The organism is Nocardia sp. alder85J, assembly GCF_020176955.2.
GTDB lineage: Bacteria > Actinomycetota > Actinomycetes > Mycobacteriales > Mycobacteriaceae > Nocardia.
In genome coordinates this window covers 1-113,053 of the sequence record NZ_JAIUCZ020000007.1, presented here as the reverse complement: position 1 = coordinate 113,053, position 113,053 = coordinate 1, and the positions used below count along the sequence as shown (strand labels likewise).

At 68.2% G+C, this 113,053-nt stretch carries 112 protein-coding genes and 2 pseudogenes (1 of these 114 cut by a window edge); 58 read left to right on the top strand and 56 right to left on the bottom strand.

Annotated elements, in window-relative coordinates; genetic code table 11:
• The 3 genes in view from LBW94_RS26310 to LBW94_RS44250 are tightly spaced (at most 52 nt apart) and all read left to right on the top strand, a layout consistent with a single transcriptional unit that may run on beyond the window.
• Positions 1–620: the 3' portion of a dihydrodipicolinate reductase gene (locus tag LBW94_RS26310; RefSeq protein WP_225054600.1), read on the top strand. It extends 466 nt beyond the left edge of the window; 620 of the gene's 1,086 nt are visible here — the last part of the coding sequence; the start codon falls outside the window, past its left edge; it ends in the stop codon at positions 618–620.
• A gap of 7 nt (positions 621–627) precedes the next feature.
• On the top strand, positions 628–1,062 hold the full coding sequence (locus LBW94_RS26305) for a nuclear transport factor 2 family protein (RefSeq protein WP_225054598.1): 435 nt from the start codon (positions 628–630) through the stop codon (positions 1,060–1,062).
• Between the two features lie 52 nt (positions 1,063–1,114).
• Positions 1,115–1,711, top strand: coding sequence for a TetR/AcrR family transcriptional regulator (locus LBW94_RS44250; RefSeq protein WP_323137933.1), 597 nt, complete (start codon positions 1,115–1,117; stop codon positions 1,709–1,711).
• 6 nt (positions 1,712–1,717) lie between these two features.
• On the opposite strand, the gene LBW94_RS26290 is transcribed toward LBW94_RS44250, so the two are convergent.
• From LBW94_RS26290 to LBW94_RS26270, 5 genes are all read right to left on the bottom strand, one after another.
• On the bottom strand, positions 1,718–2,158 hold the full coding sequence (locus LBW94_RS26290; RefSeq protein WP_225054596.1) for a carboxymuconolactone decarboxylase family protein: 441 nt from the start codon (positions 2,156–2,158) through the stop codon (positions 1,718–1,720).
• Positions 2,159–2,204: 46 nt separating this feature from the next.
• The gene (locus LBW94_RS26285) at positions 2,205–3,074 is read right to left on the bottom strand and encodes an NAD(P)-dependent oxidoreductase (RefSeq protein WP_225054594.1); all 870 of its coding nucleotides are present in this window, start codon (positions 3,072–3,074) and stop codon (positions 2,205–2,207) included.
• Positions 3,075–3,171: 97 nt separating this feature from the next.
• Positions 3,172–4,035 (bottom strand): TIGR03619 family F420-dependent LLM class oxidoreductase, encoded by an 864-nt coding sequence (locus LBW94_RS26280; RefSeq protein WP_225054592.1) that lies wholly within the window; start codon positions 4,033–4,035, stop codon positions 3,172–3,174.
• Positions 4,036–4,048: 13 nt separating this feature from the next.
• Entirely contained in the window at positions 4,049–4,885 is an 837-nt protein-coding gene (locus tag LBW94_RS26275) for an alpha/beta fold hydrolase (RefSeq protein WP_225054590.1), read from the bottom strand.
• The gene (locus LBW94_RS26270) at positions 4,882–5,469 is read right to left on the bottom strand and encodes a TetR/AcrR family transcriptional regulator (protein WP_225054589.1); all 588 of its coding nucleotides are present in this window, start codon (positions 5,467–5,469) and stop codon (positions 4,882–4,884) included. The genes LBW94_RS26275 and LBW94_RS26270 overlap by 4 nt, the downstream gene beginning before the upstream one ends.
• Before the next feature lie 159 nt (positions 5,470–5,628).
• Here LBW94_RS26270 and LBW94_RS26265 point away from each other — a divergent pair, with 159 nt between their 5' ends.
• A complete protein-coding gene (locus tag LBW94_RS26265) occupies positions 5,629–7,101 on the top strand; it encodes an HNH endonuclease signature motif containing protein (protein WP_225054587.1) in 1,473 nt (490 codons plus the stop codon).
• 433 nt (positions 7,102–7,534) lie between these two features.
• Positions 7,535–7,837 (top strand): alpha/beta hydrolase, encoded by a 303-nt coding sequence (locus LBW94_RS26260; protein WP_225054585.1) that lies wholly within the window; start codon positions 7,535–7,537, stop codon positions 7,835–7,837.
• A gap of 194 nt (positions 7,838–8,031) precedes the next feature.
• Here LBW94_RS26260 and LBW94_RS26255 read toward each other — a convergent pair whose 3' ends face one another.
• The 5 genes and pseudogenes from LBW94_RS26255 to LBW94_RS26235 form a co-directional block, all read right to left on the bottom strand.
• Entirely contained in the window at positions 8,032–8,628 is a 597-nt protein-coding gene (locus tag LBW94_RS26255) for a DUF1003 domain-containing protein (protein WP_225054583.1), read from the bottom strand.
• Between the two features lie 49 nt (positions 8,629–8,677).
• A complete protein-coding gene (locus tag LBW94_RS26250; protein WP_225054582.1) occupies positions 8,678–10,003 on the bottom strand; it encodes a magnesium transporter MgtE N-terminal domain-containing protein in 1,326 nt (441 codons plus the stop codon).
• A 73-nt stretch (positions 10,004–10,076) separates the two neighbouring features.
• Positions 10,077–11,081 (bottom strand): annotated as a pseudogene (locus LBW94_RS26245) (TIGR03617 family F420-dependent LLM class oxidoreductase).
• Positions 11,082–11,134: 53 nt separating this feature from the next.
• Entirely contained in the window at positions 11,135–12,286 is a 1,152-nt protein-coding gene (locus tag LBW94_RS26240) for a hypothetical protein (RefSeq protein ID WP_225054580.1), read from the bottom strand.
• 13 nt (positions 12,287–12,299) lie between these two features.
• A complete protein-coding gene (locus tag LBW94_RS26235; RefSeq protein WP_225054578.1) occupies positions 12,300–13,229 on the bottom strand; it encodes a metal-dependent hydrolase in 930 nt (309 codons plus the stop codon).
• A 171-nt stretch (positions 13,230–13,400) separates the two neighbouring features.
• Between LBW94_RS26235 and LBW94_RS26230 the strand changes: the two genes are divergently transcribed.
• Positions 13,401–14,015, top strand: a complete 615-nt coding sequence (locus LBW94_RS26230) for a TetR/AcrR family transcriptional regulator (RefSeq protein WP_225054576.1) — start codon at positions 13,401–13,403, stop codon at positions 14,013–14,015.
• A gap of 27 nt (positions 14,016–14,042) precedes the next feature.
• On the opposite strand, the gene LBW94_RS26225 is transcribed toward LBW94_RS26230, so the two are convergent.
• The 3 genes from LBW94_RS26225 to LBW94_RS26215 all read right to left on the bottom strand — a co-directional run bounded on the left by LBW94_RS26225 (position 14,043) and on the right by LBW94_RS26215 (position 16,608).
• Entirely contained in the window at positions 14,043–14,969 is a 927-nt protein-coding gene (locus LBW94_RS26225) for a class I adenylate-forming enzyme family protein (RefSeq protein WP_255633740.1), read from the bottom strand.
• Positions 14,912–15,556, bottom strand: a complete 645-nt coding sequence (locus LBW94_RS26220) for an AMP-binding protein (RefSeq protein WP_266272287.1) — start codon at positions 15,554–15,556, stop codon at positions 14,912–14,914. The genes LBW94_RS26225 and LBW94_RS26220 overlap by 58 nt, the downstream gene beginning before the upstream one ends.
• 449 nt (positions 15,557–16,005) lie before the next feature.
• The gene (locus tag LBW94_RS26215) at positions 16,006–16,608 is read right to left on the bottom strand and encodes a TetR/AcrR family transcriptional regulator (protein WP_225054575.1); all 603 of its coding nucleotides are present in this window, start codon (positions 16,606–16,608) and stop codon (positions 16,006–16,008) included.
• A gap of 143 nt (positions 16,609–16,751) precedes the next feature.
• Here LBW94_RS26215 and LBW94_RS26210 point away from each other — a divergent pair, with 143 nt between their 5' ends.
• From LBW94_RS26210 to LBW94_RS26195, 4 genes are all read left to right on the top strand, one after another.
• Positions 16,752–18,122 carry a flavin-containing monooxygenase gene (locus tag LBW94_RS26210; protein ID WP_225054573.1) on the top strand — a complete coding sequence of 457 codons (1,371 nt, stop codon included), beginning with the start codon at positions 16,752–16,754 and terminating at the stop codon, positions 18,120–18,122.
• Entirely contained in the window at positions 18,119–19,060 is a 942-nt protein-coding gene (locus LBW94_RS26205; RefSeq protein ID WP_225054571.1) for an alpha/beta hydrolase, read from the top strand. Before LBW94_RS26210 ends, LBW94_RS26205 begins: the two co-directional genes overlap by 4 nt.
• A complete protein-coding gene (locus LBW94_RS26200; protein ID WP_225054569.1) occupies positions 19,057–19,830 on the top strand; it encodes an SDR family NAD(P)-dependent oxidoreductase in 774 nt (257 codons plus the stop codon). The genes LBW94_RS26205 and LBW94_RS26200 overlap by 4 nt, the downstream gene beginning before the upstream one ends.
• A gap of 224 nt (positions 19,831–20,054) precedes the next feature.
• Entirely contained in the window at positions 20,055–21,095 is a 1,041-nt protein-coding gene (locus LBW94_RS26195) for an NAD(P)-dependent alcohol dehydrogenase (protein ID WP_225055072.1), read from the top strand.
• A gap of 19 nt (positions 21,096–21,114) precedes the next feature.
• Here the strand turns inward: LBW94_RS26195 and LBW94_RS26190 are convergent, their stop codons facing one another.
• Positions 21,115–21,498, bottom strand: coding sequence for a hypothetical protein (locus LBW94_RS26190; RefSeq protein WP_225054568.1), 384 nt, complete (start codon positions 21,496–21,498; stop codon positions 21,115–21,117).
• 22 nt (positions 21,499–21,520) lie between these two features.
• The gene (locus LBW94_RS26185; protein ID WP_225054566.1) at positions 21,521–21,946 is read right to left on the bottom strand and encodes an Hsp20/alpha crystallin family protein; all 426 of its coding nucleotides are present in this window, start codon (positions 21,944–21,946) and stop codon (positions 21,521–21,523) included.
• Positions 21,947–22,240: 294 nt separating this feature from the next.
• On the opposite strand from LBW94_RS26185, the gene ftsH reads away from it, so the two are divergent.
• Both ftsH and LBW94_RS26175 read left to right on the top strand, forming a co-directional pair.
• Entirely contained in the window at positions 22,241–24,229 is a 1,989-nt protein-coding gene (gene ftsH / locus LBW94_RS26180) for an ATP-dependent zinc metalloprotease FtsH (protein ID WP_225054564.1), read from the top strand.
• Positions 24,226–25,386, top strand: coding sequence for an AI-2E family transporter (locus LBW94_RS26175; protein ID WP_225054562.1), 1,161 nt, complete (start codon positions 24,226–24,228; stop codon positions 25,384–25,386). The genes ftsH and LBW94_RS26175 overlap by 4 nt, the downstream gene beginning before the upstream one ends.
• 17 nt (positions 25,387–25,403) lie before the next feature.
• Here the strand turns inward: LBW94_RS26175 and LBW94_RS26170 are convergent, their stop codons facing one another.
• Positions 25,404–26,033, bottom strand: coding sequence for an acyl-homoserine-lactone synthase (locus LBW94_RS26170; protein ID WP_225054560.1), 630 nt, complete (start codon positions 26,031–26,033; stop codon positions 25,404–25,406).
• Positions 26,034–26,330: 297 nt separating this feature from the next.
• On the opposite strand from LBW94_RS26170, the gene LBW94_RS26165 reads away from it, so the two are divergent.
• Positions 26,331–26,792: a hypothetical protein gene (locus tag LBW94_RS26165; RefSeq protein ID WP_225054558.1), complete on the top strand. Its 462-nt coding sequence runs from the start codon at positions 26,331–26,333 to the stop codon at positions 26,790–26,792.
• A 109-nt stretch (positions 26,793–26,901) separates the two neighbouring features.
• Here LBW94_RS26165 and LBW94_RS26160 read toward each other — a convergent pair whose 3' ends face one another.
• Positions 26,902–27,969, bottom strand: coding sequence for a serine hydrolase domain-containing protein (locus tag LBW94_RS26160; protein WP_225054557.1), 1,068 nt, complete (start codon positions 27,967–27,969; stop codon positions 26,902–26,904).
• Positions 27,970–28,218: 249 nt separating this feature from the next.
• On the opposite strand from LBW94_RS26160, the gene LBW94_RS26155 reads away from it, so the two are divergent.
• Entirely contained in the window at positions 28,219–29,235 is a 1,017-nt protein-coding gene (locus LBW94_RS26155) for a zinc-dependent alcohol dehydrogenase family protein (RefSeq protein WP_225054556.1), read from the top strand.
• Positions 29,236–29,254: 19 nt separating this feature from the next.
• Positions 29,255–30,235 carry an aldo/keto reductase gene (locus LBW94_RS26150; RefSeq protein ID WP_225054555.1) on the top strand — a complete coding sequence of 327 codons (981 nt, stop codon included), beginning with the start codon at positions 29,255–29,257 and terminating at the stop codon, positions 30,233–30,235.
• A 492-nt stretch (positions 30,236–30,727) separates the two neighbouring features.
• Here LBW94_RS26150 and LBW94_RS26145 read toward each other — a convergent pair whose 3' ends face one another.
• Positions 30,728–31,675 carry a sensor histidine kinase gene (locus tag LBW94_RS26145; RefSeq protein ID WP_225054554.1) on the bottom strand — a complete coding sequence of 316 codons (948 nt, stop codon included), beginning with the start codon at positions 31,673–31,675 and terminating at the stop codon, positions 30,728–30,730.
• Between the two features lie 202 nt (positions 31,676–31,877).
• Between LBW94_RS26145 and LBW94_RS26140 the strand changes: the two genes are divergently transcribed.
• The 4 genes from LBW94_RS26140 (at position 31,878) to LBW94_RS26125 (ending at position 35,696) form a co-directional block, all read left to right on the top strand.
• Entirely contained in the window at positions 31,878–32,225 is a 348-nt protein-coding gene (locus LBW94_RS26140) for an STAS domain-containing protein (RefSeq protein ID WP_225054553.1), read from the top strand.
• A 371-nt stretch (positions 32,226–32,596) separates the two neighbouring features.
• Positions 32,597–33,223, top strand: coding sequence for a TetR/AcrR family transcriptional regulator (locus LBW94_RS26135; RefSeq protein WP_225054552.1), 627 nt, complete (start codon positions 32,597–32,599; stop codon positions 33,221–33,223).
• A gap of 77 nt (positions 33,224–33,300) precedes the next feature.
• On the top strand, positions 33,301–34,797 hold the full coding sequence (locus tag LBW94_RS26130; RefSeq protein ID WP_225054551.1) for a sulfatase-like hydrolase/transferase: 1,497 nt from the start codon (positions 33,301–33,303) through the stop codon (positions 34,795–34,797).
• A gap of 395 nt (positions 34,798–35,192) precedes the next feature.
• Complete coding sequence (locus LBW94_RS26125) at positions 35,193–35,696, top strand: hypothetical protein (protein ID WP_225054550.1); 504 nt, start codon at positions 35,193–35,195, stop codon at positions 35,694–35,696.
• Between the two features lie 243 nt (positions 35,697–35,939).
• Here the strand turns inward: LBW94_RS26125 and LBW94_RS26120 are convergent, their stop codons facing one another.
• From LBW94_RS26120 to LBW94_RS26110, 3 genes are all read right to left on the bottom strand, one after another.
• Entirely contained in the window at positions 35,940–37,169 is a 1,230-nt protein-coding gene (locus tag LBW94_RS26120; protein WP_225054548.1) for a cytochrome P450, read from the bottom strand.
• Positions 37,170–37,647: 478 nt separating this feature from the next.
• Positions 37,648–38,895 (bottom strand): TetR/AcrR family transcriptional regulator, encoded by a 1,248-nt coding sequence (locus LBW94_RS26115; RefSeq protein WP_225054547.1) that lies wholly within the window; start codon positions 38,893–38,895, stop codon positions 37,648–37,650.
• Positions 38,896–38,926: 31 nt separating this feature from the next.
• Entirely contained in the window at positions 38,927–40,156 is a 1,230-nt protein-coding gene (locus LBW94_RS26110) for a TetR/AcrR family transcriptional regulator (protein WP_225054545.1), read from the bottom strand.
• 247 nt (positions 40,157–40,403) lie between these two features.
• Between LBW94_RS26110 and LBW94_RS26105 the strand changes: the two genes are divergently transcribed.
• Positions 40,404–41,948, top strand: coding sequence for an AMP-binding protein (locus LBW94_RS26105; protein ID WP_225054543.1), 1,545 nt, complete (start codon positions 40,404–40,406; stop codon positions 41,946–41,948).
• A 172-nt stretch (positions 41,949–42,120) separates the two neighbouring features.
• Here LBW94_RS26105 and LBW94_RS26100 read toward each other — a convergent pair whose 3' ends face one another.
• From LBW94_RS26100 to LBW94_RS26085, 4 genes are read right to left on the bottom strand one after another with little or no spacing between them, the layout of a single operon-like run.
• On the bottom strand, positions 42,121–42,951 hold the full coding sequence (locus LBW94_RS26100; RefSeq protein WP_225054541.1) for an SDR family NAD(P)-dependent oxidoreductase: 831 nt from the start codon (positions 42,949–42,951) through the stop codon (positions 42,121–42,123).
• Between the two features lie 25 nt (positions 42,952–42,976).
• Positions 42,977–44,893: a flavin-containing monooxygenase gene (locus LBW94_RS26095; RefSeq protein ID WP_225054539.1), complete on the bottom strand. Its 1,917-nt coding sequence runs from the start codon at positions 44,891–44,893 to the stop codon at positions 42,977–42,979.
• Positions 44,890–45,942, bottom strand: coding sequence for an LLM class F420-dependent oxidoreductase (locus tag LBW94_RS26090; RefSeq protein ID WP_225054537.1), 1,053 nt, complete (start codon positions 45,940–45,942; stop codon positions 44,890–44,892). Before LBW94_RS26090 ends, LBW94_RS26095 begins: the two co-directional genes overlap by 4 nt.
• Before the next feature lie 20 nt (positions 45,943–45,962).
• Positions 45,963–47,123, bottom strand: a complete 1,161-nt coding sequence (locus LBW94_RS26085) for an acyl-CoA dehydrogenase family protein (RefSeq protein WP_225054535.1) — start codon at positions 47,121–47,123, stop codon at positions 45,963–45,965.
• 467 nt (positions 47,124–47,590) lie between these two features.
• On the opposite strand from LBW94_RS26085, the gene LBW94_RS26080 reads away from it, so the two are divergent.
• Genes LBW94_RS26080 through LBW94_RS26070 form a run of 3 tightly spaced genes read left to right on the top strand, consistent with a single transcriptional unit; the run spans position 47,591 to position 50,154 of the window.
• On the top strand, positions 47,591–48,487 hold the full coding sequence (locus LBW94_RS26080) for an alpha/beta hydrolase (protein WP_225054533.1): 897 nt from the start codon (positions 47,591–47,593) through the stop codon (positions 48,485–48,487).
• 45 nt (positions 48,488–48,532) lie between these two features.
• Positions 48,533–49,633, top strand: coding sequence for an LLM class flavin-dependent oxidoreductase (locus LBW94_RS26075; RefSeq protein ID WP_225054531.1), 1,101 nt, complete (start codon positions 48,533–48,535; stop codon positions 49,631–49,633).
• A 29-nt stretch (positions 49,634–49,662) separates the two neighbouring features.
• A complete protein-coding gene (locus LBW94_RS26070) occupies positions 49,663–50,154 on the top strand; it encodes a flavin reductase family protein (protein WP_225054529.1) in 492 nt (163 codons plus the stop codon).
• Positions 50,155–50,242: 88 nt separating this feature from the next.
• Here the strand turns inward: LBW94_RS26070 and LBW94_RS26065 are convergent, their stop codons facing one another.
• The 6 genes from LBW94_RS26065 to LBW94_RS26040 all read right to left on the bottom strand — a co-directional run bounded on the left by LBW94_RS26065 (position 50,243) and on the right by LBW94_RS26040 (position 55,479).
• Positions 50,243–51,070, bottom strand: coding sequence for a mycofactocin-coupled SDR family oxidoreductase (locus tag LBW94_RS26065; RefSeq protein WP_225054528.1), 828 nt, complete (start codon positions 51,068–51,070; stop codon positions 50,243–50,245).
• 80 nt (positions 51,071–51,150) lie between these two features.
• On the bottom strand, positions 51,151–52,383 hold the full coding sequence (locus LBW94_RS26060; protein WP_225054526.1) for a TetR/AcrR family transcriptional regulator: 1,233 nt from the start codon (positions 52,381–52,383) through the stop codon (positions 51,151–51,153).
• A 148-nt stretch (positions 52,384–52,531) separates the two neighbouring features.
• Positions 52,532–53,368: an SDR family NAD(P)-dependent oxidoreductase gene (locus LBW94_RS26055; protein WP_225054524.1), complete on the bottom strand. Its 837-nt coding sequence runs from the start codon at positions 53,366–53,368 to the stop codon at positions 52,532–52,534.
• Complete coding sequence (locus LBW94_RS26050; protein ID WP_225054522.1) at positions 53,359–53,775, bottom strand: MaoC/PaaZ C-terminal domain-containing protein; 417 nt, start codon at positions 53,773–53,775, stop codon at positions 53,359–53,361. The genes LBW94_RS26055 and LBW94_RS26050 overlap by 10 nt, the downstream gene beginning before the upstream one ends.
• A 64-nt stretch (positions 53,776–53,839) precedes the next feature.
• Positions 53,840–54,295, bottom strand: coding sequence for a MaoC family dehydratase N-terminal domain-containing protein (locus LBW94_RS26045; RefSeq protein ID WP_225054520.1), 456 nt, complete (start codon positions 54,293–54,295; stop codon positions 53,840–53,842).
• On the bottom strand, positions 54,295–55,479 hold the full coding sequence (locus LBW94_RS26040) for a lipid-transfer protein (RefSeq protein ID WP_225054518.1): 1,185 nt from the start codon (positions 55,477–55,479) through the stop codon (positions 54,295–54,297). The genes LBW94_RS26045 and LBW94_RS26040 overlap by 1 nt, the downstream gene beginning before the upstream one ends.
• Positions 55,480–55,676: 197 nt before the next feature.
• Between LBW94_RS26040 and LBW94_RS26035 the strand changes: the two genes are divergently transcribed.
• The 12 genes from LBW94_RS26035 (at position 55,677) to LBW94_RS25980 (ending at position 67,720) form a co-directional block, all read left to right on the top strand.
• Entirely contained in the window at positions 55,677–56,504 is an 828-nt protein-coding gene (locus LBW94_RS26035) for an SDR family NAD(P)-dependent oxidoreductase (RefSeq protein ID WP_225054517.1), read from the top strand.
• A complete protein-coding gene (locus tag LBW94_RS26030; RefSeq protein ID WP_225054515.1) occupies positions 56,501–57,358 on the top strand; it encodes an enoyl-CoA hydratase-related protein in 858 nt (285 codons plus the stop codon). Before LBW94_RS26035 ends, LBW94_RS26030 begins: the two co-directional genes overlap by 4 nt.
• A 20-nt stretch (positions 57,359–57,378) precedes the next feature.
• Positions 57,379–58,368 carry a hypothetical protein gene (locus LBW94_RS26025; RefSeq protein WP_225054513.1) on the top strand — a complete coding sequence of 330 codons (990 nt, stop codon included), beginning with the start codon at positions 57,379–57,381 and terminating at the stop codon, positions 58,366–58,368.
• A 10-nt stretch (positions 58,369–58,378) separates the two neighbouring features.
• Positions 58,379–59,587, top strand: a complete 1,209-nt coding sequence (locus LBW94_RS26020; RefSeq protein WP_225054512.1) for an acetyl-CoA C-acetyltransferase — start codon at positions 58,379–58,381, stop codon at positions 59,585–59,587.
• Positions 59,588–59,592: 5 nt separating this feature from the next.
• Entirely contained in the window at positions 59,593–61,785 is a 2,193-nt protein-coding gene (locus tag LBW94_RS26015) for a 3-hydroxyacyl-CoA dehydrogenase NAD-binding domain-containing protein (RefSeq protein WP_225054511.1), read from the top strand.
• Positions 61,778–62,920: an acyl-CoA dehydrogenase family protein gene (locus tag LBW94_RS26010; protein WP_225054510.1), complete on the top strand. Its 1,143-nt coding sequence runs from the start codon at positions 61,778–61,780 to the stop codon at positions 62,918–62,920. Before LBW94_RS26015 ends, LBW94_RS26010 begins: the two co-directional genes overlap by 8 nt.
• Positions 62,917–63,708: an SDR family NAD(P)-dependent oxidoreductase gene (locus tag LBW94_RS26005; protein WP_225054509.1), complete on the top strand. Its 792-nt coding sequence runs from the start codon at positions 62,917–62,919 to the stop codon at positions 63,706–63,708. The genes LBW94_RS26010 and LBW94_RS26005 overlap by 4 nt, the downstream gene beginning before the upstream one ends.
• 127 nt (positions 63,709–63,835) lie before the next feature.
• Positions 63,836–64,897 carry a phosphotransferase family protein gene (locus LBW94_RS26000; protein ID WP_225054508.1) on the top strand — a complete coding sequence of 354 codons (1,062 nt, stop codon included), beginning with the start codon at positions 63,836–63,838 and terminating at the stop codon, positions 64,895–64,897.
• A gap of 1 nt (position 64,898) precedes the next feature.
• Positions 64,899–65,321, top strand: coding sequence for a hypothetical protein (locus LBW94_RS25995; RefSeq protein ID WP_225054507.1), 423 nt, complete (start codon positions 64,899–64,901; stop codon positions 65,319–65,321).
• A 79-nt stretch (positions 65,322–65,400) separates the two neighbouring features.
• Complete coding sequence (locus tag LBW94_RS25990) at positions 65,401–66,306, top strand: alpha/beta hydrolase (protein WP_225054506.1); 906 nt, start codon at positions 65,401–65,403, stop codon at positions 66,304–66,306.
• On the top strand, positions 66,303–67,088 hold the full coding sequence (locus LBW94_RS25985; RefSeq protein ID WP_225054505.1) for an enoyl-CoA hydratase-related protein: 786 nt from the start codon (positions 66,303–66,305) through the stop codon (positions 67,086–67,088). The genes LBW94_RS25990 and LBW94_RS25985 overlap by 4 nt, the downstream gene beginning before the upstream one ends.
• A gap of 2 nt (positions 67,089–67,090) precedes the next feature.
• Complete coding sequence (locus LBW94_RS25980; RefSeq protein ID WP_225054503.1) at positions 67,091–67,720, top strand: 3,4-dihydroxy-2-butanone-4-phosphate synthase; 630 nt, start codon at positions 67,091–67,093, stop codon at positions 67,718–67,720.
• A 393-nt stretch (positions 67,721–68,113) separates the two neighbouring features.
• On the opposite strand, the gene LBW94_RS25975 is transcribed toward LBW94_RS25980, so the two are convergent.
• From LBW94_RS25975 to LBW94_RS25955, 5 genes are read right to left on the bottom strand one after another with little or no spacing between them, the layout of a single operon-like run.
• The gene (locus LBW94_RS25975; RefSeq protein WP_225054502.1) at positions 68,114–68,512 is read right to left on the bottom strand and encodes a YbaB/EbfC family nucleoid-associated protein; all 399 of its coding nucleotides are present in this window, start codon (positions 68,510–68,512) and stop codon (positions 68,114–68,116) included.
• The gene (locus LBW94_RS25970; RefSeq protein WP_225054500.1) at positions 68,502–68,924 is read right to left on the bottom strand and encodes a hypothetical protein; all 423 of its coding nucleotides are present in this window, start codon (positions 68,922–68,924) and stop codon (positions 68,502–68,504) included. Before LBW94_RS25970 ends, LBW94_RS25975 begins: the two co-directional genes overlap by 11 nt.
• Complete coding sequence (locus LBW94_RS25965) at positions 68,921–69,319, bottom strand: hypothetical protein (RefSeq protein WP_225054498.1); 399 nt, start codon at positions 69,317–69,319, stop codon at positions 68,921–68,923. The genes LBW94_RS25970 and LBW94_RS25965 overlap by 4 nt, the downstream gene beginning before the upstream one ends.
• Complete coding sequence (locus LBW94_RS25960) at positions 69,316–69,615, bottom strand: WXG100 family type VII secretion target (RefSeq protein WP_225054496.1); 300 nt, start codon at positions 69,613–69,615, stop codon at positions 69,316–69,318. Before LBW94_RS25960 ends, LBW94_RS25965 begins: the two co-directional genes overlap by 4 nt.
• Positions 69,616–69,633: 18 nt before the next feature.
• Complete coding sequence (locus tag LBW94_RS25955) at positions 69,634–69,945, bottom strand: WXG100 family type VII secretion target (protein ID WP_225054494.1); 312 nt, start codon at positions 69,943–69,945, stop codon at positions 69,634–69,636.
• A gap of 38 nt (positions 69,946–69,983) precedes the next feature.
• Between LBW94_RS25955 and LBW94_RS25950 the strand changes: the two genes are divergently transcribed.
• Positions 69,984–70,418: a hypothetical protein gene (locus tag LBW94_RS25950; RefSeq protein WP_225054493.1), complete on the top strand. Its 435-nt coding sequence runs from the start codon at positions 69,984–69,986 to the stop codon at positions 70,416–70,418.
• Positions 70,419–70,485: 67 nt separating this feature from the next.
• Here the strand turns inward: LBW94_RS25950 and LBW94_RS25945 are convergent, their stop codons facing one another.
• A complete protein-coding gene (locus LBW94_RS25945) occupies positions 70,486–71,169 on the bottom strand; it encodes an SDR family NAD(P)-dependent oxidoreductase (RefSeq protein WP_225054491.1) in 684 nt (227 codons plus the stop codon).
• 109 nt (positions 71,170–71,278) lie between these two features.
• Between LBW94_RS25945 and LBW94_RS25935 the strand changes: the two genes are divergently transcribed.
• Complete coding sequence (locus tag LBW94_RS25935) at positions 71,279–72,136, top strand: LysR family transcriptional regulator (RefSeq protein WP_323137931.1); 858 nt, start codon at positions 71,279–71,281, stop codon at positions 72,134–72,136.
• Between the two features lie 36 nt (positions 72,137–72,172).
• Here the strand turns inward: LBW94_RS25935 and LBW94_RS25930 are convergent, their stop codons facing one another.
• Both LBW94_RS25930 and LBW94_RS25925 read right to left on the bottom strand, forming a co-directional pair.
• Positions 72,173–72,322, bottom strand: coding sequence for a helix-turn-helix domain-containing protein (locus LBW94_RS25930; RefSeq protein ID WP_225054489.1), 150 nt, complete (start codon positions 72,320–72,322; stop codon positions 72,173–72,175).
• 54 nt (positions 72,323–72,376) lie between these two features.
• Positions 72,377–72,511: a hypothetical protein gene (locus LBW94_RS25925; RefSeq protein ID WP_255633739.1), complete on the bottom strand. Its 135-nt coding sequence runs from the start codon at positions 72,509–72,511 to the stop codon at positions 72,377–72,379.
• Between the two features lie 375 nt (positions 72,512–72,886).
• On the opposite strand from LBW94_RS25925, the gene LBW94_RS25920 reads away from it, so the two are divergent.
• The 5 genes from LBW94_RS25920 to LBW94_RS25900 are packed head-to-tail and all read left to right on the top strand — an operon-like array spanning position 72,887 to position 76,085.
• Entirely contained in the window at positions 72,887–73,132 is a 246-nt protein-coding gene (locus LBW94_RS25920; RefSeq protein WP_225054487.1) for a hypothetical protein, read from the top strand.
• Entirely contained in the window at positions 73,129–74,064 is a 936-nt protein-coding gene (locus LBW94_RS25915) for an FAD:protein FMN transferase (protein WP_225054485.1), read from the top strand. Before LBW94_RS25920 ends, LBW94_RS25915 begins: the two co-directional genes overlap by 4 nt.
• Positions 74,061–74,630, top strand: coding sequence for a ferric reductase-like transmembrane domain-containing protein (locus LBW94_RS25910; RefSeq protein ID WP_225054483.1), 570 nt, complete (start codon positions 74,061–74,063; stop codon positions 74,628–74,630). The genes LBW94_RS25915 and LBW94_RS25910 overlap by 4 nt, the downstream gene beginning before the upstream one ends.
• The gene (locus LBW94_RS25905; RefSeq protein ID WP_225054481.1) at positions 74,627–75,877 is read left to right on the top strand and encodes an NADH-ubiquinone oxidoreductase-F iron-sulfur binding region domain-containing protein; all 1,251 of its coding nucleotides are present in this window, start codon (positions 74,627–74,629) and stop codon (positions 75,875–75,877) included. Before LBW94_RS25910 ends, LBW94_RS25905 begins: the two co-directional genes overlap by 4 nt.
• Entirely contained in the window at positions 75,870–76,085 is a 216-nt protein-coding gene (locus LBW94_RS25900; RefSeq protein ID WP_225054479.1) for a ferredoxin, read from the top strand. Before LBW94_RS25905 ends, LBW94_RS25900 begins: the two co-directional genes overlap by 8 nt.
• 4 nt (positions 76,086–76,089) lie before the next feature.
• Here LBW94_RS25900 and LBW94_RS25895 read toward each other — a convergent pair whose 3' ends face one another.
• Positions 76,090–76,491 (bottom strand): GNAT family N-acetyltransferase, encoded by a 402-nt coding sequence (locus tag LBW94_RS25895; RefSeq protein ID WP_225054477.1) that lies wholly within the window; start codon positions 76,489–76,491, stop codon positions 76,090–76,092.
• Positions 76,492–76,813: 322 nt separating this feature from the next.
• On the opposite strand from LBW94_RS25895, the gene LBW94_RS25890 reads away from it, so the two are divergent.
• Together LBW94_RS25890 and LBW94_RS25885 are read left to right on the top strand one after the other, a co-directional pair.
• Positions 76,814–77,260 (top strand): NUDIX hydrolase, encoded by a 447-nt coding sequence (locus LBW94_RS25890; protein ID WP_225054475.1) that lies wholly within the window; start codon positions 76,814–76,816, stop codon positions 77,258–77,260.
• Between the two features lie 75 nt (positions 77,261–77,335).
• Entirely contained in the window at positions 77,336–77,770 is a 435-nt protein-coding gene (locus LBW94_RS25885; RefSeq protein ID WP_225054473.1) for a VOC family protein, read from the top strand.
• A gap of 413 nt (positions 77,771–78,183) precedes the next feature.
• On the opposite strand, the gene LBW94_RS25880 is transcribed toward LBW94_RS25885, so the two are convergent.
• A complete protein-coding gene (locus LBW94_RS25880) occupies positions 78,184–79,056 on the bottom strand; it encodes a hypothetical protein (RefSeq protein ID WP_225054471.1) in 873 nt (290 codons plus the stop codon).
• Positions 79,057–79,361: 305 nt separating this feature from the next.
• Between LBW94_RS25880 and LBW94_RS25875 the strand changes: the two genes are divergently transcribed.
• From LBW94_RS25875 to LBW94_RS25865, 3 genes are all read left to right on the top strand, one after another.
• Positions 79,362–80,762 carry an MFS transporter gene (locus tag LBW94_RS25875; protein ID WP_225054469.1) on the top strand — a complete coding sequence of 467 codons (1,401 nt, stop codon included), beginning with the start codon at positions 79,362–79,364 and terminating at the stop codon, positions 80,760–80,762.
• A gap of 307 nt (positions 80,763–81,069) precedes the next feature.
• Positions 81,070–81,861 (top strand): SDR family NAD(P)-dependent oxidoreductase, encoded by a 792-nt coding sequence (locus LBW94_RS25870; protein ID WP_225054467.1) that lies wholly within the window; start codon positions 81,070–81,072, stop codon positions 81,859–81,861.
• 65 nt (positions 81,862–81,926) lie between these two features.
• Complete coding sequence (locus LBW94_RS25865; protein WP_225054466.1) at positions 81,927–82,667, top strand: hypothetical protein; 741 nt, start codon at positions 81,927–81,929, stop codon at positions 82,665–82,667.
• 36 nt (positions 82,668–82,703) lie between these two features.
• On the opposite strand, the gene LBW94_RS25860 is transcribed toward LBW94_RS25865, so the two are convergent.
• Positions 82,704–83,888 carry an ISAs1 family transposase gene (locus LBW94_RS25860; protein WP_266271868.1) on the bottom strand — a complete coding sequence of 395 codons (1,185 nt, stop codon included), beginning with the start codon at positions 83,886–83,888 and terminating at the stop codon, positions 82,704–82,706.
• A 77-nt stretch (positions 83,889–83,965) separates the two neighbouring features.
• Between LBW94_RS25860 and LBW94_RS25855 the strand changes: the two genes are divergently transcribed.
• Entirely contained in the window at positions 83,966–84,970 is a 1,005-nt protein-coding gene (locus tag LBW94_RS25855; protein ID WP_225062347.1) for a sigma-70 family RNA polymerase sigma factor, read from the top strand.
• 13 nt (positions 84,971–84,983) lie between these two features.
• Complete coding sequence (locus tag LBW94_RS25850) at positions 84,984–85,217, top strand: hypothetical protein (protein ID WP_225062348.1); 234 nt, start codon at positions 84,984–84,986, stop codon at positions 85,215–85,217.
• A gap of 24 nt (positions 85,218–85,241) precedes the next feature.
• Here LBW94_RS25850 and LBW94_RS25845 read toward each other — a convergent pair whose 3' ends face one another.
• Positions 85,242–86,612, bottom strand: a complete 1,371-nt coding sequence (locus tag LBW94_RS25845) for a 2OG-Fe(II) oxygenase (RefSeq protein ID WP_225062349.1) — start codon at positions 86,610–86,612, stop codon at positions 85,242–85,244.
• A 241-nt stretch (positions 86,613–86,853) separates the two neighbouring features.
• Positions 86,854–87,072: a VOC family protein gene (locus LBW94_RS25840; RefSeq protein ID WP_225062350.1), complete on the bottom strand. Its 219-nt coding sequence runs from the start codon at positions 87,070–87,072 to the stop codon at positions 86,854–86,856.
• A gap of 54 nt (positions 87,073–87,126) precedes the next feature.
• Between LBW94_RS25840 and LBW94_RS25835 the strand changes: the two genes are divergently transcribed.
• On the top strand, positions 87,127–87,345 hold the full coding sequence (locus LBW94_RS25835) for a hypothetical protein (RefSeq protein WP_225062351.1): 219 nt from the start codon (positions 87,127–87,129) through the stop codon (positions 87,343–87,345).
• A gap of 163 nt (positions 87,346–87,508) precedes the next feature.
• Here the strand turns inward: LBW94_RS25835 and LBW94_RS25830 are convergent, their stop codons facing one another.
• From LBW94_RS25830 to mvk, 7 genes are all read right to left on the bottom strand, one after another.
• Positions 87,509–89,236: a DUF3556 domain-containing protein gene (locus tag LBW94_RS25830; protein ID WP_225062352.1), complete on the bottom strand. Its 1,728-nt coding sequence runs from the start codon at positions 89,234–89,236 to the stop codon at positions 87,509–87,511.
• A 215-nt stretch (positions 89,237–89,451) separates the two neighbouring features.
• Positions 89,452–90,705: a hydroxymethylglutaryl-CoA synthase gene (locus LBW94_RS25825; protein ID WP_225062353.1), complete on the bottom strand. Its 1,254-nt coding sequence runs from the start codon at positions 90,703–90,705 to the stop codon at positions 89,452–89,454.
• Between the two features lie 16 nt (positions 90,706–90,721).
• On the bottom strand, positions 90,722–91,762 hold the full coding sequence (locus LBW94_RS25820) for a hydroxymethylglutaryl-CoA reductase (protein WP_225062354.1): 1,041 nt from the start codon (positions 91,760–91,762) through the stop codon (positions 90,722–90,724).
• Positions 91,759–92,892 carry a type 2 isopentenyl-diphosphate Delta-isomerase gene (gene fni, locus LBW94_RS25815; protein WP_225062355.1) on the bottom strand — a complete coding sequence of 378 codons (1,134 nt, stop codon included), beginning with the start codon at positions 92,890–92,892 and terminating at the stop codon, positions 91,759–91,761. The genes LBW94_RS25820 and fni overlap by 4 nt, the downstream gene beginning before the upstream one ends.
• Positions 92,889–93,986, bottom strand: a complete 1,098-nt coding sequence (locus LBW94_RS25810) for a phosphomevalonate kinase (RefSeq protein WP_225062356.1) — start codon at positions 93,984–93,986, stop codon at positions 92,889–92,891. The genes fni and LBW94_RS25810 overlap by 4 nt, the downstream gene beginning before the upstream one ends.
• Positions 93,983–95,044 carry a diphosphomevalonate decarboxylase gene (gene mvaD / locus LBW94_RS25805; protein WP_225062357.1) on the bottom strand — a complete coding sequence of 354 codons (1,062 nt, stop codon included), beginning with the start codon at positions 95,042–95,044 and terminating at the stop codon, positions 93,983–93,985. Before mvaD ends, LBW94_RS25810 begins: the two co-directional genes overlap by 4 nt.
• On the bottom strand, positions 95,041–96,081 hold the full coding sequence (gene mvk, locus LBW94_RS25800; RefSeq protein WP_225062358.1) for a mevalonate kinase: 1,041 nt from the start codon (positions 96,079–96,081) through the stop codon (positions 95,041–95,043). The genes mvaD and mvk overlap by 4 nt, the downstream gene beginning before the upstream one ends.
• 687 nt (positions 96,082–96,768) lie before the next feature.
• Between mvk and LBW94_RS25795 the strand changes: the two genes are divergently transcribed.
• Both LBW94_RS25795 and LBW94_RS25790 read left to right on the top strand, forming a co-directional pair.
• Complete coding sequence (locus LBW94_RS25795) at positions 96,769–98,208, top strand: FAD-dependent monooxygenase (RefSeq protein WP_323137930.1); 1,440 nt, start codon at positions 96,769–96,771, stop codon at positions 98,206–98,208.
• Positions 98,209–98,310: 102 nt separating this feature from the next.
• Positions 98,311–101,373 carry a squalene/phytoene synthase family protein gene (locus tag LBW94_RS25790; RefSeq protein ID WP_225062369.1) on the top strand — a complete coding sequence of 1,021 codons (3,063 nt, stop codon included), beginning with the start codon at positions 98,311–98,313 and terminating at the stop codon, positions 101,371–101,373.
• A 119-nt stretch (positions 101,374–101,492) separates the two neighbouring features.
• Here the strand turns inward: LBW94_RS25790 and LBW94_RS25785 are convergent, their stop codons facing one another.
• Both LBW94_RS25785 and LBW94_RS25780 read right to left on the bottom strand, forming a co-directional pair.
• Positions 101,493–102,488: a polyprenyl synthetase family protein gene (locus LBW94_RS25785; RefSeq protein ID WP_225062360.1), complete on the bottom strand. Its 996-nt coding sequence runs from the start codon at positions 102,486–102,488 to the stop codon at positions 101,493–101,495.
• 200 nt (positions 102,489–102,688) lie between these two features.
• On the bottom strand, positions 102,689–103,846 hold the full coding sequence (locus tag LBW94_RS25780; protein WP_225062361.1) for an NAD-dependent epimerase/dehydratase family protein: 1,158 nt from the start codon (positions 103,844–103,846) through the stop codon (positions 102,689–102,691).
• Positions 103,847–104,977: 1,131 nt separating this feature from the next.
• On the opposite strand from LBW94_RS25780, the gene LBW94_RS25775 reads away from it, so the two are divergent.
• From LBW94_RS25775 to LBW94_RS25765, 3 genes and pseudogenes are all read left to right on the top strand, one after another.
• Positions 104,978–107,737 (top strand): helix-turn-helix transcriptional regulator, encoded by a 2,760-nt coding sequence (locus tag LBW94_RS25775; RefSeq protein WP_225062362.1) that lies wholly within the window; start codon positions 104,978–104,980, stop codon positions 107,735–107,737.
• Positions 107,738–107,895: 158 nt separating this feature from the next.
• Positions 107,896–108,027 carry a hypothetical protein gene (locus tag LBW94_RS25770; protein ID WP_255635269.1) on the top strand — a complete coding sequence of 44 codons (132 nt, stop codon included), beginning with the start codon at positions 107,896–107,898 and terminating at the stop codon, positions 108,025–108,027.
• A 155-nt stretch (positions 108,028–108,182) separates the two neighbouring features.
• Positions 108,183–108,371, top strand: a pseudogene (locus tag LBW94_RS25765) (P-loop NTPase); the annotation flags it as partial.
• A gap of 201 nt (positions 108,372–108,572) precedes the next feature.
• Here LBW94_RS25765 and LBW94_RS25760 read toward each other — a convergent pair.
• Positions 108,573–109,121, bottom strand: a complete 549-nt coding sequence (locus tag LBW94_RS25760) for a CGNR zinc finger domain-containing protein (protein WP_225062363.1) — start codon at positions 109,119–109,121, stop codon at positions 108,573–108,575.
• Positions 109,122–109,214: 93 nt separating this feature from the next.
• Here LBW94_RS25760 and LBW94_RS25755 point away from each other — a divergent pair, with 93 nt between their 5' ends.
• The 3 genes from LBW94_RS25755 to LBW94_RS25745 all read left to right on the top strand — a co-directional run bounded on the left by LBW94_RS25755 (position 109,215) and on the right by LBW94_RS25745 (position 110,979).
• The gene (locus LBW94_RS25755) at positions 109,215–109,715 is read left to right on the top strand and encodes a hypothetical protein (RefSeq protein WP_225062364.1); all 501 of its coding nucleotides are present in this window, start codon (positions 109,215–109,217) and stop codon (positions 109,713–109,715) included.
• Positions 109,716–109,727: 12 nt separating this feature from the next.
• Complete coding sequence (locus LBW94_RS25750; RefSeq protein ID WP_225062365.1) at positions 109,728–110,120, top strand: hypothetical protein; 393 nt, start codon at positions 109,728–109,730, stop codon at positions 110,118–110,120.
• Positions 110,121–110,280: 160 nt separating this feature from the next.
• A complete protein-coding gene (locus LBW94_RS25745; RefSeq protein ID WP_225062366.1) occupies positions 110,281–110,979 on the top strand; it encodes a class I SAM-dependent methyltransferase in 699 nt (232 codons plus the stop codon).
• 311 nt (positions 110,980–111,290) lie between these two features.
• On the opposite strand, the gene LBW94_RS25740 is transcribed toward LBW94_RS25745, so the two are convergent.
• Together LBW94_RS25740 and LBW94_RS25735 are read right to left on the bottom strand one after the other, a co-directional pair.
• On the bottom strand, positions 111,291–111,866 hold the full coding sequence (locus tag LBW94_RS25740) for a hypothetical protein (protein WP_225062367.1): 576 nt from the start codon (positions 111,864–111,866) through the stop codon (positions 111,291–111,293).
• A 7-nt stretch (positions 111,867–111,873) separates the two neighbouring features.
• The gene (locus tag LBW94_RS25735; protein ID WP_225062368.1) at positions 111,874–112,149 is read right to left on the bottom strand and encodes a hypothetical protein; all 276 of its coding nucleotides are present in this window, start codon (positions 112,147–112,149) and stop codon (positions 111,874–111,876) included.
• Positions 112,150–113,053 lie beyond the last annotated feature (904 nt).

Sequence of the window (113,053 nt, the reverse complement as noted above, 5' to 3'; positions counted from 1 at the left end):
CCGACGTCGCCGAGATCGAGAACATCGTCGTCACCGAATCCGTCGACGTGTCCTGTCACCATTCCGTGGACACCTGGAAGGCCGTCGGCTACGGCCGCCCGGTCGACGATCCGACCATTCCGGATTCGCTCTACAAGTACACCGCGGTCTTCGCCGACTCCGTCTATCTGATGGCCGACGCCTTCGATCTCGAACTCGACGAGGTCGCCTTCCGCTACGAACTCGGCGTCTGCACCAAGGACGTCGATCTCGGCTGGTATCTCATGCCCAAGGGCTCACTGGGCGCCAGCTACATCAAATATCAGGGCATGGTCGACGGCGTGCCGCGCATCGAAACCCATCTGGAATGGCAGATGACCCCGCACACCGATCCGGCCTGGCAGATCAAGGGCTGCTACATCACCCAGGTGACCGGCGACCCGAACATCTACAGCAAGCACATGATCTTCCCGCGCAAGGGTTTCGACCTGTCGAATCCCGAGAATTTCGCGTCGATCGGCATGACCGTCACCGGCCTGCCCGCCCTGAACTCGATAAAGTCCGTGGTCGCCGCCCGGCCCGGCATCATCACCAGCGCCGACCTGCCCCTGCGCGCCTATGCCGGCCGCTTCAAGATCTGAGTCGCGCATGGATATTCAGCGAATCGGCGACACCCTGGAAATCCAGGCCCTGCTGAGCGCCTACGCGCGCGCGGTCGACACCCGCGACTGGGCGCTCTATCGCTCGCTGTTCACCGCGGACGCCGTCCTCGACTACACCTCGGCCCCGTTCGGCAGGAGCGGTCCCCGGGACGAGATCGTGGAGTGGTTGCGCGAGTCGATGGCGGTCCTGCCGATGACCCAGCATCTCGTCACCAATATCGAGGCGGATATCGACGGCGACACCGCGGCGGTACGGGCGCTGTTCTACAACCCCATGCGGTTCCCGGGTTTCGCGGAGCCGAGTTTCTGCGGCGGCACCTATCACCATTCGATGATCCGCACCGCCGACGGCTGGCGTAGCCGCGGTCTGCGCGAGGAGAACGCGTGGTTCACCAACAACCCGCTGACCGCCGGACAGTGATCCCGGACCGCCCGCGTTGACTCCACCGCACCGGTCCGGCGAAAATGACGGGATGTCCTCGTCACCGGCCGACCACCAGGCCGTCCGGCGCAAAACCGGACGGCCTCGCTCGACCCGCGCGCCCGAAGCCATTCACGCGGCGGCGGTCCGCCTGTTCTCCGAGCACGGTTTCAGCGGCACGTCGGTCCGCGATATCGCGGCGGCGGCGGGAGTCGACCCGGCCTTGGTCATCCGGCATTTCGGTTCGAAGGAAGCGCTGTTCCTGGCGGCGGTCGCGGTGGACCGCAGTGTGCGCGACATCGTCGACGGCCCGCTGGAAACCCTGGGCCGTGCGATCCTGAAGCGGCTGGTCGAAGACGTTCCGGACGACACCCGGAAGCTGTATCGCGCGCTGTTCGGCGCACTGGACCGGCCCGAGGTCCGGGCCTATCTGGAGACGTCGACGGCCAGACAGGTCACCGCACCCTTGATCGAACGGCTGCCGGGCCCCGACGCGGCCGTCCGCGCCGAGTTGATCACCGTCCAGATCGCGGGCCTGCTGATGAACGGCCGGATCCTCGGCAGCGGCGCCGGCCGGCGCCCCGACCCGCACGTCCTCGACATCTACGCCCGTGCCATCCAGGCGCTCATCGACACACCGGAAACATGATATCGGTCACTCCGAGTCGAGCGTTCTACCCGTGTTCATCTTCACCGCGGCACTGACATTGGCCTTCGGATCCTCGGTCCGTCCGGCCTCGGCGGCCTGCTGCCGCTTGGCCAGGACCCGCTCCACCACCCCGTTCAGCACCGACCCGAGCGGGAAACCGAGATAGTGGGTGAGGAAGATGGCCATCTCCCGCAACTCTTCCGCGGTCAATTCCTCGTTCTGCAACGCGGCATTGATCTGGATCTCGGCCGCATCCGGCAGATTCAGCGCCGTGACCACCGTCAGCGTCATCATCCGGCGATCCCGCCGCGACAATCCGGGCCGATTCCAGATGGTCCCGAAGAGGTGATCCACGGTCAGCGCGAAGTACTCGCCGGGCATGTCCGGCATCTCCCACGAGTACACCTGGTTCATCGTCTCCAGGCCCTTACGCCGCAATTCGTCCACGATATTCTCCGTTCCGATTCGGGGACAAGGATTTTCGTGACCCGCGTCAGGCGGGCCGGGACGGCATCTCGCCGCTGTACACCGCGCGCATGTGCGGCCGCGCCGCGTCGACGATCGGTACCTCGATCCCGGCGCTCGCGGCGAATTCCTGCACCGCGGCGAGATCCTTCTGCGCCAGCAGATCAGCCGAGGCGACCCGTTCCTCGGGCACGGTGATTCCCGCGGCGTGCACCTGCAACAGCGTCAACGGCGCCGCGCCCCCGTCGGTATCGCTGACCACCTCCAGCAGCCGCGACAGCGAGATACCGCCGGCGGTGGCGATGAGCGCCGATTCCCGCACCGCCGCCCACACCGAATAGGTCAGCGCGTTGCGCGCCAGCTTCATCGTCATTCCGGTGCCGAGTTCACCGCAGTACACGACCCGCTTGGCGAAGTCGTCCAGTACCGGCCGGGCCCGGTCGACGGTCTCGGCCGGCCCGCCCACCAGCACGGTCAGCCCGTTCTGCGCCGCCGCGGTGCCGCCGGTCACCCCGGCGTCGAGGAAGTCCACTCCGGCCGCCGCGCATACGGCGGCCAGCTCGCGCACCTCCTCGATGGCCACGGTCGACAGCAGTGCGACCACCAGCCCCGGATGCGCCGCCGCCAGCAGCCCGTCCGCCCCGGTCAGCACGGCCCGCGCCTGATCCGCGTCGAGCACCGCGACCAGGACCACATCACTGTCGCGCGCCACCTCGGCGAGCGTCGGCACCTGTGCCGGTACTCCCTCGAGCGAATCCGAGATCCCCGGCCGCACGTCGTACACGGTGGGAATCCGCCCGCGCCGCGCCAGGCTCACCGCCACGCCGCCGCCGATCATCCCGAGCCCGACCACGCCCGCGCGCAGTGCGGTCTCCGATGCCGTTGTCCCAGTTGTCATGTCGAGTGCTTCCTGTCCGGTCCACGCGGGACGGCTGTGATCACGCCCACATCATCCTGAGGTCCGGCGGGCCATTCTGTCAACGGCGTTGATGAAACTAGCTCCGGTCGAGCCCGAGATCCCGCCGGAACCGTGCCATATCGCGGAGCTTGTCGGCGAGACTCGCCTCGGGCCCGGAGTAGAACATCCACGGCATGGTCAGGACGTGCGTGACCCCGCCCTGTTCCGCGCGCGCGTAATCCGCCGGGGTGATCGCATCGGACAACGGCATCAGTACGGTGAACCCGTCCATGGATTTCCCTGCGGCCGAACGCAATTCACGCAGCCGGGCGGCCGCCGCGATCGCCTCGCCGGTCCCGAGCAGATCCCCGACCCACCCGTCGTACCGTGCGGCCCGCCGCAACGCCGCATCGCTGAGCCCGCCGACGAGGATCGGAACGGGCGGCGGCGAAGGCGTCATCTCCAGTTTCGGCGTGCGGTAGAATTCGCCCTCGAACTCCGTCCACCCCGGCTCCCACAACCGCCGCATCAATTCGATCATCTCCTCCGACCGCTTCCCCCGTTTCGCGAAATCGGCTCCCAGCAGATCGAATTCGTCCTTGCACCACCCCACCCCGACCCCCAGCTCGACCCGGCCGCCGGACAGCAGTGCCGCAGTCCCGATCGCCTTCGCCGCCGAATACGGATCCCGCAGTGCCGCAACATAAACCGTGGTCACGAACCGCAGCCGCGTGGTCACCTGCGCGAGTGCGCCGATGAGCACCCACGGATCCGGCCAGTCGGAGAACGGCTCCCAGCGTGGCCGCCCCGACCGCGTATACGGATACGGCGTGGTCAATTGCTCGAAGTTGACCACATGATCGGGCACCCCGAGTCCGTCGTACCCCAGATCGTCCGCCGCCCTGGCGATCTCGACGGTCTCCCGGGTGTCCAGAAATCCGGTGCTGATGTAGTATTTCACCCGCGTACCGCCCTCACGCCTCGACCGCGGTCGACAGCGCCGCGGCGATCGAGGCGGCGAATTCCACGGCATCGGTGGTCATTCCGTTGTGCGCCCCCGGGAACTCGGTGACCGCGACCCCGAGCCGGCGCGCGATCTCGACCGCCGGACGATACGGCAGGCACCCCCGCGTCTCCCGACCGGCGGCCAGGGTCAGCCGGTCGGCCACCGGTGCCAGCGCCGCGTAATCCGGTACATACGAGGTGAATTCGCGCAGCTCGTGCGCCAGCATGATCGGCGCGTTCACCGCACTGCGCTCCCGCCGCCGCACCTCCCGCGCCGGCGGATCACCCGCTTCCGGCAGCATCTTCATGGCCCCGCCGATCCCCGCGAAGAACCGCGCTCCCGCCGCCGCGGGCCCCTCGGCGTGGAACAACCGCACCACCTCGTCGACCATCGCACGCTGCTGCTGGGCATCGGGAAGTACTGCGAAACAAGGCGGTTCGTGCGCGACCAACGCCCGCACCCGCTCCGGATGCCGCGCGAGCAGATCGAGCCCCACGATGGCCCCGTTGCTCACCCCCACGACATACGCGGGCCCGGCGCCGAAATGCGCCAGCAGCCGGCAGGCATCGTCACTCTGCACCGCGACGAACTGATCCTCCGGTACGCCGCTGTCGAGTGCGCTGCGCGAATATCCCCGAGCGTCGAAGGCGACGACGGTGAACCGCCGCCGCAACTCCGCCGCGATCCCGTCGGCCGCACCGGCATCCCCGCCGCCACCCGGAATCACCAGCAGCACAGGCCCTTCCCCGCCCACCTCGTAGTACAGCGTGGCCCCGGGCACGCGCAGGAAACTCGATCTCGTCATTCGTCCTTCTCTCCGTGGACAGGCCAGTTCGACAACGTCAGATCCAACGCGTCGAGAATGCGTGGCCACGAGTCATCCGTGGACCGCGAATGCGCGAACCCACCCGCCGCCTCCAGCGTCGCGAACCCGTGAAAAGTACTGCGCAACAACCGAGCCGCATCCAGCCCGGCGTCGGCGCCGAGTCCGTACCCCCGCAACACCGACGAGGTCAGCTCGATACTGCGCACCAGTGCGGGCTCCCCGGCCACCTCGGCCGGATCCATCCGGATCTGCGTCGCCGCGTACCGCTGCGGATACTCCAGCACATAACCCCGATAGGCCCCCGCGAACGCCACCAGCGCCTCCTTCCCGGACCGCCCCGCCACCGCCGCCCCGATCCGATCGTTCAACTCCGCACTGGCCAGCAACGCCACCCGAACCCGCAGGTCGTGCAGATTGCGCACGTGCACATACAGACTCGGATCCTTCACACCGAAATGCCGCGCGACCGCCGACAACGTCAACTTGTCGAAGCCGATCTCATCGGCCAACTCGGCCGCGGCCCGGACCACCCGCTCGGTGGTCAACCCGGATCGGGGAGACATGGCCCTCCTTCCTGGTGCTCATAGGTTAAAACCTAATCATATTAGGATCAAGTCCGAGGGATGCCGCGCCTGTGGAAAGGGTGCGTGACACGCCCGATTGTGCTGGTAGGGGGGATTTTTCGCTGGCGTGTCTAGTTTGCGGGCCGGTATCATGGGAACATGCGTTCGATACCCGAGTGCGTCAGTGATCCCGCCACCGAAGCCGCCCTGCGCGCGCTGGAGATCGCCGCCGCCCAGGTCTCCGCCATGCCGACCCAGGCCCTGTCCAACCGTGACCGGCTCACCCTGATCCGCCGCGTCGAAACCATTGTCCGCATGTTGCCCGCCGCCGGGCTGCAATGGACCGCGCAGCTGCACGAACAATGGTCCAGCACCGAATTCGCGGCGAACAACCTCGTCGACACTCTTGCCGACAGCCTGCGTATCACCCCCGCCGAAGCCCGCGCCCGCACGCGTGCCGCCGACGACCTCGCCCACCACACCGGCCTCACCGGCGACACCCTCGCCCCGCCCCTGCCCGCGACGGCCACCGCCTACCGTGCGGGAGCCATCGCACCCGCCCACGTGAAAATTATTCGCGACGTCCTCCACCACCTCCCCGTCGCCGTCGACGCCGCGACCCGCGCCGACGTCGAGGTGATGCTCGCCGAGAACGCCCGCGAGCTCCGTCCGGACCAGTTGCGCAGGGTCGCCGACAAACTCGAAGCCCTGATCAACCCCGACGGTACGTTCACCGACGCCGATCGTGCCCGCCGCCGCGCCTTCACGATGAGCCGCCAAGGCCCGGACCTCATGTCGACCTGTACCGCCACCGTGGACCCCGAAGTACGCGCCTACCTCGAGGCCATTTTCGCCAAATATGCCAAACCCGGACTCCTGAACCCCGACGACACCACCCCCATGATCGAGGGTGACCCGGACGAGGCTGCCGTGCAACGCGACACCCGGAGCGCCGCGCAACGCCAACATGACGCGATCAAGGCCGTCCTGCGTGACGGTATCGCCTCCGGCCGCCTCGGGCAGCATCGTGGCCTGCCGGTCACCGTGATCGTCTCGATGACTCTACGAGAGCTGGAAGACGCTGTCGCACAGGCGATCCCCGATGGCCCACTGCCGCGGATCGCCGATCCCGCCGGTCCCGCCGTGGCGACCGGCGGGGGCGCGGTCGTTTCCGTAGGCGACGCCCTGCGCCTGGCATCCCATGCCCACCACTATCTTGCCCTGTTCGACGACAGTGACGGGCGCCCCCTGTACCTCGGCCGGAGCAAACGCATCGCCACCGTCGACCAGCGGATCGTGCTGCACGCCCGCGACATCGGCTGTACCTTCCCCGGCTGCACCAAACCCGGATACCTCTGCCAGGTACACCATCGCACCGAATGGTCTGCCGGTGGCGCCACCGACGCCGACCAGCTCACTTTCGTCTGCGAACCCCACCACCAGCAAGCTGGGACACATATCACCGGATGGGGCACCACGACCGCCCCCGGCGATCGGGCCGATGCTGGACGCACACAATGGATCCCGCCGGTCCACATCGATCCGGCCCGGCGACCACGCGTCAACATGTACCACCATCCGAGCGAATATCTTACGCACACAACAGAACCCGAGCACCGAAAACCGGGCTGACCACCTGCCCCGCCGACCGCCTCGTCCCCGGACGACGAGGCGGACATCGGCATGTCATCCTCGAATTGCTGGGGGTCACGCTGCGGGACTGGATTCCGTTGTCGGTGAAATGTGGCGCGGCCAAGCCCGTTTCCGTCACAGATACGGTGCTGTCGCCATATCGACACCCGGAGGTGCCGCACCCCGATGCCGATCCGAATACTCGAGCCGGCTGAGGTGATCCTGGCCGCTGCCGCTGCCGCTGCCCGATGTGTGCTCAATGGCAGCACCACCTCTGGGCGCCGATGCCGATCGCCTGCGGGTCCGCCGTGATGCCGATCGCCCTGGGCCAGCCGCGATACCGATCCCCTCAGGCTCGCTCGCGATGCGATCGGCCCGTGGGCCCGCTCGGTCATGCCGTCACTGTGGTCCGATTCCGGCCATATCCTCGGGCGTGGCAGAGCCGCCTCCCGCCGGAAACGCTCGAACTGCCGCTCCCGCGCCGACGGATCCGGCCTGGTATCGGCACAACATCGAAGCCACCCGCACCACGCAACCGATCTTCGCGGCGATGGCCGACAACATCCAGCCCTGTGCCTTCTGGCCCCGCCCGGTGGAATTCCGCACCCACGTGCGCAATTCGGTTCCAGTCCTGCTCGTGCAGTCGACCGGCGCTCCCTATCGGCATGCCCTGGGACTACATCGCGCCCTGCCCGAGCCCCGCCTGGTCACGCTGCGAAATACCGCATCCACATGACATCCGTACCGGGTTGAGCGACTGCCTCAACGGCATGGTCAATGCCTACCTGAGCGACGGAGTAGTTCCGGCCGAGGACAAGGCCTGCGACGCCGACGCGGTCGGATAACGCCGGCGGACCGATCGAACTTCGGCCGTCCGAGGCCGGTCGAGGAAGTCGGTGACGAGTCCGTCGAGGACATCCGGGCACATGCCTACTCCTGATCCTCCTGGGTCGAATCCTCTTGTGGCACAGTCACACCGGCGCGCTTCGGGGCCGCGCGTTTCTTCACCTTCTTGCCCCTCACGTCGTCGCCGGCCGCCGCGGCCTCCAGGCGTTCCAGGGATTCGCGGATCGTGTCGAGTTCGCGGCGGAAGTAGTCGCGGGTGGTGACCTCGCCGACGGCGAAGCGCAGGGCAGCCAGTTCGCGGGCGAGGAATTCGGTGTCGGCCTTGGTCTGGGCCGCGCGGGTACGGTCCTCCTCGAGGGAGACGCGGTCGCGGTTGTCCTGGCGGTTCTGGGCGAGCAGGATCAGCGGGGCGGCGTAGGCGGCCTGGGTGGAGAAGGCCAGGTTCAGCAGGATGAACGGGTACGGGTCCCATTGCAGGGCGATCACGAAGACGTTCAGGATGATCCACACGATCACGATCACGGTCTGGATCACCAGATAGCGGCCGGTGCCGAGGAAGCGGGCGATCTTCTCGCTGCCGCGCGCCATGGCCTCGGCGTCCCAGTCGAATCCGCGGAACCGGGATTCGACGGGTGTCTCCAGGCGCTGCCGGGCGGTGATCTTGGGCGAGCGGTCGCTCACGCGACGACCTCCCGGCGCGAGCGGGGCCGGTGGATGCCGTTCGGACTGGTCATGGCCGGTCTCCCGTTTCTTCCAACACGGGGGCGCCGTGCAGATCCTGCTCGTCTTCGTCCTGCTCGCGCCAATCCTCGGGCAGCAGGTGGTCGAGGACGTCGTCGACGGTGACGGCGCCCAGCAGATGATTCTCCGCGTCCACCACGGGCCCGCACACCAGGTTGTAGGTGGCGAAGTAGCGGGTCACCGAGGTCAGCGGGGCCTCCGGCCGCAGCTGGGCCAGGCCGTTGTCGACGATGCCGCCGACCAGGCTCGCGGGCGGTTCGCGCAGCAACTGCTGGAAGTGCACGCAGCCGAGGTAGCGGCCGGTCGGGGTGGCGGTCGGCGGCCGCACCACGAACACCATGCTGGCCAGTGCCGGGGTCAGCTCGGGATCGCGGATGCGGGCCAGCGCGTGGGCGACGGTCATGGACGGCGTGAGCACCACCGCCTCGGTGGTCATCAGGCCACCGGCGGTGTACGGCGCATGTTCCAGCAGCCGGCGCACTGGATCGGAATCCTCCGGATCCATCAGTGCCAGCAGCGATTCCGCCTCCGTCTGGGACAGCTCGCCGAGCAGGTCGGCGGCATCGTCGGGATCCATCGCCTCCAGGACGTCGGCGGCGCGCTCGGTGCCGAGCTCCTCCAGCAGGTGGACCTGGTCGCTCTCCGGCAACTCCTGCACCACGTCGGCCAGGCGTTCGTCGTCGAAGGCCGAGGCGACCTCGAGCCGGCGCTTGTCCGGCAGTTCGCGCAGCCGGTGCGCCACGTCGGCGGCCCGCAGGCCCTCGAACTGTTCCAGCAGCTGGGTGACGTCCTGACCCGGCGTGTCCAGGTCGGTGTGGGTGAGGCCGCGGACCTGCCCCCAGGTCACCACGTGCACGTCGCCGCGCCGCCGGAACCCGACGCCGGGTCGGCGCCGCTCGCGCACCGCGACCCGCGACACCACCCAGTCGCGGCTGCGGATCTGTTCGATGCCGAGATCGACCACCACCACATCGGTACCGGTCAGTTGCGGCAGCTCCGGATCGGCCACCTGCACGGTGGAGTCCAGGATCTGCGCGATGGCCAGGATCTCCCCGGGCCGTTGTTCGAACCGCCGCACACTGATCGTGCCGGTGTTCAGTGTCACCGCTCCCGGGTCGACGGTCTGCACCCGCAGCATCGGTACGAAGATCCGCCGCCGGGTGGGCAGTTCCACCAGCGCGCCGAGCACCCGTGGCTGCCGATCGTCGTATCGGATCGACACCACGATGTCGCGCAGGCGGCCGATGGATTCGCCGTCCGGGCCCAGTACTGCCAGGCCCATCAACCGGGCAGCGAAAACCTTGGTCGCTGTCATGTGCGCAAGGCTAGTGGGTCGGGTCCATCCGGAATGTCCGGCCCGTGCCGGTTGCCACCGGCAGTGGCCGCGGTCACCGCAGCGCGTCGACCAGTTCGGCGATGTCCGCGGGCGCCGCGGTGTAGCCGGGAAAGTAGCAGCACACCTCCCGGGCGTGTGGCGCGAACCGGTCCCGTAGCTGGTCAGCGCACTGCTGGGGGGTGCCGACCACCGCGAGCGTGGCCACCATCTCGGGGGTCACGAGCGCGCGCATCTCGGCGAATCTGCCCGCCTTCGACAGCGCGTTGAGCTCGGGCATCAGCTCGGCCCACCCCTCGACCTCGAGCACCGGCGCGTAGGCGGGGGTGGAGCCCTAGAAGGCGACCAGCCGGCCCACCCCGTCGACGGCCCGCGCCAGCTGTTCCTCGTCGCTGCCGATGGCGACCATCGCCTGCGCGACGATGCTGAAATCCGTGCCGTCGCGGCCCGAACGACGAAGTCCCGCTTCGATATTCGGGATCGTGCGGGTGGCGAAATGACGCTTCGAATGGAACGGCATGACCAGTACGCCGTCGGCCACCTCGGCCGCCGCACGGGTCATGAACGGCCCCAGCGCGCCGACGAGAACCGGCGGCGGACCGTAGGGATTCGGGCCCGGATCGAAATTCGGCGGCATCAGCGTGTGGGTGAAGAATTCGCCGCGAAAATTCAAGGACTGTTCACCTTCCCAGGCCGCGAAGATGGCCTTGACCGCGGCGACGGTCTCGGCCATCCGCGCGGCGGGCCGGTCCCAGCGAGCGCTGTACCGCCGTTCGATGTGCACCTTGATCTGGGACCCGAGGCCGAGCCGGAACCGGCCGCGGCTGTAGACCTGTAGGTCCCAGGCGGCATGGGCCAGATGCAGCGGGCTGCGCGGTCCGGCGATGGCGACGTTGGTCATCAGGTCCAGATCGACCGTGCCCGCGGCCGCCACCAGCGGGAAGAACACGTCGTGCGGTCCCTCGAAGGTGAACAGGCCGTCCGCGCCGAGGGTTTCGATCTCCCGGGCGTGGCGCGATACCTCGTCCGGTGAGCCGTCCAGCTGAAGATGCACCCGCACCGCAGATTTCCTCGTTCGTCTCGGCAGATGTCCGGTGTGACAGCAGGTCCGGATCAGCCGGCGACGGCGGCGGCCTCCGGCGCGGTGCCGACCGGCGCCGTGACCCGTGTGCCCGATCGGCCGAACAGCGCCGCGCTGCACAGGATCGCGATCACGAAGCAGACCACGGTGTAGCCGGCGTTACCGGTCGGGCCGCCGTGGCGGGCCCAGCCGTGGTTGGCGTGCAGGAAGTCCGGGAGCGCGGTGACCCAGAACAGTGCCAGCACAGCCACATACACCACCGAATAGGCCCGGACGACCGGATTCGTGTGCACCGGTACGACTTCGCCCCGGCGCAGCCGCCGCCACTGCACCACCAGCAGCACCGCGGCGACGACGCTCAGCACGATCAGCTCGGCGGCGTAGAGCACACCGCGCACGGTGGTGTCGTTCGCGCCGAACACCGTTGCGGGCAGCGGCAATACGAAGGTACCCAGCGCGCCCAGGATGCCGATCGCGACGGTCCGCCACACCAGCTGCGCCGCGGGCAACCGCCGCCCCGCGTCGACGTGCCGGCCGACGAACAGCTGCACGCAGAACGCCAGCGACATCGGCCACAGCGCCGCGAAGACCACGATGCTCGACAGCGGCACCGAATCGAACATCGGCTGGTTCAGCGAATTACCGGTCGACCACTCCCACCACTTCAGCTGCGGCCCGATCTGATCGAAGACCTCGTAGTAGGCGTGGTGGACGAAACCCACGCACACCGCCCCCGCGAGCACGCCGTAGCGCCGGAAGACACCCAGCCTGCGCACGGTTTCGAAGGCCAGCGTCGCCATGAACGGATAGATCGCCACGATGTACAGCGGCAGTCTGCCCCACAGGAAGTCGACGGTGAACACGTTGTGCGCGAACATCGTGTCGACATGGGCGCCGATGCCGAAGGCGGCCGGGAAGTACAGCGGCGGCTCGATGATGAACAGATAGGCGGTCGCGCCCAGCCACAGCACCAGATTGGTGGGATCGCCGTGGCGCCGCAGCCGCTGGATCGCGTAGCTCAGGGTCAGCACCGCGCCGAGGATCACCAGGACCTCGAGCACCGGCAGCGTCCAGTTCTCCAGGTGCAGCGGATTGCGGAATTCGACCGGGCCGCCCGCGGTCTTGCACGAGAAACCGAGTTCGGTCGCGAGTTGATCGAAGGTCGGAGAGCAATGGTCGGACATGGGTGACTCCGGTCTACTTCGACGTCGTCAGGTCGGCGGTGTACCACTGCGAGACGTCGTAGCCCGCGTCGTAGCGGCGGAACCAGACATCGGCGAGCGCGGGCAGCTTCTCGTGCGTCGGATCGTGTCCGGGCAGCTGACTGCGGACGATGCCGGACAGCGCGACGAGCTGTTCCCGCAGCGACAGGTCGTCGAAGGCGCGCGACAACGGGCCCTGATCGGGTGTCCCCAGCCGCGGCAGCCGGCGGCCCAGCCGCCGCCGATGCCGGTAGGTGGCGAACATCGCCATCGCGTCGACCTTCCGATCCGCCAGCGGCACATGATCGTTGAAGCCCTGGGAGGCGATCCGCACCATGCGCAGCACGTGCCGGAAGATCGACGGGGCCATCCGCATCCGGTAGAGATCGCTGCCGACCACCGAGTCGAAGATGATCAGCGCCGAACTGCGGTGTTCCACCTCCTCCACGAAATGCCAGATGAACAACGAGGCCACCCGGTCGTCGCCGGGCGCGAACAGCGTCGCCTCGTTGTCCAGCATCAGCTTGAACACCGGGGTGAAGGTCGCCTCCAGATCCGCGGTGTAGGCCAGCCGGTATTCCAGCGACGTGTTCGCGGTGAGGGCGTCGAATTCGGCGATCACCTCGTCGACGGTCTCGCGCAGGCCCGGATGGGCGCGGACGAGGGCGTTCACGTGCTGGCGGTGCGCGGTGGAGTGCTGGCCCTCCTGCCGCACGAAGGCGTCGGCCTCCTCGGCCACCACCGGATCGGTGATCCGCGGTTTCGCCTCGCGGATCATCTGCACGATCATCTTCTCGAAGCCGATCGCGAGGATCGAGACCGCATTGGCCATGGCCGAGAACGCCGGATTCTGCTCGTTCCACAGGAATGGCACGTCGTAGTCCGCGAAGGCGAAGCACATCTTCCGGACTTGCAATTCGGTCATCTGCTGTACCTCCCTCGGGCCGGCTCGCGCCGACCGATGGAGGCTATCATACAGACAGTCGTATGTTCGTATGATCACTTCCCGCGAGCGATTCCGGCTGCGGCACAATCGGCGCGCCCGCGCCCGTAAGATCTTTGGCGGACATTCGACCCGAGCCCAGGAAGCAGGCCAGTGGCACGACGACGGGGGTGGGGCGGTAGCCCCCCGGACAGCGACGAGGAGGCATCCCGCCGCATCGTCGCCGCGGCCGTCGAACTGATCGCGCGCACCGGCGCGGAGGTCAACATCGCCGAGGTGGCCGAGTCGCTGGGCGTCATCCGGCAGACCGTGTACCGGTATTTCCCCAGTTCGGACGCCCTCATGCAGGCGGCGGCGCTGGCCTCGGTGGACGGTTTCCTGGACCGGCTGACCGAACGGGTCGGCGGCATGACCGATCCGGTCGAGGCGATGACCCGGGCGGTGGTCTACACCCTCAACGAGGTGACCCGCATCCCGCACCTCGGCATCCTGATCTCCGCCGGGTATTCCAGGCGCCAGCCCGAGAGCCTCACCTCCGACGCGGCCCGCGCGTTCGGCATGACCATGATCCGCCGCTTCGACGTCGACTGGGAGCACTACGGTTACGACGACGCGTCGCTGGCCGAACTCGTCGAATTCCTGCTGCGGATCATGCAGTCGTTCTTCCTCGCCCCCGGCGATCCACCGCGCGGCGAAGCGGAACTCGAACGCTACCTGCGCCGGTGGATGGGCACCGCGATCCTCGCCCAGGCCGGTTACGACGCCTGATCACCGCCCGGCCACCCGCGCGCGACCTCAGGCGTTGCCGGCCGGATAGCGGGCGCGCAGTTCGCGTTTGAGCAGTTTGCCGGTGGCGTTGCGGGGCAGCGGGCTCATGTCGAAGAGGATTTCGGCGGGGACCTTGTACGGCGGCAGGCTGCGGCCGGCCAGTTCACGAATGTCCTCGGCGGACAACGAGATTCCCGCGCGCAGGGTCACCGCGGCGACGACCCGTTCGCCCAGCCGCGGATCGGGGACGCCGAAGACGGCGACCTCCACGAATTCGTCGCTCGCGGCGAGGACGGCTTCCACCTCGAGGCAGGAGATGTTCTCGCCCGCGGCGATGATGATGTCCTTGCTGCGGTCCACGATGTACACCAGGCCGTATTCGTCGACGTAGCCGATATCGCCGGTGCGCAGCCAGTTGTCGTCGAAGGTGCCCGCATCTGCGGCGCGACCGAGATAGCCGCGCGCGACGAGTCCGCCGTGCAGTTCCAGTTCGCCGATCTCGCCGGCCGGCAGCGGAGCTCCGGCCGCGTCGGTCACCCGCACATCCATGGTCGGGCTCATCGGGCCCAGGGTGTCGGGGAAGGCGGCGAGCAGGATGCCGTTGGCGGTGCACACGCTGCCCCCGGTCTCGGTCATGCCCCAGCCGACGCTGCGCTGCGCGGCGGGCAGCACGTTCGCGATGCGCCGGGATACGTTGGGCGGGTTGGCCTGCCCGCCGGGCGCGAGGTTCACCAGCGACGACAACCGCTGCGCGGCATCGGGTTCGGCCAGCAGTTCGTCGACGGCCATCGGCGGGCCCGCCACCAGCGTGAGCTTGTATTTCTCGACCAGGCCGACCGCATGCGCCGGATTCCATCGGCTCATGGTGACGATCTGCCCGCCGGTGCTCATCGCGATCAGCAGTCCGGCCAGGCCCGAGACGTGGAACAGCGGGAACACCAGCAGTGGGGACATCGCGGGGTGAACGACCGCAGATCGTCCACACCGATGCCGTACTGCCGGGACGCGAACCGGATGTTGCACTCGGTCACGAACTTCATGTTCAGCACGACGTTGCCGATGTTGCGGTGGGTCAGGGCGACACCCTTGGCCCGCCCGGAGGTGCCGGAGGTGAACAGCACCATACAGGTGGAGTCGGCCGTCGCCACCTGCTGCACATCGGCGTCACCGGCCTGGTCCAGCAGCGCGTCGATGGTCGGAACATCTTCCGGCCCTTCCGAGTTCGTGGCCACCAGGGCGACCGACGGCGCCACCGTGCGCAGGATCTCGATCCGCTCGGGGTCGGCGACGACGACCGCGCTGGGCACATCGGCGGTCGCCGCGGTGATCTCGGCCGCGCTGCCCCGGCTGTTGTAGAGTACGGCGACCGCGCCGAGGCGGGCCGTGGCGAACAGGGCTGTCAAATAGGCGGATTGGTTGGTCATCATGATGCCGACCCGGTCGCCGGGACCGACCCCGTACCGCTCGTGCAGGGCCGCGGCCAGCCGCCGGGCCCGGACCAGCACCTCGTGATAGGTCCGGCTGCCGTACTCGTCGGTGATCAGTACGTGGTCGGGGTAGCGGGCCTCGAATTCCGCTGCGGTCTCGTAGAAGTCCGGCGCCGCGGTACCGGTAGCTGCGCACGGTATCGCCGCCCAGGTCGACCTCGACGGTCTCGAAGGGGCTCCCGGCGGCGGTCAGCTCCCGCTCGAACTCTCGATAGGTCGCCATGACCTCGGCGGGATCCGACAGGTTGCTCTGGTACATGCGACTTCCTTCGAACGGAGCTGTTGCTGCCGGTCGCCGGTGTCGCGGATTCCGCGCCTGCGCACCCGGAATCGGTGCCGGTCGGGCACCCTCGGTGTGCCGCATACCGTCACGAAAACCCAAGGGGCGGCGTCATTCCGCGCGCCGCCACCAGTTCGGGACATAAGCTTGGACAGCTGTCTGGAAGATAGCACGGGTGTACCCCGCGGACAACGGAATCCCGCTGACCGGAACCGGCCGGGAATCAGGCGTTCGGATCCACGCGCAGCCCCGGCAACACGTAGCGCCGGAGGTGACGTGACACGGCCACCGGATCGTCCGGGTCGAAGGTGTCACCGGGTACGGTGCACAAGCTGATCAGCACCCGCGCCAGCCATTCGGCGGCCTCGGCCGGGTCGTGGCCGGGGTGGATCTCCCCGCGCGCGGCCGCGGCGCGCACATAGGGCAGCCAGAAGCCCGCGAGTTCGGGGACCATGCCCGAGACACCGGCGCCCGCGCAGGCCGCGAACTCCTCCGGCTCGGTCTGGCGCAGTCGCATCAGCAGGGTGCCCGGGTCGTCGTAGGCGCCGCGGCCGATGCGCACCCCGGTCGCCAGCTGTTCGGCGAAGCTGCCGACGGCATCCACCTCGGCCCGGGCGGCGGCGGACATCCGGTCCGCCAGCCGCACGATCGCCGCGCCCAGCAGGGCGGACTTGTCGGGGAAGTGCCGGTACAGCCAGGCGCGCGACACCCCGGCCTCCTCGGCCACCTCGCTGACCGTCGTGGCGCGAATCCCCTTGCGGGCCAGCAACGTCTGCGCGGCCGCGACGAGCCGATCGGTCACGTTGGTGGCAGGTGCCTCGGTCATGCGCCTCGCTTTCCGTGCCGGGTCGCCCGCAGCCGAGCATCGCGCAATTTCGCGAAAAACGTATCAGCAGCCGTAGCCGTCTGACATCCTGGCCCGAGTAGACAGATCTGCAAACCTGTCTACCGCCTGGAAAGGATCCATGGATGTACCAACCGCGAACCGCGGTGATCGGTGCCGGAATCAGCGGTCTGACTGCGAGCAAGATGCTCGCCGACTACGGCGTGCCGTACGTCACCTTCGAATCCTCCGACCGCATCGGCGGCAACTGGGCGTTCGGTAACCCCAACGGGCACAGCAGCGCCTACCGCTCGCTGCACATCGATACCTCGAAACATCGGCTGTCGTTCCGCGACTTCCCGATGCCCGAGGACTATCCGGACTTCCCGCACCACACCCAGATCAAGAAGTATCTCGACGACTACTGTGCCGCTTTCGATCTCGCGGCGAACATCGAGTTCCGCAACGGCGTCACCGCCGCGCGCCAGCTGCCCGGCGGCGGCTGGGAGCTGGAGACCCAGCGCGGCGAGGTGCGGCACTTCGATCTGCTGGTCGTCGCCAACGGGCACCACTGGGATCCGCGCTATCCCGACTTCCCGGGGGAGTTCGCCGGTGAATCCCTGCACGCCCACCACTACATCGATCCGTACACCCCGCTGGATTTCCGCAACCGTCGCATCCTCGTGGTCGGGCTGGGCAACAGCGCCGCCGACATCGCGGTCGAGCTGTCGTCGAAAGCGCTGAGCAACACGCTGCACCTGTCGACCCGGTCGGGCGCCTGGATCGTGCCGAAGTACATCGCGGGTCAGCCCGGCGACAAGTTCTACCGCACCCTGCCCTACGTGCCGACCTCCTGGCAGCGCAAGATCCTGCAGTGGGGCCAGCCGCTGACCGCGGGCCGGCCGGAGGACTTCGGCCTGCCCACCCCGAATCACGGCTTCTTCGAGGCACATCCGACGCAATCGGTGGAGCTGCCGCTGCGGCTCGGCTCCGGCGATGTGATCCCCCGGCCCGACATCGCCCGATTCGACGGCCACACCGTGCATTTCACCGACGGCACCAGCGACGACTTCGACATCGTCATCTATGCCACCGGATACAACATCACCTTCCCGTTCTTCGATCCCGCGTTCCTCAGCGCCCCGGACAACCGGATCGACCTCTACAAGCGGATGTTCGTGCCCGGTATCGACGATCTCGTATTCGCCGGATTCGCGCAGGCGGTGCCGACGCTGTTCCCGTTCGTCGAATGCCAGGCGCGGCTGATCGGGGCCTATGCGGTCGGGCACTACCGGCTGCCCTCGGAGAGCGAGATGCACCGGGTGATCGTGTCCGATCAGCAGCGCTACACCGGCCACATGCTCGACCGGCCGCGGCACACCCAGCAGGTCGACTACTTCCTCTACGAGCACGACATGCGGACCCGGGAGATCCCGGCCGGAGCGCGCCGGGCCAGGGCCCAGGGCGCGCCGCGGTGGGCCGCAGTCGCCGCCACGACGACGGGAGGCCCGCAGTGACCACCGGCGACCCTCGGCAGCTCTCCTTCATCAGCCACGGAACACGTTGCGACGCCTGGTTCTTCGAACCCGCCGGGCTGCCCGGCGGCGTGCCCGCGGTGGTGATGGCCCACGGCTTCGGCGGCACCAAGGATTCCGGCCTGGCCCCCTTCGCCCGCGCCCTGCGGGATGCCGGACTGGCCGTGCTCGCCTTCGACTACCGCGGCTTCGGCGGCTCCGAAGGCGAACCGCGGCAACGAGTCTCGGTCCGCGATCAGATGGACGACTATCGCGCCGCGATCGCCGCGGCCGGCGCGCAGCCGGGCGTCGATCCCGGCCGGATCGTGCTGTGGGGCATCTCGATGGGCGCCGGGCACGTGCTGAACCTCGCCGCCGATCGCACCGACCTCGCCGCGGTGATAGCGGTGGTGCCACTGGTCAGCGGTCCGGCCGCCGGGCGGGTCGCGCTGGCGCAGAACGGGCCCGGCGCGGTGGCCCGGTCCGCCGTCACCACGATCCGCGGTGCGGTCGCGAGCCGGTTCGGCGGCAGCCCGGTGCTGATCCCGCTGGTCGGCCGGCCCGGCGAGGAGGGCGCGCTGACCGCCCCCGGCTATTACGAGGACTATCTCGCGCTGTCAGGTCCGACCTGGCGCAACGAGGTCGACGCCGCGGTCGGGGTGGAGATGGGTGCCTTCCGCGCCGGACGCCACGCCGATCGCATCCAGGCGCCGGTACTGATGCAGATCGCCGACTTCGATCAGGCCGCGCCGCCGTACGCCGCCGCCAAGGTCGGATTCAAGGCCAGGGCCGAGGTCCGGCACTATCCTTGCGACCATTTCGGTCTGTTCCCCGGTCACCCCGGCTTCGATGCCGCGGTGGCCCACCAGATTCGGTTCCTGCAACGCCACGTGCTCGGTGAGACCGCCGTCGCGGGACCGGTGACACAGGAGGTCGGATGAGTACGGACGAGCCCACCGCGGTAGTGATCGGCGGTGCCTCCGGGATCGGGCTGGCGACCGTGCGGGCGCTGCTCGGCGAGGGGTACCGGGTCACGCTCGCGGATGTGAATACCGAAGCCGCGCAACGCGTTGCCGGCGAGCTCGGGGACCGGGTGACGACGGTGACCGTGGATGTCGCCGACGAAGCCTCGGTGGCAGCCTGTTTCGAGGCGGCGGCGGGCGCGCGCACCGTGGTCAACTGCGCCGGGCTGTCGATGCCGGGCGTCATCGTCGATCTGGAACTGTCGAATTGGCGGACCACCGTGGACGTCTGCCTGACCGGCACGTTCCTGGTCCTGAAGCATGCGGGCCGGCACGTGGCCGACGGCGCGAGCATCGTCTGCATCGCCTCCCTCAACGCCCGCCAGCCCGGCACCGGCATGGCCGGCTACTGCGCCGCCAAGGCCGGGGTGGTCATGCTGGTGGAGGTGGCCGCCCTGGAGATGGCCGAGCGCGGCATCCGGGTCAACGCCATCTCGCCCGGCCTGGTGGATACCCCGCTGGTGGCCGGGATGTCGCTGGTGCCCGGCCTGACCGAAGAGTACCTGGAGAACACCCCGCTCGGCCGCAGCGGCCGGCCGGAGGAGATCGCCGCCGCGGTGCTCTACCTGTCCTCCCCGCAGGCCACCTGGATGACCGGTTCCACCCTCGACCTCAACGGCGGCGCGCACCTGCGCCGCTACCCGGACGTCGTGGCCCGGGTGCGCGAGATGGCCCAACCGGACACGTAATCGGTTGCGCGGCAGCGTATTCGGTCGCCGCCAAGCCGGTCGGAGCATTGCAACCGGCCGCGACATCGTGACCGGCCGCGGCATTGCAACCGGCCGCGACATCGCAGCTGGTCGCAACATCTCAGCCGGAACCGCCAACGTGCCCGGACCGCGGTTCCGCACTCGGCGCCGGATCGCCCGCCGCCCTCCGGGCCGACGTCACAGAGAAGTGGGAGTGCGTGAAGATGCGTGCGCTGCAATTGGTCGGTCCGGGGACCTTGGAGATGCGTGAAGTGCCGGTCCCCGAGATCGGCCCCGGCGATCTGCTGCTGCGCGTGGGAGCGGTCGGCATCTGCCACTCCGACTCCTACGTACTGAGCCTGCCGTTCCGGCTGCGGGAGGACCCGCTGACAATGGGGCACGAGATCGCGGGCACCGTCGAGGCGGTCGGATCCGGTGTGACCGGCCGCAGCCCGGGGGAGCGCGGCCTGGTGTACCTGTGCTGGTCCTGCGGCGAGTGCCGGGAATGCCTGCGCGGCAACGAGAACGTCTGCCTGGCGGCGGGCCGGACCGCGATGCCGCCCTGCCCCGGACTCGGTCCCGACGGCGGGATGGCCGAATTCGTTCGGATACCGGCGAATTCGTTCGTGCCGATCGGCGATCTGGATTTCGTCGGCGCCGCACCGCTGGCCGATGCCGCGATGACCCCGTATCACGCCATCGCGGGGGCGCGGGACCAGTTGTATCCGGGTGCGACCGCCGTCGCGATCGGCATCGGTGGCCTGGGGCATCTCGCGGTGCAGATCCTGAAGGCGGTCGCCGACATCCGGGTGATCGCGGTCGACATCGCCGCGGACAAACTGGAACTGGCCACCGCCTGTGGCGCCGATCTCGGCCTGACGGCGGGCCCGGACACCGCGGCCCGCATCCTGGAACTCACCGGCGGCCGCGGGGCGGAGGCGGTCTTCGACTTCGTCGGCACCGAACCCACCGCCCGCCTGGCCACCGAATCGGTGGCGCCCAACGGCGCCTACCGGATCGTCGGGCTCGGCGGCGGCGCCCTCGGTCTCGACGCCGGCCCGGCCGGCGGCCCCGGTCTGCCCTGGGGCGCTACCGTCCGAAAGTCCTACGGCGGCACCAGCTCCGACCTCCGGGCGTCGGTCGTGCTGGCCCAGGCGGGCCGAATTCACGTGGAGGTGGAACAGTTCCCACTCGAATCCGGCCCGGCCGCCTTCGAACGCCTCGATCGCGGCGACATCCGCGGCCGCGCGGTGCTGATCCCCTGAACCCGGCCGACGGAATCGGTCACACCAGCTGCACGAGGCGCTGATGCGCGCCGACAGCCCGCCGGAGGTCGGCCCGCGACAACTCGTGCGGGCCGCATTCGCAGCTCGCCGGCAACCGGTCGGCGGCGAACCGGTCCCCGGCGAGCAGGTCGATGTAGCGTCTGCCGTGCCGCTCGGTGCGATGCGGCTCGTCGACGAAATCGCGACGCCCGTGCGCGTGCCCGCCGACTCTCGATTCGTAGACCGCGCCGAGCGTGGTGGCGAAGACGGTCGCGACGCGGTGGCCCCGCCCGCACCGGACTCTGAGCAGGGCGTGGCCGTCACGATCGCGGCCGAGGCGTTCGAGCGCGTGCAGAGCGGTCAGTTGCCGTTCGGCGGTACCGAGATCGGTGGGGCCGTTCATCGAATTCCTCCGGTCCGCCGAGTCATTCCGCGTTCTTCACTTCGACTTTTCTGATCTGCTCGGCGGGCTCGTGCAGCGGAACGCTGACAGTGAGGATGCCCTTGGCGTAACTGGCCTCCACGGCTTCCTCGTCCGCGCCGGGCGGCAGTGTCACCGCGCGGTAGAACGAGCCGTAGCTGAATTCGGACCGGCCCTTGTCCTCGTGCTGTTCGGTACGTTCGGCCTTGATCGTCAACTGATGCTCCCGGACCGACACGTCCACATCCTCGGCCGGATCGATACCCGGGATCTCCGCGCGCACCACATAGTGGCCGTCCTCGACCGCATCTTCCACGCGCAGCAGATGTGCGCCCCGGGTGGTCGGCGGGAAGTGGCCGGAGGTGAGGGCACTCCAGAGATCGCCGATATCGGGCAGTGTCGACTCACGGTGGACAGGAAACAGACTCATGATCTCCTCCTCGTGGGAATAGTCGTACCTCTCAATTGCACCGCCACCGGCGGCGGCGAACCAGGGCACGAGGTGGGCGCCCGGGTGGACTTCCGTCCCCGCCGCGGTGACAGAGGTCCCTCATCGGGCTGCGCGCGCGGTCGATCGGCATATATCGGACAGTCCAACGACCCTGTTCTGTCGGCCGCGGCCTGCCGATGATGGACGAACCGGACAGTTGCCGGGTTGTTCCAGGGAGGGCCACATGCGGGAATCAGGCACGACACCAGCGGGCGGATCCCCGCGGGAGCGCCGATGAGCAGGCAGGCGGGCGCACCACCGACCGGCGATCGGCCGCCGGCCCCGCAGCTCCCGCCGCATCGCGCGCCGTGGTGGGTCTGGCTGATCCCGATCGCGATCGTGGTCGCGGTGCTGGCGCTCACCGCATGGCTGCCCGGATTGCGGACAACCACGCCGAACGCGCGGGACCTGAGCTACAGCGAATTCCTCTCCGATGTCGACTCGCACCTGATCAAGACCGTCACGATCGAGTCGTCCGGAAAGGCATCCGGCACCGAGGCCGACGGGCACCGGTTCACGACCACGGTTCCGCCCCAGGCCGGTGCTCCGTTGCTGGACCGGTTGGAGAAGGCGGGTGTGACCATCACCGCCGCGGCGCCCGAGGGCGGCACCGCGGTCTGGTCACAGGTGTTGGCGTGGGTGCTGATCCTGGGCCCGGTCGTGCTGGTCTTCTGGTGGTTGCAGCGGGCAGGGAAGAGCGCCGTGGGCCAGGTCGGGGGTGCGCTGGGCGGGGTGGGCAAATCGAGGGCGAAGGTGTTCGACACCGAGCGCCCGGCAACCACCTTCGACGATGTGGCGGGTTATGCGGGTGCGAAGGCCGAGATCAGCGAGGTCGTCGATTTCTTGCGCGCGCCGGAACGGTACCGCCGCGCGGGCGCGGTCGCCCCGCGCGGGGTGTTGATGATCGGGCCGCCGGGAACCGGTAAGACATTGTTCGCGCGGGCTGTGGCCGGAGAGGCCGACGTCCCGTTCCTGTCGGTGGCGGGCTCGAGCTTCGTGGAGATGTTCGTCGGCGTCGGCGCGGCGCGGGTACGTGATCTGTTCGCCGAGGCCCGCAAACGGGCCCCCGCGATCGTATTCGTCGACGAGGTCGACGCGATCGGATCCCGGCGCGGTGGCGCGGGAGCGATGGTGGCCAACGACGAACGCGAACAGACGCTGAACCAGTTGCTCGCGGAGATGGACGGATTCGATCCGGCCTCGGGCATCGTGGTGCTGGCCGCCACCAACCGGCCCGAGGTGCTGGATCCCGCGCTGCTGCGGCCCGGCCGGTTCGACCGCCAGGTCACCATTCCGTTGCCGACGCTGGCCGAACGGGCGGCGATCCTGGCGGTCCACTGCCGTGGCAAACACCTCGCCCCCGACGTCGACATGCAGGTCGTGGCCCGTGGCACCCCGGGTTTCTCCGGGGCGGATCTGGCGAACCTCGCCAACGAGGCCGCGATCTGCGCGGTCCGCGACAACCGGGAGGTGGTCCGGGCGGCGGACTTCGAGGCCGCCCGCGACCGGATCCTGCTCGGCCGCCGGGAAGGATCCAATGTTCTGCTGCCCGAGGAGAAATACGCGGTGGCCGTGCACGAGAGCGGGCACGCGCTGGTCGCGGCACTGTCCGCGCACGCCGATCCCGTCGCCAAGGTGACCATTCTGCCGGCTGGGCAGACGCTCGGCACGACCGAACAGTTGCCGCTGGTCGAACGCCATCTCTACGGCGAGGACTATCTCACGGACACCCTCACCGTCCGACTCGGCGGCCGGGCGGCGGAACTGGTGGTCTTCGGTCACGGATCCACCGGGGCTGCCAACGACCTGGCTCAGGCCACGGAATTGGCGATCAAGATGGTTCGCGAATTCGGTCTGTCCGCCGCGCTCGGCCCGGTCGGCTACCCGCAGGGCGGCTCGGTATTCCTCGGCGGGAGCTCCACGGAGCTGTCCAGTCGCCCGTTCGCCGAAGACACGCAGGCGGTCATCGACACCGAGGTGTCCCGATTGTTGCGCGCGGCCGAGCGCCGAGCGATCGAGCTGGTCCGATCACACCGCGACACGCTCCAGCGGCTGGTGGACCTGCTGCTGGATACGGAAACCGTCGATGGTGCGGCCGTCTACGGTTTGCTGGGCAGGGCCGTCCCCGACGATCGCGCCCCGGGCGCCACGGTCGCGCCGCGGCGTGGTCCCGACCTCGCGCGCGACGGCCGAGCCGGGGAAACCGTGCCGGGGCGAGCATGACAGCCGATTTCCCCACGGACCGGAGAGGCCGCATCGCCCGATCCTCCGGTCCCGGTGAGGAGTTGATTGCTGCCGCGGAACACAGTGCCGCGCAACAGCGCTCGGACCATCCGCCGTTCGGCGAGCGGGGCCGGCGATTCGATCGGCGGTCGCCGTTCCAGATCGGGCTGGCGGCGTCGGCGGGGGTGGCCGTCACCTACGGTGCGGTGCGGTTGCTGGGTGCGGCCTCCTCGGTTCTCGTACTCGTCGGTGCGGCACTGTTCTTCGCATTGGGTCTGGAACCTGCGGTGGCGGGACTGACGAAGCGACGAGTACCGCGGTGGCTGGCGGTGAGCCTGGTGGTGGTGGCGGTCTTCGGTGTGCTGGCCGGGGTGGTCGCGGCGGCGATCACCCCGTTGGTACAGCAGACCCACCAGTTCGCCGCCCAGGCGCCGCATCTGCTCGAACAGGCCCGCAATCATTCCACCCTGCTCGGCCGGCTCAACGACCGTTTCCATGTGCTGCAACGGATCAGCGATGCGATCGACGGTGCCCGCGCGCCGGCGGTCGGCACGGTCTTGCGGGCCGGCGAGACGGTGTTCGGGGTGGTGTCCAACATCGTGATCATGGGCGTGCTGACGATCTATTTCCTGGCCGACCTGCCACGAATCCAGACGACGATGTACCGGTTCGTCCCGGATTCCCGTCGTCCGCGCGCGATTCTCATCGGCGACGAGATCATCGCCAAGGTCGGCGATTACGTCTTCGGCAATGTGCTGACCTCGCTCATCGCCGGGGCCGCGACTTTCGTCTGGTGTCTGGTCCTGCACGTGCCGTACCCCCTGTTGCTCGGGGCGTTCGTCGCGATCGTGGACCTGTTCCCCTACGGCTCCACCGTCGGCGGGATCGTGGTGGCCCTGGTGGCATTGGCCGTGTCGACTCCGGTCGCCGTCGCCACACTGGTGTTCTACTTCGTGTTCCGGCTGACCGAGGACTATCTGCTGACGCCCAGGATCATCGGCCGGGCAGTGCAGATACCCGGCAGCGTGACCGTGGTGGCGGTGCTCGTCGGCGCCGCGCTGCTCGGTGTGGTCGGGGCGCTGGTGGCGATTCCGGTCGCCGCGGCGCTGCAACTCCTGATCTCGGAACTGCTATTTCCCGCACTCGACGACGCGTGATCCCGCTTCGGATACGGTTATGGCCCGTCCGTGGTGCGCGCGGTGATCGTATAGGCCGTACAGAGTTTGGATTCGATGGTGATCGCGGGCGCGAGCCGGACGATCGGGAATCCGGTGCGCGCCGCTTTGCGCTCGATATCCAGATGGGAGAACGCCAGCAGGGTGCCGACCTCCTGGTCGGCGGCGTAACTCAGTGTGGCAGTGAGCAACTCGGTGGCGATCGGGCCCAGCGAGGACCCGGCGAACGGCTGCCCGGGAGCGATGGCGAACCGGGAGATCTCCCACACCCCGGGTCCGCGCGGTGCGGTGCGACCGGCCAGCGCGTGCGCGAAGGTGTCGCGGAGCATGTGCGGCCCCGTCGTCGGCAGCAGTCGGCAGCAGCCCAGCAGCGACCCGCGCTCGTCGGTCGCGAGGACGTAATGCGGTGGGAGATCATCGAAGTCGTCACGCTCCCGGCCCATGTAGGAGGTGACCCGCCAGCGCAGCCGCCGGGCGAACACCTCGTGACGCAGCCGGTACTGGGCATCGAGCAGATCCTCGGTCATGCCCGCGGCCCCGGGCGGCCCGGCGGCGATCCGGAGCCCGGATCCGAATTCGGTGGTCAGGGTGACTGTCGGTGAAATACGTTGCGCACTGGTGGAAGTCACGAGCGCACTGTCCGGCCGGTCTTCTCGCACGCACTGGATACGTAGACGGCGAGCGCGAAGTTCATGTGGGAAAGGTCATCTCGCGCCGGGCAAGGCAATCCGTCATCGGGCAAACCGATTTCCGGGGATTGCGCGTGGTGATCCGGTGAAAATCCGATCGGGGAGAAACCTGGGGGCCGCTGCGTGCGGCAAAAATGTCACTCATGTCAGAGGGGAACGGCCAGTTGACGATTCGGTCCGACCGCATTCCGGACGCGGGACGATGACACCACGGATGGAGCCGGGCGATTCCCGGCCGTGCTGATCGGCGTCGCCGGCTGTCAGCAGCCGGCGCCGATCCCCGCGGCAGCCCGGGGCCGCCTGCCTCTGGCCCTGACCATCAGCGATCCCGATCGCATCCGGTGGACCACCGTACCGTTCGAGGCGCTGCGCGAGGAGATCCTCGACAGTCGTGCGCGGGCCCGGATCCTGATCCTGGACCGCTGTTTCGCCGGACGCGCCTTCGAAGCGATGAGCGACCTGTCCAGTCCGGTAGCCGGGCAGACCGATGTGCGCGGCACGTACACCATCGCGTCCTCCTCCTCCCGCAACGAGACCTCGTTCGCTCTGCCATGTTCAATCTGGGCGATCTGCTGGAGCAGCGCGGTGAGCGGACGGCGGTGGTCGGCTGGTATCGCCGCCGTCGCCGAGGCCGGGAACTCCCGCGGGATGGCTCGGCTCGGGATACTGCCGAAGAAAACTCGGTGCCGCCGCCGGTAACCCGGCCGCGGAGAGCAATCTCAGGAAACTGCTCCGGCGGCGCGAGCGAGCGAAGGTGCTGAACTGGTTGCGGCACATGATCGGTAACCACTGACCACCGGACCCGCCGTCATTCGCGGAACCCCTGATAGGCCGCCATCAGGATGCCGAGGGCGCGGGCGTAGTCGTCCTCCCACAGCACCTGATTCATCACGAACGCCACCGTCATCCGGCGATCGAAATCGTTGAACACCAGCGAACCGCCCCAGCCGCCCCAGAAACAGGTGCGTCCTTCGATCCGGTAACCCAGACCCCAGCGGGCCGGCTGGCCGAGTACCTCATCGACGCCCCGAAACTGTTCTTCGAGAACGCGTTCGCATCCGGCGGGGGAGAGCAGCCGGACCCCACCCGGGCCGATGCCGTCACTGACCAGTACCGATTGCACGGCGGCGACCGAGCGGGCATTGCCGTGCCCGTTCACCGCGGGTATCTCGGCGCGGCGCCAGGCCGGGGTGTTGGCGTCGGAGACGCCGACGGCGAACCCCTCGGGCTTGTCCCCGTCCGGCGCGGCGAGCAGCGGCGCGACTCGATGATCGTGCTCGGCCGCGAGCCCGATGTGGAAATCGGCGCTCAGCGGCCCGGCCACCTCCTCCGCGAAGAAGGCGCCGAGACTGCGGCCGCTGACCCGCGCGACCACCTCACCCACCAGATATCCGTAGGTGAGCGAGTGGTATCCGCCGGAACTGCCGGGCTCCCAGCGCGGCGCCTGGGCCGCGAGCCGCGCGGTCAGCTCCGGCCAGTGGTACAGATCCGCGGCGGTGACCGGAATGTCCCACTCGGGCAGCCCGGCGGTATGGCCCAGCAGGTGCCGGACCAGCACCCGGTCCTTGCCGGCGGCCGCGAACTCGGGCCAGTAGCGCGCGACCGGCGCCTCCAGATCGAGCTGTCCGCGGTCGGCCAGGATCAGCGCGCACAACGCCACCATGGTCTTGGTCGTGGACCAGACGTTCACGATCGTGTCCTGCTGCCACGCGACGGTCCGCGCGGCATCGGTCCACCCGCCCCACAGATCGACCACGGGTTCACCGTCGACGTACACCGCCGCCGAGGCGCCGACGTCGCGGGCGTCCAGTACGGCCGACAGCGCCTCGGCCACCGCCCCGAACCGCGCGTCGGCATGCCCCTGTAACTCCGCCATGGCGGCAAAGTAGCTCCGGGCACCGTGGCGGCGCCATCGAATTTCGACCGTGGCGGCGCCATCGAATTTCGTAGTCCCGGGGCGGGTGGCGGGGGCCGGGCTTCGAGAGCCAACCGGACGCGGGCAGCGGGTGACACCCGTTACGGGGACTGCCAGACCCTCCTTCCCGGCTCCGCGGACGTTTACTGTGGCCGTCGGATCGTGTGGATCGCACCGATCCACCCTTGGATCGCAGAGAAAGGACACGTCATGCGAGGCACCGTTCTGCACGCTCCCGGCGACATCCGTTTCGAGCAGCGGCCCAACCCCCGCATCGAGGAGCCCACCGATGCGATCGTTCGCACCGTGGCGACCTGCGTCTGCGGGTCGGACCTGTGGAACTACCGGGGTATCAACGAATTCACCGGGGCCCGGCCGCTCGGTCACGAATACGTCGGCGTCGTCGAGGAGGTGGGGGCCGCCGTCACCACGGTGACCCCCGGGCAGTTCGTCGTCGGCGGCTTCGCGTACTCCGACAACACCTGCCCGAACTGCCGCCACGGTTACCAATCCGTCTGCACGCACGGCGGTTTCATGAGCACCTGCCAGGCCGAGGCGTTCCGCCTCCCGCAGGCCGACGGCACGCTCGTCGCCCTGCCCGAACATCCCGATCACGCGCTGGTCCCTAGTCTGCTCGCGCTGTCCGATGTGATGGGCACCGGCTGGTTCGCCGCCGTGGCCGCCGAGGTGCGGCCCGGCTCCACCGTGGTCGTGGTGGGTGACGGCGCGGTCGGGCTGTGCGCGGTGCTGGCCGCGCAACAACTCGGCGCCGCCCGCATCATCGCCATGAGCCGGCACGAATCGCGCCAGAAGCTGGCGCTCGATTTCGGGGCCACCGACATCGTCACCGAGCGCGGTGCCGAGGGCGTCGCCCGGATCCGGGATCTCACCGACGGCGTCGGCGCCGATGCCGTCCTCGAATGCGTCGGCACCGGTGAGGCTCTGGTCCAGGCCCAGCAGGCCACCCGCGCGGGCGGCACCGTCGGCTTCGTCGGCGTCCCGCACGGGGCGGAGCTCCAGGTCCGGGACCTGTTCTACCACCACGTCGCACTGCGCGGCGGCCCGGCGCCGGTACGCCGGTTCCTGCCCGATCTGATCGATCGCGTGCTCGACGGTCGGATCGAACCCGGGAAGGTGTTCGATCTGACCCTGCCGCTCGGCGAGGTCGCCGAGGGTTACCGGGCCATGGACGAGCGCCGCGCGATCAAAACCCTGCTGCTTCCCTGAACCCGAGAGAGGATCTGCCATGCACTATGTGAAACTCGGTGGCCGACTGGATGTTTCCCGCATCGGGCTGGGCACCATGGGAATGTCGTTCGCCTACGGCAGCGCCGGCCGCGACGATGCCGAATCCGTGCGCACCATCCATCGCGCGCTGGATCTCGGCGTCACGTTCGTCGATACCGCCGAGGTCTACGGCCCCTACGTCAACGAGGAACTGGTCGGGCAGGCCCTGCGGGGCCGTCGTGACCAGGTCGTCCTCGCCACCAAATTCGGGATGATCTCGCACACCGGCCGGGCCCCGGGGACTCTCGACAGCAGCCCGGACAGCCTCCGGGTCGCCGTCGACGGATCGCTGCGCCGCCTCGGCACCGACTACATCGACCTCTACTATCAGCACCGCGTCGACCCCGCGACTCCCATCGAGGACACCATCGGCGCCCTCGCGGAACTCGTTGCCGCGGGCAAGATCCGGTACATCGGACTGTCGGAGGCGGGGGTGCGGACCATCCGCCGCGCCCACGCCGTGCACCCGATCACCGCGGTGCAGTCCGAATATTCGCTGTGGACGCGGGATTCCGAGCCCGAGCGGCTGCCGTTGCTGCGGGAGCTCGGTATCGGATTCGTCGCCTATTCCCCGTTGGGGCGCGGATTCCTCACCGGCGCAATTCGATCGGTGGACAGTCTGGCCGCGGACGACACCCGCCGATCCAATCCCCGTTTCGCCGGCGAGAATTTCGACGCGAATCTGGCGCTGGCCGACGAGGTCCGGCAGATCGCCGCGGACGCCGGGGCGACCCCGGCCCAGGTCGCGCTCGCGTGGCTGCTCAGCCGCGGTGACGACATCGTCCCGATCCCCGGCACCAAGCGGGTGTCGCGGCTGGAGGAGAACATCGGCGCGGACGGCCTCACCCTCACCGCCGATCAGCTCGCCCGGCTGGACGGTCTCACGCCGCCCGCCGGCGACCACCACACCGCGGCGCAGATGCGGATGATCGAACTCTGACAACGGTATTCGGGACCGCCCGCCACGGGATCGCCGTGGCGGGCGGCCGGCCGGGTCTACCGTGAGCGGCGACTCTCGGGATGGCTCAGGGAGGGTCTCCATCCGGCCGATGGCCTGCTGACGGGCCGTCGGCCGGGCTCACGTAGTTCCTCGGCCCCGCGTGCTCACAGCCCGATCAGGCCGAGCAGTGTCGCCAGCAGCGTAGTGAGGAACGTGATGATCATTGTCTTCACCCCCTTTCATCTCTGTCGTGGGGTTCGCAGCGACCTCGATGCCAAGCTGTCGCTGTAATTCCATGAAACGCCTTTCCGAGTCACGGCGCGCTGAAAATCTCCATATTTACTGACAAATTGCTGTACTCTCCATTCGGAGGGGCGGAAATCGAACTGGACATTATCGAAATTCGGGCGAATGCCGTCACCGGGTCCGACTTGCCGGTCGGAATGCGCGCCATTCGGGAGTAATGGCCGGCCACCTGATTTCGGCCGCGGATCAGGCCAGGGCCAGATGCAGGTGCAAAGTCGTTCCCGCCGGGCGGGTATGGATGCGTACCAGGTCGGCGATCTGGTTGATCAGCAGCAGTCCGCGTCCGCCGGGGGTGAGCAGCGAGGCGGGCAGGCGTCCGATCAGCGGATCGGCGATGTACCCGCGGTCCCGGATCTGGCAGCGGAGTTGGGCATCGACGCACCACAGCGCGAGTGTGCCGCCGCCACCGGCATGGACGACCGAATTCGTCGTCGCCTCGCCGACCAGCAGTTCCACATCGGCGACGCGTTCCTCGCTCATCCCGTGGCGGCGGGCGAAATCCGTGGCCGCGCGCCGGGCCTGCGGCAAGGAGTCACCGTCGAAGGCGAGCCGCACGGCCGTCGCCGGTGGTTCGGGCAGCCGCCGATTGCCGGACTCCACGATCCGGCCGGGATCGTAGGCATCGCTGACGGTCTCGCCGCCGGCGTCGATCATGTGCGGATGGGTGGCCCACGCGTCGGCGATGGCCTGCGCCGGCAGCGCCGTGATGTCGTAGGGGCAGAGGATGGTCACGTCGCGGTCGGCGAAGGCCGCGTTGATCAGCGCCTCGTGCTGGATGCACGCCGGATATTCCAGCGCCGAGCGCGCGGCCCACACGGGTTCGCCGATGATGCGCACCCGGGTGGCGGGGTGTTCGTCGGCGAAGGCGCGCAGCACCCCGGGGATGATCCGGCCCGGATTGCGGCCCGCCACGGTCATGTCGAGCAGCCGGACCGCGGCGGCATCGGCGCCGAGGGCCGCGCGCAGCAGTGTCAGATTCGCCGTCGGAACCGCTACGGCCACCGGTTCGCCCGCGGCCAGGCCCTGCCGGACGAAACCCACCGTGCCCGCCAGATATTCGTCCCGATTCCGGTACAGGAAGGCCGGGTGGTGAAACGGATCGGCCACGGATGCGCTGCGGGTCGGGTCGATCATGGCTGGGACACCTCGGGAGCACGCGCGGCGGGCCGGAAATGCCGCAGGATGTAACCTGCCGACAGTCTAACGGGATGCCCGCGGGCACACCCGCGCGGTCGGCGGTCGGCTAGGGTGACACCTGATCGGCGTCCGGTCGGTGCTCGAGCAAACGGCGCCACCGGCGACCGAGCGGCGCAATGATCGCATGGAGGAACAGGTCGTGGCGGATGACGAGGTCGCGCGGCTGCTGACGGTGTCGCGGAGCCGGTCCGGGGATACCGTCGTGGTGGCCGCGGAGGGCGAGATCGATGTCACCTCGGCGCCGCAGCTACAGGCCGAACTCGAGCAGGCGCAGGACGACGGCGCCGCGATCGTCGATCTGTCCCGGGTGGTCTTCATGGGGTCGGCGGGTCTGAGCGTGCTACTGGCCGCCGCACAGCGCACCGGCGCCGGCCCGCTGCGCGTGGTGGCCTCGTTCCAGGTGCGCCGGCCCATCGAGGTGACCGGTCTGGACAAGTCCCTGGCGCTTTTCGAATCCCTCGACGAAGCATTGCGTTCGCAGCCGTGACAAAAGGCGTTCGCACGATTAGCAGATGATTTTCCGGTCGCCACTTTCGGTCGTGGCGCAATGGTTTACCCCCTCGTCCGTCGGCATGACATCTCGGGTTTCCACGGCGGTCAGGCTCACGACCGCGCCCCGGCGACCTCGTCCCGCATGCCGTGTTCCACGCGTGGAAAAGCCAACCAAACGGCGACGGTCCGCTCGGTGACTGCGATCGCGTCGTCGTGGCGGTCGGCCGCGCCGACAGCGCAGGCGAGGTTCGGTGACGAGGTCGAGTTTACCTACGCCGAAGTGCGACTGAATAATATTAGAAATCATTAAGTATTGGCGCACGCTAGTGGCCCGGTCGGGTGCCCGGCACGTGGCACGATGAGCCCATGACCGATGCCCGCGACGCCGCCGCCTCGGCCCGGGAGGCCGACCCGCCGGCCGGTGGTGACGCCGGTTCGACGACACGGGAGCGGATCCTCGAGGTGGCCGGCCGGCATTTCGCCGAGCACGGCTACCGCCGGACCTCGGTCGCGGCGGTCGCGCGGGAGTTGTCGCTGACCCCGCCGGCGGTCTACTTCCACTTCGCCGGGAAGGACGAACTGTTCGTCGCCGCCTACGACCGGGAGGCCGGTCTGCTGTGTGATGCGGTGGTCGGCGCCGACGCCGAGATCGCCGAGTCCGACCTCTGGGATCTGTTCATGCCGAAGATCATCACCAACCTGCCGCGCCATCCGCTGGTGCTGCGGGTGTTGCGCGGTGAGGAGCCGGAACTGGTGCCCCGATTGGCCGCCGGTGAGATCCCGTTACGCCTGCGGGTGGCCTTCGTGGTCGCGCTGCGCAAGGGTCAGCAGCAGGGCCGGGTGCGCATGGACATCGACCGGGAGCAGATGGCGATTGCGATGGAGGCGATCCTGCTGGCGCTGCTGCTCACCGCAACCCAGGCGGGTGGTGTGGGTTCCGCCGAGCGCGCCGGTCCGGTCCGCGCGCTGTTGCAGGCCGCACTGCGACGCTGAGCCCTCCGCCACACGGGGTTGCTGTATTGAATGATTTGAGGAATCATTCAGTCCTGTTGCAGGAAGGCGGGACGACGATGGCCATCACCGATCCGAATCGGCGGCAGCTGCTCGCGATGCTGGCGGCCGTGGCGACGGTGCCACTGCTGTCGGCCGGGCCGGCGGCGGCGGATACGCCGCGGCGCAACATCCTGATCCTGATGACCGACCAGGAACGCGCACATGTGGTCCTGCCCGCGGGATTCGCCCTGCCCGCCCGCTCGGCACTGGCCGAGCGCGGAGTCTTCTTCGGTGCCCACCACACACCCACCGCGCCCTGCTCACCGGCCCGGTCCACCATCTTCACCGGACTGCACGCGCCGGTGACCGGCGTGATCGACAACGTCGGCAACAGCGAGTACACCTCGCCCCAGCTGACCGGCGGCCTCGGCAGTCCCAGCCTGGACACCGCCGTTCCCACCCTCGGTACCCTGCTGAGGCAGGCCGGCTATCACACCGCGTACATCGGGAAGTGGCATCTCAGCGATCCGGTGGGAACCACCCCGGACGCGTTGTCCGCGTACGGCTTCGACGAGGCGATCGACATTCTGGGCGGGGGTTCGCCGGACGAGGGCCTGCACAACGATCCCGGCGTGGCCGATCGCGCCGTCGCCTGGCTCGACCGGCACCGCGACGATCGGCAGCCCTGGCTGTGCGTGGTCAGTTTCGTCAATCCCCACGACATGATGTTCTGCCCGCGCTTCTACCGCCTGGCGGACGTGCCCGACCACGGCGCGGAGGTGCCGGTCAACTTCGAATCCGATCTGTCGGGCAAACCGCGGGTGCAATCGCTGTGGCGCGTCGAGAACCAGGCCGTGGGCGGGCCGATGCCCACCGACCTCGCCTCGGCGGAGGCGAAAACCCAATGGCGGCAATGGGGTAACTGGTACCTGGAACTGCTGCGCAACACCGACGACCTGATGGCCCGCGTGCTCACGGCGCTCGACGATTCCGGGCGCCGCACCGACACCGTGGTCGCCCAGCTCGCCGACCACGGCGAAATGGGCGGGGCGCACGGCCTGCGCCAGAAGGGCGCGATGATCTACCGGGAGAACCTCAATGTGCCGCTGGTGATCAGCGATCCGGATCGGCCTGCCGGGCACGGCAGCACCGTCGACACCCCGACCTCCCACATCGATCTGGTTCCCACCCTCGCGGCGCTGGCCGGAATCGACGCCACCGGGCTCACTCGCACCCACGGCATCGATCTCACCCCACTGCTCACTCCCTCCGGTACCGCCACGGCCCGGGACGCGATTCTGGTGACCTCGGACGCCAAATCCAGCGGCGGCCTGCCCGGCGTCGAATACTGCCTGCGCGGAGCGATCACCGATCAATACAGTTTCGCCCGCTATTCCACCGCCGAACACCTCGGCGGACCGGATTCGGACCGGGTATACGAACTCTACGATCGCCGGAACGACCCGTACGAACTGAACGATCTCGCCCGGCAGCCCGGCTCCGCCGCATTGATAGGCCATTTCAATTCCCTGGTCGACGAACTCGCCGCCCGGCAATTGGATGCGACCGGCTGACGTGACTCTCGAATATTGTGATCCGGTACGGCTCTGTCACCGCACCGGAATTTCCGCGTTCGAATGTTGTTGACCGGCAAGTTTGTTCGGATATCAACCCTGACGCCGGTCGCACCACTGGCGCGGTGAAGTCGTATCTCGGGTCCGAGCGGCTGCCCGGAAGATTTCTCGTGAAATTCTCTTGTTCCTCTGACGCGATCGTAGGGACCGGTGTGTCCCAAGCGGGGTGAACGTTTGTTGAGGAAATTAGCTTTCGGTGAGAGTGCGGGCGCGAGCGTTGTAGTGGCGGGTCTGTGTATTTATTGTCGAAGTCGGTCCTTCGAAAGGTCGGCGACAGAATGTCGTGGCCGGCGAAAAACTGTTCTGCGGGGGACCTCCGAGGAGAGGAAATCATTATGAGCACCAGCCGAACACATCGCAATTCCGTCCGGGGACTCGCGCTGCGCGTCGCCGCCGCCGGCGCCCTGGCGGCCCTGCCGCTCACGGTGGCGGCGGGCGCCGCATCGGCCATTGATCCCGGCCCGGGTATCGGGGTCGACGGGCCGGGCGTCGTCGTACCGCGCGATCCCGGCCCGGGTGGTCCGTGCACACCCGACGTGGGCCTGCCCGGGTGCGATCCGGGGCCGGGCATCGGGGTGCCCGGCCCGGGGGTGGTGGAGCATCGTCCGACCGATCCCGGGCCGGGTATCGGCGCACCGGGGCCCGGGGTGTTCCCCAGTGCGAAGCCCATTCTCGATCCGGGCCCGGGTATCGGTGTGCCGGGGCCCGGGGTGTTCGTGCCCCGCACCGGTTCCGCCGACCCGGGCGCGCCGGGCCTGGGTGCGCCCGGCCTGGGCCTGCTGCCGGGACTGGGCTGGGGCCTGCCGGGCCTCCCCGGTCACCCGTTCCTGCGCCGCTGATCCGCTCACATCCGGGCCGCGCCACTCGATGCCGAGTCGGCGTGGCCCGTCGGCCGTCGTCATGTCCGGGGAATGCGCTGTGCGGTTCGATCGGGTTCGCCCGGGCCGGGGTACGGGGTACCACCGAATACGGCGGTCGCATCGGCCCGGACGGCCTCCGGGAACCGGCCGAACGTGGTCTGCTGTCCGGGTGCGCCGACGGCAGACCACGTTTCGTCCCGCGCGGGCCCGGTGGTGGCCGGGCTATCGGTCCCAGGTGACCGGAAGTTCATGGGTGCCGAGGATTTTCGTATCGGACCTGATGCGGATGTCGGCGGCGGGCACGGCCAGCCGCAGGGTCGGAATCCGTTCCAGCAGTGCGGAGTACACGACCTGTAGTTCCAGCCGGGCCAGCGGTGCGCCCAGGCAGACGTGCAACCCGTGCCCGAAGGTCAAGTGCCGGTCGGCATTTCGCCGGATGTCGAATTCGTCCGGGGCGCTGAACACGGTCGCGTCCCGATTGCCCGCCTCGGTGGCGAACAGCAGCAGGTCGCCCGCGGCGATGTGCCGGCCGTTGATCTCCATGTCCGCCGTGGCGGTCCGGGGCAGATTGCCGATGATGTCGAGGTACCGCAGCAGTTCTTCGACGGCCTGCGGCATGAGCCCGGGGTCCGCGCGCAGCATCGCGAGCTGGTCGGGATGTTCCAGCAGCGTCAGCAGGCCCAGTCCGATCATGTTTCCGGTCGTCTCGTGTCCGGCCATCAGCAGCAGTGTCGACATTCCCGCGACGTCCACCGGTGTCACCGCGCCGGACCGGACATGCTGGGCGAGCAGGCTGATCAGGTCGTCGCCCGGATCGTCGATTTTGCTGCTCACCAGTTCGGCCAGGTACATCATGACCTCGCCGATCGCCGCGCCGATCTCCTCCGGGGTCTTCCCCGCCGCCAGCACGGTGCGGGTGCGTTCCTGGAAGAAATCGTGTTTGTCGTAGGGAACGCCGAGCAGTTCGCAGATGACCAGCGACGGCAGCGGCAGGGCCAGCGCGTCGACGAGGTCGACCGGTTCGGTGGCGGTCAGCATCGTGTCGATCAGTTCGTCGGCGATCCGCTGGATGGCCGGGCGCATCGCGGCCATCCGCCGGGGAGTGAACTCGCGCGCGAGGATTCGGCGCAGGTCGTCGTGCTCCGGGGGATCCATGGCGACGAAGAAGCCCGGAACGGCCTGGTCGCCGTCGTCGCCGCGGGTGGAATCGTCGATGCCACGCACGCTCATTCGCGGATCGGCGAGCCCGGCGCGGATGCTGCGGTAATCCGTGACGAGCCAGCCGGGCGTGCCCTTGAACGTGACCCGGGTGAGGTCGCCACCGGTGCACTCCCGGTAGGTGTCGGCCGGTGCGAAGGGGTGGGAGCGGGGGAAGGGGAACGCCGGGCCGCCGTCCGGCGTCGCGGTGTCGTGCGGTTCGCCGACGATCTCGGTCGTTCGCTGCGGTGTCATGGCTGCTCCTTCGATGGAGTGCAGGCGTGCGGGATCGGCCGGACGGCGGTGACGGTCGCGCTTCCGGCGTAGGACTGGCTGGCCGCGGCACGTCCCCGTCCGGGTGTGACCTGAGACATATTGTTAACGTCGATATCGTGGCATGGCTGTCCAGATCCGTCAATGCCGGAGTTTGTTCCGGGGTGGCCGCGGGTGCGGTGCGAGACAGTGAAGAGGATGGTGTGAGTCACCAAATACGCTGCAATACATGACATTTGATGATGCGGTCGCGGGTCCCTGGGAGGGATCCGGTCTCGGACCAGGGTTCGGTCCGATGGTTGTCCGCCGACTCGATCGACTCCAATTGTTAATGTCGACTATTAATCATGAGGGGTGATGCTCCCAGCGGCCTTGCGCAGGTGGCACCGTGGACGGCTCACGACCGTGGCATTGCGCGCGGGTGGTACTCGGCCGGTCCGTCGTCGCGGACCCGGGTGCCTCAGCGTCGCAGCAGTGGCGGTTGCGTGATGGCGCGGCCGAGGACCGCGAGTTCCTCGAATATCCCCGGGCGCGCACGCAATTCGGGATGCTGGGAGATGTCGGTGAGCACGCCGATCGCGGCATGCGCCAGCGCGCGGGCATCCTCGGCGGTCGATGTGCCGGACAACGCGAGGATCGCCTGGACCCATTCGGCGACATAGTCGCGCTGGGTGTCGCGCAGCGCGGACTGCTCCGCGGTGTCCAGGTAGATCAGGTCCGCGGCAAGGATTCTCATGATGGGGCCGTGGATGCCGAGGGCCTGCCGGGTGTAGCTGCGGATGAGTGCGTCGAGCGTCTGCTGCGGTGTCGTGGTGTGGGCCAGCGCATCCGCGGTCACGTAGAGCAGCCCTTCGGCCCCGCGGTCCAGGATGGCCCGGAGCACTTCGGCCTTGCCGGTCACGTGCTGATAGAGCGTCGCCACCGAAATCTCTGCGGCGCTTGCGATGTCGTCGATGCGCACGTCGTAGAAGCCGCGCTCCTCGAACAAGCCGACCGCGGCGGCGAGGATGCGCTCGCGGCGCCCGGCCGGGCGGTGGTGGATGAGCTGCGGCGCGGACCGCGCATCGGCGGCCGGCTCCGGGAGATCGCAGTCGACCATCGCCGTGGCGACGGCGGTCTGGATCTCCAGCAGCCGAGGCGCGGCGAGACCGCCGCGAATGTCGCCGGTGTTCGAATACATTGTGAGCACGGCGTATCCGAGCAGCCGGGCCTGATACGCGGAGATCTCGGGCCGGGCGTTCGCGATGTATCCGGCGATCCTGTCGTGCACCGTCGTGTAGTGGTGGCGGAACCACTGCTGTTGGGTGGGCTCGAGGTGGCGTTGCTCGCGCCGCCACAAGGTCGCCTCGTCCTGATTGGCCGTCAGGTCGCCGAGGCCGGCGAGGTACAGGTCGAGCCGGGGCCGGGCGGCCGTCTCCGCGGTGTCCATCCGCTCGCCGAGCTCCTCGACGACCCGGACCTGGCGCATCAACGCGCTCACCAGGATGTCGTGCTTGCCCTTGAAATGCCGGTACACGGCCGGACCGGTGAGGCCGACGGCGGCGCCGATCTGATCGATGCTGACGTTCTGGTAACCCTGGGTCTGGAAGAGGTAACCGGCGGCCCGCGCGATCTGCTCGGCCCGGCGCCCGCGCCGAGCGGAACCCGCGCCGACCGCGGCACGGGCCTTCTTCGGTTCCGAGATCTCGGAGTCCGCGGGCTCGCTCATGGGAGACAGTTTCGCATTCCGGTACCGGCGGTCAGTGCGCAGCGTGGCCGGGCAGCAAGATCGCCCGGACCAGTGCCCGCAATTCGCCGTGGATGCCGGGTCGCGACCGGATGCGCGCGGTCTGCGACAGGTCGGTGATCACGCCGACCACGCTCAGGGCCGCCGCGCGCGCGTCGATCTGCCCGAGATCCGGGCGCAGCGCGCGGATCGCCGCGATCCATTCGGCGATGTACTCGTCCTGCAAGTCGGACAGCGCCCGCTGCACGTCGGCGGACAGATAGTGGGCATCGGTGGCGAGGATGCGCATCGTGCGGCCGTGCAGGCCCAGGACCTGTTCGGCGTAGCTGCGGATCAGGACGTCGAGCACCTCGTCCGGCGTCGACGCCGGCACGAGCGCCTCGGCGGTCACGTACATCAGACCCTCCAGCCCGCGCTCCAGAATCGCATGCAGGATCTGCGTCTTGGTGGGGAAAGGCTGGTAGAGCGTCGTCACCGAAATACCGGCGGCCCGAGCGATGTCGTCGACCCGCACGTCGTAGAACCCCCGAGCGTCGAACAGCTCGGCCGCGGCGGCGATGACGCGCTCGCGGCGGCCCGCGGGCCGGCGCTCCACGATCGGCGCGGCGCCGCCCTCCTGCTGCCCGGCCGGCAGCGCACACCGGACGATCGCCCACCCCATGGCATCCTGGAGCGCGGCCAGCCGGGCATCGTCGAGCCCGGCGCGGATGTCCCGGGTGTAGCCGAACAGCGACAGCAGTGCCAGCGACAACAGTTCGAGCTGCCCCGGATTCAGCTCCGGCCGCACCGCTGCCAGCGCGGTCTCGGTGTACATGAGGACCGTGCCGAACTGCTTGCGGAACGCCTCCTGCTCGGCGGCCTCGAGATGCCGCCGTTCCCGCCGCCACAGCATCGCCTCGTCGCGGTGGACGCCCAGTTCGACGAGCTCGGCCAGATAAGTGCCCATGCGCTGCCCGGGATCGCCGCCGTCCTGCGCCGCGCGGCGGGCGATCTCCTCGACCACGTCGACCTGCCCCATCAGAGCCTGGACGAGGATGTCGTGCTTGCCCTTGAAGTGCCGGTAGACCGCGGGGCCGGTGAGCCCGACCGCGGCGCCGATCTCCTCGATGCTGACGTTCTGGTAACCGGCGCTCTGGAACAGGTTCGCCGCCGCTCGCATGATCTGAGCGCCGCGCTGCGAACCACGGGCGGGCGCGCGGGAAGGGCCGTGCTCGGGAACCGACCTCGCCGGTGGGACTGTCACCTCCACATGATGGCCCGGCGGCCCGGCGCGGGCGCAATTCGCTGCCGGACCTCGGCCGGCCCGAACCCCCGGGCCCGCCACCGCCTCATGTTCGAGAAAAAGTCGTCACTAACTTTCTGTGAAGAAAAGCCACAAGAGGGCGCTATTGACCTTACTTTTGAGCGAAGTTAACATTCACCATAGAGACTCGGGTCACAGACAAGTGTGCGCCCGGGCCGACGTTGTCAGTCCCGAGAGGAGGCGTGACTTGTATCCCGGACGTCACGTGCACACCCATCCCGATCGCCCCGCGATCATCATGGCGGCCACCCGCGAGACGCTGACCTATCGGCAACTCGACGAGCGAGCCAACCAGGTGGCCGCGTATTTCCGTGATCTCGGACTGCGGCGCACCGACCCCATCGCCCTGTTCATGGAGAACCATCTCGAGCTGATCGTCACCATGGCCGCGGCCGAACGCGCCGGGCTCTACTACACGCCGGTCAACTCCTTCCTGTCCGCGGAGGAGGCGGCCTACATCGTCCGCGACTGCGGCGCGAAACTGGTTGTGACCAGCGCCGAGAAGGCCGATGTCGGGTTGCTGCTGCCCGAGTTGTGCCCGGATGTCCAGCGGTGGCTGATGGTGGACGACCCGCACCCGCCGGCCCCGTTCCGCGATTTCGCCACGGTCACCGCGCACTACCCGGTCACCCCCGGCGCCGACGAGCGGCTGGGCACCCCGATGTTCTACTCCTCCGGCACCACCGGGCGCCCCAAGGCGGTCAAGCGCCAACTGCCCGACGTCTCGCCGGACACCCAGCTCGGCATCGAGGAGATGGGCAAGAACCTCTTCCACATGCGTGAGGACATGGTCTTCCTGTCGCCCGCGCCGCTCTACCACTCCGGCCCGCAGTCCAGCATCTCGATCGGCCTGCGCCTGGGCGCGACCCACATCGTGATGGAGCGGTTCGACGCGGAGACCTTCCTCGCGCTGCTCGAGGAGTTCCGGGTCACCCACACGATGGTCGTCCCCACCATGTTCTCGCGCATTCTCAAACTGCCACAAGAGATCCGGGCGAAGTTCGGCCACTCCTCCCTGGAGGCCGTGGTGCACGGCGCCGCGCCGTGCCCCCGCCAGGTCAAACAGGAGATGCTGGACTGGTGGGGCCCGATCATCTACGAGTACTACGGCGGCACCGAGGCGAACGGCACCTGTGGCTGCACCCCGCAGGAGTGGCTGGCCCACCCCGGCACGGTCGGCAAGGCGTTCTTCGGCGAGGTGGTCATCCTCGACGAGGAGGGTAATCCCCTGCCCCCCAACGAACCCGGCACCATCTGGTTCCGCGGCGGCAACAGCTCGTTCGAGTACCTGAACGACCCGGGGAAGACGGCCGAGGCCCGCGACCCCAGCGGCACCATGTCGAAGATCGGCGACATCGGCTACCTGGACGAGGACGGCTTCCTCTTCCTCACCGACCGCCAAGCGTTCGTCATCATCTCCGGTGGCGTCAACATCTACCCCCAGGAGATCGAGAACCTGCTCGTCACCCACCCCGAGGTGCTCGACGCCGCCGTCTTCGGCATCCCCGACGAGGATTTCGGCGAGGCCGTGAAAGCCGTTGTCCAGCCGCTGGATCCGGCCGGCGGCACTCCCGAACTGGCCCAGCGCCTCCGCGAATTCTGCCGAGCCCACCTGGCCCGCTTCAAATGCCCACGCTCGATCGACTTCATCGACGAGATGCCCCGTCTGCCCACCGGCAAGCTGTACAAGCGGCAACTCCAGGAGCGGTACTGGAAGAACCAGCCCGCCTGAGCGATCCGGCACGGCAGGACGGCGTGCCCCGCAGCGCGGGGCACGCCGTCGGCATATCCGATCGCGATATCTGATCGCGGTCGGCCTCGGACAGAGCAGGTCCGCGGCCACCCCGCACGGCCGAGTCCCCGCTCCGGAAGGCCGGGGCGGGGACTCGGTGGTCTGGAGCGGGTCAGCCTTGGGACGTGGCGGTGGCGGCGCCCAGGGCCTCCATGTCGGGGACGAAGGGCTGGTGGGCGAGTAGGCCGCCGTCGACGCGGATGGCCTCGCCGTTGATGCCGCGGGAGTCGTCCGAGGCGAGGAAGGCGTAGACCTTCGCCAGTTCGGTGGGGCCGTTGAGATCGGGGGCGGGGGTGTGGCGGCGGTAGATGTCGGTGATCACCGCCGGAAGTTGCTGGGCCGGTGGGGTGCGGGTGGTGCCGGGGCAGATGGCGTTGCAGCGCACGCCTTCCCGGCCGTACTGGGTGGCGGTGTACTTGGTGAGGGCGATCAGGGCGGCCTTGGTGGCGCCGTAGCCGGTTAGGCTGGTGTCACCGGCGAAGGCGTGGGTGGAGGCGGTGTTCACGATCGAACCGCCTACCGGGCGCAGGTGCGGCAGTGCGTGTTTGGTGGTGAGCATCGCGCTGCGGAGGTTCACCGCCATCACGTTGTCCCAGGCTTCGATCGGCATGGTCGCCACGTCGCCGTCGTCGCCGGGGAAGATGCCCGCGATGTTCATCAGCAGGTGCAGCCCGCCGTAGGTTCGGACCGCGGTGTCGATCAGCGCCCGGATCTCGTCCTCGGAGCGCAGATCCGTGTGGATCGCGAGCGCCGTGTCCGGACCGTACTTGTCGTTCAGCAGATCGGCGAGTGCTCGTGCGCCTTGGATGTTGATGTCCGCCAGCACGACACGCGCGCCCTCGGCGGCGAATTCGGCGGCGGTGGCGCCGCCGATGTTGAGGCCGCCCGGATCCACGATTGTGGCTCCGGTGACTATCGCGATCTTGTCGTTCAGCCGTCCCATGTGGTGTCCTCGGGATGAGCGCGCGTCACTGCGCGCGGTGGGTGATGTGGAAATCCGACAGATCCGGCTGCGAGGTGCGGGCGAAGTAGTCGGGGACCGACCAGGGCGAATTGGTGACGACCCGGCCGGAGGTATTGCGGTAGTAGTTGTGGACGCCGTCGACCGCGTAGACCATCGCCGCGTTGGCGTCGTCCAGCTCGCGGTTGTACCGCTCGTAGGGTTCCGGTTTGCATTCGACGGCGGCCACGTCGGCCCGGACCATCCGGGTCAGCAGCTCGACCACGTAGCGCACCTGTGCCTCGGCGGTCACCAGATAGCTGCCGCCCGGTGGATTGGTGTTCGGCCCGTAGAGGAAGAACAGGTTGGGGAAGCCGGGGGTGGTGATGCCGAGGTATGCGCGGCCGTTGTCGTCGCCCCACGATTCGCGCAGATCCACGCCCGCGTTGCCGCGGATGTGCATCGGGAACAGGAACCGTTGTTGCTGGAACCCGGTGCAGAGGATCAGCGTATCCACCTCGTGCACTTCGCCGTTCGCGGTCACCAGCGACCGTTCGGTGAGGTGGTCGATGCCGTCGGTGACCAGGTCGACATCCCGGCGGCGCAGGGTGGCGTACCAGCCGTTGTCCAGCAGCAGGCGTTTGCCGAACGGGGGATAGGACGGCGTGGTCTTCTCGATCAGGTCGTCCCGGCCGGCCAGCTGCCCGCGCAGATAGCCGGTGAAGTAGCGGCGGAACGCGTCGTTGAGGGAGCTGACCTGCTTGCCCTTCGCCGCCGCCTTCGGGTCCACTCGCAGTGCGGCATAGGTGCGTTCGGTGTACAGCCAGTAGAGGCGGAACCGGAACCAGGACCGGTAGAACGGCACCTGCCGGAACAACTGATGCCGGATCGCGGGCTGAGGCTGGAAGTAGTGCTCGTTCGGTGCGATCCAGTGCGGCTCGCGCTGCACGACGGTCAGATGTTCGGCGTCGTCGGCGATCGCGCACACCAGCTGCATGGCGCTGGCCCCGGCGCCGACCACCGCGACCTTCTTCCCGCGGATGTCGGCGTCCGCGGGCCAGCGCGCGGAATGCACCACCGCACCGCCGAATTCGGACAGGCCGGGAAAATCCGGGACGTTGGGCGTGCTGTGCAGCCCGGCGGCGGTGATCAGCACCGTCGCGCGCAGAGTCCGGGTGCCCGCGGCATCGTGCACCGTGAGCACCCACTCACCCGCGCCCGCGTCCCACTGGGCGCTCTCCACCGCGACCCCGAGTTCGATGTGCGGTGCGAGCTCGAAATGACCCACCACATCGTCGATATAGCCCGCGATCTCGTCCCGGCGGGCGAAATTCTCGCTCCAGTCGCGCGGGAAGAACGAGTACGAGTACAGGTTGCTCGGAATATCCACCCGCGCACCGGGATAACGGTTCTCGAACCAGGTACCGCCCACGTGCGGATTGCGCTCCAGCACCCGGAAGGGAATACCGGTCTGCTTCAGGTGGACCGCGGCGGCGAGCCCGGAGAAGCCGGCGCCGACCACGATCACCGAATGCGCCACCGACTCACCGGACACGTCGTCGGGGACGAACGGACTGAAGCCGAGCTGTTCCGCCGCCAGTGGCGCGTACCTCCCGGAGATCGGCTCGCCCATCACCGCCGTCATCAGCTCGGCCAGTTCGGCGTCGGAGGGCTGCGGGTGGACCGCGGGAGTGCCTGCGGCCCAAGCGATCACCGCGGCATACGCGGCGTCGCGCACCTTGGCGACCCGCTCGGCCGACAGGCCGCCGTCGTCGAGATCCTCGAATCCCGCCGTCGGGGTGACCCGGTAGGGCTCGTTCAGCCAGCGCCGCTCACCGGTGAGTTGATACAGCACGGCCAGCAGGCACGGCACGTTGGCGACGTCCATCGCCTGCCGCAGCTCGGCCGGATCTAGGGCGATTCCGGGTTCCAGGGCCTGGCTCACGAGATCTCCTTGCTCAGCGCGACGACCGTCCGCACGGCGTCGAGACGTTCGGCCGGATCCGTGGCCATCGGTGTCACGTTCACCAATGTCACTCCCGCCGAGCGCAAGACGGCGAGACGTTCACGGATGTGCGTGGGGCTGCCGATCAGCGAGGTGGCCCGCACCAGCTCCTCCGGGACGGCCGCGGCCGCCTCGGCGATCCGGCCGGACAGGAAGTGGTCCTGCACCACGGCGGCCTCGGCGCCGAATCCGTAGGCGGTGGCCAGCCGGTTGTAGAAGTTCTGCTCCCGCGACCCCATCCCGCCGATGTACAGCGCCAGCTGCGGCCGGGCCGCGTCGAGCAGCGGCGCCGGATCACCGTCGGTGACCGCCAGTGGGGCACGCGCGATGATCTCCAGCGGCGGAAGGGTTTCCGAGCGCTTGGCACGACCGGCGGCGAGCGCCTCGCCCCACACCTGCTCGGCCTTCTCGGGATAGAAGAAGATGGGCTCCCAGCCCTCGGCGAGCTCGGCGGTCAGCTCCACCATGCGCGGGCCGAGCGCGGCCACCGAGATCGGAATATTCGGCCGGACGGGATGATTGATGAGCTTGAGCGGCTTGCCCAGCCCGGTCCCGAGTTCGGCGGGCAGCGGCACCTGATAGTGACGGCCGTTGTGCCGCAGAGTGTCCCGGTGCCAGACCGACCGGCAGATGTCGATCGTCTCGCGGGTGCGGCCGAGTACGCCGCCGAACGGTAAGCCGTGGAAGCCCTCGACCACCTGCGGGCCCGACGAGCCGAGACCCAGCCGGGCCCGGCCCGCGCTGACGTAGTCCAGCCCGGCCGCGGTCATCGCCAGCAGGGTCGGGGTGCGGGTGTCCAGCGGCAGTACGCCGGTGGCGATCTCGACCGTTTCGGTCCGCGCCGCCAGGAACGCCAGCTGGGTGACCGCGTCGAAGGTGTACGCCTCACCGATGGTGACCGACGCCAGTCCCTCGCGCTCCCACGCGGCGATCTCGGCGGCCACCGCCGCCATCGACCGCCCGAGACCGAGCACTGTACCAATTCGCATGTATCGCTACTCCTTTCGGCTCACAGACCGAGGCTGCGGCCGACGATCTCTTTCATGATCTCGGTGGTCCCGCCGTAGATGCGGGTGACCCGAGCGTCGGCGTAGGCGCGGGCGATCGGCTGCTCGGCCATGTAGCCGTAGCCGCCGTGCAGTTGCAGGCAGCGATCCGCGGCCCGGCCCTGGAGTTCGGTGCACCACCACTTGGCCTTCGCCGCGTCGACCGCGGACAGCCGGCCCGCGTTGTGGGCGAGCACGCAGGTGTCGACGAAGCACTGCGCCAGATCGAGTTCGGTGGCGAGTTCGGCGAGGGCGAAGCGCGTCGCCTGGAAACTGCCGATGGGTTTGCCGAAAGCCTTGCGGCCGCACACATATTCGAGTGTCAGGTCGAGGACGGCGCGGGTGCAGGACGTGGCGTGCACCGCGATCGCCAGCCGCTCCTGCGGCAGGTTGCGTTGCAGCAGTGCGAATCCCTCGCCCTCGGCGCCCAATCTGTTGGCGACCGGCACGAAGACGTCGTCGAAGAACAGTTCGGCGGTGTCCTGGGCGTGCTGCCCGAGTTTGTCCAGATTGCGGCCGCGCTCGAATCCGGACATCCCGCGCTCCACCACCAGCAGCGACAGCCCCCGATGCCGGTCGGCGGGGTCGGTGCGGACCACGGTGACCACCAGGTCGGCGTTGATGCCGTTGGAGATGAACGTCTTCTGGCCGTTGACCAGGTAACCGTCGCGGCCGTCGACGCGGGTGGGCACCGCGCTGGTGGCGATCGCGGAGAGGTCCGAGCCGGTGCCCGGTTCGGTCATCGCGACCGCGGCGATCAGCCGCCCGGTGGCCGCGCCGGGCAACCAGCGCCGCTTCTGCTCCGTGTCGGTGAGGTCCTCCAGGTAGGGCAGCACCAGGTCGTTGTGCGCGCCGAGCCCGGTGCCGGCGCCGCCCAGGTGCGCGGCCGCGATCTCCTCGCTGATCACCACGTTGAAGCGGAAATCGCCCGCACCGCCACCGCCGTACTCCTCCGGCGTCTGCATTCCGGTGAAGCCGAGATCGCCTGCCTTGGCGAACATTTCGCGCGGAACCAGGCCGGCGGCGGCCCAGGCGGCGAGATGGGGCACGAACTCGGCCTCCAGGAAGGCGCGGAAGGAGGCGCGGAAGGCCTCGTGCTCCGGCTCGAAGAGGTCGCGTCGCATGATCCGTCCCGTCGCTTGCTGGAAGTCGGCCGATGCAGGCCGTGAGTTAACATTAACTATGAGTCATATGGCTGTCAATGACATCATGAGCTGGCAGTTTCTTTTAATTGTTAGTTCTCGTTCTTGTGACAATGTGGTCTGGTTGCGGTAGGTTTCGGGTGGGTGGCGCGGGCGCCGCCCGCGCGCTCCCGGTCCGTGCGGCCGGATTTCCGAGGCCCTCACCGGCGGGGTTGCCTCGCGGTTCGCCGGCCACCGTCGGTGGCCGCCTGCGGTTCTCGTGCGGACGAACCCCTGGCGCCGCCACTGTGAGCGTCCCACCCTGCTGTGAGCGACGAATCTACCTTGATCTGCTGTAGTTGGGAGAAAAACCAGGGAATAGTCTTCAAAAGTTAATCCTAATTGTGTTACCGTCGTCACAGGAGCGATCGGTGGGGGTGACGGTCCGAAGAGATAGGTGGAGATTCCCGATGGCACGTACCGAGTTGCTGGCCCAGGTGGAGAAGATGTACATCGACGGGTTCCCGGACGCGACCGACGCGTCGATCGAGGACCTGCGGGCGAGCTACGACGCACTGCTCACGCAGTTCCCGCTGCCCGACGACGCCGAGGTCACCACTGGTGAACTCGGCGGGGTGCCGGTCGTCACCGTCACCGCGGCAGGCGCCTCGACCTCCCGGGTGCTGGTCTGGTTCCATGGCGGCGGCTATGTCCTGGGCAGCGCCGCGGCGTTCAGCGAGATGGGCCACGGCCTGTCGCGGGCGTCGGGGCTGACCGTGATCCTGCCGGACTACCGTCGGGCGCCGGAGCACAAGTTCCCGGCCGCGGTGGACGACGCGGTCGTGCTCACCCGCGCGGTGCTCGCGCAGTACGGCGCGGGCAAGGTGGCCTTCGGCGGCGATTCCGCCGGTGGCGGCCTCACCGTCGCCACCCTGGTCTCGCTGCGCGACGCCGGTGTGGCGCTGCCCGCGGCCGCGGTGCTGATCTCGCCGCTGCTCGACTTCTCCCGCAGCGGCGACACCATCGCCACCAACGCGGACACCGACATCGCGGTCTCGGATGCCTCGATCCGCGATCTCGGCGCGGCCTACCTGCAGGGCCACGACGAGCGCGATCCGCTGGCGTCGCCGTTGTTCGCCGAGCTCACCGGCCTGCCGCCGGTGCTGGCGATGGTCGGCTCGGCCGAGGTGCTGCTCGACGATTCCCGCCGGTTCGCCGAGGCGGTCCGCGCGACCGGCGGCACCGCGTCCGTGTCGGTCTACGACGACATGTGCCACGTGTGGACGCTGTTCGCCTCGATCCTCCCCGAGGGCGCGCAGGCCCTCGGCGAGGCGGGCGCATTCCTGAAGCAGCACGTCGCCGGCTGAGCGCCGCCGCTGCCCGACATCATCATTTTTTCGAAGGAGTCACCGATGAAGGTCACCTATCAGATGTTCTTTACCGGCAAGTCGCCGGAACTGAGCGACGTCGAGTTCTACCGTCGCGAAATGGCGCTCGCCGAACTGGCCGAACCGCTCGGCTTCGAGGGCATCTGGTGTGTGGAACACCATTTCGACGGCCCGTACTCGATGTGCCCGGACAATTTCTCCGTGCTGTCGTACCTGGCCGCGAAGACCGAGCGGATCACCCTCACCACCGGCGGCGCGATCCTGCCGTGGAACGATCCGCTGCGGGTAGCGGAGAAACTCGCTCTGCTGGACAACCTTTCAGGCGGCCGCGCACAGCTGGGCGTCGGCCGCGGCCTGTCGAAGATCGAATACGACACCTTCGGCATCCCGATGGGGGAGGCCCGCGGCCGCATGGAGGAGAGCCTGGACATGATCCTCGCGGCGCTGAACAGCGGCGTGATGGAACATCGGGGCGAGTTCTACCGGCAGAACGCCGCGCCGATCCGCCCGGCGCCGCTACAGAAGATCGCGCCGCGCGACGTGGTCAGCATCGCGATGTCCGCGGAGTCCCGGGTCACCGCCGCCGAACGGGGTACCGCCATTGCGTCGTTCGCGCAATTCCCGACCGAGGCGCACGCCGCCGATTTCGCCGAATACCGCGAGATCTACCGTAAGCACCACGACGACGAGCCGCCGCGGGTGATCCTCTCCGATTCGGTGTACTGCTCGGAGGACGCCGCCGAATGCGAGGCCACCTCGAAGGAGGCGATCTTCGTACACTTCGGCCTCACCATGGCGCATTACGGCCTGGACAAGTCCGGGCATTTCGACAACATCAGCGGCTACCAGAACTACGCCGCGATGGCCGACGCCATGATCGCGGCCGGTAAGGAGGCCGCGGCGGAGGGTTACTGGGCCGCCCAGCTCACCGGCACCCCCGAGCAGATCGTGGCGCGCATCAAGGAGCGCTACGACCTGTTCGGCGACTACGACCAGAACTGCGGATTCTCCTGTGGCGGTATGGATCACGACAAGGCCGAGGCCAGCATGCGGCTGTTCGCCGAGAAGGTGATGCCGGAGCTGCGCCGGCTGGGCATCCCGGTGCGCGAGGCCGCGACCGTCTGAATCACCGGGCGCGGGAAAGGAACAACGCGATGACAGCACCGGAGGCCGAACAGCTCGCCGGCGCCTTCAAGGACGCGATGGCCGCAGTGTGCACACCGGTGGCGGTGGTGACCGCGATGGACGGTGAGCGCCCACACGGTACGACCGTGAGCGCCTTCGCCTCGCTGTCGATGTCACCACCGTCGCTGCTGGTCAGTCTCGATCGCGGATCGGACCTGCTGGCGCTGGTGCTGGCCGCCGGTGAGTTCGGGGTGAACATCCTCGGCCACGACCAGTCGGAGCTGGCCGGGCGGTTCGCGCGCAAGGGACAGGACAAGTTCGAGGGCGTGGATTGGTCACGCGCGCACGGGGTTCCGCGGCTGGCCGGGGCTCCCGGCTGGTTCGCCTGCCGGGTGGCGCAGGCCGTCGAGGCGGCCGACCACGTCGTGCTGATGGGGGAGGTGCACGCGCTGGAGAGCCGGCCGACGCCGCCGCTGACCTACTTCGCGCGTGGCTTCGGCACCCATCGAGTACTCGCCTGAGGTGAACATCGAAGCGGCCCGGTCGTGATCACGACCGGGCCGCTCCGCTATCCGCACAGGTGGCTGAATATGTTGCGCCCGAGGGCTTTCAGAGCTGCCCGCCGGCATCCACCACGTGCCGGGTGGCCGTCACGTAGCGGCCGTCGTCGGAGACCAGGTAGAGGATCGCGTTCGAGATGTCGATCGACTCCAGCGCCGGGACGGGCAACGCGTTGAGCGTGAGCGCCGCCTGCTCGAAATCCGCCCGGGTGGGGTTCGGCAGATCGGGCCGGAACAGCTTGTAGGTCACGTCGTTGAGGATCATATCCGTGGCGACCGTGGTCGGATGCACAGTGTTCACCCGGATACTGTGCGGCGCGAGCTCTTTCGCGAGCACCCGCATGAGCCCGATCAGGCCGGTCTTCGCGGCGCTGTAGTGCGCCATGTTCTCGTTGGTGGCCATCGCCGCCAGCGAACTGACCAGCACGACCGAGCCGCCGCGACCGCCCGCGACGATGTGCGGCACCGCGGCCTTGACGGTGCGCCACTGCCCGGTGAGATTGATATCGATCATCGTCGTCCACACCTCCTCGCTCATCTCGAGCGTGGGCGCCATGGTCGAGATACCCGCGTTCGCCAGCACGATGTCGAGCCGGCCGAACTCCGCGACACCCGCGTCGACCACCTGCTTCACCGCGTCGTAGTCGCGAATATCCGCCTCCGCCGCGATGATCCGGCGACCGGTCTTCTCCACCAGCCGGACCGTCTCGGCGAGATCGGCCGAATTCGCCGTCGCATATTCGACGGTGTCGATCTGCCGGCACACGTCCAGCGCGATGATGTCCGCGCCCTCCTCGGCCAGCCGCACCGCATGACTTCTGCCCTGCCCGCGCGCCGCGCCGGTGATGAAGGCGACTTTGCCGTCCAACTTACCCATCTCGGATCCTTCTCTCCTGTCACCGGATTCGGTGATGTCTCCGGGCCTGATTCGGATGACTGCGTGGTCGGTGGCCGCCGTCACGCCGGCGGTCCCGCCGGGAGGGGAGCGGCGGTGCTGCCGGGGGCGGTCATCGCGGTGGCGAGGGCGATCAGTTCGCCGGCCACGCCGGGGCGGGTGCGGACCCGCGGGGTCTGCGACATGTCGGTGATCACGCCGATGACGGCGTGGGCGAGGGCGCGGGCGTCGGCGGCATCCAGGCCGGGGGAGATGGCGCGCAATGCCTCGATCCATTCGGCGACGTACTCGCGTTGCGCGTCGCGGAGGGCGGTGCGCTCCTGCTCGGGCAGGTAGATCAGGTCGGTGGCGAGGATGCGCATGATGCGGCCGTGCACGCCCAGCGCCTGTCCGATGTAGGTCCGGATCAGCAGGGCCAGTGCGGCTTCGGCGGTGGCGGCATTCGCCAGCGCGGCGTGCGTGACGTAGAGCAGGCCGTGCGCGCCGCGCTCCAGGATCGCGTGCAGCGCTGCGGTTTTGCTGTCGACGTGTTGATACAGGGTGGCGACCGACATGTTCGACGCCTTGGCGATGTCGTCGATCCGCACGTCGTGGAAGCCGCGCCGGTCGAACAATGCGGCGGAGGTGCTGATGATGCGCTCGCGCCGGCCGGCCGGGATGTGCCCGCCGATCCGCGGCGCTGTTCCGGAAGTATCCGCGGCAGCGGGAATTTCGCATCGCACGATCGCGGTCGCGATCGCGGATTGCACGACGGTCAGCCGCTCGGTACCCAGGCCGTGCCGGATGTCGCGGGTGCCGGCGAAGAAGGCCAGCAGGGCGTAACCGAGCAGTTCGGCGTCGGCGCGGTTGCGGTCCGGGCGGGCAGCCGTCAGCAGCCCCGCGACCCGGTGCAGCACCGCGCCGAACCGGGCCCGGAAAACCCGCTGCTCCTCGGGCCGGAGATGGCGCTGTTCGGTGCGCCACAGCATGGCCTCGTCGCGGTCGACGACCAGCGCGCCGAGTTCGGTGAGGAATCCGCTCAGCCGGTCCGTGGCCGGTTCGGTGCCCTGTGCGAAACGGTCCGCCATCTGCTCGACCACCGCGACCTGTTCCACCAGGGCGTGTACCAGAATCTGATGCTTGCTCTTGAAATGCCGGTACACGGCCGGGCCGGTGAGCCCGACCGCCGCGCCGATCTGGTCGACACTGACGTTCTGGTAGCCGACATCGTGAAACAGTTGCGCGGCCGCGGCGGCGATCTGCCGTGCCCGCTGCCCGAGCGGCGACATCCGGTCGGGCACCGGTTCCTCGGTCATCTCGCATCCCTTCGTCGCATCGGCTGTCCGGCCGCCGCGCCGCTGGTGCGCCGCGCCGCGGTCGGCCCGCAGATCGCCGGTCCGCCTGCGCATTTCACGCAAACGCCGGTCGAGGTGTGTCGTGGGTACCGACCACCGCGCATCCGCGTCATTCCACGGACGTCAACCCGCCGGCGCACAACAGCACCTGGCCGGTGAGGTAGGAGGATTCGGGCGCACACAGCATCCATACGGAGTCCGCCGCCTCCTCGGGGGTGCCCGGCCGCCGCAACGGTGACCGGGCGACCGCGTCGGCGAGTACCTGTGCGGCCAGCGGGGACACGTGCGTCGCGCCCTCCCCGGAAGCGGGTTCGGCGGGATCGGCGACCGAGGTCATCCGGGTCCGGATCACCCCGAACGCCACGGAGTTCACGGTCACGTCGTAGCGGCCCCACTCCTGGGCCAGGGTGCGGGTCAGCCCGAACAACCCGGATTTGGCGGCGGCATAGTTGGCTTGGCTCGGATTGCCGCCGGATCCGACGATCGAGCCGACGTTCACCACCGCGCGCCGGGTGGTGTGCCCGGCCGCGCGATCATTGCGGGCCTGTTCGGCGAATACCGGTTGCGCCGCCCGCAGGACGCGGAAGGCCGCCGACAGATGAATGTCGAGCACCCGGCTCCACATCGTGTCGGTCATCGCGGGCAGGAAGGCGTTCCACGCCATGCCCGCGTTGTTCACCACGATGTCGAGACCACCGAAATTGTCGACCGCGGCCGCCACGAACCGCTCGCCGAATCCGGCGGCGGTGACGTCGCCGACGCAGGCCACCGCCTCGCCACCGAGTTCCGCGACGGCCTGTACCGCCTCGCGTGCCGGTTCGGCGTCGCGGTCGTTGATCACCACCCGGGCGCCCTCGGCGGCGAGTTTCAGCGCGGTGGCCCGGCCGATGCCACGTCCGGCCCCGCTGATCAGCGCGACCCGCCCTGCCAGGGATTTCACAGCCATGTGACCAAGGCTTTTCCGCGCAGCGTCACCGTGCCGTCGGCGAGGGTGGCGACGAGATCGACCCGGGCGTGCGGCACGCCGTCGATCTCCTCGATCTCGGTCACCTCGGCGGTGATCACCGGCTCGGCCAGCACCGGCGTGATCGCCGTGAACCGGCCCGACAGCTCCACGATGCGGCGCTGCGGAATCCAATTCGTCAGTGCCCGGCCGAGATACGCCATCGTGAGCATCCCGTGCGCGAACACGTCACCGGCACCCGCGGCCTGGGCCGCATCCAGATCGATGTGGATCGGGTTGTGATCGCCGGAGGCACCGGCGAACAGGGCGAGGGTCGTGCGCGTGATCGCGCCCGGCCGCAACTCCGATACCGTGGATTGCGTTGTCGTCGATACGGATACGTCGCTCATGCTGTGACCTCCAGGTCCGCCGGGCCCGCCGGCTCTCCGTGTGCCGCATTCGGGCTCGACGCACTCATGCCGGACCCCCGGTGTTCTTGATGACGGACACACTCTCCAGCTCCGCGACGGTGTCGCCGTCCCGGGTGACGATGGTGCGCCGGACCAGGAAGTCCAGCGCCCCACCGGATTTGGAGTAGACGTCCACATAGCTGGACCGGAACTGCACGCGGTCGCCCGCATATACCTCGGCGTGGTACCGGAACCGCTGCTCACCGTGCAGCACCTGCGACAGATCGACCCCGTGCGCCGCGAGATCGCCGAACACATCCGAGTTTTCGAGCTCCAGCCCGAACAGGAAGGTCGGCGGTGCCGGCACGTCCGGATGCCCGGCCGCCAGCGCGGCGTCACGGTCGAGGTAGATCGGATCGTCCTCGCCGATCGCGATCGCGAACTGCCGGATGCGGCCCCGCTCCACGTCGACGTCGATCGGGTCGGGGTGCACGTCGAGGATCGCGCGATCCAGTGCCATCAGTTCACCTTCTCGTAGAGCGACACGACGCAGGCGCCGCCGAGACCGAGGTTGTGCTGCAACGCGATTCGTGCGCCCTCGACCTGACGATCACCGGCGGTGCCGCGCAGCTGCCAGACCAGTTCGGCGCACTGTGCCAGCCCCGTCGCACCCAGCGGATGCCCCTTGGACAGCAGCCCGCCGGAGGGGTTGGTGACCACCCGGCCGCCGTAGGTGTTGTCCCCGTCGAGCACGAACTTCTCCGCGGTGCCCTCGGGGGTGAGGCCGAGCCCCTCGTAGGTGATGACCTCGTTGGTGCTGAAGCAGTCGTGCAGTTCGACGACCGGGATGTCCAGCGGATCGACCCCGGACTGCTCGTACACCTGGCGAGCCGCCAGCGCGGTCATGTCGTACCCGACGACCTTCATCATGTCGGTGCCGTCGAAGGCCCCCGCGACATCGGTGACCAGCGACTGCGCCCGCAGCCGGATGCTCGCGTCCAGGCCGCGCGAGCGCGCGAACTCCTCGCTGCACACGATCGCGGCTGCGGCGCCGTTGGTGGGCGGACAGCACATCAGCAGGGTCAGCGGACCCCAGATCTGCTTGCCGGACATCACCGTGTCCAGATCGATCGGATCGCGGAAGACCGCGAGCGGATTGCGCCCGGCGTGGTTGCGCGCCTTCACCGACACCAGCCCGAACAGTTCGCTGGTGACGCCGTAACGCTGCATGTACTCCACCCCGGCGCCGCCGAACAGCTTGGCGGCCATCGGCGCGGTCTGGTCGCCGCCCGGCCGGGCCATCGCGATGTCCTCGCCACGCGCGGTGGGACTGGGCCGGTCGGGGTAGGCGTTGACCAGCGCGCCCGGCTGCATCTGCTCGAAGCCCAGCGCCAGCACACAATCCGCCGCGCCCGAGGCGACGGCCTGCCGGGCCAGCCACAGCGCCGTCGACCCGGTCGAGCAGTTGTTGTTGACGTTGACCACCGGGATACCGGTCATGCCGATGTCGTAGAGCGCGTTCTGGCCGGAGGTCGAATCGCCGTAGACGTACCCGACGTAGGCCTGCTGTACGTCGGAATAGTCGATTCCGGCGTCGGCGAGGGCGGCGCGGGCCGCGGCCTGGCCCATCCGGTCGTAGGTCTCGCTGCGTCCCGGTTTGGCGAACGGCACCATGCCGATGCCGCTGATGCACACGTTGGTCATTGCTGCTCCTGGCTCGAGATCGCCCGGCCGGGTCGCCGCGCTCGGCGATCCGCGTCTGCTGAGGATGTTGGCAAATTCGACATTAACATTGCACTCTGGGAACTGCAATAATGTGGATATTGACCCAGGTAAGCACTGAAGTTAATATTCACATTCGTGACTGGGGTCACCTCATGCAACGACAAGGGAGGCAGCACGTGAGCGCGCAGAGACTGCAAGGCAAGGTCGCACTGGTCTCCGGTTCCGGCCGGGGTATCGGCCGGGCCGTGGCCGAGAAGCTGGCGTCCGAGGGTGCGAAGGTGGTGATCAACGATCTCGATCCGGAGCCCGCGAAGGAGGCCGTGGCGGCGATCGAGGCCGCGGGCGGCCAGGCGGTGGCCTGCGTCGGCAGCGTCACCGATCCGAGTTTCGCGGACCGCTTCGTCGCCGCCGCGGTCGACAGCTTCGGCGGTCTGGACATCATCGTCAACAACGCCGGCTACACCTGGGACAACGTCATCCAGAAGATGACCGACCAGCAGTGGGCCGACATCCTCGACGTGCACCTCACCGCGCCGTTCCGCATCCTGCGGGCCGCGCAGCCGGTGATCAGCGCGGCGGTGAAGAAGGAGCGCGCGGCCGGGCTGGTCGTGCCCTGCCGCAAGGTGGTCAACACCTCGTCGACCTCGGGTTTGCAGGGCAATCCCGGCCAGGCCAACTACTCCTCCGCCAAGGCCGGGCTGATCGGCCTGACCAAGACCATCGCCAAGGAGTGGGGCCGCTACAACGTCACGGTCAACGCCGTCGCGTACGGCGTCATCACCACGCGGCTGACCTCGGTGACCACCGAGGCGAAGACCATCAAGGTGGAGGACCGCGACATCAAGGTCGGCGTGAACCCCGCGGTGATGGACGCCGCCACCAAGTCGATCGCGCTGGGCCGCACCGGCACGGTGGAGGAGGCCGCGGGCGCGGTGTACCTGCTGTGCAGTCCCGAATCCAGCTACATCACCGGCGAGACGCTGGTCTGTGGCGGTGGGTTGTGACCGCAGGCGCGGTCGCGGAGCACCGATACGAGGAGGTGCGCCTCGAGGTCGCCGGCGGCATCGCCGTGGTGACCCTCGACGCGCCCGCGCGGCGCAACGCGATGCGGGTGCAGATGCTGGTCGACGTGTGGCACGCCCTCGACCGCGCGGACCGCGACCCGGCGGTGCGCGCGGTGATCGTCACCGGTGCGGGCCCGGCCTTCTCCGTCGGCGCCGAACTCGACGGCCCCGACACCCTGATCAACGCCCTGAACGCCGACACCGTCGGGCACACCCCCACCGGATACCGGGAGCCGGCCGGCCGGATCAGCGAGCGGGTGTTCGCCATGCAGAAGCCGGTGATCGCCGCGATCAACGGCGACGCGGTCGGCGGCGGCGCCTCACTGGTCGCCGCGATGGACGTCCGGATCGCCAGTGACCGAGCACGTTTCGGCTTCGTGTTCACCCGCCGCGGTGTGGTGCCAGAGGGCGGCTCGTCCTGGTTCCTGCCGCGGCTGGTCGGCATCGGCCGGGCCACCGACTGGATCCTGACCGGCCGGGTCTTCGACGCGGCCGAGGCGTACGCGGCGGGCTTCCTGACCCGCGTGGTCCCCGCCGGCGACGTGCTGACGGTGGCGAAAGAGTATGCGGCACAGTTCGTCCGGGACACCTCACCCACCTCCGTGGCGCTCGCCAAGCGGCTGCTCGCGCACAGCTGGGCGCTGCCGACCCCGGGCCAGGCGGCCGCCGAGGAATCGCGGACCTATGCGAGCCGGGTCGATTCCGCCGATGCCCGCGAGGGGATCCGCTCCTTCCTGGAACGCCGGGCGCCGGTCTTCCCGCCCCTGGATCCCACACCCGCCCAACGCTTCTGACGTACCCCGAAGGAAGAATCATGAGCACGGACGCGTTCACCAACTGCCGATACGGTCCCGAATCCGAACAGACGCACGAGTTCGCCGGCATCGCCAACTACAACGAGAGCGTCTACGTCAACTTCGTCGACCCGGTCACCCAGCTGGGCGGGCTCATCCGGATCGGTAACCGGCCCACCCTCGGCTACCGGGAGGCATCGGTGCAACTGACGCTGCCGGGCGGGGCCATCGCCTTCCGGGCGGGCCGCGAGGCGAGCGAATCCAACGACGGTTTCGCGAGCCAGGGCCTCGAGATCGTGGTCAAGGATCCCACCCGCACGGTCGAGATCGGCTACCGGAACACGGTGGCGCGCATCGCGACTCCGTCGCTGCTGGCCGACCGCGGCCGGATCGCGCTGAAGAACGCCCCCGCCGAGGAATGCGAGATCTCACTGACCTTCGAGGCGTCGGTGCCGCTGTTCGTCACCACCGACGACGACGGCGACTGCACCCCCGGCTCCTCCACCATCGCCAGCGACCACTACGAGCAGTTCGGCCACATCTCCGGCACCGTCCGCGTCGGCGACCGCTGCTGGACCGTGCGCAACGTCTCCGCCTTCCGCGACCACTCCTGGGGTCCACGCGAATGGGCCTCGTACACCGGTGAATGGCTCGCGGCCTGGCTCGCCGACGGTACCGCGATCACCGCCTACGGCGAATTCGAGCCCTCGGGCGAGCGCGCCTCCGGCGGTGTGGTGATCACCCCCGACGGGGCGTTCCATCCCATCACCGAATACACGGTGATAACCGACTACGCGGGCGAACCCGCCTATGCCGGCCGGCATGTCGGCATCGTGCGGGCGGACGGGCTGCCATTGCTGTTGCTGGACGGCACCATCCGGCATTTCGTGCCGGTCACCCAGCGCACCGAGGATCGGGGCCTGCGGATGGGCCAGATGACCGTCGACTTCGCCGGAGGTGCGGCCGGCTGGGGAGTGGCCGAGTTCCTGCGCCCGATCTCCCGGTCCTGAAAGGATTTTCATGCCACACGACGTCTTCGTCTACGACGCCCTGCGCACCCCGCGTGGCCGCGGGCGCCGGGGCTCGCTGCACGGCGTCAAGCCGATCAGCCTGGTGGTCGGCCTGCTCGACGCGATGCGCGACCGCAACCCCGCCCTCGATCCCGCACGGATCGACGACCTGATCCTCGGCGTCGTCAGCCCGCTGGGCGATCAGGGCGCGGACATCGCGCGCATCGCCGCGGTCGCGGCCGGGCTCCCGGACACCGTGGCCGGGGTGCAGCTCAACCGGTTCTGCGCCTCGGGCCTGGAAGCGGTCAACACCGGCGCCCAGAAGGTGGCCTCCGGCTGGGAATCGCTGGTGCTCGCGGGCGGCGTGGAGAGCATGTCGCGGGTGCAGATGGCCTCCGACGGCGGCGCGTGGGCCAACGATCCGGAGACCAATCTCGGCACCGGATTCGTCCCGCAGGGCATCGGCGCCGACCTGATCGCCACCCTGGAGGGCTTCAGCCGCACCGACGTGGATGCGTTCGCCGCGGAATCACAGCGCCGCGCGGCCACCGCGCAGGACAATGGCTGGTTCGCGAAATCGATTGTGCCGGTGCGTGATCGTAACGGCGTGGTGATCCTGGACCGGGACGAGCACCTGCGTCGCGGCACCACCGTCGAGACGCTGGCCGGTCTGTCGCCGGCGTTCGCGGGCGCGGGCAAGGCGGGCTTCGATGCGGTCGCCCTGCAGAAGTACCACTGGGTCGAGCGGATCGAGCACGTCCACACCGGCGGCAACTCCTCCGGCATCGTCGACGGCGCCGCGCTGGTCGTCCTCGGCAACGAGGCGGTCGGCCGCGACCTGGGCCTGACCCCGCGGGCGCGCGTGGTCGCCGGCGCGGTCAGCGGTTCGGATCCGACGATCATGCTGACCGGTCCCGCACCCGCCGCGCGCAAGGCGCTCGCGGTGGCGAACCTGACCCCGGACGACATCGATCTGTTCGAGATCAACGAGGCCTTCTCGTCGGTCGCGCTGCGATTCATGAAGGATCTGGACCTGCCGCACGAGAAGGTCAACGTGAACGGCGGGGCGATCGCGCTCGGGCATCCGCTCGGCGCGACGGGCGCGATGCTCGTCTCGACCGTCGTCGACGAACTGGAACGCCGCGACGCCCGCCGCGCCCTGATCGCGCTCTGCGTCGGCGGCGGCATGGGGATCGCGACCATCATCGAACGGATCTGACGGACATGACAGCACACAGCACCATCGACTGGCAGCGCCTCGAATCCGGAGTCGTCGTCCTGACTTTCGACGATCCCGCGCAACGGGTGAACACCATGAACGCGGCCTGGGCACAGTCCTTCGGCGCAGCCCTGGACCGCCTGTCCGCCCTGGGCTCCGAGTTGACCGGCGTGATCCTCACCTCCGGCAAGTCCACCTTCTTCGCGGGCGGCGACCTGCACGACCTGATCGCCACCACCCCCGCCGACGCCGGGCGCCTCACCGCATTCACCGACGACGTGAAACGGATGCTGCGCCGGCTGGAAACCCTCGGGGTCCCGGTGGTCGCGGTGCTCGGCGGCAGCGCGCTCGGCGGCGGTCTGGAGATCGCGCTGGCCTGCCACCACCGCATCGCGGTCGACACCCCCGCGCTGCGCGTCGGGCTGCCGGAGGTGACACTCGGCCTGCTGCCCGGTGGCGGCGGGCTGGTCCGCACGGTGCGGATGCTCGGCCTGGACGCCGCACTGGATCAGGTGCTGTTGCCCGGCACGGCCTTCGACGCCGGTCGCGCCCATGCGCTCGGCTTGCTGGATCACCTTGTCGCCGGGGCAGATTCACTGATCCCGGCGGCACTGGAATGGATCGCCGCGAATCCGGGCGCCAGCCGGCCGTGGGATCGTGCCGGCACGATTCCCGGCGGCGGCGCGAACTCCCCCGACATCGCCGCGACGCTGCCGCTGCGCGCGGCCGCACTGCGCGCGCAGTACAAAGGCGCGCCGATGCCCGCCCGCGCGAAAATCCTCGCCGCCGCCGTGGAAAGCACCCAGGTCGACTTCGACACCGCCTGTGCGATCGAGACCCGGTATTTCGTCGAGCTGGCGACCGGGCAGATCTCCAAGAACATCATCAAGGGCACCTTCTTCGACCGGCAGGCGATCAAATCCGGTGCCGGTCGGCCGCACGGGTATCCGGTGCACCGGACCGCCTTCGCCGCCGTGCTGGGCGCGGGCATGATGGGCGCGGGTATCGCACTGTCCTGCGCGCTGGCCGGAATCCGGGTGGCGCTCGAGGACATCGACTACGCGGCGGCCCAGCGTGGCAAGGACTACGCGAGCCGATATCTCGCGAAACAGGTTGCGGCGGGCAGACGTACGGCCGAGGACGCGGATGCGGTCCTCGCACTGATCACCCCGACTGCTTCGGTGGCCGATCTGGCCGGCGCGGATCTGGTGGTAGAGGCCGTCTTCGAAGATCCGGACCTGAAGCGCCGGGTGTTCGGCGAGGTGCTCGACGTGGTGGCCCCCGACGCGGTGCTGGCCTCGAACACGTCCACCCTGCCGATCACCGATCTCGCCACCGGAGTTTCGCGCCCCGAAGACTTTGTCGGCCTGCACTTCTTCTCCCCGGTCGAGCGCATGGACCTCATCGAGATCATCGTGGGCGAGAAGACGAGCGACGCCACCCTGGCCAAGGCGTTCGATATCGCCCTGCAACTGGGCAAGGCGCCGATCGTGGTCGGGGACGTCCGTGGATTCTTCACCAGCCGCGTAATCCTGCAACGCCTGATCGAGGCCGCGGCCATGGTCGGCGAGGGCATCGACCCGCAATCCATCGAACAGGCGTCGGTGCAGGCCGGATATCCGGTGGGCACCCTGGCCCTGCTCGACGAACTGACCCTGACCCTGCCGCTGAAGATCCGCGGCCAGTTCCGGGAAGTGGCCGAGCAGCAAGGCATTCCGCTGCCCGAACATCCCGGTGACGCGGTGCTGACGACAATGGCCGAGACCCTGGGCCGGCCGAGTCGCGTTGCGGGCGCGGGCTTCTACGATTACAGCGGCGATCGTCGCGGGGCGCTGTGGCCGGGCTTGGCCGAGCACTTCCCGGTTGCCGAAAACCACGCCGACCTACGGGAGTTGCAGGATCGGCTGCTGTTCGCCGAGGTACTGGAAACCGTGCGCTGCCACGACAACGGCGTGCTGCGTTCGGTGCCCGACGCCAATGTGGGATCGCTGCTCGGCATCGGCTTCCCGGTCTGGACCGGTGGCACGAGCCAGTTCATCGAGGGGTATCCCGGTGGGCGAGCCGGATTCGCCGCGCGAGCACAGGAACTCGCCCATCGCTACGGCCCGCGCTTCGCGCCGCCCGCCTCGCTGTTGCGGGAGTCGGCTCCGCCGCCGGGGGAACCGGCGATCCGATCCGGGGAGCGGGCCGATGCGTAGGGATGTCTACACCGCCGACCACGAGGCGTTCCGGTCCGCCTTCCGCGCCTTCCTGGACCGCGAGGCGGTGCCGCACGCCGACGAGTGGGAGGCGGCCGGGACGGTCGACCGCGCCTTCGTCACCGCCGCGGCCGGAGCAGGCTTCCTCGGCTTCGAATTCGAGGCGGAATACGGCGGATTGGGCATCGCCGACTTCCGGTACAACGCGGTGATGGCCGAGGAGGTGGCCGCCTCCGGTACCGCGGGCGACACCTTCAGCATGCAGAACGACATCATCGTCCCCTACCTGCGCGACCTCACCGACGAGCCGCAGCGCAAACGCTGGCTGCCGCGCTTCACCCGCGGCGATCTCGTCACGGCCCTGGCCCTCACCGAACCCGGCGCGGGTTCCGATCTGGCCGCCATCCGGACCACCGCCCGCCGCGACGGCGACCACCTGGTCATCGACGGCACCAAGACGTTCATCACCGGCGGCGCCACCTGTGACCTCGCCATCGTCCTGGTCCGCACCGGCGAACGCGACGGCCGCGGAACGACTTTCGTCGCGGTCGAACACGGCACCCCCGGTTTCGGACGTGGCCGCCCGATGCACAAGATCGGCCGCCGCGCCCAGGACACCGCGGAACTGGTGTTCACCGGATGCCGGGTCCCGGTCGGGAACATCCTCGGCGAACCCGGTCGCGGATTCGGTTCGGCCATCGTGAATCTGCCGCGCGAACGCCTGTCCATCGCCGTATCCGCGGTCGCCTCCGCCGGCCACGCCCTGAACCTGGCCCTCGAACACGCCCGCGCCCGCGTCGCCTTCGGCGGGCCGCTGGCCCAACTGCAATCCGTGCGCATGACCCTGGCCGAACTGCACACCGACATCCAGGTGATGCGGCACTACATCGACCGCTGCGTACTCGCCCTGAACACCGGCGAGCTCGGCGCCGACGAAGCCGCGGGCGCGAAATACAAGGCGACCGAACTGCAATGGGACGTCGTCGACCGCTGCCTGCAACTGTTCGGCGGCTACGGCTACATGGAGGAGTACCCGATCGCCCGGATCTGGCGCGACGCCCGCATCCAGCGTATCTACGGCGGATCCAACGAGGTCATGAAGGATCTGGTCGGCCGGGCGGTGGTGGGCCGATGACCGGATCACTACAGGGCCGCATCGCGGTGGTCACCGGCGGTTCACGAGGGGTCGGCCGGGCGATCGCGCTGCGACTGGCCCGCGACGGTGCCGCTGTCGCCGTCAACTACCGCCGCGATGCCGGCGCCGCCGAATCCGTGGTGGCGGAGATCCGCGAAAACGGCGGCCGCGCACACGCTTACGCCGCCGCCATCGACGACGAATCGGCCGTACGGTCCATGACCGAAGGCATTGCCCGCGACCTTGGCCCCGCCGACATCCTGGTCAGCAATGCCGGATCCGCCAGCCGCGGCGCCGCTGTCGAACACACCCCGCTCCGGGATTTCCTGTCCCTCATGCGAGTACACGCCTTCGGCCCGATCGGCCTGATCCAGACGCTGCTGCCCGGCATGCGCGCGGCCGCCGCGGGCCGGATCGGCCGCGCCGACATCGTGATGATCTCCAGCAATTCCACCGGCACCACCCCCGCCGGCGCCGCGCCCTACACGATGGCCAAGGCCGCCATGGAAACCTGCATCCGCACCCTGGCCCTGGAGGAACGCGCACACGGCATCCACGCCAACATCGTCGCCCCCGGACTGGTGGCGACCGAGATGGGCCGCCGCCTGGTCTCCGCCGCCCGCGGCATGAACATCGAAGAGCTGGAAAAGGGTTCGCCGTTCGGCCGGGTGTGTCGCCCCGAAGACGTCGCCGGCGCGGTCGCGTACCTGATCTCCGGGGACGCCGGTTACGTGACCGGCCAGCGGCTGGCCGTCGACGGCGGCGGCCCGGCAGCGGAGCTGTTCTGATGACCTCCCCAGCGGAGCTGTGCAGATGACCACCGCAGCGGAGCTGTGCAGATGACCACCGCAGCGGAGCTGTGCAGATGACCACCGCAGCTGTGCAGATGACTACCGAGCACCGAAGGAGGACACCGTGACCGCCGTGCACGAGAGCACCGAAGAGCTGTCGCGCCAGGCATTCCTGGCGGAACTGACCACCACGCTCGACGACGCCGTAGCCGCCGGAGGATCCCTGCGACTGACCGCCGTGGACCGCCGCGGCGAGGGCAACTCCTGGGAAACGTACCTGGTCGATGCGGCCTGGGAATCGCCCACCGGCCCGGCCACCGCCGCCTATGCCGTGAAACGCCAGCCGCGCAGCGGAATTGTCGGCGACTACGACGTGACCCGCGAGGTGGTACTGCTCCGCACCGCCGCCGGCCTGGGCCTGCCCGTCCCCGCCGTCATCGCCTACCGTGCGCAGCCACCGCGGGGCTTCTTCGTGATGGAGAAGGTCTCCGGCGCGATCCCGTTGCCCGCCACCGTCTCCGCGCTGATCCCCGACCGCGGCCGCCGTGACCGGCTGGGCCGCCGGATCGCCCGGACCATGGCGCAGCTGCACACCGCCGACCCGGCCACGATGGACACCGCGGTGCTCGGTGCGGTGCCGGCCGGCGCGGCCACCGGAGCGCAGGAGAACGACAAATGGACTGCGGTGTACCGCGATGTGGTCGACGTCCCGATCCCCGTCCTGGATCTCGCTCTCGCCTGGCTAGGCCACCGCAGCGACGCGGTGTCCGGCCGGGTCGCACTCGTACACAACGACTTCCGAGTCGGCAACCTGGTCGTGGACGACACCGGTCTCACCGCGATCCTGGACTGGGAGACCGCGCACTTCTCCGATCCGGTCGCCGACATCGCCTGGTTCGCCCAGCGGACGAGCCGGGGCCGATCACCGTTGCTGTGCAAGCTGATCGAACTCGAGCCGTTCCTGGACGAATACGAGTCGGTCAGCGGCTGGCGCCCCGCCCCCGATGCCCTCGGCTGGTGGGCCGTGCAGTCACTGGTGAAGACCGCGATCGGCTGCCTGCAAGCCGTGCACATCTATACCCGCGGCGACCGGGACGACCTGCGCTACGCGAACATGGCCCACAGCGTCTACTACAGCCTCGGCTGGCTCGGCCGGATGCTGCACGACGGGGAATGGGGACACTGAGATGACCATCTACTCGACCGATCCCACCCACCTCCTGCACACCGCGGTGGAAACCCTTGCCCACCGGGTACTTCCGGAACTCGGCGACGGCATCGCCCGCATCGAACTGGCAGCGGTGCTGGAACAACTCGACAACATGGCGAACCGGGTCCGCTGGGACGAGTCCGGGCTCGCGACGAGCTACGACCGCACCGAGGCACTGGCCACCGAACTCGGCCTGCCACCACGCGAAGACGACCACCCCGGCGTCGAATCCCTGCGACAGCGCCGCCGCGACATCGCGGCCACCCTCGCCGGCACCTACCGCAACCCCGATCTCCGGCCCGCCGATGTGGCAGCCGCCGTCGCCCGGTTCACCACCGCCGACGTCGACGACCAGATCTCCCTGGGTCTGCGTGGCGGATTCGGGGGGTGGTCCGAATGACGCTGCCCCGCAACCGGGCGGCGCGATCGTCCTCGCCGCTGGACCCCGGTTCCCGTTCCGCCCGAAAGGTGCTGTCGCGATGACGAACTCGATCGAGATCACCGAGGACGAGGCCCTGCTGCGCGCGGAAGCGTCCTTCGCGGCCGTCTTCGGCGACGGCACTCCCTCTCTCGACCAACTGCGTCGCAACCTCGACTCCATGATGCTCGAGGCCCCGCTGCCCCCCGGCACCACGGTGACCTCCGAGCACGTCGGCGGCGTCTCCTGCCTGCGCGTGGTGAACGGCCCGGCGACCGACCGAATTCTGCTGTGGTTCCACGGCGGCGGTTACGTGATGGGCAGCGCCGAGGGCTACACCCCGGCGGCGGCCGGACTGTCCCGAGCACTCGGCGTCGCCGTGCTGTGCCCGGATTACCGTCTCGCCCCGGAGAATCCGTTCCCCGCCGCCCTCGACGACGCAGTCGCCGTCCTCGACACCGTGATCGCCACCCATGGCTCGGCGCACACCGTGGTCGGCGGCGATTCCGCAGGAGGCGGCCTCACGCTGGCGGCCCTCGCCCGGACGCGTGACCGCGGCGCACCACTACCCGCCGCCGCCGTGGTCGTCTCCCCCTTGGCCGACTTCTCCGCCTCGGGGGAGAGCATCACCACCAACGGCGCCACCGACCCGGTGATCAGCCGCCGCTCGCTGCGCCAACTGGCCGCGTCGTACCTGCAGGGCCACAACAACACCGACCCCCAGGCATCCCCGGTGTTCGGTGATTTCGCCGGCCTGCCCCCGATCCTGTTCCTGGCCAGCGAACGGGAGGTCCTGCGCGACGACTCGGTACGCATGCACCACGCGGTCCGCGAAGCGGGCGGCCGCAGCGCACTGTCCCTGTACCCCAACACTTGTCACGCTTGGACCCTGTTCGCCGACTACATGCCCCAAGCGCAGCGCGGCCTCACCGAAATGGCCGACTTCGTCCGCGAGGTGCTGAGATGACAGTCCGGATATCCGACGACGCCACCGTGCGCCACATCGTCATCGACCGCCCCGACCGCCTCAACGCCGTGAACGAGGCAACACTGCGGCACCTGAGCGAAGCGGTGACGGCGGCCGGCGAGGACCCCACCGTCCGCGTCATCGTGATCTCCGGCGCGGGCCGGGCATTCTGCTCCGGCGGCGACCTGGACGTCGACGACCCGTTCGCCCCCGAAACCACCGAACGCACGATCGATGCCGCGGCCGCCCTGATCACCGCGATCCGATCGGTCCCGCGGCCGGTGGTCGCCGAAATCCGCGGTCCCGCAGTAGGAGTCGGCGTCTCGATCGCCCTGGCCGCGGACCTGGCGATCGCCCGCTCCGACGCCTACTTCACCATGCCGTTCACCGCCATCGGCCTGATGCCCGACGGCGGCGCCACCGCCCTGGTCGCCGCCGCGGCCGGCCGTGCCGTCGCCATGCGCCTGTTCGCCCTCGGCGGCCGCATGACCGCCCACGACGCCGAACGACACGGCCTGATCGCCGCAGTCCTTCCAGCCGAATCCTTCGACGCGGATTTCGCGGCCGCCCTGGCGAACCTCCGCACGATCTCACTCGCCGCCTTCGCCCGCACCAAATCCGCCCTCGATGCCGCCACCCTCCCACACCTCGGCGCCGCGTTCGAGCATGAACGCCGCGGCCAGCGAGAACTGGCCGGCGGCAAGGACTTCCGCGCCGCAGTCACAGCATTCACCGCCGGGCGCGGGGTATCGACCGGCGGGACACCCCCGGCGAAGGAGTAACCATGTCCACCACAACCGAACAGCACCACCGGCGCCACACCCGCACCCGCACCGAACTGGCCGCCGGTGCGACGATCCTGCTCCACGACCCGCACACCGGTGAAGGCGCACTGGTCCTCCCAGCGCAATTCGCCACCACCGGAGCCTTGGCATTCCTGATCGAACACAGCTCCGGTTTCATCACGGTCGCCCTCACCGACACCGACTGCGCCCGCCTGTGCCTGCCACCGATGTGGGGCCTGTCCGATGTCACCACCCGCCACGGATTCACCGTGACCGTCGACGCGGTCGGCGTCGGCACCGGCATCTCGGCGGCCGACCGCGCCCATACCATCCGCACTCTGGCCGACCCCACCAGCGGCCCAGCCGATTTCACCCGCCCCGGCCATGTCGTGCCCATTCGCACGCGCACCTCCGGCACCGGCCGACCGGGCCCGGCGGAGGCAGCCATCGATCTGCTGCGAACCGCCGGCCTCCACCCGGCCGCCGCCATGGGCGCCCTGGTGTCCCGGGCCGACCCCACCCGCATGGCGGACGCAGGCGAATGCGCCGAATTCGCTTCGGCCCACGGCCTCGCTGTCGCGGTGGTCACCGGCGAAAGGCAAGGTGGCACAGCATCACCGCAGCCGTGAACCTCCGAGACCCGGGCCGGCGGACACGATCGGTGTAGTGGGTACGGTCCGGCAGGACATCCGGCGCTTCCGGTGGCCGGGAGCCCACCGCCACCGCCGGTGCGCCTGTGGTGCAGGAGTGAACGTGTCCCGCCGACTCGAGGTGAGCGGGTCGCTCGGCGCGGGCGGGTTCCGCCGACCTCACCTGTCACCCCCGTCGGAGCGACATGACCCGCGGATCCGCTGTGGACTCGGCAGCCGCCCGGCCCGGCATCGCACGGCCCGTGGCGGACAGTGTGCCCGATACTGCTTGTCGCCCAGCGCCTCTACCGGCACCGCTGTCTGCATGCGATGGCCGGCTGATCGCGCCCGGCTCGCGCGGTGGTCCCCAGCGAAGTGCCGGGTGGCGTGTTGTCACAGGCTCCTGTCGAATACCTCGGTCACCTTGCGCAGCATGCTCGCATCGGCCGGACTGTGCCGGCCGATGCCGGCGATCAACCGATCCTGAGTATCACGCACTCCTTGTAGCCGGGCGGCGGCCTTCGCAGCTGCTTCACGCGTGGCCTGCTGGGTCAGCTCGACGATCGCGCGCCCGACCCACGCCCGATCCAGAGTGGTTGTGGCGGGCCCGAGTTTCACCTCGAGTAGCGCGCCCACGGCATTGGCGCGGACGTGAACCGACCCGTCGTGCGACTGTGCGGTGGCCTCGATCGAGGCAATCGCGTCGCTCTGCCTCCGATAGTGCTCGAGTTTCTCCTCGAGCTCCCGGGCCACCTCCGCCATCTCGTGCGCGAAGCTGGGATCATCCCTCACTCGAGTCGCCCCTCTGCTGTTGCCATTCGAGGTACAGGCGGTCGATCTCAACGGCGACCGTGTCGTAGGTCTCCCAGGAGTCGGGCGCGTGGTATATGGATTCCAGAGCGGCGACGGCCGGGATGCTGGGATATGCGCGATAGTAGAGTTCGTACGCCCATGCGGTGAATTCCTTTCCCGCATCGGTGAGCATCGAAGAGTTCAGCTCACGGGCGCAGTGGTCGATCAGGTACCGTCCCGGTGTCGTCGACCGATCACGAAGCGCCGACCCGGTGGCCGCGAACTCGGAATCCACCAGGTCGTGCAGTGTCAGCCACGCCATGAACATTCCGATGTGGGTTCCGGCTGCTTCGCAGGGCAGATCGAGCTCCGCCATCGCGTCATCATGCCAACCGGCATCGTCGTAGGTCATACATTCTCCTTCGTGGTCGATTCGGAGCAAGCGGCACGCTGCGACGGATGAAGATTGATGTCCAACCCGGTACCCTGCGGCGCGGGCGGGGTCGGTTGCGACGGCGCTCCGGAATGTGATTCGTTTTCGGCCGCAGCGTGATTGAGCCCCGCCGTGTGGATCTGAACGGCGAGATCCCGGGCGGCCATGGCACTGGTCGATCCCACCTCGAAGATATCGACGGCGGCCTGATCGAACCCTTCGGCCCACTTCGCGCCACCCGGGGCGAAACTGCCCGCGGACCGCGCAACCAGAAGTTTCTGGTCCAGAGTACGCAGCGCCGTCTCCATATCGAGACTGGCAGCGGCCAGTTCCCGCGCCGCCGTGTAATAGGCTGCGGGATCGACCGGGCTCATGCACCGCCCCCGCCGAACATGGCCCGATTGGCCGCCCGTGCCTCCGTGTAGTTGCGCCGCGCCGTGGCCACCCGGTCTCGCAACTTCTCCAATTCCTCGATGTGCCCGGCGGCGGTCTGCTGCCATTCGCCGTGCGCTTCACGATGGGCATCGGCCGCTTCCCCCAGGAAGGTGTCATCGAGGGAATCGACGGTGCGCCGCACCGCGGCATGTTTGGCGGACAACGCCGTGATGTGCGCCTCGATCTGAGCGAGAAACCGATCCATCGCATCGAGGTCGTAGGAATACCCGGCCACGATATTTCCCCCCGGTCGTCACAGTCGCAGATACCGCGGCGTGAACGACGTTGCGTTCTCGTCCTCCTGCACGGTGAACAGCCCGGCTGCCGCATGCAACGTGTCGGCATGGTCCGACAGCCGATCCAGATGCTCGGTGATCCGGGGATGCAGATCGCTCCAGATCCCCGCGACCGCATCGGAGGACGCCCCGGTCCAGGTCTGTTGCAGGTCACCGTGATTCGAGTGCAGCCTGTGTACCTCGTATTGCAGATCCCCGCGGTGACCGTGCAACTCGTCGGCGGCTCTGCGCAATTCGGTAGGCTCGACCCTCAGATACTTGCCGTCCATTCGAAATCCCCCTCGAGTACCACTACGGCTGGAGCCCCATGGAATGGAGAGCCACAACGTCGCAGCAGGCGCAGGACGATCTCGATGCCCTGCTGCACGCCAGTATAGAGGTGGTCGCCGAACTTCTCGGTGAGAGTGGATCTTTCGCCCCCTTCATGCTGACCCTCGCCCAGGACGGCAGCAGATCCCTGCGCCCACTGGCCGGCCGCGCCGACAGCGCGGATCCGGCCCGGATCACCCGGGCGCTGACGCTGTCCGGCGACACCATCCGGCTGCGCGCACGAGCCACGGTATGCGATGTCACCGCACACGAACCGATCACCGGCGACGCCATCCAGATCCGGGCCGAACACCGCGAAGGCATCGCCATCGACCTCCTGATCCCGTACCGCATCGACGACGACAGCGTCGATATCGCTATGAACGCGGCGAATGCGGCGATCGGCACCTGCCGCCTCTGGCCGCCGAGCTAGCCGGCAACACTGCCGGCCCGCGCGGTTCGCGAACTCGCCACCCAGGACGGCTCTCGCCGGCGTCCGGTCAGGAAGTGATGAGGATTTCGGCGGGGTTACCGGTGACGTACATGTCCCAATGGCGTCGGGCGATGTCGTCCGGCTCCATCGGCGACGCATCCGCGGGAGTGCCGGGCGTGCCCACGATCCAGGCGCCGAGCGCGACGTAGCCGACGTAGATGCCCTTGTCGCCCAGCGCGCCATGAAGATTGAGCGCCCAGTTGCGCAAGGCAGCGCCCGCGGCACCGGCGCTGCCGGCCCACGCTGTCGGCGTGACCGCGCTGGCGCCCGTGGTGTACAGCACCGTGCCGGCACCGGCCGCCAGCATCGCGGGCAGTACCGCGCGGGTCGCCGTGATCGCGCCGTAGCAGGAACTTTCGATCTGCGGCCGCAGATTTTCTGCCGTCACGTCCAGCACCCCGGTCATCCCACCCTCACCGACGCGCACATACGGCGCTGAGTAGTGCAACACGTCGATCCGCCCGAACCGGGCCGCAGCACTGTCCAGGGCGGTGACCAACGCGGAGCGATCCAGGACATCGGCGGCGAATCCGGCCGCCTGGACACCTTCCACCGCCAGCTTCTCGACCAGTTCGGCGAGCCGTTCCTCGGAGCGGGCGATCAGGGCGACATCGAAGCCGTGACTGCCGAAAACTCTGCCGAGCGACAAACCCAGGCGCGTTCCGGCCGCGACGAGAGCGACAGTGGGCATGGTGGTACCTCCTGCATCGGTGTTGTCCTCCAGCGGGACAGGCCAATCCGATCACCACCGGGTGTGACCTGTCCAAGACCGTCCGGACCGCGATCGATAACCTGAAGGAATGGATCGGCTGGAGACGCGGGAACTGGCGTATTTCGTGGCGGTCGCCGACGAACTGCATTTCGGTCGCGCCGCAACACGTCTGGGCATCGCGCAGCCCGCGCTGTCGAAGACCATCCAGCGCCTGGAACGCCGCCTGGGCGTCGACCTTCTCGAACGGACCAGCCGCACGGTCACACTGACCGCAGCCGGTCGGGTGCTGGCCCGTGACGCCCGCGCCGTGCTGGACGCGATATCCGCCGCGGCCGCCCGAACCCAGCGCGCCGGAACTACGGATCCCCGCCTGATCCTGGCCATGAAACCCGGCGGCGACTCGGGGCTGCTCCCGGCCATCCTCACGGCCTACGACCGCGAGCCGGATGTACTGCCGATCGAGGTCGTCTTCGCCGCCGACCGGGTGCGCATGCTGCACGAGGGCAAAGCCGATGCGGCGCTGTTGTTCACGCCACCCGACGAGGTGCGCGGACTGGACACCGAAACACTGCTGACCGAAGCGCCGGTCGCCGTGCTGTCCATATCGCATCCATACGCCAACCGGTCCGGCCTGAGCACGGCCGACCTCGCGGGCGAAACCCTGCACAGGTACCCGGCGAATCCCGAAGCGACGGGCAGCATCAGCGAACTGATGCACCGAATCGCCCTGTACCGCATCATCGCCGTACTACCCCGATCACTGACGATCCCCCTGCGCGACGACCTGACCACCGTGCAGATGACCGACGTCGCACCGAGCCGTCTCGTACTCGCCTGGCCCGTAAACAGCACCTCCCCATCCGTGGCGGCCCTCGCCCGCGCCGCCGCGAAGGCCGCTCCGCACCGGGATCGCCCGGTCGCCGATGAATTCCGCCGAGGTCGTTAGGTTCCCCGCACTCGCTTCCCGGCGATCGTCCACGGTTTACGCCTGCACCGCCGGAACCGGCTGCCGGCGGCGGTATCGGTTCGGCGGGACGCCGTATTCGCGTTTGAATGCCTTGGAGCAGGCGTATTCGGAGCTGTACCCGCAGCGTTCCGCGATGATGCGGAGAGGAATATCGGTGCCGTGCAACTCCTATCGGACGCTGCTCCCCGGCATAATCATCTGGGGCACAGGATCATTCACCTATGCCACCATGTTCGTCGCCGCCGCATCCGGCGTCACCTCGACCGAGCAGGGAATCGCCTCCGGCCTCGCCGACACCGCCAGGCAGATCGGCAGCGCCGTCGGCCTGGTCGCCCTGGTCGTGGCCGCCGCCATCGCAGCAACCCTCGGAGCCGCCGGATCCCGTGGTCACGCCGGCGACCGTGAACAGACAGCTCCAACCTCTCTCCCACCGAGGGTGAACCGCCTCGTGCCCGGGCCCGTGTCTGCTCGGTGAACTCCGGTCGATTATCGAGCTCCGACAGATCCCCATCCGCTCGCGGACGTGACACTCCGCCCGGAATTTCGCGCACATCCGGGCGAACCGCGATGCGCTCGGACAGCGCGGGCCTGCCGTCGACAACCGAATCCGGTGCTCACAGCCGTCCGAGGCGCGATTTCCCAGGGTTCTCCCAGAACCGATGCGCACTCTGGTCGGCAACCGGCGTTCCACCCGGACGCCCGGTACCAGCCGACGAACCGAGCCCGCCCATGACATCCATGCATCCCCACCGCAGAGCGGGGCGCACCGCGACCACTGTCCTGCTGGCAGTGACCGCAGTGGGCACGGTCGCCGCCTCCGCCGCGGCCTACTACGACAATCACACCGGCGCCCCCGCGACGGACACCACACAACCGGCAAGCCCGATCGGCGCCGGCGAGTCCGGCACCGGCACGACCGTGCCCCAGCCGAGCTCCGGTTCCGGCCCGATGCACGCGCACTCGCAGGGATCATGATGGCGCGCACCGTCGCCGGAGCCCGCCCCACCGCCGCCGAATGGCAGGTGTGGGGGACCTCCGCCCGCCTCGTCGTCACCGATCCCGCGGCGCTGACCGCCGCGCGCAGCCTGATCGAAGGACACCTCTACGCGGTAGGACTGGCGTGCAGCAGATTCCGGGACGATTCGGAGATCCGCGCACTCGCCACCGCAGGCGGCCGACCCGTCCGGATCAGTCCACTACTCGCCGACCATCTCCGGGTCGCACTCGCCGTCGCCCGGGACACCGGCGGCGATGTCGACCCCACGGTGGGAAACGCGCTGCTGGCACTGGGTTACGACCGTGACTTCACCCTGGTCGAGACCTCGGCCGGTCCGATCCCGGTGGCCGTGCGCAGCCGGTCCGACTGGTCGCAGATCCAGCTCACCGACACGACGGTCACGGTACCGCCCGGCGTGCTGCTGGACCTGGGTGCGACCGCCAAAGCACATGCCGCCGACCGTTGTGCCCGGCTGGTCTTCCACCGTTTCGGTTGCGGTGTGCTGGTCAGCCTCGGCGGCGATATCGCCACAGCCGGTCCGGCGCCGGAGGAGGACTGGCAGATCCTGGTCCAGGACGGACGCGCCGAACCGGCCACCCGGATCAGTCTGCCCGCCGGCGCGGCGCTGGCGACCTCGAGCACGCTGCGCCGCCGCTGGCGCCGCAGCGGCCACCTGATCCACCACATCATCGACCCACGAACCGGTGCGGCGGCCGACCCGATCTGGCGGACCGTATCGGTGGTCGCCGGAACCTGCGTGACCGCCAACGCATCCGCCACCGCCGCGATCGTGCGAGGCCGGTCCGCTCCGGGCCCACTACGGGAATCGGGCCTCCCGACCAGACTGGTGGACCGCGCCGGCGCGGTCGTGGTCCTCAACGGCTGGCCCGCCGAAGGAGAGGGGCGATGACGCGACCGGGCCTCGACGAAGCGCTGTGGGCGTTCGGCCGAGGCACCGGACTCGTGGCCCTGGTCCTGCTGACCGTCGCCCTGGTCGCGGGAATCGCCGCCCGCTCCGGACGCGCGGTGGTCCTGCCCCGGGCCGGTTTGGCCGAATTTCACCGTGGCGCAGCACTTTCGGCAACCATCCTGGTCGCCGTGCACGTGGCGAGCCTGCTGGCCGACCCCCGGGCGCAGCTACGCCTCCTCGACGTGATCGTGCCGTTCACCGCCGCCTACCGTCCCCTCTGGGTGGGCCTGGGAACCGTCGCGGTCGACCTGCTCACCGCGATCACGCTCTCCGCACTGCTACGAAAACGCCTCGGCCCCAGAATCTTCCGGGCAACCCACTGGGCCACCTACCTGCTGTGGCCGGTGGCCTTCGTCCACGCCCTCGGCAGCGGCTCCGACAACACACAGCCGTGGCTGCTCGCCGTCGTGGCCGCCTGCGCCCTGTCGCTCGCGCTCGCAGTGGTCTGGCGAGCCGGCCGCGACTTCGCCGAATACTCCCAGCCCCCGGGACGGAACACGAGATGACCAGCCAACTTTCGCACACCCGCCACGCACCCCCGTCCGGCCCGAATCGCCTGCTCCTGGCGGCCGACCCGACCCTGACCACCCACCTGTCCTGCTACGGCCCCCCGCCGAACCCCGCCGAACCCGGCGGACCGACCGCCGCCGTCGCCGCCGCGGGCCTGCGCGGCCGTGGCGGCGCGGGCTTCCCCGTCGCCGACAAGATGGCAGCCGTCGCGGCGGGCCGCGCACCCGTCGTGATCGCCAACGGCGCCGAAGGCGAACCCGACAGCCACAAGGACGCCACCCTGCTGACCCGCGCCCCGCATCTCGTGCTGGACGGCCTGTCCGCCGCCGCCGAAGCAGTCGGCGCCCGCGAATGTCACCTGTACGCACCCGCGGCGTTGCTCGAACCGGTCCGCGCGGCACTGGCACAGCGGCGCTCCACCGGATACGACCGGCGACCGGTCACCCTCACGCCTGCTGCGGAGTCCTTCCTCTCAGGCGAGAAAACCGCCGTCATCAACCGCTTGGCGGGCCGACGGCCGATCCCCGGCGATCAACTGATCAGCACCTCACGGGCCGGCCTGCACGGCCGCCCCACCCTGGTCCACAACGTGGAGACGCTCGCGCAACTCGCCTTGATCGCCCGCTACGGACCCGACTGGTATCGCAGCGCGGGAACCCACGAAGAACCCGGCACCTTCCTGGTCACCCTCAGCGGAACGACAGCGGCCGGTGTCGTCGAAACCCCCTTCGGCACCAGTCTGCTCGACCTGATCACCCGCACCGGCCGCACCGACCCCCGGACCGTCCGAGCGGTCCTGATCGGCGGCTACCACGGAACGTGGATCCCCGGCAGCGAGCTGTCACGAACAACGTTGTCGGCAGCGGGATTACGACCACTGAACGCCCGCCTCGGTGCCGGCGTCGTGCGAGTGCTCCCATACGGCCACTGCGGCCTGCGCGCCACCGCCGACATCATCGCCCACCTCGCCGCGGCGAGCGCCGGCCAATGCGGACCGTGCCGCAACGGACTCCCCGAATTGGCGACTCGCTGGCACGAACTGACCTACCGGGGCACCGGCGATCCCCGCGAGATCGCGCGCCTGACCGACCTCGTCGACGGCCGCGGCGCCTGCCACCACCCCGACGGCACCGCCCGTCTGCTGCGCTCGGCACTGCACGTCTTCGCCGACGACATCGACCTGCACCGGCAGGGCGCCTGCACCGCCGGACACCCATCGAACCGAGGCTTTCGAAATGAGTGACGCTCGCCTGCACATAGATTGGACCCGCTGCGCCGGCCGCGGCCTCTGTAGTGAACTACTACCGGGCATCCTGGGCCGCGACGACTGGGGCTACCCCCTGGCACCGGGAGGCGGCGACCGGATCATCACCCCCCGGGACCGGCGTGCCGCCGCCGACGCCGTCGACCTGTGCCCCCGCCTGGCGCTGACGCTCGTGACGACGCCCTGAACGTTCACCGCGCATAGTCCTCGAACCCGAGCCGCCGATTCATGCCGATCGCCACAGCGTTGTCGGGATGGTGGAACGCGACGAGCCATCGGTAGCCCGCCGCCCTCACGAACCGAATCGCACGCACCTTCAGCGCCAGCGAAAGCCCGTGACCCCGATGGGATCCGAGGACTCCGGTCATCTCACTGAAGGCGATTCCGTCCTCGGGATGCAGCGAGGTCGCGCTCATCCCGACCCAGGTGTTGCCGTGAACCGCGAGGACGATGCCCTCCGGGCGATAGCCGGGAACATCGATGCGCTGGGCGACATAGTCGGGGTAACTGTAGAACTCGTCCCGGCCGGGGATAGCGACCCGCGCCACCGGGGAATCGAACGAGCCGCACAGCGGTATTTCATCGATCGTCACCCGGTGCCCGGATCCGGCTGATTCCCGTTCCGGCTCGGCTACTTCCGGACCGAGCACCTCGGATGCTCGTGCAGGGCACGCCAGGCCCCCTCCCACGGGAACCGCTCCGCTGCGCCTCCGCCGGACTTCGGCTCGTGCGGCGGGCCCTCCGACACCACCGTCACACCCCAGTGCGAAAGTTTGCCGGCGCGAAGTGGGCTGCCGGGATCATGACCACCGCGCAGGCTCGACCACCGCATGGTTGCCTCGGTCGCGGCAGACTGTGCATGCGCCAGGATCGCCGAACCGGCGATCGGCGTGATCACCCACCGGAGAGGAACTCGTGCAGTACACCAGCTTCGTCGATGTCCACATCCTGCTCGCGCGTGACAATGGGGAAATCCTGCTGGCCCGCCGAGCCGACACCGGTTTCGCGGACACGCTCTGGAACCTGCCCAGCGGCAAACTCGAGGAAGGCGAAGATCTGGAAACCGCCGTCATCCGTGAGACCTACGAAGAGGTCGGTGTGAGCCTGGAACGCGACGACGTCGAGCTGGTCACCACTGTCCACATCCTGCCGTCCAACGGCAGCGGCGCCCGAATCGGATTCTTCTTCCGGGCCACCGCATGGCCGGGCGAGCCGCACAACGCCGAACCCCACAAATGCTCCGAAATCGGTTGGTTCCCGGCCGGTGAACTGCCGGCCGATATGGTGCCCTACAGCAGAGCCGGGATCCGGCAGTGGATCGATGGCAAACCGCTCGGTCTGCTCGGCTGGCCGCGGCAGTGACCGCGGAGTCCGGCTGTCGGTGTTCGGAAAAAAGTCGAGAACTGGATGTGGTCGACGAATCTCGAGGAGAATTTCATGGCGATTCGCCGGATGGATCATGTCGGAATCGTGGTCGAGGATCTCGCGGCGGCGGTCGCGTTCTTCGTCGAATTGGGTCTGGAATTGGAGGGTGAGGCGACCGTCGGTGGTCGATGGGCCGACGAGTTGCTCGGGCTGGACGGTGTCCGAGCGGATATCGTGGTCGTGCGGACTCCGGACGGGCACAGCCGGGTCGAGCTCTCGACGTTCCATTCGCCGGCGACCGGCACGGCGCCGAAAGCGCCCGTGAATACTGCCGGCATCCCTCGTCTGACCTTCGCCGTCGACGATGTCGAGGATGTCCTCGGCCGCCTGCGTGCCCACGGCGCCGAACTCGTCGGCACGGTCGCGCAATACGAGGACATCTGCCGGTATTGCTACGTCCGCGGTCCCGACGGCATCCTCCTCGGGCTGGTCGAGGAACTCCGCTGACGCCGGGGCTGTCAGCCGCCGATCCAGCCCGGGATGTCGAGCCGAGTCCGGGGCGGGTACGACCTTGCGGAGGTTGTCCTCCAGCGCAGCGGCGCACGTGCCGTGCGGGCCGATGGCAGGGAAGGCGAAAGCGCGCATCGGCCATCATGCGCGGACGCGCGACGACCGCTTTCGGAGCGACCGATGGACAAGGCCGTCCGTCGGTGGCACACCACCTGTTCGCCTACCGAGGTGTCCGAGTTGGTGTGGGTGTGGCGGGGCTGTGCCAGCCGCCCGGCGGAGCCGGGTCCGGCGATCACGGCCGAGATGACCGAAAATACTTGCTGGTTGGACACTTTCGAACAATGCGCGATGCTGGTGCGGGATTGCGGCGAGATCGTGGGTGAGGCCCCCCGGCGTGGGTGGGGATTGTTCTACCCGGTGGAGTGATCCGACCGAGCGGACGGCCATGCGCGAGTGCGGGCGAACTGCATCGGCTCTCCCACGCAGAGGTCGGCGATCTGCCGCCGAGCGGTGTCCGCGATATTGCGATAGTGCCGACTGTCGGCGCCTTCGGTCCGCTCGATATCGGCGAGCACCGTCGACCAGTGGTCATCGATGGTGTCGACGAGCGGCATCAGCGCGTCCTCGTCCTGGCCGAGACCCAGGACCAGCGTGGGGGCAACGGCGTTCTCGGCGAGTGCGGCCACCAGCCGGACATGGCCGTCGAGAAGCACGTACCCATCCAAACAGCTTGCCACCCACAACAATACGGGTGGCAAGATGTCTTCGCGCACCTGTTTCCGATATGCCTTCACCCGTGGCGAATCGACGTCGGGCAACGGTCGGAGGGGCAGCACTCCACTCCAGCCGCGGTTCCAGTTCAGGTGCGCGTTCGGATATTCCAGCACCAGATCGTCGCCTCGAAACAGAGAGGGCCGCAACGACGATGGGTAACGCAACAACCAGCGCCCGGTATGCAGCGGCGAGAGCGGACCGGACGCCAGCTGGTCACAGAACCGATGCGCCCACGACAGCGCCCACTCCGAGGTGCGACCGGGTGGCAGCCGGCGTGCTTCGGCGGCGGTCGTAGGGCGGATCGGAGAGCGATATCGTTCGGTGCGAACGACATTCACCCCGCCGAGCGCTTCCTCCACTCGTGCGGCAAGTATGACGTCAGCCTCGCCGTGGCCGGTTTCTTGCCTCAGCACCAGGCGATCATCGGCTGCGATCTCCCAGCGCAGCCCCGGCTTCACCGGGCGATCGACCCTCAGTTCCAGGCAGATCGACCCGCCGGTCGGGTCCACTAGCGTTCGCCGCACCACCGCTCCACTTCACGGAGACCCGTCCCGGCAGTGTACCCGGATCCCCGGAACGGGCGACAGATCCGCACCGCGGACAGGCGCTGCGCCGATGAGTTGCGGGCACCGTTCGCCTCTATCCGTGTAGGAGGTGACCGCAACGACCGTCGGGCCACAGCCCGTTCGCATACTGCGGCCCTCCACCACACGATCGCCGACCGGCCGGTGGCGTCGCCGACCGACGTGCTCTCACCACCGTTGAGCGACAACGCTTTCCGTCAAGCGATCGACCGATGCGAAGGAAATGGACGATGCGTAATCCGTACGCGGTGCTGGCCCTGGCCGGCGCCTCGATGTTCATGGCGGTGGTGGATTTCACCATCGTCAATGTCTCGCTACCCAGAATGGCCGTCGACCTGAAGCTCGCCGAGGACGCCTTGCAGTGGGTGATCATCGGCTACGGCATACCGTTCGGCGGCTTCCTGCTGCTGGCAGGCCGGCTCGGCGACATCATCGGCCGCAGGCTCACCCTCCAGGCCGGCCTCCTGCTGTTCGTGGCCGCATCACTGACCGCGGGTTTGTCGAGCACCGGCGGACAATTGATCGGTGCCCGCATCGCGCAGGGTATCGGCGCCGCGCTGATCACCCCTTCGGCCCTGGGGATCGTGGCCGACGCCTTCGAAGCAGGCAAGAAGCGGGAGAACGCCCTGGGGATCTACGGTGCCCTCGCGGGCACCGCGGCATCGGTGGGGGTGCTGGCGGGCGGGTTCCTCACCGACGGACCCGGCTGGTCGTGGATCTTCTATGTCAATATCCCGATCGGCGCCGTGTTGCTGGTGGCGACGATATTCGTGTTGCCCGAGAACCGGATCGCGCATCCGGGTGGTGAATTCAACGCGGTCAGCGCCCTTTCCGTGACCGGTGGGCTGCTGGCGGGGCTGTACGCCCTCAACCGCGGGGTCGAACACGGCTGGACCCGGTGGACGACAGTGGGTTTCGGCGCGCTGGCAGTGGCCTTGCTCCTGGTCTTCGGACTGTCGGAATGGCGCGCGCGCAATCCACTCGTTCCCCGCGCGCTGCGGAAGAATCTTCCGGTGGTGCAGGCGAACCTCGCGGCCGCGTCCGGATTCGGCAGCTTCCTCGCCTTCGTCTTCCTGACCTCGGTGGTGCTGCAACAACTGCTGGGCTACTCGCCGACGAAAACAGGTGTGGCGTGGCTGCTGACCACCGTGACCGCCTTCGTCTTCGCCGGATTGACCGGTGCGGTGCTGGCGAACAAGGTCGGTACCCGAATCCTGCTCGCGCTCGCGTCGTTGCTCGTCGTCGGCGCGGCCGCCTGGTTGATCTACCTGCCTGCGGACGCGAGCTTCGCCAGTCGGGTCATGCCCGCGCTGATCGCCGCCGGAATGGCGGTCGGATTCTTCGCACCGTCCGTCCAGATCGGTGCCTTGGCCGACGTCGAAGACACCAATTTCGGCGCGGCGTCGGGTTTGGTGGAAACCTCGCGGGAATTGGGCGGCGCCATCGTCATCGCCGCCGCCTCGACAGTGCTGCTGGGTTCACACTCGGGCTTCCTGCACGGCGTCCACGGCGGCTACGGCGTCATCGCGGCAGCGGCGGCACTGGGGGTCGTGGCCACCGCATTCCGCGCCGAGTCAGCCGTCCGAGCCGAGGTGCTCGACTCGGCGGCCGTCGTGGAGCCCGCGTCGTAGGCACGATCGGGAGGATCGATCGGCTCGACAGGACAGCGAGCCGACACCGCGCACTCCGCACGACCGATGAGTTTCACGGTTGACGATCCTCTACATCTATGGAGGCCCGGCGACCGCCGAGGCCGGCAGAAAAGTATCTCCGTGCTTCGAGGAGCGCAATGTCGACAATCGCGATATTCGGCGCCACCGGTTATTCCGGCGGCAACGCGGCTGTATCAGGACACCGCCGACCGGGACGAGCACCGGGTGTATCGGATCGACGGCCACGGTCTTCACGCGCCGGCGTGAACAACGAAAAGAGAAGGTCATGTTGCTGGAAAGCAAGAATGTCGTCGTCTACGGCGCAGCGGGAGCGGTCGGCAGCGCGGTCGCTCGCGCCTTCGCCGACGAGGGTGCCAGGGTGTTCCTGACCGGCCGCAATCGCGACGCCGTCGACACGGTCGCGAAAGAGATCACGGCCGCGGGCGGCGCGGCCGAGACCGCTGTGGTGGATGCCGGGGACGAGAAAGCGGTGACCGAGCACTTGGCCGCGGTCGTCGCCGACGCGGGCAGCATCGACGTGTCGTTCAACGCGATCGGACTCTCGCCGGTGGGATTGCAGGGAATTCCGCTCGCCGACCTGCCGGTCCAGGATTTCCTGCGCCCGGTCGAGACGTATACCCGGGCTCATTTCGTGACTGCGAAATCCGCCGCCCGGCATATGATCGCCCGACGTTCGGGAGTGATCATGATGCACACTCCCGAACCGGCCCGCCTGCCCATGCCGCTGGTGGGTGGTATGAGCGTCGGCTGGGCGGCGATGGAAGGTCTCAACCGGGCGCTGTCGGCCGAATGGGCACAGCACGGCGTTCGCACGATCTGTCTGCGCACCACGGGCATGGTGGAGACACTGGTCATCCACACCGTGTACGAGTTGCACGCGAATGCCATCGGCATCACGAAGGATCAGATGATCGAGATGGCGGGCGGGATGACTCACCGCAAACGCCTGACCGCACGGGCCGAACTCACGCAGGCGGCGGTATTCCTCGCCTCCGACCGGGCATCGGCGATGACCGGCGCCGTTGCCAACCTGACCGGCGGAATCATCGTCGACTGACCACCCCGCCCGACCACCGCACACCCCGTCGGTGGCCGGGCACCGTCAATGGAGGAGTAAGAGCAGTGAACGATCTACTCGCGACCGCTGTCGCCGCGCACGGCGGCCTGGATCGGTGGAACCGGATTCACACGATCACCGTCGACGCGGCCATCACCGGGGCCTTCTGGCAGATCAAAGGACACAGCGACGCGCTGAGCAAGGTCCGCTTCGAGGTGGACACCACGAAGCAGTGGCTGACCATGGACTTCGTCGGCCAGGACCGCCGGTCGGTCTTCGAACCCGACCGGGTCGTACTGCAACAGCCGATCGGCACCGTGGTCGGCACGCGCGACGCACCGGAGCGGTCGTTCGACGGCCACCGGTTCGAAACTCCCTGGGACGACCTGCATCTCGCCTATTTCACCGGGGAGGCACTCTGGACATACCTGAACACCCCGTTCCTGTTCACCTGGCCGGGGTTCGTTTCCGAGGAGATCGCCCCGATCGAAGCCGACGGTGAAACATGGCGCCGGCTGAAAGTGACTTTCCCCGACCACATCAAGAGCCACACCCGCACGCAGGTGTTCTGCTTCGGCCCGGACGGGCTGCTGCGCCGCCACGATTTCACCATCGACATCGTCGGCCGGACCGTCGAGTCCCAGCTCTACGCCACCGATTACCGCGACGTCGACGGCAGCATCATTCCCGCCACGCGACGTGCCTGGGCCCCGATGGGCGATCAGCAGATCCTTTTCGTCGGCATCGACATGGCCGAGATCACCGTCGTCCCCGGAGCATCGGCGGATCATGCACTCCATGACTGAGCCCAAGGCCGGGCAGGGCCTCGGCGTAGTCGGGTTTCAGCAGGCCAGCAGTAATTCCACCGGCCTGTTGTAGTCCCGGCCGTAGTACCGCAACGCCGGCGCGACGTGGCGGTGTCCGGCCAGCCGCAGCAGCGACATCGTCGTGTTCCGCAGGATCGCCATGACATGCCCGGCGGCACCGGTGCGGGCCTGGTGCCGGTCCTCGTCGAACGTCACGTCCCTGACGTGATGCACTCGGTTCTCGATCGACCAGTGCCGCCGCAAATAGTCGGCGATCACGTGATGAGCGGCGTCACCGACGGTCAGGCTCGTCACCACGAACACCGTCTCCCGGGTCTGGCGCCGCATCTTTCGATGCTTCGACATCACGGTGCGAGTGCGGTGGATCCGCAGAACCTGTGCCGCACCGGGGAATCCGATCCCCGACGCGATCCCGGTCGCTTTCACCGTGCGGGTCTCCCGGCGGCCGTGCGCGGGCTTGCCGGTCGACTTGTCGAGCACCGGCACGTCGTCCCACGGCAGCTGCTTCAACTGTTTACGCAGGTTGGGCTGATTTCCCTTCACGCAGAGGATGTAGTGGGCGCCCGCTTCGACGATCGAATGCGCCGTCTCACGGCAGGTATGGGCGGCATCAGCGGTGATGACGCATCCGGCGATGTTCAACGCGGACAACAGCTTCCGCAGCATCGGCACCTCGCTGGTCTTGTCCGCTACCGCGACCTGCGCCACGACCACGCCGGTGGCCTGGCAGATCCCCGACAACAGATAGGTCAGATGCCCGGCGGCGTCACGGGCACCACGCAGGGCTTTCCCGTCGAAGGAGATGACTTTCGCGCCGCCGATCACGCTGACCCGCAACCACATCCACGCGCCGATCAGCTGGTCGAGCTGGTCGGTGTCCAGGCGCTGCAGCAACCGCCGGATCGCGGACTCGCTCGGCGCGCGACGGGTGAACCCGAGCCGGGCCGACACCGCGGTGGACGCGTCGGCAGCCCACTCGCCGATCGCGGTGAACGAGCGAGCGCCGGCGGCGGTAGCGGCCAGAGCGAGCAGCAGGACCGAGGTCAGGTCGTAGCGGCGGCCGCGGGCGTCGCGGGGATCGGGGACCTGTCGGAGGACATCGAGCAAACTGCCGGCAGCGTTGGCCGGATCCTGTTCGAGCGGAACGTTGTCCAGCTCGATCGTGGTGGGCGCGGCAGGGCATACTTGTACGGCGGGCACGGGTCTCCGAGAGTGATGTCAGGCGTAGGAACCTTCATCTTCCTCGAGTCACTCGTGTCCGCCCAGCATCTCAAACCGTGTGTCACGCAACCAGTTTCCCCAGATCAGCGGATCGGTACCCGACTACGCCGAGGCCCTGCAAGGCCGGGGACGACGAATTCGGAAGGCTGAGCGAACCTTTCCGGCGCGAGCTGCTGGCCTACTGCTACCGCATGCTCGGGTCGGTCGACGACGCCGAAGAGGTGGTACAGGAGGTCTACCTCGACGCCTGGCGTGCCTACGACAGGTTCGAGGGACGGTCGTCCCTGCGCACCTGGCTGTACCGCATCGCGACCCGGGCGTGCCTCAAGGCGCTGGAGAAGAGCAGACGCCGGCCGCTGCCCGCGGATCTCGGTGCCCCCCAATCCGATCCGGGCGCGCTCCTGCACGGGCCGCTCCGGGAGGTGCCGTGGCTCCAGCCGATACCGGATTTTCTGTTCACCGCGGCACCGGCCGATCCGGCGACGGTCGTGGTGGAACGACAGACCATGCGGCTGGCGCTGGTGGGAGCGTTCCAGCAGCTGCCGCCGCGGCAACGGGCCGTGCTGATCCTCCGCGACGTGCTGCAATGGAGTACCGCCGAGGTGGCGCAACTACTGGGGATGACGACAGCGGCCGTCAACAGTGCGCTCCAACGCGCCCGCACCCAGGTGCCACTCAGTCAGGACAATCTGACCGAACCCGCCGAACCACAGCAGCGGGCCCTGCTCGACCGATACGTCGCCGCCTTCGAAACCGCGAACGTCGATGAACTCGTCGCGGTCTTGACCCAGGACGCGAGATGGGAAATGCCGCCGATCGCGACCTGGTTCGAAGGCCGCGACACCATCCTCGCCTTCCTCGCCGAACAAATGCGAGTGATCGGACCAGCCACAATGGTCGCCACCTCCGCCAACGGACAGCCCGCCTTCGCGGTCTACGCCCTCGACGGCGAAGGCGTGCTCCGGCCCCATGCACTGCACGTTCTGACATCCACAACCAACGGGATCGGCCGCATCGTCGCATTTCACGGCGCAGGACTGTTTCCACTGTTCGGGCTTTAGACACTGCCGCGGCATGTCCGAACCGGAAGAGCCGAATATGTGCGGCGACGAACTCGACAGGCAGTTACGGCTGTTCTGCTACCTCATGCTCGGTTCGGCCGACGCCGCCGAGCGCGTGATGCGGCAGATCCACCAGCGCGCACTGGAATTCCGAGACGATCCACATGATCGGCGATCCGAACGCGTCCGGCTGTTCGGTATCGCCGCCGATCTGTGCGGTGTGCGTCATTGCCGCAACCGCCACTGATGGACAACCGCCGGGCCGGCGGGGTCAGGCGGGTCCGCTCCCCGGCCGCACGACGACGGCCGCGCGCCGATACCAGCGATCCACCGTATTGCCCTCGTTGCCGGTGAATCCCTCGGATTCGACAGCGAACGGCTCCATCTCGAATTCCGTGGTATCGACGCATATCTCGCTGCGAGAGACCGTTCGGGCCACCGGCCCCGTGACCGCTCCCGCTCGGTCGATCCACCACGTCAACCTGGTATCCGCGCGGTGCGGCCTGCCCAGTTCCGCCGGTGTCATCCGATCGGGATGATCGATGGGCAGGGAACCCTCGGTCCGTTCCTCTTCCTGCGGTTCGTCCAGCATCTCGTTGGGCTCCCAGTCGTCGACCACGAGTTCCCAGTTGCCGTCGACGAGTTCCCAGCGCCGTCGCCGGCCGCACATCCAGAACTCGTCCGCGAGGTCGTCGCTGCTGTGGTAATCCTGTACCTCGGCCAGGGCCAGGACCGTGCCGTAGCCGGCGCTGTCGGCGGCGGCCACGAGCACCTCGACGCGGGCCGCGTCGGCCCCCTTGAGCTGATCCCACCCGAATCCTCGTTGGGAATACTGATGATCCAGTAGGCAGACGAGCTGGTCCGGCCGCTCGAGTTCCGGACCTTCCGGTCGGTACTGCCCCCGGTGACCATCCGGTATCGGTGTGGTGAAGTGCTCGCGCAGGTGCTCGGCCAGCGCCGCGACGGCCGGGTCCGGTGCGCCGGGAGCAGCGGTAGGGACGGCGCGCGGACCGGCAATCAGGTTGTAGGTCAGCGAGATTCGATGGCCCAGCTGCACCGGCCGCACCTCGTGCTCGCAGTCGGTGTAGAACGCGACGAGGCCGAGCCTGCCGGGCGCCCCTCGGTCGACCACCTGCTCCCCGCGATGTTCGACCACCAGTTCCCCGCCCTCGAAAAACGACGGCAGCGTCACCACCAGAGTGGCGATCATGCCGTCGGACTTCTCCGAATCCTGGTGCCGCCGGAAGAATTGACGCGGTCCGTAGACGAGCATCGAATGCAATTCGGCCGAGAGCTCGCAATCCGGCGGTAGCCCCAGATCGAACCGCAGCGCCTCCAGAATCGGCGCCAACGCGCGGTGCCAGCGGTCCTGGTCCACGGTGACCAGTGCGAGGGGAATCTCCCCGGTATCGCGCACGCTCGGATCGAGCAGCGTCTTCGCCCCCATGCCGTAGCGGGCCGGGCGGGCGGTATCGCGTAGTTGCCGCGCCTGCGCCATCGGCACCGGAAGCCGGAGCCGGCCGATCCCTTCCACCTCGATCGCCAGGTCCGCGGCCGATGCGGTACGGCGGGCGACGAAGGACCCCGGCGGCGGCACCGACCTCAGGAACTCGCCGATGGCCCGCAGAGTCTCGTCCGTCATCGCCGTCTCCCATGCTCGCCGTGCGGCATCGCAGCATCCTCGCAGAGGCGGCGGCAGCCCCGCGAGGGTCTGCCTCCCATGTGCGGTAACAGGCAGGACCCCGCCGAGGGTGGGAGCCCGGGGCGGGGCCTGCCGGAAGTCGCGCGGGATCGGCCGGGCCTTCACCAGGTCTTGCCGGCCTGCTCCCGGATGGTGTGGTTGATCCGGTTGGTTCGAGCACGAGCGGGTCGTCCCGCGGCCGCTACGGTGTGGCCGCAGGCCGGGGACTCAGGCAGAACGGCCGGCCGTCGGGATCGAGCAGCACTCGCCAGCGGTCGGCGCCGGGCTGGAAGTCGGGCCGGCCGGCTCCGATCGACACTCGGGCACGGTCCGCCTCGTCGACCGCCTCGTCGCCGAAGGTCTCGTCGAGCGCGTCGGAGCGCAGGACGGCCGGGCCGTCTCCCTCGTCCTGACCGGGCACGGCCGCAGCACGGCCGAGCGGATACTCCGCACGCGCGAGCAGTCACTGGCGAGCGTGCTGTCCGCGTTGTCCCCCGACGAGGTCGACACTCTCGCGGCAGCGCTGGACACGATGCTGACCACGGTGACCCGGGCCAGGAGCAAGGAACGCTCGGCCCGCGCCGGCGACCGTCCGCAACCGTGGCTGTGCCGCCTCTGCGACTTCGCCGCATGCGGGCGGAGCGAAGGCCACTGCCCGGTCAACAACGCGGTGACGACCGGTGGCGGGAGTTGACGGCGCATTCGAGGACGCGGCGGACAGCGAACGCCCGCTCCACCTCACGAACGCAACCATCGTGGGGCTCAGCGTATTCGGACGACGGTGCACCGGCGACCGGCCGAGAAGTGCGGGGGAGAAGGGCCGTCCCATTTTTGGGTGGGCGTCATGGTCATGGAGGTCAACTCACCCGAACGGGCGCCGCACCCCCGCCGATCGGCTGCACCGGAACCGGATCGGCCGGGTCGGGCCACGGCTGGCGGGCGATCATATCCGCCACGCGCACGAAGCCTTCCTCAGCGAGACCGGTTGCCGCATCGACGATCCGGTAGTGCTGGCGCTGCCGGTGAAGAGGTTGCGCCTCGAGGACGATCACCCGTAGCTCGCCGGGCTCGAATGCGCAGCGGCGTTGCAGGGCGGCGAGCAGTTGCTCGTTGTGCAGATGCCCCTCACCGAAATTCCAGCCCACCGCATGACCGGCGACAGTTTCCCCGTCCCGCACGGCATAGTCGTCGAGATTGTCGACGGCGCGCTCGATGAGCGTATTGAGCGCGCGACCATGCGGATGCATCGCCCGCCAGGCCATGCCCTTGGCGATGATCATGTCCATCTCGTGCGCCCCGTACAGCGCCGTGAGCTGCGTGGTCGCCGATCCGGAACTCGCCGTGAGCGCGGCCTCGATCCGCTCCTCGGCATCGCCGCGGAACAGCCAGACACTGCTGGCCCAGTTGCCCGCGTAATACCGCATCGACGGCAGAAACGAAATCCATTCCGGCTTCACGTTACCCACCGCCGGGACCACGAAAAGCGCGACCAGCAGCACGATCCCGAGCAACGGCGACCGCAGATCGAAAACCTCCACGCCGGCGTAATGCCCGAACAGCCACGGGATGCTGATGACGAAGAAGACGTTCCACTCCAGCGGCACCCCGACCGGCATCGTCGACAGGATGTGCAGATGGAAGACCATCATCACGATGACCGCGATCCACGTCGAAGTGCCACCGTGGCAGAAGAATACGAGATACGCCGGAACCGTGTACTCGACCACCGTGCCGAAGTGCGCCAGCCCGAACGGTATCCGGGAGGCCCGCAGATCCCGCGGAAAGTCCCGATACATCGTGCGTTTGAGCCACCGCCACCGCATCATCGGACTGTTGCTCATCATCACCGACACCACGAACGGGAAATGGCGGTTGAGCTTGGACGTGGCCGCCCCCCACCACAGGGCCAGCATGATCAGCTTCCAGCCGATGATCTGATCGGCAGGAGAGAAGAAGAACACCAGCACCGCCAGGCCGTAATGCTCGGCGCGCGCCGCGAGAAATACCGTCTTGTCGCGCAACCCCAGCAGCGCCAGCGCAACCAGCAGCGGGATCACCGTCCGCGCGTCGAGAACCCCGGCCGCGGTCACCCGGCCCGCCAGCGCCCCAACCCCCGACGCCAGCACGACCGCGTACAAGGCCACATCAACTACAGTGCGGCGATCGCCTCGAGTGCACGGCACCCGCCGCGGCCACGGTGGCAGCCGAATCGTGCCGGGACGCAGGAAGTACAGGATGCCGCCGATCGGCGGCAGAAACCGCATGGTCAGTGGCCCGGACCCACACCCGAGCCCGACCAGCTCCCACAACAGGGTCCACACGATCAGCTTCTGATAAGCCACCGGCCGAGTCCACCACTGCGTGAGGTGCCCGACCCCACCGAAGCCGGCCGTCAGTCCGATCACCACGGCGGCTCCGGCCACGTAGACAACGCATTTGAGCAGATACAACGGCAGCACACCCCACGGAGTGCCGAAACCGTATTCGGCCCAGTGCACCGACATGATGCGCATGCGCTCGGCGCGCGGCAGCGACCGCCAGCGTGTTTCGTCGATGTCCGGAAGGTCCGGAGCCAGGAATCCCACGGGCGCAGCCTACTTCCCGGATCGGGCGGGGCAGATGCGCAGTACGGCCATGTCGATCGCATGGACCGGGTTGCGGGACCCGGACGGCGGCCATTGCGAATGATCCTGCGGGGAAATCGATTCCGCCGCATGTCAGCTCGGTGCAAGACCACACTGATCAGCTCGGCCTGATGTTCACGGCAGTGGCCTGGTCCGGCTGTGACTCGCCGTCGGCCTTACTCAGCGCTGAAATCTGTCGGTACCAGTGCCGCGACCCGCTCGCCACCCCCGCCCGCGAGCTGGGGACGAGTACGGCTGCCGCTGTGGTCGTACACGCGGACATGGCCGTTGACGGCCGCCAGCCGATACGGGGCCGCGGTCTCCTCGGCGGTCGTGTGATATCCCCCATCTGCCGGCGGGGAAGCACTGTGCAGTGCGCGATAGTGGTTGTAGTCGACAGGCTTACGGGCAGCGAGGGCATCGTGGTGGGCGACAGTCCGCAGTGCGTCGCGGTATCCGCTCACCGGCACGGCCGAAAAGAATTCGGCGACAGAACCGGAACCGTAACTCAGCAGCGCGATCGGAGCGCCGGTGAGGTCGTCGGAATGGTCGAGCAGAGAGGCAAGCGCGAGGTACACCGAGGCGGTGTATGTATTGCCGATCAGCCGATTGTATTGCGTCGTGGCACCGAGTAAGGCGTCGACCTCGGCCGGTTCGGGCGTGCGGCCCTCGGCTTTCAGCAGGTGGTGGTGGGCTTTGTAGGCCATTTTGGTGAATGGCTGGTGGTAGCAGAACGCGGCGAAGTCGTCGAACGCGCGTCCGCCGCGCCGGCGGTAGTCAGTCCATGCTCCCTCGGCTGCCGTCAGGTATGCGCCGATGGAGAGTTTGCCGTCAACCACAGGAGTGGTGCGGTAATTGGGCCGCCAGAAATCCATGACGTCGGTGGAATGGATACCCGATATCGGATCGAGCTCGGCGATCGCGGGCTCGGCGGACAGCAGTATCGCGACGGCGGCCGCACCCTGGGTCGCCTCGGCCGCCGAGTCCAGATCGTACTTCGCGATATCGGTGGCGATCACCAGGACCTGCTGGCGGGGATCGCGAGCGATGAGCGCTGTTCCGAGTTGCAGTGCGGCGGTGGCCGCGTAGCAGGCCTGTTTGAGCTCGACGACCCGCATCGTGCTGGGCAGGTCGAGGAGCGAGTGGAGATACAAACCCGCTGCCTTGGACTGATCGACGCCGGTTTCGGTGGCCAGCAACAAGGTCCGCAGATTCGCTGTGCCGTGGCGGTCCAGTACCGGCGCGGCCGCGGCCGCGGCCAGAGTGACGATGTCCTCGTCCGCCGCGGGGACGCTCATCGACTCCTGTCCGATGCCGTGGTGGTATTTGCCGATCTCGACATCATGGTGCCGGGCCAGCGTCGCATGGTCCAGGACGTAATGCGTTGTGGCAAAGGACAGGTCGTGAATGCCTATGGGTAGGGTGGACATATCGCCTCGATTCGGTTCAGCGGGTGGAGCGTTCGAACTGGGTGTGTGCGCGCATCAGTTCGCCCGGGTTCGTCTGCGCCGCGAGCAGCGACAACTCGCCACACAAAACCGTGGCCGCGGCCAGGGCGGCCAGCCTGCGCGCGTTCTCACCCGGCTGGCGCTGTTCGCGGCACCCGAGCCGGAGAAGAGCGTCGTCGACGAACGGCAGATGTTTGCCGTTGCCCACGGTGCCGACGATCAAATTGGGCAGGGTGCAGGAGAAGTACAGGTCGCCGTCGCGGTTTTCCGCGTGGGTCAGGCCCTGTGACCCTTCGACGATGTTGGCCGCGTCCTGGCCGGTCGCGAGATAGAACCCGAGCAACATGTTCGCGTAGTGCGCGTTGGCGGAGCGGATTCCGCCCGCGAGTAGCGTACCGATCAGGTTCTTGCGGATATTGAGCGTCGTGATCTGCTCGGCTGTGGTGTGCAGTCGCTGCGAGACCACCTCGCGAGGGATCAGGATCTCCGCGACGACATTCTTGCCGCGCCCCAGAATCCCGTTGACGGCGGTGGCCTTCTTGTCGGTGCAGTAGTTGCCGGACACCGAGCTGTAGCGCACACCGGGAGTGGTCGTCAGGATGTATGTCTGAAGCTGATCGGAGGCCTGAGTCACCATGTTGTGTCCGGAGGCGTCGCCGGTGGTGAACTCGAACCGCAGGAACAGCAGGTTGCCGGCGATCTGGTGGTGCAGGCCGATAAGCCTGGCGTAGTTGCTGCCGGATGCCACGACATCGCACAACGTGTCGAATCGAGCGCGGATCTGCGAGAGCGCGGCGAACGCGGCGGCCGCGTGGTCGGCCTCCAGCAGAATCGAGCGGGTCATCCTGTCGTCGATCAGTGTCGCGACGATGCCTTTCTCGGTCATTCTCGATACCCGCGCCCCACGGCCGACCGATGGCCACAAGGGCGTCTCATAGGTGGCGAGCGGGATCTCCAGTTCGGCATCGACGGCGTTACCGGTGATGCGGAGGGGGCCTACCCAGGCAAGTGGGATCGGAGCGCAGTCGGGCTCGTTCATCGCGGGATCCGTTCTCTGGTGGGTTCGGTTTGCCGGGGTAGCGGCGGGACGGTGCGTGCGAGGAGGCTGCGGTGCGCATATGTGCGCGTGTCGATACCCAGGAGCCGGCTCCACGTTTCGGTATCGCCCGTCAGGAGCAGATCGCAGGCGGTCAGCGCGGCCGGGGTGGGTGCGCCGAGAACGGTCATGATCGACGCCAGTTGGTCCAGCCAGTCGCGAATCGTGCCCACCAGGTGATCGAGGCCGTCGTCGACGAGAATCTTCAGAAAGCGGCCGGCGACCCCGGCGGCGGTGGCGCCCAGGGCCAGGCAGCGAGCTATATCCAGAGGCGTGCGGATCCCGCCCGAGGCCGCCACGTCGATGCCGGTGACATCAGCGGTTGCCAGCAGGCAGCAGACCGTGGACTGGCCCCATCCTTGCAGGTAACCGAGGTCGCGTCCGGCGCGCCGATTATTCTCGATCCGCGCGAAATCCGTTCCGCCACTACCGCCGACATCGGCCACCGTGACGCCGATATCCCGCAGAAGTTCGACGGTTTTCCGGCTGAGGCCGAAACCGACCTCCTTGACGATTACCGGGACACGCACCCCCGTGACGATCCGCTCGATCTGCCGCGGCCAATGGGAGAAGTCGCGGTCGCCCTCGGGCATCACGATCTCTTGGACCGGGTTGAGGTGGATCTGCAAGGCATTCGCTTCGAGCAGGCCCACCGCGCGCCGCGCCTGGTCGACGGTCGCATTGGGGTTCACGTTCGCCATCACGAACCCGTGGGGATTCTCTCGCCGCAATACACGGTAGGTGTCGGCGACGGACTCGTCACGCAGGTAGGCGCTCATGGATCCGGACGCGATGGCCAGACCGGTCTCGCGGGCGGCGATGGCCAGATCGCGATTGATCTCTCCGGTGTGCGCGCTGCCGCCGGTCATCGCATTGATGTACAGCGGCGTCGGCCACGGCACGCCGGCGAATTCCGTGGCGAGATTCACCTGCGTGCGGTCGATGCCCGCCAAAGCGTGATGCACGAATGTCACGCAATCGAAGTCGCTCGTCGCGAACCCTTCGCGTTGCTGGTCGGCCGCGTGGCGGACGTGGTCGTCCTTGCGTCTGCCGATCGACTCGGCACTGCTCATGGTGTGTCCCGTTCGATCGATTGGATGTTCAGCGCCAGGGGCCGGATGTCGGCCGCCAGCCAGCGGCGGGTCAATTCGGTTGCCTGCCGGTCCGAGTCGCGGCCCAGGATCGCGATACCGCAATCGCCGCCGCCGGCACCCGACGGCTTGGCAGCGGCCCCTACCAGATCGGCCGCCGCGCAGAGTGCGTCGAGCACGGGGGTCCGGATTCCCACGTGTGCGGCGCTGTCGAGTCCTTCGAGGATTCGGCGGGCCCGGCCGATTCGGTGCTGGATCTTGATCACGTCGTCTGCTTCGATCGCATCGATCAGGCCGGTGACGCAGAGGTCGGAATCGGCCAGGAAACCCGCGAACAGGGGGGTGTCCCATTGCTCGTCGTCGATCCGGGCGACGAGTGCCGTAGTCGCCTGCGGCTCACCGGTCCATCCGATCAGCAACCGCAACTGCTTCGGTGCCGGGAGCGGGCGCACCGAGAGCCCCGGCCAGGCGGCGCGCAGTTTGGCAGTGACATCTCGTTCGCCGGGAGCGATGGCGAGTCGTGCCCGCTCGGGAGAACGGTATTCGAGCCATCCACCCCAGACTGCCGCGGCCAGATCGGCGCCCGACGCACGTGGATTCACCGTGAGCGTGGCGAGCATCGCGAGCCGGAATATGTCCATCGCCTCGAGCCGCAGGCCGTAGAAGGCGCCGAGCGCGTCGACGATCGCCACTGTCGTCGCCCCACTGGAACCCAAGCCGAATTTGCGGCCATCGGCATCCGAGAGATCGCGGCCGGCAATACGCATGTCGAAGTGCCGCGGCGGTCGGCCGCTCTCGACCACGAGCTGTTCCACGACCCGCACTGCCGCGAGCGCATAGGAAAAGAAAGAAATTGTCTCGCGATCACCGGCGGGAACGAGGCGGTCGCCGGTTCGTCCACAGCGAATCCGGGTTCCGCCGTTGGAATCCGAGGTCATCGTGGACTCGGCGGCGGTGTCGGACACCGTGACGGTGACGAACCGGTCCACCGCGACGACGACGGCGGGATGACCGGGCCGGACAACGGCGTACTCGCCTGCGATGAGTAGTTTTCCGGGCGCACGACGGGTGATCATGAGTTGTCCTGTACCGAGACGGTTACTCCCGGCCCACGCCCAGCGATATGGGTGGTGACGAAATCGCCGAGCTCGCGCAGTGCCTCGACGACCTTCGCCGCGTCCTCGCGCGCGCACAGCACAGCGACATTCGGCCCGGCGTCGATCGTGGCATAAGCCGTGGTGCCGGTCTTGCGCAGGCGCTCCACTCGATCCAGCACGGCAACCGAATACGGCGACAGGTAGCGAACCGCCGGCCGGGCGACCATCAGCAGCGCGTGCATCCCCAGCGCGTTCCGTTCGGCAATCCAGCCGACGCGTTCGAGGTCCCCACCAGCGAGCGCGCGCCGCATCTGCTCGAGATCCTGAGCATTGGCCGACACCCAAGGCAGGTAGAACGCCGACGTCGCGGCCGACTCTCGCATGGCGACCCGGCTCGACACCGCCTTGGGGCCGGTGTCGACGACGGCGATCACCAGCGCGGGATCGAGTGCCGACTCGACCGGCTCGGCGAAGGAACTCTCGTCTCCTTGTGCCCCGAATCCCGTTCCGGCGTGCCATTGTGCGAAGTCCCCGAATATCGAACGGCATGCCGATCCCGAGCCGCGTCGGGCCAAACGGGACAGAGCGCGCGGATCCAGCGGCACACCGTAAGCCGTGGCGGCAGCCGCCGCCAGAGCGGCGAAACCGCTCGCCGACGATGCCAGCCCGGCCCCGGTCGGGACCGTGTTGCGCGATTCGACCAGCGCGCGGTCGTGCCGGCCGGCCAGTGAACGGACGAGATCGAGGAATTCCCGCACTCGCGTGGCCGCCCCGGGAGCGGCGGGTGCGCCGTCGAGGATGACGATATCGGTCGCGGACTCCGGTGTGAGCGTCACCTGGGTGGACGTCGGGAAGATGTCCAAGGTCATGGACAGACTGCCGGCCACCGGCAGGATCAGCGATTCATCGCGCTTTCCCCAGTATTTGACCAGGGCCATATTCGGATGCGCCACCGCTGTCACGTGACGTCCGGTACCTTGCGGCTGCTGTTCGTCGGTGCGCGCGGCCGTGAAGGTGCCCGTCGCGTCGATACTCATCGAAACCAGTCCTTCGTCGATACCGTCCAGGTCGCCGATGCGCCGGCCGCCGACATGGCGAGGGCGACCTGCTGGGCGCAAACCGGCTCGGTGAGGGCGAGTACGCATCCACCCAGCCCGCCGCCGGTGAGTTTGGCGCCGTGAGCACCGGCTTCCACCGCCGCGTGCACGATGCGATCGATCGCGGCGGTACTGACACCGAGTTCGCTCAGCAGCGATTGAAAGTCGGTCAGGCGTTCTCCCAGCTCGGACAACCGACCGGTCATCAAGCTCGTCTGTGCGGCTTCGATGATGGCGGCCGCCCGGGTCAGGTGCCTTCCGGCCGAATCAGTACTGTGCCCCAGCACTGATCGGACCAGGGCCACCGATTGCTCGGTACTGCCCGCGCCGCCGGAGTCGGCGATGACCAGAGTGAGGTCGTGCTCGATGTGCAGGGGCCGACTCGTGGCCGCCTCGAACCGAATCGGCGTCGGGGACACCACGGCCGCGGCGTCCACGCCGCTGGCGTTTCCGTGGGCGATCCGCTCGCCGACCTGGACCAGCTCGTACAACGAGTTGTCATCGAGAGGGGCGCCGAGCAGATCCGCCAGCGCGCGCACAACCGCGGTAGCGCAGGCGGCACTGAATCCCAATCCGCGCGCAGGCGGCACCGTGCTGTGGATTCGCACCTCGACCGCGCTCGTCTCGAATCGCCATCGGTGCATCGCGGTCAGCAGCGACGCCATCGGACCCGATCTGCATTGTTCGAGAGCGGAATCCGGGCCGCAGATGAATCGGTACTCGCCGGCGTGCGTGCGCCATTCGACGGGATCACGCGAGACCTCGGTGGTCGCGGTGAGCCGTGCGACCGCCTCGACGGCAAGATCGGGCAGCGGAAAAGCGAGCGCGGGTAACCCGTAGACCACGGTGTGCTCACCGATCAGAATCGCCTTCGCGTGGGCGCGACCGATGCCGGTACCCGCCTCGCCATCCTGATCCGGTTCGAGCGCACCGGAATTCGGAATATGCGGGCCGCCGTGATTCCGTCGAATCGACAACTCGCCGGAATGATTCACGGTTCGTGGGTCGCCGATAGCGAAGCCATCTATTTGGTGTTGCCGGATCGCCGGATCACCGAATATCGCCATAGCCGACCACTCCTGATTGGAAATAACGCTCATCGCATGCGAATATATCGCGCCGTAGTCGCGCCGAGAGCTTCGATGCATGAACGGGCAAGGAGTACGATCTCGGATCTACATGACACCGACGTCCGCTCTGTCGCGAGATACCTACGAATTGAAGTGTCCATCAGTAATAGTGCTCCCGCAACTTCGCCAGGAGAACGTAGCCACTTGGCCGACCTCGGTGGCGGGTGCACCGGCTGATCAATTGCTGACTCCCTGACGAGAGGCGGATCACCCGGATCGCCGATGAATCGTGTCCGGCCGCAAACCCGGCCGCGAGTAAACCACGACCTGTGAGATGCGGCGGTTCGCTTTCGTCGTCCGAGCCGGACCGGCGATCGTCGAGGCCTGCGGAGACGAGGCTGCGGCCGTCGCCGGCTACGGTACGCCCCGCCCGGGGGCAGGACAGTCGGCCAAGTGGCTATGGACCGCGCATCCGAATCAGGGGACGGTCCGATGTTCGAAATCGGTGATGATCCGCGCCGGAGCAGTGTATCGGGATCGTCCTCGATTCGATTGCGACGTGGGCGGCCGTAGCCGGATGGCCGACGTTTCGGGGTGGGAGGGGGCCTAGCGTTGGTGTCACGGAACCGGCGGAGAGTTTCCCGGCTCCCGCCGGGGGCCGGTTATCGGACCAGACGGCGCTCACGACGGGACTGTGTGTTGGAAATCGTTCCTATTCCGCCCGAGGCTGTCGTCGCGGGTGCCGGTATAGCAGGTTGCGCTGCTGCGGTTTCACTCGCGTATCGCGGTACGCGCACGCTTCTGCTGGATCCGAATCCCGACCAGCCGCGCCGGTTCGCGGGTGAGTGGCTGCATCCGCCGGGGGTGCGTGAACTGGAGCGGCTGGGCGTGGATTTTTCGAAAATTCCGCACGCTCGGGGCAAGGGGTTCGCAATTTTCTTCCCGGGTGATCCGGCCCCGATCGTGCTGCCATATCCACAAGGCGAGGAATCGTTGAGTTTCGAGCATTCCCGGTTGCTTGCGTTGATGCGAGAGCGTGTGGACGAGGTACCCGGCATCGAGTTCTCACCCGGCGGGAAGTTCTGTGGGGTGCAGGGCTCGGTCACCCGGTACAAGCTCGCTGATTCGGACGAGATCCGCTGTAGTCGGGGAGCTTTGGTCGTCGGTTCGGACGGAAAGGCTTCGGCGGTGCGCCGGATATTCGACCCCGGATCGGAGTCGCGGGTGGTCTCGCATATGGCCGGGCTGCTGGTGGATGACCTCGAGCTCACCATCGAAGGGTTCGCCCATGTCCTGATCGGTGCGCCCGGCCCGGTGCTGGTGTACCGAATCGGGGAGCGCAAGGTACGCGTCTGTTTCGATGTACCGTCCTCGCTGCTCTCCTCGTGCCGGAGCGGATCCGGGCTGTGGTCGGCGTACGGTGCGGTGTTCCCGCAGTCCATGCGGGCGAGCGTGCAGCGTGCGTTGGAAGGCCGACGGGTGCAGTGGGCGGCGAACCGTATCCGCAACCGCGACTGGTACGGGCAGGACAGCGTCGCTCTGGTGGGCGATGCGGCGGGACATACACACCCGCTCAGTGCGTGCGGGATGACTCTGGCGCTGCTGGACGCGGAATGCCTCGGCCGGGTCGCGACGGTGTCGGAGTATGTGCGCGAGCGGCAGGCCAGGACCCGGGTACCGGAGATCGTTTCCCATGTTCTGTACCGCGTCATGAGTGATGACGATCCGGGTTCGGTCACGCTGCGTCATGGATTGCGTCGGCTCTGGCGGACCGATCCCGTGCTGGCCGGGCGCGCGATGCGACTACTGACCACCGAGGAAACAGGTTTGGCCGCGTTCTCCCGGATCTTTCTCGGCGGTGTGAGTGCGGCGCTGAACGAATTGGGCAGGTCGTCGGCTCGCCAGAGCATCGGCTCTACCGCTGCCGACTTCGCCGGGCTGGTGGCGTTCGCGCGCTGGCTCATCGGCGACCTCGCGATGCGTCCCGCATCGAGTTCGCTCGGACACGGGCCGGTGGCAAGAGCCACAGCGTGATCGACTACAGAAGACAACGGTGACACAGTGAATCTCGGATCTATTAGTGGCCTCCTGAGCGGTCCTTATCCGTTCCCGAAGCGGAGGTCGTCACCGGTGGAGATGCCGGAGGCCGCGGTGTTCCGGCGGGAAATGCTGGACAAGACCTCGCGCACGTTCGCGTTGACCATTCCGATGTTGCCTTCGCCGCTGGACGAGATTGTGGGGCTGGGGTATCTGTTCTGCCGGGTGGCGGACACATTCGAGGACGAGGCGGGTTTGCCGGCGGAGGTGCGGGGGAATCTGCTGCGCGAATTGGACGAGTTGGTCGGGTTGCCGCCGGATTGGCGGGAGCTGTCGGCGGAGTTCGCGGTGCGGGCGGCGGGGGTGCTCGACGGGGCCCCGGTGGACGAGGTGGCCTTGGTGCGTGGGTTGCCGATTCTGCTGGGTGATCTCGCACGGCGCCCGTTGCCGGTGCGCGAGTTGGTGGGCCGCTGTGTGCACAATATGACGGTGGGCATGGCCGCCACCGTCGCGCGTGGGGAAGGCCGGCCCGACGCGGAGGTGATTGCCGACGTCGATGAGATGCTCACGTATTGCGATATCGTGGCCAGCACTGTCGGGGACCTGCTCACCGGGTTGTTCGCGTGGCATTCGGCCGGGATCGCGGCGGCCCTACCGGCATTGGAGCCGCGGGCGGCCGGGTTCGCGCGGGCGTTGCAGTTGACGAATATCATCAAGGATGTGGCCGCCGATGCTTCGGCGGGCCGGCTCTGGTTGCCGGCCGATCTTCTGGCCGATTGCGGAGTCGATTCGGTCGAACAGTTGCGGGAACCCGGTTCCGCTGTGCGCCGGAGTGCGGTATTGCGGCGGATGCTGGCGGTGACGCAGAAGGAGTTCGCGGCGGCGGTGGCCTACGTCGATGCGATACCGGCCGCCGATCTCGCCGTACGGCGGTTTTGTACGGCGCAGTTGCTGATGTCCGAACTCACTCTGCGTGAGGCGTGGGCCGGGCGGGATGAGTTCACGACGAAGCCGATCAAGATTTCGCGGCGGAAGTTGATGGCGGCCTTGTCTGCCAACCATGTGCTTGCCGGGCGGCCGGTCGTGCTGAACGGGTTGTTCGCTGCGCTGGGCGCCGGGTTGCCGCTGCCGGACACCGCCGGACCGCCGCAGCCCGTGTCGGGCCGCATCCCGGAGGAGGCTGTGGCCGCTGCCGTGGCGCGACTGTCGCAAACGCAGTCCGCGTCCGGTTCGTGGCACGAGGACTTCGGCAATCTGCCGATGTTCTGCGGGATGTACCTGATCACCTGCCGTGTTGTGGACGCGATGCCCGATGCGCCGATCTGCGAGGGAATGGAACGGTTTCTGCGGGTGCATCAGAACCCCGATGGTGGATGGGGGACCGACCCGGAATCGACCAGCACCGTGATGAGTACTGTGCTGTCCTATATCGGATTGCGGATACTGGGCGTCGGTCCGGACGATCCGTGCCTGCGGCACGCCCGCGATTTCTTCCTCCCGTTCGGTGGCGCGCTGGCGGCGCCACAATGGGCGAAAACATATCTCGCGGTGCTGGGTGTCCACGAATGGGCGGGAACATATCCTTTCCCGCCCGAAACCTGGTTGTTGCCACAGAATATGCCGGTACACCCCGGCAGGCTCATGTGCTACGCCCGTATTGTCTATCTCTCGACCGCATGGCTGTCCGGTAACCGCGTATCGGGGCCCGTGGACGATCTGATCCTGGCTCTGCGGGGGGAGTTGTACCAGAAACCGTACGAGGATATCGATTGGAGGGCCGCGCGCGCGATGATCGCGGAGCCCGACTCGTTCGTGCCGCGTTCGCGGCTGCTGCGCATCGTGCTCGCCGCCGCGGATGTGTACGAGGCCCGACCGATGAACGCGCTGCGCGAGCGGGCCTTCGACGTCGTGCTCGACTACATCGACCATGAGAATCGGTCGTCGAACTATGTGGGTCACGGCCCGGTGCCCAAATTTCTCGACACATTGGTCTGGCACTTCGCCCGGCCGGGTGGGAAGGAGATCATGTCCCACCTCGAGCGGTTGCACGAATATGTATGGAATGGTGCCGACGGGGTGAAGATACAGTGCTTCAATTCTTCCGAGTCCTGGGATACCGCATTCGCGGTCCAGGCTCTGGCGTTGTCGGGACATCCCGCCGCGGTCGGGCCGTTGCGGTCGGCGTCGCGCTTCCTGGCGGCCAATCAGCGGCTGACCGAGATTCCCGACGCGGCACGCTATTTCCGGCATCCGGGGCGTGGCGGGTGGAGCCTGTCCACCGCCGAGCACGGATGGACGATCAGCGACGGCACCGCGGAAGCGGTGCTGGCGGTATCGACGTTGCAGGAATTGAACCTGGCGGACGGCTTCACCGCAGACCGCCTGCCCGCCGCGGTGGAGTGCCTCCTGTCGTTGCAGAACCCCGACGGGGGCTGGGCGGTATACGAGCCGACCACCGCACCGGCATGGTTCGCCGAGCTCAACTTCTCGGACACTTTCGCGGGATGCATGATCGATTCGTCGCTGGTGGAACAGACCGCGTCCTGTGTGACCGCGCTGCGCCGATTCCGCGAGATGGATCCGCGGCGGTTCACCGAGGCCATGGGCCGCGCGATTTCCGCCGGTGAACAGTTCATCTTCGATCGGCAACGCCCCGACGGTTCCTGGGAAGGCTCGTGGGCGGTGTGTTTCACCTACGGCACGTGGTTCGGGGTGCGCGGACTGACCGGGTCGTCCGATCCGCGGGCGCGCGAAGCGATCGATCGCGCGTGCGAGTTCCTCCTCGCTCATCAGCGCCGTGACGGAGGCTGGGGCGAGACCATCGACGGTGTCCGTGCTCGTCGTTATATCCACGCCGCGACGGGGCAAGCGACGATGACCTCGTGGGCGTTGCTGGCGTTGGTGGCAGCGGGCCGGGGCGATTCGCCGGCTGCTCGCCGGGCGATCGATTTCCTGCTGCGCAATCAACTCGCCGATGGCGGATGGCAGGACACCCGGATGGCCGGTGCTTTCTTCGGGAATGCCGGGATGAACTACGACGGATATCAGCGGATCTTCCCGCTCTGGGCCTTGGCCGCCGCGGCCCGGGCCACCGGGCAGCAGACAGAAACAGGACATCTCATCGATACCGATGATCCGATGCCTCGGCCGCTTTTTCCGTAGACCACGAGACGGGATGCCGCACAGGCGATGACCAGATGATGGAATCGAATCGCCTGTGCGGCATCGAGTTTCGTTCCGCTCACCTCGGTACCGAGATCCGGGGCGTGCGGGGATGCCCGTCAGGCTGTCCGATGTATCAGTCGCCCGGCGAGTTCCAGGAGTTCGGCACGGGATCCGGTATCGATCGCGGGATGGTTCAGGGCCGTGGCGGCGGCCGTGAACCGGCGCTCGGCCTCGGCCCGGGTCCACACACGACCGCCACCGGCTTCGACCAGATCGGCAGCGGCCCGTAGCGATTCCTCATCGCATTCGCCGCTTTTCATCCATTCGGCCAGTTCCCGGCCGGCCGCGCCCCCGTGGCGCAATGTCCAGGTGACCGGAAGGGACTTCTTGCCCGCGCGCAGATCGGCGTGGACCGGTTTGCCGGTCACCTCCGGATCGCCCCAGATACCGAGCAGATCGTCGGCCAACTGGAAGCCGATGCCGATATTTCGGCCGTACGTTTCCACCGCACGCACCACGTCGGCGTGCGCACCGGCCAGCAGTGCCCCCACGACCGCGCTCGCCATGATCAGCGCGCCGGTCTTACCTTCCGCCATGGTCACGCATTCGGCGACGGTCACGTCGTCGCGTAACTCGAAGGACATGTCCTGCGCCTGGCCGCGGATGAGTTCGCGGGTCGCGACCGCCAACACCCGGCTCGCCTCGGTGGCGTTCGGGGACGGTGAATCGATGAGTATTTCATGGGCCAGCGACAGCAGTGCGTCACCGGCCAGCACAGCGGTCGCGTCGCCCCACAGGGCCCAGACGGTCGGCCGGTGCCGGCGGACCCGATCGCGGTCCATGACGTCGTCGTGCAGCAGAGAGAAGTTGTGAACCAACTCCACGGCCACCGCCCCCGGTATCGCGCCCTCATCGTTTCCGGCCGCACGGGCAGCCAAGAGTGTGAGCTGTGGCCGCAGCGATTTGCCGCCATCTGCTGTCACCGGATTTCCGGCATCGTCACACCAGCCGAAATGGTACGAGACCGGTGCCCGCATGATCGGATCGAGTCGTTCTACCGCGGAACGCAGTGCAGCACCCACATCTCTTCCGTCGGACACAATTGTGGTCATGACATCACATCCATCGATTACTCGTTCCAGAGTCCGTGACGTGGCCCTGGCGGGTGCCGGAAAGTTTCTCTCAGAAGAAACGTAATGTCCGATGACGCCGGCAAATATCAGCCAGGTGGCCATTCTTTTCCGGACGGCCGTTGATTTCACGTCATTCCGAGCAAAGAGCGGTATCGGCGCCGGGCCTGTCCGGGCGATGGCTACGATCGCGCCGGCGGATCTGCCACCGTGCCGATCCCATCGTGCGACGCCCCGGTATCGGGCCCGGGTTCGCCGAGCCGATCCTGTATGACCGTCCAGGGGTCGGCGTATTTTCCTGGTCGGCCCCGATATGGCGAGCGGTAGGTCAGGAGCCGGCGGACCAGAGGGGCCGCGATCCCTGCGAACGGCCGCTTCCAGCCCGCGGCGGCCCTTATCTCGCGGAGCATGCCGGGCAGCGAGTTGCGCTGGAACCACAGGAGATCCTGTGAGCGTTCGGTATCCATCCAATCGGTGGCGAACCATCGGGTGTCGTCGTCAGGGTCTCCGGGCCTACCCGGCGGCACACAGTCCACCAGGCCCAGGGCATCGGTAACCGAAGTGGTGACCTGGTACTGCCGGATGCGATGCGTGGAGTCGCCGCCGATGAGGAACACTTCCCGTGCCGCAGGGGTGCTCACCGCGGCGGTCATGGCCGATGCGACGTCGCGGACATCCACCGTCTGGATTCTGCCGTCGGCAGGTAATGACGCCTCGAAGAAGATCGCGTCCGGGTGGACGTCTTGCCCCTGAGCAACGGTGAGGACGCCGCCGAGCCGGAGAACAACCCACTCCAGCGATGATTCCCGGACGCAGCGCTCGGCTTCTGCCTTGTGCGCGCCGTACAGATCGCCCGGTGCGAGCGGCGTGTTCGCGGTGAGCAACTCGTCGGACCGATGTGGATTGCGAGGACCGTACACCGCCACGCTGGAAGCGAACACGAAACGTGGCGGGTCGGACAGGCCCGTGGCGGCTCGGACCAGCGAGACAACAGCGCCGACGTTGATCTCGCGCGCCAGTGCGCGATTCTTGTAACAACCGGGCGGGATCATCGCGGCCAAATGGACGATGACGCCGGGCTCGACCTCGTCGACCAGAGCGGCGACCTGATCAGGCACGGTCAGATCCGCCCAGCGCATCGACATCGGAAGGTGGCCCAACCGGGCCGCCTTCTTTCGGTTCGCGGGTGTATCCAGATCGGTGGCGACAACCGAGTGACCGGCGGCGGTGAGGGCCGACAGGGTTGCGGTACCTACGAGGCCGAGTGCGCCGGTGACGAGGACGGGACTTGTGCCCGGGTCCCGGGGCCGCTCTGTCGGATCTCCTGCTGCTCGGTTCATCGATCCGGATCCTCCTTGGCGGGCCGAGCCCCGTAATCGCGCCGGCGGGGCCGGGATAGGTGCCGAAGGCGCAGGCTGTTTCGTCACAGACGATAGGCGAGCGATATCACCGCGACAGTCGGCCACCTGGCCAGGTCTGCCGGCCAGGTGAAAACCCCGACCACTACCGGCCGGTCCGGATCCGGCTCCGAGGCGTGGTGCGTATGGGTGATCGACGGTTCCGGCCCGCAGATGTCCTGAGTCCGAAGTCGGCGACCGCCCCTCGTGGCCCCGGCCGGTGACAGCGGCACCGCAGGTACGGCGACCGCGATGATAGGTCGACTCGCCTGGAAAACATCGGCCATCCGGCTATTTCTGATCGTCCGGAGAAAATCGACGATCCGGCTGTCTCCGAACGAAATCGAGAAAAGACGTGATGGTCATCTTTTCGAAACAAGTCGATGGCCGAGTGCGGTGCCGGCGGGCGTGATCGTCGGACGGTGATGCAGATTCATTCGACATTGGACGAACTGTGCGAACCCTCACGTTTCGGATTCCGTCCACCGCTTGACCGGGCAAATGGTCAGATACCAAGATTGTGATATGGCAGACAGTTCGTTCGGCCTGCCTACCCCCGTGGTGCCAGGCGATGGTTTCGACGAATTCCGACGCTCGTTCCCCGATGACGCCACATGTTCGGAATTTCTGTGGTCGGTGCGGTTCGGTCCGGTCGATGATCAGGCCGTATGCGAGTCCTGTGGACGTCTGAGTAGTTTCCGAATGCGGCGCGCACCAGCCGGACCGACATGGACCTGTGGGAGTTGCGGGCAGTACATGTCGGCAACGGTGGGAACCGTGTTCGCCAGATCGTCCGCCGGGCTACGGTACTGGTTCTACGCGCTTTACCACTTGGTGGCCTCCGGAGGCCGGATCACCGTGGACGAGCTCGGGCAGGTTCTGGATCTGAACCGGACCACCGTGGCGCGGATGAAGGAGTTGCTGGTCGCGGCCCTGCGGCGATCCGATGACGACTTCGGCAGCGTGCATCCGGAGCTGTCGTCGTTGCTGGCCGGTATCTGCGCCGCCGGCCATATGCCCGATCTGGACCTGCGGGGCAGCAGCGCGGCGGCCGGCGCCGGAGGTGTCGTCGGATTGCACCGGCTGCCGACGAGCTTTGTCGGCAGGCGCCGCGAGATCGCGGCCCTGCACCGGATATTCGCCGATTCGCAGCTGGTCAGCATTGTCGGCCCGGGCGGCAGCGGCAAGAGCAGGCTCGCGGCCCATATGGCAGAGGCCATCGGTGACGTGAGCCCGGACGGCGCGTGGTGGGTCGAGCTGCACACGCTGACCACGGGGCAGTCCGTCCTGTCCACGATATGCGCCACGCTGGGACTGCGTGAGCAACAGGGTGTTTCGGATACGGAGCGTTTGCGGTCGTTCGCCACCATGCACAAAGCGATAGTGGTGCTGGACAACTGTGAGCACGTGCTGGAGTCGTGCGCCGACGTTCTCGCCGAGCTGTTGACCGTGCGCAGCGAGCTGAGGTTCCTCGTTACCAGCCGGGAGCCGCTCGGAGTAGCAGGTGAGACGGCGTGGCAGATGCCGGCGATGGAACTGCCCCCGAGATCTGCCGCTCTGTCCGAAGTGATCGCTTTCGACGCCGTTCGGCTGTTCATCGACCGGGCTCGATCGGCTTCTCCTTCATTCCGTCTGGACTCGTTCAATGTGGAAGCGGTGGTGCAGATCTGCTCCCGGCTGGACGGGCTGCCGATGGCCGTCGAGCTCGCGGCAGCCCAGTCCGCCGCGCTCGGCCCGCACGAACTCTTGGCCGCGCTCGATCACAGCCTCGGTCTGCTGACCAGAGGCGGGCGGGGCCGACGAGATCGGCACCGCACCATGTGGGCCTCGGTGGAGTGGAGTGTCGCACTTCTCGACGACAACGAACGTCTACTGCTGCGCTGTCTGGCGGCCTTCCACGGTAGCTTCTCACTGCAAGGCGTCCGATGGTTGTGCCGCGGCGGGCCGCTGGAAGGTCCGAGTACGCTACCGGTCCTGGCCTCCCTCGTGCACAAGTCGCTGGTGTCGGTCGAGGCGCGAGGTGATCAGCGCAGATATCGGTTACTCGAGGTGACCCGCCAATACGCCGAGGAGCAACTCCACGAGTCGGGCGACGCCGAGACCATACTGAGCCGGCATCTCGCTTATACGGTCGAGATGGTCGAGAACGATCCCGTGTCGGCCGGATCGCCGGAGGGCCTCGCGGGCTGGCTGAAAGCACTCGATCATGAACGCGGCAATCTACGGCCGGCATTGGACTTCGCGTTGCGAAAGCGACCGTCCGACGCTGTCCGTCTCATCGCCGGGGCGCTCGGCGTGTTCTTCGGGATTCGCGGTTATTTCACGGAGGGGCGCAGATACTTCACGGACGCGCTGGCTGTTGCCGACTCCGCGCCGGGAACGCTCCGTGCCCGCGCATATGCCGCTTCGGCCTATCTCGCGTTCGTCTCCGGCGATATCAGGACCGCGACCGAGCACGCGCACATCGCGGAGTTCGCGGCACGGCAGGCCGGTGATCTGCGGGCGGTCGCGCGCGCACTGGAGGTGCTCGGCGGAATCGAGTCGACCCGAGATCCCGCCGGCGCTCACCGCCATCTCACCGAGAGCGCCGAATTGGCGCGTCAGGTGGACGACCCCTGGTGCCTGGTTCAGGCGCTGGGACATATCGCCCTGGCCTGGTCCGCGCAATCGGAGTTGGAACAGGCGCGGGCCGGCCTCGCTGCGGTCGAGGCGATCATCGAGCAGTACGGCTCGAACCAGTTCCTCGTCTGCTGGCATTATCTCGTGATCTCGATTGTCGAATTGCGCGGCGGCGACCTGACGGCCGCCGCGGCCGCCGCGACTCGGGGAGCGGGGTTGGCCGCGGCCCTGGGTGATCCGGTCTGCCGTGCCCAGATCGCTGTGCACAGCACCGAGATCGACATTCGCCGCGGCCTCCTCCGGGAGGCGGGGCGTGGCCTGGCCGAGTTCGACGCCGAATCCCGTAGGTACGGCCGGAGCCCCTTCGTCACCATGTTCGTGGACGTGGCCCTGGGGAAACACGCGAGCGCCGCAGGCGAACTGGGAAGATCGAGGGACCATTTCGAGGCCGCAGCGGTCATGGCGCGCCGGAGCTTTCGCGTCGGGCTGGAGGGCGACATAGCCCTCGAACTGGCCGATATCGCTGTCCTGCAAGGCAGATCGACCGAGGCGCGGTTGTTGCTGGATACGGTGGATCGCTGTGCGCGGGCGCTCGACAACAGGTGGATGTCGGCCTGCGCGGACCTGCTTCGCGCGGCGGTGGCTCGTATGGATGGAGACGTGAACAAGGCCCGCGAAATGGTGTGTTCCGCATTGGCGGTGTATCGCGACGGTGGACACCCGCTGGAGGCGATCAGTGGGCTCGAGCGACTCGCCGGCATATATGTCGCAGAAGGCGACTCATTGCGGGGCGCCAGGCTTTTCGGAGCCGCGACGGCCGCCCGCCGCAGCCTCGGAGCACGCCGCACATCTCTCGACCGGCTGCGCTGGCGAGCCGACAGAGTTCAGCTTCTCGCCGCACTCGACCGGGCGGAATTGCGTGCCGCCCTGTCGGAAGGCGGCGGGCTGACCTTGGCGAATGCGATCGCCTATGCGTTGCGGGGCCGCGGCCCGCGGGCCCAGGGAGCGGGTAGCTGGGCCGGCCTGACCTCTACCGAACTCCTGATTGCCCGGCTCGTTGCCGACGGGCATACCAATCCCGAGATTGCGCAGCGGATCTTCGTCTCGCGAGCGACCGTCAAAACGCATCTGGCCCGCATATTCATCAAGACCGGGGTATCGAATCGCGCCGAACTGGCGGCCGAAGTGGTACGCCGGAGCGTATCCGATATCTGATCTGGTTTCCACTCTATCCGGTGGTGATTTATTGCCGTTCCATATTCCACGCATCCGAGATTCGAGTAGGTTCGTGCAGGAGTGGGCCGATATGGCGGTATCCTGGGCAGCCGCGATGCTTTGCACAGGCGCGTGAGGACCTCGGCGCGGATGTCGGGGTGCAGTTCCTGGTCGAGGTCGGTGAGCAGGTCGCGGCGGTGCAGGGTTCGGGCGTGGCGGATCAGTTGCACCGTGGCCGGAAACATCACGCCGGCGTGCTGGTCGGCCCGGCTGGACAGGAGCGCGGGTAGTCGCGGCGCCGGTTTCCTCGAGCAGTGCGGCGGGCATACCGGGGTCGATGTCGGTCAGATAGATGAGAACCTCGACCAGGCCGGGTCCGTCCAAAACCCGGTCCATGTCGTCGACGGCCTGTTTTTCGTCGTTGGGGACCAGCAGACCGGCCAGCGCGCAGCCGGGCTCGCGAACGCGCTTCTACTGCATCGCATCCGGCAAGGGCGACGTCGGAAAATCCAGCGTGACAGTCACTCTCGCGGTCACGCTGGGAGCACGCGGTCTGCGCGTCGGAGTCGTCGACGCCGACGTCCACGGCTACGGCCTGCCCGCACCGACCCAGGTGGAACGCATGATCTGCCCGCGACGGCACACGGGGTGCGGCGGGCACGTGGTCAACCCCGTTCGGCAGCGGGGGCGGCGATCTGGTCGCCCGCTGGCTGAGCGACATCCTCGACGCCGCCACACCGGTCCGCCACCTCGCCGAGGCCCTGGCCATCGAGCACAGGGGCCTGTCCGGCCGTGCGCTCATGCTGACGCCGATCCGCCGGTGGGCATCCGGCCGTCAGGGCCGGCGTGGTACGGCCGACCGTCTGCGGCGGTAGTGCCCGGCAGCCGCGCGGTCGTTGCAGGCGTCGCAGCAGTATTTCCGGGTTCCGGGACGAGTGCGATCGACGAACACGCAGTCGCAGGGGGCCGCCGCGCAGACCCCGAGCCTGCCGAGACCGTGCGTCGTCAGGTGGCCGGTCAGTGCAGCCGCCAGCCTGGCGGCCAGCGCGGTGAGGCCGCGGGCCTCACCGACCCAGTCCAGCCGGAGGGTGCCGTCCGGTGCCGCGACCATGCGCGGCGCGCGGCCGCCGTCCTGCAACACGGCGTTCGCCGCGGTGGCCGCCGCCGGTGCGGTGTCGGCGGCGAACACCGCGCGAACCCGGGCTCGCAGGTCCCGCAGGGCGGTCAGATCGGTGTCGGCGAGCTGACCGGCCAGGGTGTGATCGCCCACATCGCGCAGAATGCCGCGGAAATGCTCCACCCCGGTCAGCCGGTCGGGCGGGGTGGCCAGCGGATACACCGTGTTCACGAGTTCCACTGCCAGATCCAGATCCGTCACCACCACATCAGCCTCCTCGACGTGGGTTGCCCTGTCCCGTCCGCACTCCTACACTCGTCAGTTATTAAACCATTTTAACTACTGACTACGGATGAATCGATGCAGAGCAATACGTATGCGGGACTGCCGGGCCTGCTCGCCGATGGTCCGGATCCACAGGTGGCCACCGAGATGGCCCTGTTCGGGCGACTGATCGGTCACTGGCGAGTGGTGAACCGGCTGCGCGACGAAGCGGGACGCTGGTCCAGCTTCGACGGAACATGGGACTTCGCCTGGTCACTGGGCGGGCGAGCCGTCCAGGACGTGCTGAACTGTCCCAGCGCACCCGGCCGCTATCCGGGGACGACGGTGCGCTGCTACGACGAGCGCGAGGACCGCTGGTACGCCTGGTGGCTCGACCCGCACTCGGGTACGTACGTGACTCTCACCGCCTCGCCCGCCGACGACGGCGTGGAACTGCTCGGTCACACCCAGCACGGAGTCGCGCTCCGATGGGTCTTCACCGACATCACCGGCGATTCCTTCCACTGGTCGGGTTACCGGTCCGTCGGCGGCGGGCCGTACGAACTGGTTCAGGAGATGGCGGTCCGCCGCGGCTGACCCGGGCCACGGGTGAATTCGGCCGCGAGGGATGCCGCGCTCTGGTACGTGGTGGGTCGGGCGCTGTGGTTTCTCACCCGGCGGTTGCGCGGTAGGGGTCTCGAGCTGGCCCGGTCCGGTACGCCGGAGGTCGTCCGGGCGCGCCGTGGAGAACCGTCGGTGCGCCTCACCGGGCCGCCCGGCGAAGTGCTGCTGTATTTGTTCGGCCGCACAGGCGCCGCCGAGGTCGACCTGGACGCGCCGGGGGCGACGACGGCCATGGCGGTGGCGGCGGGCAGCCAGTCGGTGGCGCCGGCCAGGCGTGCCTGGTGTTGCATCATGGCGATGACCGCGCCTTCGGGGGGTGGGCCGTATCTGGTGGCGATGTCACCGTGGACGTCGGTCGGTCCCCAGCGGTCGGAGTAGGGCAGTTGGGTGCCGTGCCAGGGCCGCCCGGTGATCCAGTACTGCATCCACCCTCACGACGTTCGTAGCCCACACTGTCGGCGGATGGGCCTCGGATCACAGTTGGAAGCTGGTTTTCCGATATCGGCTCGCCGCGTCGTGGTCTCGTGAGAATGGGTATATGGACAACACGTCGACATACTTCCCGGAATTGAATTTCGATGCGGTGTACCGAGGTGAGGGGCCATTCGTCGCGCCGTGGGACATCGGCGCGCCACAACCGGCTTTCATCGAGGTCGAGCGGTCGGACGGCCTCGATGGGCACATTCTGGACGCGGGCTGCGGTACCGGAGAGAACGCGTTGTATTTATCCGGTTGCGGTTACGAGGTCACCGGCCTGGATTCGGCGCCGACAGCGATCGAGTCGGCACGTCACAAAGCAGCGGACCGCCGTCTCGGGGCGATTTTCGAGATCGCGGATATTCTCGCCCTGGATGCGTACGCAGGCCGATTCGATGTCGTCGTCGATTCGGCGCTGGCCCATATTTTCGACGGGCCTACGCTGCGCCGATATGCGGCCGCGCTGCACCGGGCGACCCGCCCGGGCGCCCGGGTGTATCTGCTGGCCGTCAGCGAGGACGGATCACGGGAAATGCACAGCCGCTTCGGCGCCGCGATGTCGCAGGTCGGCCGTGACGAGGCCGAGGTGGAATCGCTGCGTGCCGCGATTCCCCGGAAGCGGGCCGACGAATTGACCGAAGGATTCGCCGACGGCTGGCAGACGGTGTCGATGGAGAAGTCGGCGATGGCCACGGTCCTGCCGCCGGACGACGGCGCCGTGCACATCGATGCGTGGCTGGGCTGCTTCCGGCGGGCCTGAGCTTCTCGGCGACCGTGATGTCCGCGCGGTGCGTCCGCTTGCGCCGCGCGGGCATCGTGCCGGTGCCGGTCGGCGAAATGTCAGGTGGGTGTTTGGATCGCGGCGGGGACGGCGCGGTGGGTGAGCCAGCCCACCATCTGCCCGCCCTCGTCGAGAACGGGTGTCCCGGCGCCTTCGGCGCCCGCGAGCGTGCCGAGGGCTCCGGCCAGGCTTGTCGTGGCGGTGATGCCGCCGGAGCATGAACCCCGGGCCCGCTGTTGTGGGTTCGGGGTTTTTCCGTGTTCACGACTGGCCCGGGACTTGTGCCGTGATCATGCTGGGCGGTCGATCACGGTCGGCTGTGGTGTTGTTGTGCCCTTGGCGTTTTCGGGGAAGCACGGTGATCCGGCCGACAGGCTCAACGAGCCGTCTCCTTTGCTCGCGTCCTGGACGGCCAAGCTGTATCCCTCCGGTGTGACGACGGTCGCGGGTTTCGCGTCCGGCGGCGATGTGAGCCGGTATCCCTTACCGGCCCAGATGTCGCGGATCAGCGCGAAGTAGTGTGACGTCTGCCCGGCGGGGACACCGACCAGCCAGTACAAGATCTGCTCCTGAACCGGACCGCTGGTGTCTCCGCTTCTGTCGTTGCAGGGGACGGTGAACCCGGGATCGAGAACGCTCAGATCGCGATTGTCCGGTGTCAACGACAGCCGCACACCGGAAGGAAGAGACTGCAAGGTCTCCGCGAAATAGGTGATGATCCTGTCCCTGGCCGTGGATTCGGTCAACGATGTACTCACCTGTACTCCCTTGCTGTCGCTGCATGCCGTCGAGGTGCCGAACAGGATCAGCGCTATACCGATCATCGCGAGTACCGAGTGGATATGTAATTTGATCACCGTCATCATTTGCTTCCTACCGCGGCATCGTCGTGTCCGGCCAGTTCGGGGTCGTCGCTGGTGTCGACGATGGCCTGGTTGATCTCTGCCAGCCGATGAGGAGGTCGAAGCTGGTGGTGAACAGGGTGTCGATCGCCGCGGGCGGGTGTACGGCGAGCCGGTCGCGGGTGACGCGGCCCAGCAGCAGGACCCGGTCACCGGCGAACAGGTTCACCCGCCGGCGGATCCGGTAGGGGACGGCGAAACAGCCACTGGCGCGCACGGTCACCGGGCCGTCGGGGTCCCGTTCCACGGGCCAGCACCCCGGACTCGGCGACGCGGACCCGCAAGCGGGTCTCCGGTCCCCAGCCGAGTTTCTTCATGAGGGTCCGGTCCACGACGCGCCCCGGCTTCGCCGACTGTCGAGATCCCGAACAGCACATCGGCTCCGGTCATCGGTGGTCGCACATACACCGGGACCGGCGTGCGCGCCGGTGGCACGGGCGCCGAGGCAGGCGAGGACAGTGGCCCGGCCGCCGGGGACGACGGTGGCTCGATCGGCGCGATCATCGTCGCACCGCCGGGCACGGCACACCCACGGTCACCCGTGCTGGAAACCGCGCCGCGATCGGCACGAATGCCGGAAAATTACGCAGGTAGACGCACTGCATCGGGTCTCCTCACCGTGTTCGAGCGCCCTCGAACACGCTCGTGCGGGAAACTCACGAATGCCGAAACCTGGTGCGCGAGGGGGGACTTGAACCCCCACGTCCGCCACCCGTGAGGCGAGAACGTGATCGAGCTCCATCGAACACCCTCGATGGGCGCTCTGACAAGGGATTTGCATGGCCCATGCCAGTGGGCGAGCCGTCGCAGGTTCGCGCCCTGGGCGGGGCGTGTCGAACATGGGAACGGGGACGACCTGCCGTTTTCGCGTGGTCGGTTGGTGATCGAAGCGGATTACCAGTTGTAGGTGGTCGAGTAAGTGCGTGATCGCCGAGGGACTTGAACCCCGAACCCGCTGTTGTGGGTTCGGGGTTTTTCGGTGTTCACGACTGTTCACGGCGAGTCACGGTGGCAGGTCCACCTGCGTCTATGTCGATATCCGTTGCACGGCTGTTCACGGGGGATCACGTGTGGTCACTGTGAAAGTTTGGGGTAATTTTGGGATGGATCGAATTCTGGGGAGGGGTTCGATTCCCTCTGGCTGGGCCTAA

Coding starts and splice junctions, on each gene's coding strand:
- LBW94_RS26305 (WP_225054598.1), top strand. CDS start 628: ATGGATATTCAGCGAATCGGCGACACCCTGGAAATCCAGGCCCTGCTG.
- LBW94_RS44250 (WP_323137933.1), top strand. CDS start 1,115: ATGTCCTCGTCACCGGCCGACCACCAGGCCGTCCGGCGCAAAACCGGA.
- LBW94_RS26285 (WP_225054594.1), bottom strand. CDS start 3,074: ATGACAACTGGGACAACGGCATCGGAGACCGCACTGCGCGCGGGCGTG.
- LBW94_RS26275 (WP_225054590.1), bottom strand. CDS start 4,885: ATGACGAGATCGAGTTTCCTGCGCGTGCCCGGGGCCACGCTGTACTAC.
- LBW94_RS26270 (WP_225054589.1), bottom strand. CDS start 5,469: ATGTCTCCCCGATCCGGGTTGACCACCGAGCGGGTGGTCCGGGCCGCG.
- LBW94_RS26265 (WP_225054587.1), top strand. CDS start 5,629: ATGCGTTCGATACCCGAGTGCGTCAGTGATCCCGCCACCGAAGCCGCC.
- LBW94_RS26250 (WP_225054582.1), bottom strand. CDS start 10,003: ATGACAGCGACCAAGGTTTTCGCTGCCCGGTTGATGGGCCTGGCAGTA.
- LBW94_RS26240 (WP_225054580.1), bottom strand. CDS start 12,286: ATGTCCGACCATTGCTCTCCGACCTTCGATCAACTCGCGACCGAACTC.
- LBW94_RS26235 (WP_225054578.1), bottom strand. CDS start 13,229: ATGACCGAATTGCAAGTCCGGAAGATGTGCTTCGCCTTCGCGGACTAC.
- LBW94_RS26225 (WP_255633740.1), bottom strand. CDS start 14,969: ATGTCCCCACTGCTGGTGTTCCCGCTGTTCCACGTCTCGGGCCTGGCC.
- LBW94_RS26215 (WP_225054575.1), bottom strand. CDS start 16,608: ATGACCGAGGCACCTGCCACCAACGTGACCGATCGGCTCGTCGCGGCC.
- LBW94_RS26210 (WP_225054573.1), top strand. CDS start 16,752: ATGTACCAACCGCGAACCGCGGTGATCGGTGCCGGAATCAGCGGTCTG.
- LBW94_RS26200 (WP_225054569.1), top strand. CDS start 19,057: ATGAGTACGGACGAGCCCACCGCGGTAGTGATCGGCGGTGCCTCCGGG.
- LBW94_RS26195 (WP_225055072.1), top strand. CDS start 20,055: ATGCGTGCGCTGCAATTGGTCGGTCCGGGGACCTTGGAGATGCGTGAA.
- LBW94_RS26190 (WP_225054568.1), bottom strand. CDS start 21,498: ATGAACGGCCCCACCGATCTCGGTACCGCCGAACGGCAACTGACCGCT.
- LBW94_RS26185 (WP_225054566.1), bottom strand. CDS start 21,946: ATGAGTCTGTTTCCTGTCCACCGTGAGTCGACACTGCCCGATATCGGC.
- ftsH (WP_225054564.1), top strand. CDS start 22,241: ATGAGCAGGCAGGCGGGCGCACCACCGACCGGCGATCGGCCGCCGGCC.
- LBW94_RS26175 (WP_225054562.1), top strand. CDS start 24,226: ATGACAGCCGATTTCCCCACGGACCGGAGAGGCCGCATCGCCCGATCC.
- LBW94_RS26160 (WP_225054557.1), bottom strand. CDS start 27,969: ATGGCGGAGTTACAGGGGCATGCCGACGCGCGGTTCGGGGCGGTGGCC.
- LBW94_RS26155 (WP_225054556.1), top strand. CDS start 28,219: ATGCGAGGCACCGTTCTGCACGCTCCCGGCGACATCCGTTTCGAGCAG.
- LBW94_RS26150 (WP_225054555.1), top strand. CDS start 29,255: ATGCACTATGTGAAACTCGGTGGCCGACTGGATGTTTCCCGCATCGGG.
- LBW94_RS26145 (WP_225054554.1), bottom strand. CDS start 31,675: ATGATCGACCCGACCCGCAGCGCATCCGTGGCCGATCCGTTTCACCAC.
- LBW94_RS26135 (WP_225054552.1), top strand. CDS start 32,597: ATGACCGATGCCCGCGACGCCGCCGCCTCGGCCCGGGAGGCCGACCCG.
- LBW94_RS26130 (WP_225054551.1), top strand. CDS start 33,301: ATGGCCATCACCGATCCGAATCGGCGGCAGCTGCTCGCGATGCTGGCG.
- LBW94_RS26125 (WP_225054550.1), top strand. CDS start 35,193: ATGAGCACCAGCCGAACACATCGCAATTCCGTCCGGGGACTCGCGCTG.
- LBW94_RS26120 (WP_225054548.1), bottom strand. CDS start 37,169: ATGACACCGCAGCGAACGACCGAGATCGTCGGCGAACCGCACGACACC.
- LBW94_RS26115 (WP_225054547.1), bottom strand. CDS start 38,895: ATGAGCGAGCCCGCGGACTCCGAGATCTCGGAACCGAAGAAGGCCCGT.
- LBW94_RS26100 (WP_225054541.1), bottom strand. CDS start 42,951: ATGGGACGGCTGAACGACAAGATCGCGATAGTCACCGGAGCCACAATC.
- LBW94_RS26090 (WP_225054537.1), bottom strand. CDS start 45,942: ATGCGAATTGGTACAGTGCTCGGTCTCGGGCGGTCGATGGCGGCGGTG.
- LBW94_RS26085 (WP_225054535.1), bottom strand. CDS start 47,123: ATGCGACGCGACCTCTTCGAGCCGGAGCACGAGGCCTTCCGCGCCTCC.
- LBW94_RS26080 (WP_225054533.1), top strand. CDS start 47,591: ATGGCACGTACCGAGTTGCTGGCCCAGGTGGAGAAGATGTACATCGAC.
- LBW94_RS26075 (WP_225054531.1), top strand. CDS start 48,533: ATGAAGGTCACCTATCAGATGTTCTTTACCGGCAAGTCGCCGGAACTG.
- LBW94_RS26070 (WP_225054529.1), top strand. CDS start 49,663: ATGACAGCACCGGAGGCCGAACAGCTCGCCGGCGCCTTCAAGGACGCG.
- LBW94_RS26065 (WP_225054528.1), bottom strand. CDS start 51,070: ATGGGTAAGTTGGACGGCAAAGTCGCCTTCATCACCGGCGCGGCGCGC.
- LBW94_RS26060 (WP_225054526.1), bottom strand. CDS start 52,383: ATGACCGAGGAACCGGTGCCCGACCGGATGTCGCCGCTCGGGCAGCGG.
- LBW94_RS26055 (WP_225054524.1), bottom strand. CDS start 53,368: ATGGCTGTGAAATCCCTGGCAGGGCGGGTCGCGCTGATCAGCGGGGCC.
- LBW94_RS26050 (WP_225054522.1), bottom strand. CDS start 53,775: ATGAGCGACGTATCCGTATCGACGACAACGCAATCCACGGTATCGGAG.
- LBW94_RS26045 (WP_225054520.1), bottom strand. CDS start 54,295: ATGGCACTGGATCGCGCGATCCTCGACGTGCACCCCGACCCGATCGAC.
- LBW94_RS26040 (WP_225054518.1), bottom strand. CDS start 55,479: ATGACCAACGTGTGCATCAGCGGCATCGGCATGGTGCCGTTCGCCAAA.
- LBW94_RS26025 (WP_225054513.1), top strand. CDS start 57,379: ATGAGCACGGACGCGTTCACCAACTGCCGATACGGTCCCGAATCCGAA.
- LBW94_RS26020 (WP_225054512.1), top strand. CDS start 58,379: ATGCCACACGACGTCTTCGTCTACGACGCCCTGCGCACCCCGCGTGGC.
- LBW94_RS26015 (WP_225054511.1), top strand. CDS start 59,593: ATGACAGCACACAGCACCATCGACTGGCAGCGCCTCGAATCCGGAGTC.
- LBW94_RS26010 (WP_225054510.1), top strand. CDS start 61,778: ATGCGTAGGGATGTCTACACCGCCGACCACGAGGCGTTCCGGTCCGCC.
- LBW94_RS26005 (WP_225054509.1), top strand. CDS start 62,917: ATGACCGGATCACTACAGGGCCGCATCGCGGTGGTCACCGGCGGTTCA.
- LBW94_RS25995 (WP_225054507.1), top strand. CDS start 64,899: ATGACCATCTACTCGACCGATCCCACCCACCTCCTGCACACCGCGGTG.
- LBW94_RS25990 (WP_225054506.1), top strand. CDS start 65,401: ATGACGAACTCGATCGAGATCACCGAGGACGAGGCCCTGCTGCGCGCG.
- LBW94_RS25985 (WP_225054505.1), top strand. CDS start 66,303: ATGACAGTCCGGATATCCGACGACGCCACCGTGCGCCACATCGTCATC.
- LBW94_RS25980 (WP_225054503.1), top strand. CDS start 67,091: ATGTCCACCACAACCGAACAGCACCACCGGCGCCACACCCGCACCCGC.
- LBW94_RS25970 (WP_225054500.1), bottom strand. CDS start 68,924: ATGACCTACGACGATGCCGGTTGGCATGATGACGCGATGGCGGAGCTC.
- LBW94_RS25965 (WP_225054498.1), bottom strand. CDS start 69,319: ATGAGCCCGGTCGATCCCGCAGCCTATTACACGGCGGCGCGGGAACTG.
- LBW94_RS25955 (WP_225054494.1), bottom strand. CDS start 69,945: ATGGACGGCAAGTATCTGAGGGTCGAGCCTACCGAATTGCGCAGAGCC.
- LBW94_RS25950 (WP_225054493.1), top strand. CDS start 69,984: ATGGAATGGAGAGCCACAACGTCGCAGCAGGCGCAGGACGATCTCGAT.
- LBW94_RS25945 (WP_225054491.1), bottom strand. CDS start 71,169: ATGCCCACTGTCGCTCTCGTCGCGGCCGGAACGCGCCTGGGTTTGTCG.
- LBW94_RS25935 (WP_323137931.1), top strand. CDS start 71,279: ATGGATCGGCTGGAGACGCGGGAACTGGCGTATTTCGTGGCGGTCGCC.
- LBW94_RS25925 (WP_255633739.1), bottom strand. CDS start 72,511: ATGGCGGCGGCCACGACCAGGGCGACCAGGCCGACGGCGCTGCCGATC.
- LBW94_RS25920 (WP_225054487.1), top strand. CDS start 72,887: ATGACATCCATGCATCCCCACCGCAGAGCGGGGCGCACCGCGACCACT.
- LBW94_RS25915 (WP_225054485.1), top strand. CDS start 73,129: ATGATGGCGCGCACCGTCGCCGGAGCCCGCCCCACCGCCGCCGAATGG.
- LBW94_RS25910 (WP_225054483.1), top strand. CDS start 74,061: ATGACGCGACCGGGCCTCGACGAAGCGCTGTGGGCGTTCGGCCGAGGC.
- LBW94_RS25905 (WP_225054481.1), top strand. CDS start 74,627: ATGACCAGCCAACTTTCGCACACCCGCCACGCACCCCCGTCCGGCCCG.
- LBW94_RS25900 (WP_225054479.1), top strand. CDS start 75,870: ATGAGTGACGCTCGCCTGCACATAGATTGGACCCGCTGCGCCGGCCGC.
- LBW94_RS25885 (WP_225054473.1), top strand. CDS start 77,336: ATGGCGATTCGCCGGATGGATCATGTCGGAATCGTGGTCGAGGATCTC.
- LBW94_RS25875 (WP_225054469.1), top strand. CDS start 79,362: ATGCGTAATCCGTACGCGGTGCTGGCCCTGGCCGGCGCCTCGATGTTC.
- LBW94_RS25870 (WP_225054467.1), top strand. CDS start 81,070: ATGTTGCTGGAAAGCAAGAATGTCGTCGTCTACGGCGCAGCGGGAGCG.
- LBW94_RS25850 (WP_225062348.1), top strand. CDS start 84,984: ATGTCCGAACCGGAAGAGCCGAATATGTGCGGCGACGAACTCGACAGG.
- LBW94_RS25845 (WP_225062349.1), bottom strand. CDS start 86,612: ATGACGGACGAGACTCTGCGGGCCATCGGCGAGTTCCTGAGGTCGGTG.
- LBW94_RS25825 (WP_225062353.1), bottom strand. CDS start 90,705: ATGTCCACCCTACCCATAGGCATTCACGACCTGTCCTTTGCCACAACG.
- LBW94_RS25820 (WP_225062354.1), bottom strand. CDS start 91,762: ATGAACGAGCCCGACTGCGCTCCGATCCCACTTGCCTGGGTAGGCCCC.
- fni (WP_225062355.1), bottom strand. CDS start 92,892: ATGAGCAGTGCCGAGTCGATCGGCAGACGCAAGGACGACCACGTCCGC.
- LBW94_RS25810 (WP_225062356.1), bottom strand. CDS start 93,986: ATGATCACCCGTCGTGCGCCCGGAAAACTACTCATCGCAGGCGAGTAC.
- mvaD (WP_225062357.1), bottom strand. CDS start 95,044: ATGAGTATCGACGCGACGGGCACCTTCACGGCCGCGCGCACCGACGAA.
- LBW94_RS25790 (WP_225062369.1), top strand. CDS start 98,311: ATGCCGGAGGCCGCGGTGTTCCGGCGGGAAATGCTGGACAAGACCTCG.
- LBW94_RS25785 (WP_225062360.1), bottom strand. CDS start 102,488: ATGACCACAATTGTGTCCGACGGAAGAGATGTGGGTGCTGCACTGCGT.
- LBW94_RS25780 (WP_225062361.1), bottom strand. CDS start 103,846: ATGAACCGAGCAGCAGGAGATCCGACAGAGCGGCCCCGGGACCCGGGC.
- LBW94_RS25755 (WP_225062364.1), top strand. CDS start 109,215: ATGCAGAGCAATACGTATGCGGGACTGCCGGGCCTGCTCGCCGATGGT.
- LBW94_RS25745 (WP_225062366.1), top strand. CDS start 110,281: ATGGACAACACGTCGACATACTTCCCGGAATTGAATTTCGATGCGGTG.
- LBW94_RS25740 (WP_225062367.1), bottom strand. CDS start 111,866: ATGATGACGGTGATCAAATTACATATCCACTCGGTACTCGCGATGATC.